The sequence below is a fragment of the Idiomarina aquatica genome (assembly GCF_003987185.1).
GTDB classification, from domain to species: domain Bacteria; phylum Pseudomonadota; class Gammaproteobacteria; order Enterobacterales; family Alteromonadaceae; genus Idiomarina; species Idiomarina aquatica.
The window spans coordinates 1-115,343 of sequence record NZ_PIPS01000003.1; the positions used below are offsets into that span (position 1 = coordinate 1).

Consider the following 115,343-nt stretch of genomic DNA (forward strand, 5'->3'; position numbering starts at 1 on the left):
CATAGCGGTATGGCACCACCTGGCTCCATTCCGAACCCAGAAGTGAAACATACCAGCGCCGATGGTAGTGTGGGGTCTCCCCATGTGAGAGTAGGACACCGCCAGACTTCAAATTAAGGAAAGCCCCGGGCTCACGCTTGGGGCTTTTTTTTATGCCCGCTCGGCCCGCGGTGTTACCGCTGTTGACCTTTTCTAGTTATTAGATTGAATTTATCTAATTCATCACCAACCGTTTTATAAGGTTTTTCGTATTACTGTTATATTAGGAACATCACGTTCATGGGAGAGCAGTAATGAATAAAAAGAACTTAATTACTCTGGCAATCTTATCAGGCACCGCTTTTACGGCGCCTGTTGTTGCGCAACAAGCAAATACCAACGCCGAAGCTGAAGTAGAAGAAGTGTTACAAGTGGTCGGTTCACGGCTGTCATTACGTACCGCGACGGACGGTGCTGCACCGATCGATATTATTTCAGCCGAAGATCTGGCTGCTACCGGTATGACCGACACCGCCAAAGCACTTCAATACGCCGTACCGAGCTTTAACTTTCCGTCATCATCCATCACCGATGGCAGTGACGCGGTACGACCTGCATCATTACGCGGGTTGTCGCCTGATCACACCTTGGTTTTAATCAATGGTAAGCGTCGCCATAGCTCTGCGTTAGTTCACCTAAACGGCACCACAGGGCGTGGTAGTTCAAACGTTGACTTAAACGCTATTCCAATGGCCGCGATTAAACGTATTGAAGTGCTTCGCGATGGCGCCGCAGCACTTTATGGTTCCGATGCGATTGCGGGCGTCATCAATATCGTTTTAAAGGATAACGCCAGCGGCGGTGATGTCAGTTTACAGGCTGGCCAGACGCATAAAGGTGATGGTGAACAATGGCGCGCGTCCGGCAGTACCGGATTTTCGGTTGGAGAAGATGGGGCATTAACACTATCAGCTGAACTTCACCATAAGAACCGCACTAATCGTGCAGGTCTTGATACCAGACAACAATATCCGCTACTGGACAACGGTGAGCCGGATCCGCGGGAAGAAACCTTTGATCGCAAGAGCTTCCATATCGGTGCTGGCGAGTACGAGAATGCGTCGTTGTTCGCGAATTTTGACATGAGCTTTGCCGACGGTCGTTTATACGCGTTTGGTGGTGTCAGCGATCGTAAATCCGAGTCAGGCGCATTCTATCGCCGTGCGATTCAGTCGAATACCTTAACCGAAATCTATCCTGACGGTTTCCTGCCGATCTTAGCCCCCGATGTGCAGGATTATTCGGCCTACGTTGGTTACGAATGGTTTGTTGGCGAATGGACACTGGACTTTAGTGGTGGTTTAGGGACCAGTGAGTTTCAATACAACGTGGAAAACTCGCTGAACGCATCAATGGGCCCAGAGCTAACCCCAACGTCTTTTGACGCGGGTACCCTGACCAACGAAGAAACAAATGTCACGTTCGACGCACAGCGTTTTATTCCTTTTTACAATAACTCGGACTTGTCTGTAGCGTTCGGTGTTAGTTATCGCGACAATACCTATCAAATAGAAGCCGGTGAGGAAGCGTCTTATATTGATGGCGGTTATCAGGATCGTCCAGCCGGCAGCCAGGGTTTTACAGGCTTTAAACCGGAATCCGAAGTGAATCAGAGCCGCGACAACGTCGGCGTTTATTTGGAAGCTGAAAACCAGCTTACCAGCAACTTCCTTTGGGGAGCTGCTGTACGCTACGAAGACTATTCCGACTTTGGTGACAACACCAGTTGGAAACTGTCCGGCCGTTATGATGTGACCGATCGTTTTGCCGTTCGTGGCGCGGTAAATACCGGCTTCCGCGCTCCCAGTGCACAACAACTGTATTTTACCAACATCTCAACGTTGGCGGTGGACGTAAACGGCGAAACGGTTCTTGAGCAATCAGGTACCTTTAATTCGTTAAGTCCAATTACCGAAGCTTTGAGCATCCCTGACTTACAACCCGAAGAGTCAGAAAGCGTCAGTGCCGGATTCGTTTGGAATGGTTATGATGGGTTGGCGGTAACGGTTGATTTCTTCCAGATCAACATCGATGATCGCATCATCCTGTCAAATCAGGTTCGTCCGGATGACTCGCCACAGGTTGCACAGGCACTGAGTACCGTAGATGCTGAGAATGCACGCTTCTTCATCAATGCTGTTGATACCAAAACCAAAGGTCTTGATGTGGTTGTCAGCAAGTCATTTGATCTTGCCGAGTATGGGGATCTAAAGACTCAGGTCGCTTACGGCTTTAACGATACTGAAATTGAATCGGTCAATTTACCACCTTTATTTGATGGTATTGAGTCGGTATTGTTCGATTACGATGAAGCAATACGGATGACGGATTCGACGCCGGCGCACAGTAGCTCAATTGGGTTTACTCATACCTTGGGTAATTGGCGTACCGATTTACGGTTTAACTATTTTGGTACCTATATTATTGGTGACTACGATGAGGGTGAAACCCCTGCTGAGGCGAACGAGACTTATGGTCCTAACTGGGTGACGGATCTTTCGGTTCGCTATGCGTTTTCCAATAACCTGAGTTTAGTGGTTGGCGGACAGAACATTTTCAGCGAGTATCCGCAAGAGCAGCCGGTACAGGGCGTTTTTGATCAAATCTTTAAATACCCTAATACCAACTCGCCGATTGGCTTCAACGGAGCCTACTTCTTTACCGAGTTGGAATACACATTTTAAGTGACTTGAGCTTTGATAAAAACCGCCACAATGTGGCGGTTTTTTTATTTCTGTAGTTAAAGCGACCAACTTAAAATCAACGAGCTATATAGTATATTGATAAATAAGGAAAAATACTTGGCATTAAACTTGAAAGACAATATCGGGTTATTTGAAACATTAAGAGGCTACTATGTCACGCAATCAAGGTATTATCATTGCCATTATCGCTGTTGTTGTGCTGTTTTTTGCTCCAGAGATACTGGCAACGCTGGGTTTTGCGATTGGTTCGGTGATTGAATTCGCGATCTCGTTGATCATCAGTCTGGCTGTGGTTGGGTTGGTCTTCTTCTTAGTCATGACCATATTTGGCAGTGTGCTACTGGGCCTTGGGGCTGCCCTCATCGCGCTGATTTTTACTGGCATTGGACTGTTTTGGCCACTGTTGCTGTGTGTGTTAATTCTCTACTTTGTCTTTCGGAATCCAAGAAAAACCGTATAGTATGAGGTATCAGTCAGCGACTTAACTACGGCTATGAAGAATCAGCTTAACGTTTTACTTGCGGGTATTCTCGCATGTTGTACCTTTAGTGCATGGGCGGTGGACGTAACGGCCACTAATGCATGGGCTCGTGCTTCGATCCCCGGCGCAAGTAGTGGCGCCGGGTATGTCTCACTGCATAACGAAACGGCCAGTGTGATCACCTTGGTCGGTATGAAAAGTGACGTCAGTAAAACGACGGAATTGCATACTCATATTCATGAAGACGGCATGATGAAAATGACCCACGTTAGCGAAGTGTCGATAGCGCCGGGTGAAACGTTAGAGATGAAACCTGGAGGTTACCACATCATGCTGATGGGTCTGCAGGAGCCATTACAAGAAGGCTCGACAGTTGCCGTGGAGTTACTTTTTGCCGATGGTCGTTCACAGTTGCTTCAACTAGAGGTAAGGAAGCCATAATGCAACAACATTCGCGTTGGTACTCAACATTAAGTTGGAAGTGGTTGGCGATAGGTGCGCTGTCGCTGATCGTTCTCATTTGGGTTCTGGGCTGGTTCCTTAGTAAAGAGCCTGATACCTTTTCTGTGCGTGAGGCGGTAACTGAGAGTGCCACTGAACTGTCATTAGAACCGGTTAAAGGATTTGCCACCAGTACGGCGGTGGTAGAGGTCATTTCCACGTTATTAAATAAGCGTGGCGGCTATATGAGTAACGATATTCTGCCACCCACCAGCCTACTCGATAATATTCCTGCCTGGGAATTTGGCGCCATACAAATGACGCGGGATATGTTATTGGCTATGCGAAATGATTTTAGCCGCTCGCAATCGCAGTCGGTTGAAAACCCAAATTTATTGAAAGCACAGCCGGCGATGAATATTGACCACCGCAGCTGGTTCGCTCCAACGGCCGAGAATGAGTATCAACTGGTGATGAGGGAAGTGCAGCAATATCGACTTGCGCTGGCGGATCCAGGCGATCATTCCGCGCAGTTTTATGCGCGCTCAGATAATTTAAGGCGCTACATCCAGGAAGTTGAAAAGCGTCTGGGGTCATTGTCCAGACGGTTGAGCGCGAGTGTTGCCCGCGTGGAGACCGATATATCGCTTGCCGGTGACGCTGCGGCTAAGCAGTCAACCGCTTCGCCCAGACTGATTTCCGCGCAAACCAGTTGGTGGCAAATCGATGACGTATTCTATGAGGCACGTGGAGCCAGTTGGGCTTTATTGCATTATTTGAAAGCGGTGGAGCTGGACTTTGCTGAGGTGTTAAATAATAAAAATGCGTTAATTAGCTTGCAACAGATCATTAAAGAGTTAGAGTCGTCTCAGCAATCAATCTGGAGTCCGATGGTATTAAATGGATCAGGCTTTGGGTTACTGGCCAATCATTCGCTGGTTATGGCGAACTATTTATCGCGAGCTAATGCCGCATTAATTGATTTACGTAATTTATTAGCTGAAGGATAGCGCACTATTATGAAAAAACTGAGCACACTCGTCGCCGCCGCAAGTTTACTGACATTACCGATGGCTGCCAGCGCCGACACGATTTTGGGTTTGTACGTTGGTGTACAGGGCTGGAACGCGGATTATGACGGACAGTACGGCTTTGGCTCAGATGTTCAGCCGTTTTATGTTGATAATGACGACACCAACACCAGTTTCTATGCTGCGTTGGAGCATCCGATTCCATTGATACCGAACGTTAAGATTCGTCAGACTCAGTTGGATGTTAATACATCAACGGGCAGCTATTCCGGCAACTTCGATAATACCGATTACACCTTGTATTACGAGATTTTCGACAACGATATCGTAGCCATCGACGTTGGTATTAATGGTAAACAGTTCGACGGCCAGGCTGAAATCGCAGTCAGTGACATTGTTGCGCAGCAGGATTTTTCAGGTGTTGTGCCAACCGCTTACGCTGCCGCACGCATTGGCCTGCCATTTACCAACTGGACGGTAACGGGCGAGGCGAAAGCCATCAGTTTTGATGACAGTAACTTACATGACATTCAAGCAGCACTGGAATACCGTGTGATTGACAACCTGGCGGTTGATATTAGCATCAGCGCTGGTTATCGAGCCATGAAGGTAGAGCTGGATGATATTGATAATATCTACTCAGATCTTAACTTCAAAGGCCCGTTTGTTTCACTGGATGTGCATTTCTAAAGATTACCGCTTGCAGTAAGATTCAGTTGTAGCTAAATTGTTAAGGTTATCCTTTAACCCAAGGCAACTGGTAATCAATGAGCAGTAACCACGATGAGCCACTCTTTTTAAGTGATGACCCCGACGAAATACCCGGGGAACTTTGCGAAGGCGTATGGAAACTCCTGATTGTTGACGACGATCAGGAGATTCATGCCGTCACTAAGATGGCGTTATCGGATGTGATTATTGCCAATCGCTCGCTTGAATTTCTGCATGCCTACAGTGGTATCGAAGCGTTAGATTGTCTGACCGAACACGATGATATCGCAATGGTATTGCTCGATGTGGTTATGGAAACCGACGATGCCGGTCTCAACGTTGCCAAAGCCATCCGTGAAGAGCTCGGAAACGATGAAGTTCGCATTGTTTTACGGACTGGACAACCCGGTTATGCGCCGGAAGAAAGCGTCGTTAAAAACTACGACATCAACGACTATAAAACCAAAACAGAACTAACCCGCAGTCGCCTGCTAACGACGGTATTTTCTGCCATACGTTCCTACCAGCAATTACGAACCATCAACGAAAACCGACGCGGACTGCGCAAAATTATTCATTCGGCCTCCAACCTCATGGAGAAGCACTCCATCGTGAATTTCTCCGAAGGGGTGGTCACTCAGCTTGCCTCGCTCCTTGGGTTGCGGGCGGAAGGGATTGTCGGGGCACGGGCCCCGGATAAAGAAAATGACATTATTGTGCTGGGAGCTGCCGGTCACTTTGCCGGGAGTATTAATAAGAGTCTCCGCTCGTTAGAGTCACAACGAATCGAGGAAGGTGTAAAACGTTGTCTGGCCGAGCGCCGGCACGTGCAAATGGAAGGCGCCACGGTATTTTTTATCGATGGTCAGGAGCACCAGGCAGCGGCTTATATCGAGACCGCTGATGCGATTGAAAATTACGATCAGGAGCTACTGGAAGTTTTCCTCGCTAATATTGCCGTCGGCTTTGAGAACGCAAACTTGTTTGAGGAGCTCCGCTCAGCGGCTTATCTCGATCCATTAACTGGTATTGCTAATCGCGCCGAGTTTACGCGTCAGCTGCAACGGCTGGCTGAACGAGCCAGCAAATCAAAAGTAGCCGCTATTGTCGATATTGATCACTTTTCGGACGTCAATGACGGACTGGGGCAGGACGTTGGTAATGCGCTGCTGCGCTCGGTGGCATTGCGTTTGACGGAACAACTGGGCAATGACATTTTTGTTGCGCGTATTGCTGCCGACGTGTTTGGCTTGATAGGTCCCGAACACATCATCTCACCGCAGAACCTCAATGAATTGTTTAAGCTGCCGTTCCGTGCCGGTGAGCACTATATTCCGCTGAGCATTACCTGTGGTTTCACGTCGGCCGATAATTCGGAACGATCTAACGGTAAGGCGCTTTTAAAACAGGCTTACATCGCGTTGAAAAATGCGAAGAAGAATTCCTTTGAACGGTTCAATTATTACCGTCCTTATATGGAAGAAGAGACCCAGCATCGGCTGCACATGGTACGACGCCTGCGGGCCGATTTTGCCGCGCGCAAACTGGAAGTTTGGTATCAGCCCCAGGTCGACTTAAGCAACGGTTGTATCATCGGCGTTGAGTCGTTGTTGCGATGGCCGCAGGACGATGGCAGTTTTATCAGTCCCGCGGAGTTTATTCCGTTAGCGGAGTATTCTGGCTTGATTGTTGATATTGGTGCCTGGGTGATAGAAGAAGCCTGCCAGCAAATCCGCCGCTTTGATGAACGCGGTTATGGCGATATCCGGATAGCGGTCAATGTGTCCGTACCTCAGTTCCGTATGCGAGATTTTCCGGAACTGATTGAGCAGCAATTAAAGCAACATCAGGTAAATCCGGATCGTCTTGAGCTGGAAATTACGGAAAGCATCGTTATGGAAGACCCGGACTTTGTTGCGGACATTCTTTATCGACTAAAACGGCAGGGTATACACGTTGCCATCGATGATTTTGGTGTAGGCTTCTCGTCCTTAAGTTACTTGCAAAAACTGCCGCTCGATCGACTGAAAATTGATAAAACCTTTGTTCATCATTCAGATGAAGAAAGCGGTCGTATTATTATTGAAACCATCGTCGATATGGCGCACCGACTGGGTCTGGGGGTAGTTGCTGAGGGCATCGAAGACGAGCAACAACTGAATTATTTCAAGCAGTTGAACTGCGCAGAAGCGCAAGGGTATTATTTTGCCCGGCCAATGCCCGCGGATAAACTGGCGAAGATGCTGGCCAGTGAAGAGTCAGACTGTGTCAGCCTGACTCGCGAGTCACAATTGAACTGATTACTGGTAAACCTCTACCGAACTGGCGGTCATCGAGTAACCGGTTACAGCCAGCTCGCCCTCAGTACGTTCTGTTTTTAGTGTGCCCTCAACCCAAACTGCATCATAGGTGTGCTCGTATGGCACTCCCTCTTCGTAGACAACGTGAATGATCTGATTCGGCGGTGGCGGCGGCACATGAATACAGGCACCGAAGTAAGGCACTAACAAAAATTCAGTAACTGCGTCGGCATTGCCTTCCAATTGTACGACATAGCCAGGAATACGCACCGTTTTGCCGTTTAATGCTTCTACCACGGGGGCATCTAAGTGCGTTTGTTTGTCCGCCTCGGGGTTCGCGTCATAATAGGATTGCGGGCGTACTGGCGGCGGCGTAAAGCCTTCTGGTAGCAAATCTTTCCAGCCAATTTTTTCTGCGTCGGCAAGTGCCGGCATGCTGAAAACCGAACTGATCACAGCTGCACTTAACCATTTTTTCATCAACGTCATACTTTCACCGTTAATCCATCGGATAAAGACTGGCGATAGGCTCGCCAAGCGGGTATCAAACTTAACAGAAAACCAGCCACAACCACGAGTCCCATTCGCCACCATTCGGCAGCTGTGGGGAAATTTAAGCTGAACAGTATGCCAGTTTGAGTGTGAATCACGCCTTGTAGTGACCACTGTAGCGCATAGAGTAAACCCAGTCCGGCCAAGGTAGCAGCAAGGGTTACCAGAACGGCTTCAGTGACCAGCAGCGTAAACAGGGTCACAGGACCTGCGCCTACAGCACGTAAGACCGCCATTTCGCGGCGGCGTTCGCGCAAACTGGCCAGTAAAATCGTCAGCATGCCGATAAGCCCGATGAGAACAACGAGCGCTGACATGCCATTCAGGGTTTGCTCAAATACGTTCAGGGTTTTCCACAGCTGTTGCAAGGTTAGGCCTGGCATCAGAGCAGTTAATGGTTCTGCGTCATAGGTATTGAATTCGCGCTGCAGCCTAAGTGCTAATGGCTTCACCTTCAGACCCAGCAAGGCGGCGCTGATGGATTCTGCCGGGTGGTGATGTTCGTGGTGATGCTCATCGCTGTGTTGCTGTTCTATGCCATGCACCGTTTCAATCGTTTCCAGACTAACGTATACGGCCTGATCAACCGGCGTTCCGGTTCGTTCTAACACACCAACCACGGCGATGGGGTGTTGATCATGCTCGCTGAAGCTGAGACCTCCGCTACCATGAGCGATGGTCAACGAGTCACCGACGTTTTTCTGCAACTGTTGCGCTGCTTCGGCACCCAGTACGGCCTGTTCGTTAGCCTCGAACCAGCGCCCCTGATTTAATTCCAGCGCTTGTTGGTTGGCGTATTTATAGTGTTTAAAATAACCGTCCGTGGTTGCTACCACCGGTAAACCCTGCACACTGTCGCCAAGGGAAATTGGCACCGCCCAACTGATCTCCCGCCGTGATGCGATGTCTTCAAAGCTGGCCCAGCTCATGGTATTGGTCATGCTGCCAATATGAAAAACGGAGGCCAGTAATAATTGTGTTTGGCTGCCGCGTGGGCCTACGATCAAGTCGGTACCGGATACCGTGTTGGCAAAGTTTTCCTGAACTTGTTCTTTAACGCGCTCTACCGCCAGCAACAGAGCAACACTGACAGCAATGGCGACAACCGTCAGCAACACACTGACTTTGCGGTTAAGCAGGCTTTTCGTGGCGAGCTTAAGCATCGTCAGCCTCCGCTAAGCTACTGGTAACCCGGTTAATGTCGCTCAGCTCGGTGCAGAACTGAAACTGCTTGGCCAGCGATGCATCGTGGGTGACAAAGATCACCGTGGTGCCATTAGCGTTACTTAATTCAAGCAGTAAGTTAATAAAACGGTCCCGTCGGTCGGCATCGAGTGCTGAGGTGGGTTCATCAGCAATCAGCAGTTCGGGCGCCCCGATGAGTGCGCGTGCCGCGGCAACACGTTGTTGCTGCCCAACACTAAGCTCAGCCGCAGGCTGATGCTGTTGTCGTTGGCTTAATCCTAAGCGAGTCAGGTAATCATTTGCGGTCTTTTCGGCGGGGTCGCGCAAACGTTGACGGCGTTGCTTTGAAAATTGGACACCCAGTAAGACATTGTCGAGTGCCGATAAATAAGGCAGCAAGTTAAATTGCTGAAAAATATAACCAATATGGTCGGCGCGAAATTTATCACGATTACGCGCGCTTAAACGGGCAAGGTCAGTACCCAGTAATTCGATTTTTCCCTGCTGAGGGGTATTCACTCCGGCCAGTAATGATAGCAGAGTGGATTTACCGCTGCCGCTGGCGCCACGCAATAGCATGGTACCAGCTTGTTCAACCTGCCAGTGCGGAATATCCAGCGTTGGTCGTTGTGCGGGCCAACTAAACTTAACGTCAGTCAGCTCAACGGCAGCGGTACTCATAATGGCTTATTTTTGCGCCCGTTCAAAAGAGGATTGGATTTCTTCTTTTGCAGCGTTCACGTCGCCCCAACCTTCAACTTTGACCCATTTGCCTTTTTCAAGTTCTTTGTAACGCTCAAAGAAGTGAGTGATTTGAGAGCGCAGCAATTCCGGCAGATCATTAACGTCCTGAATGTGGTCGTACTCTTTCGACAGCTTGCTGACTGGAACGGCGATCACTTTCGCGTCTTCACCCGATTCGTCACTCATTTTCAGCACGCCAACCGGACGACATTTGATCACCGAGCCGGGTTGCAGTGGGTAAGGTGTTGGTACCAGCACGTCAACCGGGTCGCCGTCCAGAGATAAGGTTTGATTAACGAAACCATAGTTACATGGATAGAACATCGGGGTCGCCATAAAACGGTCAACCCAGAGCGTACCGGTGTCTTTATCCACTTCGTATTTGATCGGATCAGCGTTAGCCGGGATCTCAATGATAACATTAACTTCGTCAGGCAAGTTGCTGCCCGCAGGTACGTTTCCTAAGCTCATAGTACTTCCTGTTTAATGATTAAAAATTTAAGGCTGTTGCGCGATTATAGCTTGTGCCGGATCACGCGCAACCCCGTATTCACCGTTGTTAAAATGGTTTTGGATGCTGGGCATGGTACTCCAGGCATTTGTCCACTTCCTGAGCCGACCCTAATACCACACCGACGCGCTGATGAATGTCCGTTGGAACGATGTCCAAAATACGCTGATAACCGTCACTGGCTTTACCGCCGGCTTTTTCTATCAGCAGCGCCATGGGTGCGGCTTCGTACATCAGCCGTAATTTAAACGGTTTTGCCGCATTGCGCGCATCCCAGGGATAGGTAAATAAACCGCCACGGGTGATGATGCGGTGAACGTCCGAAACCATGGCCGCATTCCAACGCATATTAAAGTTCTTTTTGCGCGGACCGGTTTCGCCTTTCAGCAAGTCGCTGATGTAATCGCGGATGGCGGGAGACCAATGGCGTTGATTGGACATGTTAATGGCAAATTCTTTGGTTGCGCGGGGAATCTCCGAACGCTCTTTGGTCAGTAGGAACTCGCCAACGGTTTGATCCAACGTAAAGGTACGCACGTCTTTACCGGTGGTCAGCACCATCATGGTCGCCGGGCCGTAAACGATGTAACCCGCAGCTACCTGCGCTTTACCGGGCTGTAAAAACATGGATTCACCAGTGTCTTCGCCTTCAGGCTTGCGCAGAATAGAAAAAATCGTTCCCACCGAACCGTTGATGTCGATATTGGAGCTACCGTCGAGCGGGTCAAACGCGACCAAATAATGGCCTGAATTTGGACTGACGACAATGGAGTCCTCTTCTTCTGAGGCTATCGCATGCACATTGGGTGACTCAAGCAGCAGGGTTTTTAAAAGCTGGTTAGCAACAACGTCTAACTTCTTTTGGGTTTCGCCCTGAATATTTTCATCCAGCGTAGAGCCTAACACCCCGGCAAGTGCGCCTTGGTGTAAGCGAAAAGAGATCTCTTTTGCAGCGATCTGTATCGTGTTTATAACGGAAATAAGCGATTCGCTGGTTTTGTCTTCGCGAAGCGTTGGCAGTAAACGTTTCATGGTTGCCCCTGTTTGCCTGGTCACTGTGTGTTAACAGGGCGCAAATGATAACGCATTTTCGTGCAAAAATCCTGCTCTATGTGACGTACGATGGTACACTTCGGAGATTATTAGTAGGCTTAAATCAGTAACAACCTCATGCATATTCATATTATCGGCATTTGCGGAACCTTCATGGGCGGCATTGCTGCCATCGCAAAACAACTTGGTCATCAGGTCAGTGGGTCGGACGCTAATGTCTATCCACCCATGAGTACACAACTTGAGGCGTTGGGCATTCAACTGCAGTCTGGTTATGCCGAAGCGCATTTAGAGCCGCGTCCTGACTTAGTCATCATTGGTAATGCGCTAAGTCGGGGTAACCCTGAGGTCGAAAAAGTGTTGCGCGATCGTTTGCGCTACGTTTCCGGCGCGCAATGGCTGCATGAAGAAGTGCTAAGACATCACTGGGTTTTGGCCGTTGCAGGGACTCATGGTAAAACCACCACGGCCAGCATGCTGGCCTGGATACTGGAAGATGCGGGTTATAACCCGGGTTTTATGATTGGTGGTGTGCCGGAAAACTTTGGTATCAGCGCGCGGGTTACCGACAGCGACTTCTTTGTCATCGAAGCGGACGAATACGATACGGCTTTTTTCGATAAACGTTCCAAATTCGTTCATTACAGTCCCGATACCCTGATCATCAATAATCTTGAATTTGATCACGCGGATATTTTTCCCGATTTAGCGGCGATACAACGGCAGTTTGCGCATTTACTGCGGGTCGTGCCGGATTCCGGACAAGTGATCGTTCCTGCTGCGGATGCAGTAATAGAAGACGTTCTGGCGCAAGGTTGCTGGAGCGACGTGGTGCGCGTAGGCGCGGGCGCTGACTGGGATCTGCTTGCGCACGGTGATGACGGTTCACGCTTTGAGCTATTGGATCATGGTGGCCAGACAGTGGCCAGTGTCCAGTGGTCATTGCTCGGCCTGCACAATGTTCGTAATGCGGTAATGGCAATGTTGGCCGCGCGTCATGTCGGGATCGACGTGAAGACGAGCGCGCAGGCACTGCAATCCTTCAAGTCGCCAAAACGTCGGATGGAGCTACTGGCCGATGTTCAAGGCATCAAGGTTTATGATGATTTTGCTCATCATCCCACGGCCATTGCAACCACGCTTGCTGGATTAAAGGCGCATCATCCGGGACGCATCGTGGCAGTACTGGAGCCGCGTTCCAACACCATGAAGTTGGGTGTACACGCGCAACAATTGCAACATGCGCTGGCCGTTGCCGACCAGCAATTTGTACTGCAGCCCCCGTCATTAAGCTGGGCGCTGGCGGATTATTTGACGGATGCGACCATTGCCAACTCGGTTGAACAACTGATGCAACAGTTAGTTTCCTCGGTAAAGCCGGGAGATGCGGTTATCATCATGAGTAACGGCAGCTTTGATGGCTTGCATCAACGATTCATCGACACACTCAAACAAAGAGATTCACTATGACCGATGATCGCGTAACGGTGGCCTTGACCGGCGCTTCAGGTGCCCCTTACGGGCTACGTTTGATAGAATGTTTGCTGCAGCAACGACAGCAGGTGCTGTTATTGATATCGAGCGCTGCCCGAGTTGTGCTGGCAACCGAACAGGGACTGAAACTGTCGGCATCGCCGGATCAGGCGCTACAGCAATTGACCGCCTATTTTGATGAACGCGGGTGTCCGCCCGCCGCGGATCAATTAAAGGTGTATGGTAAAGAAGATTGGTTTTCACCGGTTGCTTCTGGGTCGGCGGCGCCGAAACGCATGGTCGTTTGCCCGTGTTCAACCAGTACCTTGTCAGCCATTGCGACCGGTAGCAGTAACACACTAATAGAACGAGCCGCGGACGTGGTGATGAAGGAACGAGGCCAGTTGATTATCGTGCCGCGGGAGACGCCGTTCTCGACCTTACATTTACAAAATATGTTACAGCTTAGCCAGATGGGCGTGACGGTGATGCCGGCCGCGCCTGGATTTTATCATCAGCCGCAATCGATTGATGAGCTGGTCGATTTTATGGTAGCGCGGCTACTGGATCATCTGGGTATCGAGCAATCCCTGGTCGGCCGCTGGGGCTATGCAAAGGAGTCATCGTAAACGATGAAAGCTTTAGAGATTAACGAGTTAAGAAAAGTTTATCGGGGTGGATTCGAAGCCCTGAAAGGTATCAACCTGACCGTGGATGAGGGTGATTTTTACGCATTGCTGGGGCCAAACGGCGCGGGTAAATCCACCACGATAGGTATTATTTCGTCGCTGGTTAACAAAAGCAGTGGCAGTGTCAAAGTGTTTGGTTATGACCTGGATACGCAGCTTGCCGACCTTAAGCGTCAAATCGGTTTGGTACCACAAGAGTTCAATTTTAACCAGTTTGAAACGGTGCGACAGATCGTGGTCAATCAGGCTGGTTATTACGGTGTGCCACGCAAGCTGGCGCATGAACGGGCAGAAAAGTACCTCAGCCAGTTAGGGCTCTGGGACAAACGGGATGAACCCGCGAGGTCATTGTCCGGCGGCATGAAGCGCCGGTTAATGATCGCACGGGCGCTGTTGCATGAACCCAAACTCCTGATCCTGGACGAGCCGACAGCCGGGGTTGATATCGAGCTGCGCCGGTCAATGTGGGATTACCTCACCAAGATCAATAACGAGGGTATTACCATTATTTTGACCACCCATTACCTGGAAGAAGCAGAAATGCTGTGCCGCAACATCGGTATTATCGATGCCGGCAGGATTGTTGAGAACACCTCAATGAAACAGTTGTTGGCGCAGTTAAATACAGAAACTTTTGTACTGGACCTGGAGGAAGAACATTCCAGGCCGGAGATTGCGGGGTTCGCACACCGCTGGAAGGACAACAATACGCTGGAAGTGGATGTCGATAAAAACGCCGGCCTAAACAAGGTTTTTGAGCAATTGAGTGCAGCTGGCGTCAAAGTGTTGTCAATGCGTAATAAGGCGAACCGGCTGGAAGAACTGTTTGTGTCGATGGTCGAGAAAGGCCGTGGCAAAGGGAGTAACAACGCATGAGCCATATGTCATCAAATATCATCGCGTTAAAAACGATCTGGATAAAAGAGTGCACGCGCTTCTTGCGTATTTGGGTACAGACTCTGGTGCCTCCGGCCATTACCATGACGCTGTATTTCATCATTTTCGGCAGTATCGTCGGTGAGCGTATCGGCACCATGAGTGGCGTTAGCTACATGGAGTTTATCGTACCCGGGTTAATCATGATGTCGGTGATTACCAACTCCTATTCCAACGTGGCGTCGTCCTTTTTTAGTGCCAAGTTTCAGCGCAACATCGAAGAGATGCTGGTGTCGCCGGTACCCACCGTAGCCATTATTCTCGGTTATGTCGGGGGCGGTATGGCGCGTGCCATGATCGTAGCCGTCATTGTCACGCTGGTTTCTTTCGCGTTTGTCGATATCCAGATGGCGCATTTTGGTTATGTGGTCCTCACGGTGGTACTGACGTCGACGCTGTTTGCCTTGGGCGGTCTCATTAATGGTGTCTTTGGTAAAACGTTTGATGATATCTCGATTGTGCCGACGTTCGTATTAACCCCTTTAACCTATTTAGGCGGCGTGTTTTACTCGGTTAGTCTGCTGCCGGAAATCTGGCAGAAGGTGTCGATGGCCAATCCAATTTTGTACATGGTCAACGGATTTCGATACGGCTTCCTGGGGCAGTCCGATGTCGGTATCGCTACCGCAATGACGGTATTGGTGGGTTTTAATCTGGTCTTTTTCGGGCTGGCCTACTATTTGTTGGAAAAAGGCATAGGAATTCGCTCGTGAACGAAGCTCGTCCGGTTCACTCAAACCAAACAGGTCCACATGAGGACTTAAAAAAAATCGTTCAGCGTCATTTACAGAGTGAATTCAAAAAGCCGATTCAGGCTCACAATCAGCAGGCGTTTGACGATATTCACGCGAAGGTGATGGCGTGGCAGGGGCCGGTAATTCTGGACTCTTGCTGTGGTGTTGGTGAGAGCACGGCAGTGTTGGCAGAGCGTTATCCTGATGCGTTAGTGATTGGTGTGGATAAATCGGCCCATCGATTGGAAAAGCACAGCAGTTACGAACGTAGCGGCCGTGGTCAGCGTTATTATGTGGTCCGAGCCGATTTAATGGACTTCTGGCGCTTGGTTGAACAGGCCGACTGGCCTGTGCAGCATCACTTTTTGCTGTACCCCAACCCTTGGCCAAAAGCGGCTCATGTCAGCCGGCGCTGGCATGGATCGCCAGTTTGGCCTTACCTGCTTAAATTCGGTGGCCAGTTTACCCTGCGCTCAAACTGGAGCACCTATTTACTGGAAGTCGCGGAAGCTTTAAGCTTGTCCGATTTTCGTTCCAACATTGCCTTGCTCGATCCTCAACGGCTTGAGCCAATGACACCGTTCGAACGTAAATATAAAGACAGCGGACAGTCGCTGTGGGAATTACAGGCCGATCTTGGCCAGTCGCTTTAAGAGAGAATTACGTTGAGTCAAACTGCGCCCAATCATCACGACAATAAACAAATTGCTGAGGTCAATCAGGAAGCTTTGTATCGTATTTTTACGATACCAGAAGCACCTGACTCGACCTTAGGAAAAATTGAAAAACATTTGTCGGAAAACTTGATGGGTTTTCTGGGTGAACATATTGTTGCGCGGGAAAAGCCTCTGCAGGAAATTGAGCGTGACTTTGAACAGGCCAACATTCCTGAAGATCCTCAGTTTGTTTCTGAGCATACCGAGTTTCTGCTGAATAAGTTGGTCGCGCATTCGGTGCATACGGCGTCGCCTAAATTTATCGGCCATATGACCTCAGCGTTGCCGTATTTCTTGTTGCCACTGGCCAAGCTGATGGTTGGTCTAAACCAAAACCTGGTGAAGATTGAAACATCAAAAGCGTTTACGCCGCTGGAGCGCAACGTTATTGGTATGCTTCATCATTTGGTCTATCAACAGGACGCCGGTTTTTACAACCGCTGGATGCACAGTGCACAACATTCACTGGGCGCATTCTGCTCGGGTGGAACCGTTGCCAACATGACCGCGCTATGGGTTGCACGCAACCGCCTGTTAAAGCCGGATGGTGATTTTGCCGGGATCGCGGCAGAGGGGCTGGCGGCAGGGTTAGCGCACTATGGTTATAAAAAACTGGTGGTATTGGTCTCTGAACGAGGTCATTACTCGTTGGCAAAAGCCGCGGATGTGCTCGGTATCGGTCGACGTAACCTGGTGTCTGTTGCTACCGACGAGAACAACAGAATTAAGGTGGATGCGCTACGTCAGGCCTGTGAAAAAGTCCAGCAGGAAGGTGGTCGTGTGTTAGCCATCATTGGTGTGGCAGGTACTACCGAGACCGGCCATATTGATCCACTGGCAGAGATGGCTGACATTGCCCGTGACTATGACACTCACTTTCATGTCGATGCGGCCTGGGGTGGGGCTACCTTGTTGTCGAATCAACATCGCGGTTTACTGAACGGCATTGAACACGCCGATAGCGTTACCATTGATGCGCATAAGCAGATGTACGTGCCGATGGGCGCGGGTATGGTGTTATTTAAAAACCCTTCGCTGGTTAAAGCGATTGAGCACCATGCCGAGTATATTATTCGTCAGGGCTCTAAAGATTTGGGGTCACACTCGATGGAAGGCTCACGAGCCGGGATGGCAATGATGGTGTTCTCGGCGATGCACGTGATTGGCCGTCGAGGTTATGAGTTATTGATCAATAATAGTATCGAAAAAGCCCGTTACTTCGCCGATCTGATTCGGGCGCAGGATGATTTCGAAGTGATTACGGAACCTGAGCTGTGCCTGTTAACTTACCGTTTTGTTCCGAAAAAAGTTAAACAAGCATTGGCTGGCGCTAATCAGGAGCAAGTCGAGCGACTAACGCCACACCTAAATGCCTTGACACGTTACGTGCAAAAACGGCAGCGTGAAAGCGGTCGCTCCTTTGTTTCCCGAACCAAACTGACGCCGGCACAATATTATCACGAGCCAAGTGTCGTATTCCGGGTCGTATTAGCGAACCCGTTGACCACCGAGGCGATGTTGCAGGAAATTATTCAGGAACAACGTGAGATCGCAGAGAAAGCGACCAGCCTACGGGGAGCCTTGCACACCGAAATGCGTGAACTAGGCATGATCGTTAGCGATCACTAGATTATCAATCAGACGTGTCGAACCGAGTTTAGCGGCAACCAGGGCAACCCATTTAGCGTCAGCGGCCGTGGCTGGCTGAAGGCTGTCGGCGTTACGAATCTCAACATAATCGACCTCAAATCCCGCACGGCTCAGCTCTTCAACAGCCCAGCGCTGGGCGTCTTGCGGTGATCCCTGCTGGAGTTTTTGGGCAAGTTGCTGCAACGTCCGGTAAATGCTTGCGGCTTGCTGTTTTTGCGCCTCGCTGAGGTAACCGTTGCGTGAACTCATGGCTAAACCGCTTGGCTCTCGGGCTGTCGGTACGCCAATAATATCAACGGGCAGACTCAGATCTTGCGTCATCAACCGAATAACCTGCAACTGTTGAAAGTCTTTTTCACCAAATACGGCGACCTGGGGTTGCACCATATTAAACAGTTTACAAACAATGGTGGCTACGCCGACAAAATGACCGGGGCGGCTGGCGCCGCAAAGGATGTCACTGATCCCGGGGACCTCAATACGGGTCTGTGCTTCCAGTCCGCGCGGGTACATATCGTCAACCTGCGGCGTGAAAACCGCATCAACACCAAGTTGCTCTAACGCCTGACAATCAGCCTGCAAAGTTCTTGGATAACTGTCAAGATCTTCGTTTGCACCGAATTGCATCGGATTCACAAAAATACTGACTACCACCACATCGGCTTGCTGTTGTGCTTTTTTTACCAACGACAGGTGTCCCTCGTGAAGGTTCCCCATGGTAGGTACCAGTGCCACAGTCCGTTGTTGTTGACTGCGCCATTGGCGCAGGCTGGCAAGGTTTTTCAGCAGTCGCATAAGCGCTCTCCGTTATTAAGAACCGTAACAGTGTTCAGCGGCCGGGAAGCTACCGTCACGAACTTGTTCCACATAAGTTCGAAACGCGCCGGCTAAGGAGCCGCTTTCGGCAAGAAAGTTTTTTGCGAACTTAGGAAGGTAGTCGCTGTTCATCCCCAGCATATCGTGCATGACCAAAATCTGGCCGTCGGTATCGGGGCCTGCGCCAATGCCGATCGTGGGTATCGTCAACGCCTCAGAGATGCGTTTACCAAGAGCAGCAGGAATGCATTCCAGCACCAACAGTTGTGCGCCGGCCTGCTCAAGCTGCAGCGCTTGATCCAGGGTGTTGTCTGCTTGCTGTTGTTCCTTGCCCTGAACTTTGTAACCGCCGAGTACGTTAACTGACTGGGGTAACAGACCCAGGTGCGCACACACGGGAATGCCGCGTGTTGTGAGGCCTTTAATCGTGTCAATGAGCCAACTGCCGCCTTCAAGTTTGACCATATTCGCACCAGCCTGCATCAACTGCGCAGCATTCTGATACGCTTGTTGTGGCGACGCGTAACTCATAAAGGGCATATCACTCATGACAAACGCCTGCGGTGCGCCACGACGTACCAATTGGGTGTGGTACACCATCTCACTCATTTGTACCGGCACGGTTGAATCCAGTCCTTGTACCACATTACCCAAAGAGTCGCCGACCAGCATAAAGTCGACACCTTCGGAGGTCATCAGCTTTGCAAAGCTCGCATCATAGGCCGTCAGAGAAGCGATTTTCTGACCCTGTTGCTTCATTTTTTGCAACGTTGAAATTGTCATTGCTGCCATCATTGTCCTCCTTCGGTGAGTGTTTTTAGCAAGTCATCCCGGGAGAATACCACGCGCAACCCATTTTTCGGAACTTGCCGAGCCTGCTGAATGGCGCTGACGCCATTGGGTAAGATCCAGTCAGACTGAATTTCCGCAAGAGGATAAAGCACAAACTCGCGCTCATACAATCCCGGGTGCGGTAACCTCATTGCTTCATCGTCGGAGTAGGTGTCACCATACACCAACAGATCGAGGTCGAGGGTACGCTCGCCCCAATGCCGAATGCGCTGACGTCCAAATTGATCTTCGATGTGGTGTAATAACTGTAACGTATCAAACGCCGCTAAAGCTGAGTCGACCACGCACACGGCGTTGATATAATTAGGCTGGTCCTGCGGGCCCATGGGTGCGCTGCTGTACAGTGATGAGACATCGAGTACATCCAGCGCCGGATGGCGGCTTAATGCGAGCAGCGCGTCGATGACCTGTTGCCGGGGGTTACCCAGGTTGGCGCCCAGCGCGACCAGAGCTTTAGTCATTTGCCGGTGGTCGCTTATTGCGCGAGCGTCCGCCACGTCGACGGCGGGGACTGCGCTTTTTGCCCGCGGGTGCTTTGCCGTTGGTCATCGCAGCAGGATTATTCTGAGCCTTAGTCCAGAACTCTGCCAGCGCTTCTATATCTTCGCCGGGCAACGGGGCATGGCAGGCTTTACGCAGCATCAGGAAGTCATATCCGGCTCGGAACTTTTTCTGTTCCAGTGCTTTTTGCGCACGCGTACCACGGGTGTTTTGCAGTCGTAGCTGCATCTGCCAGATATCCCGTGCGGTTAAACTGAAGCGCTTGGGAATGGCAATGGTTTGTGACTGACGGTGGAAGACGTCGGCACTACCGACGTTCAGCGCGTCCATGGGGGGCAATCCACCTTCGTTCTCAAGCTGTTCTCGGCGAGCTTGCAACGGCCACCATAACAGTACGGCAATCAAATAGGCCGGAGTCACTCGTTGCTCATTTTGTACGCGCTGGTCGGTGTCGGCAAAAGCCTTTCTCAGCATGTTAACCGGCGGTGCGTCGGCGGCATCTAAATAGCTCTTAAGGATCGGGAACAACTGTTGAAATAACTGGTATTCGCACAGCATGTCAAAATTAGGCTGCGCTTTGCCGGCCATGAATAATTTCAGGAACTCGTCAAACAGTCGTGCCGGCGGGATGTTCTTTAACAGACCCGCAAGCGCCGGGATAGGGCTACTGACCTCTTTGGATAAGGCCATATTTAATTTGGTCGCGAAGCGAACTGCCCGCAACATTCTTACCGGATCTTCACGGTATCGCGTTTCGGGGTCGCCAATCATACGAATGACACCCGCCTCGATGTCGTTACGGCCATTGGCGAAGTCGTAAATACTGAAGTCGGCGATATTGTAGTACAACGCATTAACGGTAAAGTCGCGACGCTCGGCATCTTCTTCTATGGTGCCGTAAACGTTATCGCGCACCAGTTGTCCGTGTTCATCCTGTTTGGCGATTTTTTCCTGCTCGTCGTCGTCGCCATTGTGATGGCCACGGAAGGTCGCGACTTCAATAATTTCGCGACCAAACAGAATGTGCGCAAGCCGGAAACGGCGGCCGACCAAACGACAATTGCGAAACAGTCGCTTAACCTGCTCAGGTGTTGCGTTAGTGGTAACGTCAAAATCTTTCGGCTGGATGCCCAGTAATAAATCACGTACACAGCCACCGACCAGGTAAGCATCGAAGCCCGCATTGTGGAGTCGATACAACACTTTCAGTGCATTGGGACTGATGTCTTTACGTGAAATCGGGTGTTGATCACGAGGTATAACTTGCATTGGCGGTAACACAGAGCCTTTCACAGCTGTGCTTTTTTTATCAGAAAATGCGCGGCGCGCAAGCTCAGTCAGTTTCTTAATGATGATGGTTCTCCCTAATCATCAATGGTTGTTCATTTAATTGTTGTAATATTGTACCGTCAGTTGGCACCGATTCGCCACTGTTTAGACCAAGCGATGATCGCTTTTTTAATAAAATCGTCGATGTTATCTGCTGCAATCTCGCCGAGCCCCAGAACGGTAGCCGCCTTTTTTAGATTCTCTAAGGCGTTCGCGGAGTCGATGGGAGCCGCGTGATTCTGTTTGCTCAGCTTGCGCCCCTCGGCATCGGTAACCAGTGGTAAGTGCATTAACCGTGGTTGCCGACCGCTCAACCGTTGCCACAACGTTAACTGCCAAAAGCTCGGTTGCAGCAGGTCTGAACCGCGCACAATATCGGTAATGCCTTGATCAATATCGTCGACGACGACGGCTAATTGGTAAGCAAACAATTCATCGCGACGACGCACAATGAAATCTTCTCGGACGCAGTCACTGTTGGCCTCAACGTGACCATGCCAGCGATCATCCAGGCGCGTGACCGGATCATCATTTTTAAAACGTACGGCGTAAGGCGTCGAACGAGGCTGCCTGTCGCGGCAGTAACCGTCATAACAGTCGCCCCGGGCACGGATCTGCTGGCGACTGCAATCACAGTGATAGAGTTCTGTGCCAAGCTGTTGCAAAACCAGACGGTAACGTTGGTCACGTTGGCTTTGATAGATAACGCTCTCGTCCCAGCATAAACCATGTTGCTCGAGCTGCTGCAATATGACCGAATCAGCCTGAGCTACGGCACGTGGTTTATCGACATCTTCGATGCGCACCAACCATTTGCCCTGATGAGCTTTAGCGTCAAGATAGGAACCGAGCGCGGCTACTAACGAGCCGAAGTGGAGTGGACCTGAAGGGGTCGGCGCAAACCGACCCCGGTATTCGGAGGACTGGCGCAAAGGAACGGGCTGGTTAGGCACCGGTCATTTGTTTTTCTTTGATCTCCGCCAGCGTTTTGCAGTCAACGCAGAGATCCGCTGTTGGACGTGCTTCGAGGCGGCGAATGCCGATCTCGATACCGCAAGAATTACAGAAGCCAAAATCGTCTTCTTCAATTTTTTGCAGTGTTTTCTCAATCTTTTTGATCAACTTACGTTCGCGGTCGCGAGTACGCAATTCAATACTGAACTCTTCTTCCTGCGCTGCCCGATCAACCGGATCTGGAAAGTTTGCCGCTTCATCTTTCATGTGATGCACGGTACGGTCAACTTCCTGGCGGAGTTGACGGCGCCACTCTTCGAGTATTTTGCGAAAATGAGTCAACTGCTCATCGTTCATATACTCTTCGCCCGGCTTCTCTTGGTAAGGCTCTAGCCCGGCCAGCGCCAGGATGCCATGCGTTTTTTTCTTGCCTTCTGGCATCATGGTTCTCCTAAATGATTAAACATCGCTGCGCGATTGAGTCGCTCCTGAGCCACCACGACATGGTCAGTTTAGCGTCAGTTCAAAAAAGGACGGTACATATAGCAGAAACGCTCTATTACCGCAACTGAAAATGTATTTGTCGGTCCAGTTTTATCGCCGCGTCACTGATGTGGGTTTTGACCGCATAAAATTCAACCCCCGCGTCAGCAGCTTCAATACAGAGCTGTGCGTATTTCGGATCAATGTGCTGCGCCGGAGCAACGTCATTAATGCCGCGGTGCATGACCATAAACAGCAACACCGCACGGTGGTCTTGCTGACGCATCTGCATCAGTTCTTGAACGTGTTTGTGAGCACGGACACTGACCGCATCCGGAAAGAAGCCATGGCCGCCCTCGTTCAGGGTGACACTTTTCACCTCGACGAAGCACAACGGGCTATCGTCGCTTTTGCCCAGCCAGTCTATCCGGCTGTTCTGTTCGCCGTATTTTTGTTCCGCCACCCATTCACGGATGTTCTTAAGTGGCTCAATGAAACCGTTACGCAGAGCTTCACCAGCCAAGGCATTGGCGCGTTGGGTATTCACCACAATCCAGTCTTTGTCCTGGGTTAAACTCAACTCCCAGGTGTAACGGTATTTCCGTTTTGGATTTTCTGAGTCACTGCAGTACACCTCATAACCCGGTTCAGCACATCCGGTCATTGCGCCGGTATTGGGACAATGAACTGTGGTAATATGTCCATCACCAAAATCGATGTCTGCCAGAAAGCGTTTGTAACGTTTGCGTAAAACCCCATGTTTGAGGGGCTTGTTAAATTGCATTCGCAACCTCATAAACCTAAAGTATTGGCAGCAACAAACTATAAGGAGAGACGTGCTATGTCCAGCGCATTATCGGTTTACCTGACGGATAAAATGCCGGTTAACTACCTTGCTGAAAAAGCGTTATTAGCCTTTAAGGATGATGCCGCGCATATTGTGATTGGCGATAATGAGGAAGAAAACTTACGCCGGATACAAAAAGCAGGGCGACAGTTGGATACGCAGGGTATCACGTCATTGAGTGTACAGGGGCCAGGCTGGGATAAAGAACGGCAATGGGCGTTATCATTAGGCTACACGTCGACATTGTCGACCAACTCGGTGCAATGGAGTGCCGAGGTGGCTGATGAACTCCAGCAAGTCAATGATGTATTCCGCTTTACCCGTGAACTGGTTAACCTGTCGGCGGAAGAAATCTACCCAGTGAGCTTGGCTGAGCGGGTGGCGAAACATCTGAGTGAACTGGCACCCGACCATGTCTCTTACGAGCTGATCAAAGGTGAAGCATTGAAAGCTGCTGGCTGGATGGGCATTTACACGGTCGGCCGTGCAAGTCAGCACGAGCCGGCCATGCTGGTACTGGATTATAACCCCACCGGTGATGCTGATGCGCCGGTAGAGTCGGCGCTCATTGGTAAAGGCATTACCTACGACTCGGGTGGTTACAGTATTAAACCCAGCGAAGGTATGCTGTCGATGAAATGTGACATGGGTGGTGCTGCAACGGTCAGCGGCGCGTTATCACTGGCGATTCGTCAGGGCTTAAATAAGCGCGTCAAGCTGTTCCTCTGTTGTGCGGAGAATATGATTGACGGCCGCGCCTATAAGTTGGGTGATATTATTACCTATAAGAACGGCCTCAAGGTCGAAGTTGTTAATACCGATGCGGAAGGCCGCCTGGTGCTCGCGGATGGCCTTCAGGCTGCTGGCGAGGCCGGTGCCAAGCAGGTGATTGATGCAGCGACGCTCACGGGCGCCGCTCAAATGGCGGTTGGTAATGAATACAACGCATTATTCAGTGTTGATGATGAAGCTGCGGAAAAAGCCCTGCGCTTTGCGCGCCAGGAAAACGAACTATTATGGCGGTTGCCGTTAAATCGTTGGCACGCTGAAAATTGTCCTTCAGCCTTTGCGGACACGGCAAATAGCCGACCGCAAAAAGGTGGTGGTGCCGGTGGTGCCAGTAATGCTGCGGGCTTTCTCCTGCGCTTTGCGCCAAACGACGGTAAAGGCTGGTTGCACTTCGATTTAGCCGGCGCTTATCAGAAATCCGCAACCGCAATGTGGCCGGCCGGCGCGACCGCGCTGGGCGTACGCACCATTGCAGCAACGTTGCGTGGTTAATTGAGCGGTTATCGGTGAGAGGTAATGTGGTTGTATGACTCTGCCGATAGCACAAGTCATTGATGAAATACTCGAGCAGTTTCCTGCTGCTCGAGTGGTTATCCAAGCTCCTCCTGGTGCCGGTAAGTCAACCTGGTTACCGCTGCAGTTACTCCATTCGGAACATACTGGAACCATGGTAATGCTGCAGCCGCGGCGTTTAGCTGCGGTGAATGTCGCCAATTATTTAGCCAAACAACTCGGAGAGTCGGTGGGCGACACCGTCGGCTACAGTATTCGCGGTGAACAAAAGCGGAGTGCGTCGACACGGTTGATGGTGATTACCGAAGGAGTACTGGTACGCTGGTTGCAGAATGATCCTGAACTCAATGGCATCGATACCGTCCTATTTGACGAATTTCATGAGCGTAATCTGGCCAGCGATCTGAGCTTGGCCTTGTTGCTGGACAGTTTAACGCTGCGCCCGGAGTTGTCGCTCATGATTATGTCGGCGACCTTACCGGCTGAACCTATTCAGGCCTGGCTACAACAGGCCCTGGCAGAGCCGGTAAAGGTGGTGAAGAGCGAGGGCAGACAATACCCGTTAACCATTCACTATCGACCACCGGGCCGGGATGACTGGCGAGAGCGGCTGGTTGCGGTAACACTCGAGGCGCTGGCGCATGCTGAGAAAGGCGTGTTGGTGTTTGTCCCGGGAGTGCGGGAGATTCAGCGCATCATTCAGGAACTGAGTGCGCGAACTCAGGTTCCGTGTTTACCCTTGCATGGGCAGTTGTCACTGGCTGAGCAGCGGCGAGCGTTGTGTGCCGACCCCGTGCAGCGGATTATCGTGGCCACCAATGTGGCAGAAACATCGTTGACCATTGATGGTATCGACACCGTCATCGACAGTGGCCGGGAACGCGTCAGTCGGTATCGACCACACTATGCGACGGCACAATTATTGACCCGCTATTTGTCAAAGGCGTCTGCAACTCAGCGTGCCGGTCGCGCCGGACGGCAAAATCCGGGCAGCGTATACCGGCTCTGGAGTCAAAGCGATGAGCATGGATTTAGTGATTACGCAGAGCCTGATGTGGCAACTCAGGATCTTACGCAGTTGGTTGCAGAAGTGTCGCTGTGGGGCAGTTCCGTCGATGAACTTTGTTGGTTGTCCGAGCCATCGCAAGCGCATGCAGGACACGCCATTGAGGTACTGGAACAACTGGGACTGTGTACCCGGCAGGGCGGACTGACCGAAGTTGGCCGACAGGCTGTGACTATGGGGGCTGATATTCGCCTGGCACGGGTCGTATTGGCGGCCGTGGCAGCTCCCTCGGCAACCCGGTTTGCGCTGGCCTGTACGCTGGCCACCTTAGAGGAACCGGCAAAACCCTATCTCGCTGAGGCGTTGATAGAAACCGTGGAACGGCATTTAGCACAAGCAAAGCACCTTAAACGGTGGCGTCAGCGACAGCAGTTTTGGTGCAAGCAACTGGCCGTGGAGGTAACATCCATGGCCGACTGGGGCGCAATAACCGAGTATCTTTTGTACGGTTTTCCTGAACGAGTGGCGAAACGCGTTACGCCGGATAGTGTGCAGTTGGTCTCTGGGGTGCGGTTGCAGGTGGTGGATGAGAAGCCGGTGAGTGAGTGGTCACTGGTGCTAACCATCAGGCTTGCTGAAGACGTGCGCTTTCACAAGGCAGCCTTGTTGGCGCCGTTACAAAAAGCTGAACTTATTCAGCATCCTGCGGTAGCGATTACGGAACATGCGTTTGTTGATGTTGCCGCGGGGCGTCATGCGGCACTGATCCAGGAGCAGCGGCTCGGACAACTGCTCTTGGAACGGCAGCGGTTGGACCGTGCGCCGGCGCAACAGGACATTCATTTGGGGTTGATACAGTGGCTGCGACGCGAGGGCATTGAGGCATTGAATTGGACGGATGCAGCAACGCGACTCTGGCATCGCAGTTTTTATCTTTATCAGCATGTCGAAGAGGCTCGCAGTGCCTTTCAGGTGACGTTGCCGACGCCGGAGTCATTATTGGACAACCTGGAAGAGTGGGCGCTGCCGTTTTGGTCGGCGCTGCGCTCACTGAATGATTTACAACGTTGGGACCCCCGTGACGCCATTCGCCACTGGCTTGACTATCCCCAACAGCAGTTACTTGAACGGCTGTGCCCGTCAACCTGGCGCGCCCCCAGTGGTAGTCAGGTAGTCATTCAATATCCTAATTTAACGGAAGCACGGCAGGGGATAAAACCACGTGCTGAAGTGAAGTTGCAAGAGGCGTTCGGCGAGCCGGTATCGCCCACCTTGCTCGACGGCCGCCAGCCGTTGACGCTGGATTTGTTGTCGCCAGCCGGACGTTTACTGCAACGGACCGAGAATCTGGCGAGTTTTTGGCAAAATGGTTACCCGGAAGTGAAAAAAGAAATGCGTGGGCGTTACCCGAAGCATCCCTGGCCGGATGATCCGTTAAGCGCCGAAGCAACCCTGAAAACGAAAAGACAGTTACGATGATAAAACGACCCTGGCTTCGCTACATAATGATTACCTCGCTAAAACTGGGGCTGGCGCTGGCATTTGTCATCGTTGGCTACCTCATCTACCTTGATGCCAGTTTGTCGCGGGTATTTGCGTCTGAGCGTTATCAGGCTCCGGCGCTGGTGTATGCTTCAGAAACCCGCCTGTTTCCGGGGAAGCACATCAGTAAGCAACAACTGATAGAGCAACTCGAACGATTGAGTTATCAGCGCAGCAGCAGTACGGAAGAAACCGGTTATTACTCACACGCTAACAATCTGGTCATGGTGCACCGGCGGCCGTTTGAGTTTGCCGACGGCGCACAAATGTCAAAGCGTGTTGAGGTGCGATTTGACGGCGCTCAAATTCAATCCATTCGGGAATGGCCCAGCGGTGTCGCATTACGCGAACTGCGTCTGGAACCGCAACTGATCGGTCGCATTAACCCGCTGGACAACGAAGATCGTTTGTTGGTCGGCTTGGAAGTTGTTCCCAACTTGCTCATCGAAACGTTATTGCTGGTCGAGGACCGTAACTTTTATCATCATTCCGGGGTTTCGCCGTGGTCGGTGATGCGTGCGCTGGTCGCGAACATCAAAGCCGGGCGAACGGTGCAGGGTGGTTCTACCCTGACCCAGCAGTTGGTTAAAAATCTTTACTTAACGCGTGAACAAACGTTATGGCGTAAGTTTCATGAAGCGATGATGGCGCTGGTCATCGACTACCGTTTCGATAAAAACACGATTTTGGAAACCTACCTCAACGAAGTGTATTTTGGTCAGGATGGTCGTCATGCAATACATGGTGTGGGGCTTGCCAGCCAATATTATTTTGGTCGTCAGATACAGGAATTAACACCGGCTCAAACGGCCTTAATGGTGGCGATGATAAAAGGCCCTTCCTACTACGACCCACGACGTTATACAGAGCGAACCAAGCAACGGCGTGACACCATTTTGCGGATGATGTACGAAAATGATCTAGTGGCAAAAGACAGCTACATTGCTGCGGTGGAAGCGCCAATTGAAGTGCGTGAAAGCCGCCGATTGGTTGAGGAGAGCTACCCTCACTACCTGGATCTAATACGGCGCGAACTGGGAGAAATTGTGCTCCCTCCTGAGTGGCATGAGGTGGGTCTAAAAATCTATACGGCGATGGATGTCGACCTACAGTCAACAGCTCAGAAGGTGTTGCGTAACGGCATTCCGGGACGGGCTATCGATGGTCTGCAGGGCGCCGTGGTGATCAGCGATTATCGCAGCGGCCATATCCGCGCAATGGTCGGCTCGACAAACAACGACGGACAAGGTTACAACCGTGCGTTGATGGCGTTGCGGCCGATTGGTTCGCTGATGAAGCCGGTGATTTATGCGTCGGCCATGTCAGTCGCGGATGGCATGCATTTGGGCAGCCGCGTGGTTGATGAAGCGGTGATATTGGAAGATGAACATGGCAAACGCTGGCAGCCTGAAAACTACGACAAAACCTACCTGGGCGATATGTTGATGTACCAGGCGCTGGTGAAATCTCGCAATATACCTGCGGTTCGTATTGGTTTAGAGGTCGGCACGCGGACACTCGCCAACTACTTAAAGGCAATGGGGGTTACGACTCCCATAAACGACTATCCGTCGTTAACGCTCGGCGCCGTGGAACTATCCCCGCTGGCTGTTAACCGTATCTATTCGACCATCGCTAACGACGGCCGTTATCAGCCGCTGAAAGCCATCACCAGTATTACCACTCACGATGGACTCAGTGTGTATGAATCTCATGTCGCTGAGCCAAAAGCGGTGTATACGCCGGCAGTCAGCTATATGATTCGCTACGGTATGGCGGGTGTGGTGTCGTTGGGAACCGCGACGGCATTACAGGATACCTTGGGTGGTGCAACTGTGGCCGGTAAAACCGGCACCACCAATGACTATAAAGACAGCTGGTTTGTCAGCATCGATGGTGAGCACGTTATAACAACCTGGCTTGGTCGCGATGATAATAGTCCGACAGGGCTTACCGGCAGCAGCGGGGCGCTGATGATCAACCGTGAGATTTACCGTCAAGCACCGCCACAACCGATGTCATTAAGGCCTCAAGGTGATGTGCGCCTGCAGAGCTTCCATGCAACGAAGGGCGTGCGGATTCCGTCTCAGTGTCCGCAGGCAGTGACGGTGCCTGCGCCGCCAATCCCACTCAACGACGACATCAATTGCGATGCCGACGTTGATGAGAAAAGCTGGTTGGAGCGTCTATTCGGCGGCTAATGCAGCAAACGCTTTTGCTGCAGCGGCCAGGGTGTCATTGATGTCCTGCTCGGAGTGAGCTGCCGACATAAAGCCGCCTTCAAATGCCGATGGCGCCAAGTACACGCCTTGCTCTAACATCAGATGATAGAAGCGGCGGAAATGCTCCATATTGCATTGAGTTGCCTGTTGGTAAGTGGTTACTTGCTTGTCTGTGGTAAAGAAGAAACCAAACATCGAACCGGCGCGGTTGGTAGTGAATGGAATGCCAGCCTCATCGGCAAGTGCCTGCATACCATCCAGTAACTGATCAACACGAGCATACAGCTGATCGTATAGGCCTGGTTTGTTCAACTGAGACAACGCCGCTAAACCAGCGGACATGGCGACCGGATTACCGGATAGTGTACCTGCTTGATAAACAGGTCCGGTCGGCGCGATATAGCCCATGACCTCTTTCTTGCCCCCAAAAGCGCCAACCGGCATACCGCCGCCGATCACCTTGCCCAGGGTAGTGAGATCCGGAGTTACACCGTAACGTTCCTGAGCGCCGCCAGGCGCCGCACGAAAGCCGCTCATCACTTCATCAAAAATAAGTATCGAACCGTACTGGTCACAAATCTCGCGCAGTCCCTCAAGGAAGCCCGGAACCGGAGGGATACAGTTCATATTGCCCGCTACCGGCTCGACGATGATGCAGGCGATTTGATCGCCCACTTCTTCAAAAATCGCTTTCACGGAATCGATGTTATTGTAATCAACGGTCAGCGTATGTTTGGCGAAATCTTCTGGGATACCCGGTGAGTTTGGTACGCCTAATGTCAGGGCGCCCGAGCCGGCTTTGACTAACAACGCATCAGCATGACCGTGATAGTTACCTTCAAACTTCAAAATTTTATCGCGCTTCGTGTAACCGCGAGCCAAACGAATGGCCGTCATAGTGGCTTCGGTGCCAGAGTTAACCATGCGTACTTTCTCGATAGAAGGTACGATATCTTTAATTTTTTCGGCCATGGTAATTTCGACTTCGGTGGGTGTACCAAAGCTTAGGCCGCGCTGGGCTGCAGCAATCGTCGCATCAAGTACCGCCGGGTTGTTGTGGCCTAAAATCATAGGCCCCCAGGAGCCGACATAGTCGATGTAGCGTTTACCGTCCGCGTCAAACATGTACGCGCCTTCGGCACGTTCAATAAAAATTGGGCTGCCGCCAACGCCGTTGAACGCACGAACAGGGGAGTTAACTCCGCCGGGGATACTCAGTTGGGCTTTTTGGAAGAGTTCTTCAGAACGACTCATAGTTAATCTTTCCTTACCGATGGATTTAAAGCTGGCTCTTTTCGCTGTACCAGTTCACGTCGCGCTCATATTTTTCCACTTGATCAACGACGCCTAAAGTTAGTGCAAACAGAGCCATTCGGATCAATACGCCATTATCTGCCTGACGAAAGATGGCGAGATTTGGGTTTTGGTTCAAATCGTTGTCTAATTCATTTGCTTCAGACCGCGAGTCGCGTGGCAGTGGGTGCATAATCACGGTGTTGGGTTTGTAGTGTTTGGTGTAAATGGCCTGATTTAAACGGAATTTACCGCGATACTGCTCAGCGTCTTGCGGCGATGCAAACCGCTCCTGCTGGATGCGGGTCTGATAGACGATATCAGCATCGACCAGACCATCGACTTTTTCTGTGACGGTATAGCGGTGGCCGGCATTGTCCAGGGTATCAAGGACGCCGTCCGGCATAGCCAGTTCGCGCGGTGAAATCAGCGTGAAGCGGACATTGTTATACATCGACAGCAATTTAGACAGCGAGTGAACGGTACGACCATACTTCAGGTCACCAATCATACAAATATGCATGCCGTCGATCCCCTGACCGTGGTAGGCAAGTTCTTTATCGATGGTATAAAGATCCAGTAAGGCCTGAGTGGGGTGTTCGTTGGCGCCGTCACCGCCGTTAATGACAGGCACACGGCTACCCTCGGAAAACTCGCTGACAGAACCGGCTTTGGGATGGCGCATGGCAATCACATCGCTGTAACTGCTGAGCACTCGGGCGGTATCGTAAAGTGATTCGCCTTTGGCGATAGCCGAGCTTTCCATGCCGGTGGTTTCACGAACTTCACCGCCGAGTAGATTAAAGGCGGTGCCAAAACTTACCCGTGTCCGGGTTGATGGTTCAAAAAACAGATTACCCAGAATGGCGCCTTCCAGCACTTTTGTGCGTTTTTTACGCCGTGCGTAGGGCTGCATTTTGTCTGCGACAGAAAAGATATAGTCGATGCTGTCGCGATCAAATTGATTAACGGAAAGAATGTTAGAGCCGGTGAAATTCATCATGGTGTGCGCCCTTTGTGGCCGAAAGTCACTGGGCGCACACTATAGCAAATAACGCGCTTAAAAAGAATCTAATAGGGCTTAACCACGGCCAAAATAACCACGGCGAACAAGATCAGCACCGGCACTTCATTGAACACACGGTAAAAGCGATGACTGCGGCGATTACGGTTGTGTTTAAAGTCGGCCAGTAACTTAAAGCAATAGCCGTGATAGGCATACAACAGAGTGACCAACAGCAGTTTGGTGTGCATCCAGCCACTGGCGGCAAACCAGGCGCTGCCATAAGCGTAAATCAGCAGCAAACCCAATATCAGGGTTAACAGCGCGAATGGGGTAACAAAATAAAGCAGCTTGCGCTCCATCACCTTAAACTGCTCATCAACGGCTGTGTGATTGTTCATGGCGTGATAAACAAACAGTCTGGGCAAGTAGAAAATGCCTGCAAACCAGGCCACCATAAACGCAATATGTAGGGCTTTAACCCATAAAATCCAGCTCATTCATCGACTCCTGAAGGTTTAGGATAATTCCCGTTGCAGTGCTTTACGAACGATTTCCCAGGTAACAATACCACAGGGTTCGCCTTGTTCTTGATCATAAACATAGACGGCGCCACGGCGGGCACCACTGAGCTCATCCCAGACTTCAGCCAGCGTTGAAGTCACTTTTAAACCGTTAATCGGCATGTAGTTCAGTGAAGGGCTGTCGCCGGCGCCGATATCATAAGTGACTAAGCGATAAACCGGTTGGTTGTCTTCATCAACGTTCATAACCACAACGGTTTGATTTGAGGCATTTTCGAGTACGTCCAGTAACTCATTTTGGGTTGGCTCCAGCAGCAATTTAAAGTCCGTTTCCATGACGTGTTCAACCCCCGTTTTTTGCAGGGCAACGGCAACCGGCGGAATTTGATAAGGCAGTTCCTGAGCGTCAAGCTGAGCAATAAAAATCGATTTTGAGTTAAACAGCTGAGACGAGATGAGGTATGCAGGTACAATCACCAGCATTGCAGGAATAATGATTTCGACGCTACGGGAAAGCTCAACGATTGCTAGTAACGCAGCCATTGGCGCGTGAATACAGGCTGCCAGAATGCCGGCCATACCCAGCAAAATAAAGGTATCGTATTGCAATAATTGTTGCAGTTCGAACTGGTTAACCAACCCAGTGAACAGTGCCGCGACCACAGCCCCAATCCCGAATACCGCACCAATCAAGCCGCCGGGAATACCCATACCGAGCGCGATGGCACTGGCAACCAGCTTGGCCAATAGCAAGGTGAACAACAGTGACAGCTCCTGTTGATGCTGCACCACCTGTTGGATTGCCGTCAGTCCTGGTCCTAGGCTTGATGGAATAATGAGCGCTAACAGTGACGTGATAAACGCAGCAAACAGCAGGCGCGTCAGCAATGACATATCCTTCACCGTGTTCATGACATCGAGCATGAGCTTTTTAAAGATGACGCCGCTGATGCCCAAAATCACTCCTAGAATTACCACCCAGGGGAGCTGAATGTTAGGCAGATCAGTGCCGCTCAGCATCGCCAGTTCGGCAGCCGGACCGAAAATTTGCTCGGTAATCAGTGAGCCGGCGACCGCTGCTAACATGACCGGGATAAAAATATGGACTTTGTATTCACGCAGCACCACTTCCATCACCAGTACCATCGCGGCAATCGGCGTATTAAAGGACGCCGCGATAGCAGCAGCAATGCCACAGGCGGCCAGCGTGCGGATGGCATTTTTGGGGGTGTCGACGTGATAACCAACCCAAGTACTGGCGGCCGCGCCCAGATGCACGGCGGGTCCCTCGCGACCGACACTAAAGCCTGCAACCAGTGCAATAATACCGCCAAAAAATTGGTTTACCGTACTCTGCCACGGTAACATGCCATAATGTTGCTTCATGCGGTGAATGACGTAAGGAATACCCATTCGAACGCGGCGAGAGCGAGACAGGCTGAACAGCAGAAAAATCAGTAATGCGGCACCGATAGGTAAGGCAAAACGGGTAAAATTGGATAAAGGCTGTTGCCAATGGCTGACATTACCGACAACATAGGCGCCTTGCTCAATGGCAAAGCGAAAAACAACAATGACCAGGGCGGCGGCAATACCGCCAAGTAACCCCAATAAGCAGATCGCAATGGTGGTTGTGGGGGCGGCAAGTTGTTTACGCAAACTTTTTTTAAGTGCTTGTACCCGGGTCATCCAAAGGTTTCCTGAACGGAGCGCTGTAATCGGTCAGTAAGGTGTTAATTAGCTTAACATATTCGTTTCATAAGGCATTGAGAACAGACGGGTTTTAATGAAAAAATTTCTAAACATAACTCACCTGCAGCGGCGCTTCGGGCGATTGCCGGTGGCTCTAGCGGTGATTGCCTTGTTGTGTTTGCTGAGCATTAGCGCGTATCAGGTCGGGGTCTGGCATGCTCATCACCTCAAGCAACAGGTCGCAGAGCAGCAGCAACAGTTGCAGCGCCTCTATCAACAGTTGGATCGGTTTGAATATCAACGGAACGTTTTGCAAGTCGAGCTTGATATTGAAAAGTCATCCAATCAGGGTCTGCAAAGTCAGCTCAGTGAGTTACAGGAAGAAAACTATAATTTGCGCGAAAATGTCGCTTTTTATCAAAAGATTATGGCGCCGGAATTACAGCAAAGCGGGGTGGTCATCGAGTCGCTGGCGCTGGATAAAAATCCGGCGGAACGACATTACCACTTTTCGCTGGCGTTATTGCAGGTGGAACAACGGCGGCAGTTTGTGGAAGGTGAAATTGCGATACAGCTGATCGGGCGCGTTGACGGCAAAGAGAAACGTTATGACCTGTTAAAGCTGGCCAATATCGCGACCAGTGAGCACAATTTCGTGATGCGTTACTTTAGTCTCTATGAGGGCGACTTCTTTTTGCCGAAAGGTTTGGTGCCTGAACGCATTGAAGTCACAGCAACACTGACCAAAGGCGGCGACGGCCGTCTGCAACGCACTTTTTTTTGGCGTGAGAGCCTTCGCAGCGAGAGCAATACTTGACCAAAATACTCAACTACGAGAAAATTGCATTCGTTATCGCACATTAACCAAAGGTAGGTTTCATGTCGGCTTCAGTTGAACAAGCGATGCCCATCGAGTTTACGGAACAAGCAGCTAATCAAGTAAAAAAACTGATCGCTGAGGAAGAAAACCCAGCGCTGAAGTTGCGCGTATTCGTGACCGGCGGTGGCTGTTCCGGCTTTCAGTATGGCTTCACCTTTGACGAAAAAGTGAACCCCGGAGATATGCAAATCGATAAAGAAGGGGTCACCCTGGTGGTTGACCCGATGAGTTTGCAGTATCTGGTCGGCGGAGTCGTCAATTACGAAGAAGGTTTGCAGGGCTCACGCTTTTTCGTTGAAAACCCCAACGCTACAACAACCTGTGGTTGCGGCTCCAGCTTTTCCATCTAACCAGTAGCGGTACTGATTTCTCACTTCGGATCGTATAGAATGCTCTCACATTTTTTAAGCTTGAGGGTGTTCTATGAGCTTATACGCTAAGCATTTAAAAACCGTTACCGAGCGTTTTGACCAAGCGCTTGCGGATACTGGCTACGAATCTGCATTGATTTATGCCGGCCAGCCGCGGGTTGCTTTTTTGGACGATAATCCCGCTCCATACAAGGTAAACCCATTGTTTAAGTATTGGGTGCCGGTACTGGAAAGTCCAAAAAGCGCAATTTTCTACCGCAAAGGCTCGGGTAAACCGACGGTTTACCTGTTTCAGGCACGTGATTTTTGGCACTCTCAAGCAAAAATTCCCGCTGAAGACTGGCAACAGCATGTTGAACTCAAAATCATCGATGATCTGAGCAAGTTAACAGACGATTTGGGTGATGAGCTGGCGGCCAGCGCCTTTATCGGAGAAGATTTTGCCCAGCCGGTCAGCGACTGGAATGTCAAAGCGCGCAATCCACAGGATTTGATTGACCACCTGCACTTTACCCGCGCGATCAAAACCGAATGGGAAATCCAAAACCTGCGCGAAGCCAATCATTTGGCGGCCAAAGCGCACATTGCGGCAAAAGAGGCGTTCTTTGCCGGCAAAAGTGAACTGGCGATATACAGTGACTATCTGGCGGCCATTGATGCGCGCGAAACCCAAATGCCGTACAACAGTATTGTCGCACTGAATGACCATTCGGCGATCTTACATTACGATGTTTATGACGTTGTACCACCGCGAGAAAGCTTATCGTTTCTAATCGATGCCGGGGCATTATATAAAGGTTACTGTGCCGACATTACCCGCAGCTACGCACGTGAGCCTGGCTTTTATGCCGACTTGGTGGCGGCAATGGATGCTGCACAACAGGAGTTGCTGGACGAGATCAAACCGGGTGTGAACTACTACGATTTGCACGTATCGATGCATCTGAAAATTGCCCGCATTTTAGAGCAGTTTGAATTTATCACGATTGATGCTCAGAGCGCCTATGATAAAGGAATTACGTCAGCGTTCATGCCTCACGGGTTGGGTCACTTTATCGGCCTGCAAGTCCATGATGTCGGCGGCTTCTTGAAGTCTGCAGAAGGTGACAGTTACGAACGCAGTCAACGCCACCCGTTCCTGCGTCTGCTAAGGGACATCGAAGTGGGTCAGGTGTTTACCATTGAACCGGGCTTATATGTTGTCGACCAGTTGTTGGAAGATTTCGCCGGAAGTGCTGACATTAACTGGAAAAAAGTGGATGAACTGCGTCCATACGGTGGTGTACGCATTGAAGACAGTATTGTTGTTGGCGAACAAGGCAACAATGAAAACCTGACACGGGACGCGTTCAAAGCGTTAGGTGCCGAGTAATCACTTAACTCGCGTAGGTTTTCGTACCCAAAATAACCGGGCGCTGTGCTCCTGTTACGGCAGGCAGATTGCCCGGCTTTTTGTGCTCATAACACCAGGCCAACCATGCAAAAGCCATCCCTTCTATCGCTTGTGGGTCGAGCTGAAAGTCGGCAATGCTTTGCAATTTAACCGCCCCCAGTTGTTGCTGCAGAGCCTGCATGAGTGTCGGGTTGTAGACCCCTCCGCCACAGGCGATAAGCCGTTCGGGGGGCTGTGGCAAGAAACGCAATGCCGCCATCACTGAATACGCGCTTAACTCAACCAGCGTGCGTAGCACATCGACAACGCTCTCGTCGCCTTGTAAGTAGCGGTTCAGCCATTTCAGGTTAAAGATTTCGCGGCCAGTGCTTTTGGGGGGTGTTCGTGAAAAGTACGGATCGGCCAGCAGTTTTGACAACAAAGGTGTTATACATCGACCGGACGCGGCTAATTTACCGTCAACATCAAAACCGCTGTCGTTAACGCGGTGACGGTAAAAGGCGTCTAACAGGGTATTGGCAGGACCGGTATCAAAACCGATGACGTCCGCTTCGGATTCGCCCAGCCAGGTAATATTAGCAATGCCGCCGAGGTTAAGTACCGCGCAATTCGAGCCGGTGTGCGGTGTCAGCGCAGCAAAGTGGAAAGCCGGAACCAATGGCGCTCCTTCCCCACCGGCAATGATATCGTTCTGCCGAAAGTCGCTGATGACATCGATACCGCAGTGAAAGGCAATGTAGGGCGCATTAATCAATTGCAACGAAAAGGGTGCCGGGTGCTCATGGCTGGGCGGTTGATGCCATAATGTTTGGCCATGACAGCCTACCGCCGCGATATCACCAGGGCTTAACTGGCGTTGTTGCAGTAACGCATTTATTGTCTCGACGACGGCTTTGGAGTAGTCGTATTCCAGTTGTTTGTAATCCGGCAACGAATGCCGTTCCGGCATCATTGCAGCATGCAGGCGTTTTGCCAAGGATGGAGCGATGGGAAGGCTGAAGGCATCTTCGAAGCTGACGTCACCGCGTTCATTAATGTGGCAGAGAACCGCGTCGATGGCATCGACGCTGGTCCCTGACATAACACCGATATAGCGCTCTTCCATTAGCGCATGGCGAGGAAAACTCGCTTATTATCTTCCAGCACGGCGACCAGCTGATCCGCGTGCTGACGGAACGACGGCAGTTCGGCTTCAGACAGCGATTGCGCTTTCGGCAGCTCGACCGTACGCGGGTTGCGGTGGACACCGTTATAAAGGAACTCATAATGTAAGTGAGCTCCGGTTACCCGTCCGGTTGCACCGACGCGGCCGATAATCTGTCCCTGTTTGACGCGGTCACCGGTACGCACGTGTTTGCGGCTTAAATGCAGATACTTGGTGACGTAGCTCTCACCGTGCTGGATAAATACATAGTTACCGTTTAACGAGTTATAACTGGCTTTGATGACTTTACCGTCACCGGCTGACATTACCGGCGTACCGACCGCTGCCACGTAATCGGTGCCATTGTGCGGGCGAACCCGACCGGTGACCGGGTGTAAACGCTTAGGGTTAAAGTTAGAGCTCACATAAGTGAACTTCACCGGTGAGCGCAGGAAGGTCTTGCGCATGGCACGCCCGTTAGGGGTGTAATAATTGCCGTTATCGTGCAGGATCGCCTGGAATTTATCGCCACGATTAACGAACTCTGCAGCAAGGATGCGGCCGTAGCCGACAAACTCACCGTCAACGTATTGGGTTTCGTATAAAACGCTGAACTCGTCGCCCTGGCGCAGGTCTAGGGCAAAATCGATGTCCCAGCCGAAAATATCGGCCACACGCATAATCTGATTATCGGTCATACCCGCGTTAATGCCGGCGTTCCAGAAGCTGGAGTCAATAACCGCATGAGTAAACTCGGTGCGCGTCTCAATTTCACGCTTTTCGACTTCGGCCACAAAGCGATCACTTTGACGAGTGATGATCAGCGTGTCGATGTCGTTGACTTCAAACACCAACTGCACCAATTCACCGGCGTCGTCCGTCGCTAACCGTAAAATATCGCCCGGATGTACTTTCTTTAATAATTCAGCGTCATCACCGGACTGTGTTACCCGATACAGTTGTTGTGCGGTAAAACCCAGCTTGTCAAAAATCTTCGCGAGGTTATCACCACGCTTAATTTCGTAGCTTTGCCAACTGAGTTGATTGGTACTGGCTTCGCCCTCAGCTTGTGTACTCTCGAAGGCTAAATCCAGTTGGTAGCGTTTACCGGGCATCAATTGCTCGGGAGACTTCGAGTTTTTTGATGCGGTTGCGGGCTCGGAAGGAATCACCAACAATAAAAAGAGTGTCGCGCTGATCGCACTGATCAGGACACGATGAGAATGTGGCAATTCATTGAGCAATTGCCTAATTCGGGAAACTACTTTTGACGTCATAATTTAGCGCACTTCTACTCTTTTGTTTTGGATGAAATACCGAATGCGGTAACCACTCACCTTGTTGTATTATTTTTGAGCATCTCCATGCATGAATTGAGGATAATACGAAAAAAATGAGAATACCAGTTTTAGGGTGCTTAAAACCAGCGGTTTTATGGCGTAAACTATGACTTTTACACTTTATTTGGCCCAACCGCGCAGGAGAATCACTGAATGGCAGCTCAGGTAAAAGAAGCGATCGCGGAAATTACTCGCGGCGTTGAGGAAGTACTGATCGAGAGTGAGTTAGCGGAAAAACTCGCGCAGAATAAGCCGCTTGTGATTAAAGCAGGCTTTGATCCAACCGCTCCCGATCTTCATCTGGGACATACGGTACTGATTAATAAACTGCGGATCTTTCAGGATTATGGCCATAAAGTGGTGTTTCTGATTGGCGACTTCACCGGCATGATTGGCGATCCAACGGGCAAAAACGTTACCCGTAAGCCGCTCACTCAGGAAGAGGTGCTAGCCAATGCCGAAACCTATAAAGAGCAAGTCTTCAAAATCCTTGATCCGGAAAAGACAGAAGTGCGCTTCAACTCAGAGTGGATGAGTAAGATGGGCGCGGACGATATGATCAAGCTGGCTGCCCGTCAGACCGTCGCGCGGATGCTTGAACGAGACGACTTCAAGAAGCGCTACAAGGCGAATCAGTCGATTGCGATACATGAATTTTTGTACCCATTGGTGCAAGGCTGGGATTCGGTTGAGTTAAAGGCCGACGTCGAACTTGGCGGTACCGATCAACGCTTTAACTTGTTGATGGGTCGAGAGTTGCAGAAAGAAGAAGGTCAGCGGCCGCAAACCGTCATTATGGTGCCATTGCTGGAAGGTCTCGACGGCGTGCAAAAGATGTCGAAGTCGCTGAATAACTATATTGGCATTACTGAGCCGGCCAATGACATGTTTGGTAAGATTATGTCGATATCAGATGAACTGATGTGGCGCTATTTTGAGTTGTTGAGTTTCCGCCCATTAGCCGAGATCGAGCAGTTTAAACAGGATGTTGAAGCCGGCAAAAACCCGCGTGATATCAAGGTCCTGCTGGCTAAAGAAATTATTGCACGGTTCCACTCCGAAGCGGCCGCCGAGGACGCTGAGCAAGATTTCGTACAACGCTTTCAAAAGAATGCGATCCCTGACGATATTCCCGAAGTTGAAGTAAAAATAGAGGCTGACGGAATGCCGATCGCCAATGCATTAAAAGCGGCCGATTTGGTTAAGTCGACGTCAGATGCGATGCGAATGATTAAACAGTCTGCGGTAAAACGAGACGGTGAAAAAATTACTGATACAAAAATGGTGTGTGGCGAGGGCGACTCAGGCGTTTATCAAGTGGGTAAGCGGCGTTTCGCTAAAATCGTTTTTAAGGCTTAATGGCTTAGGCGTTGAACCTCGGAACAAGAAGAGCGCCTTTCGGCGCTCTTTTTTTCATCAGACTTTAAAGCTTTTAATTGAATCCTGTAACTCATCGGCCAGTTTGGCCACTTCGTTGGACGCCTGTGCCGTTTGTTTCGAGCCGGATGCCGTTTGCTCCGCAATCGACACAATGGCTTCAAGGCGCTCACTGATGTCCTGAGCGGTGCGACTTTGCTCTTGCGCTGCGGTAGCAATATGATTACTGCTGTCCGCAGCCTGGTGTACGGAGTCGGTAATTGATTGCAGCGCGGCGGCGGCTTCGTCGGTTTGCTTGACGCTCAGCTCAGCCTGCTCGCGACCGCGGTTCATGACTTCAACCGCACGGGTAGAGTCGGTTTGCAAACTTTCAATCATTTGTTGAATTTCTTCGGTAGACTCCTGGGTACGGCTTGCCAGCGTACGTACTTCGTCGGCAACAACCGCAAAACCTCGTCCTTGCTCGCCTGCCCGTGCCGCTTCAATGGCTGCGTTTAAGGCCAACAGGTTGGTCTGGTCGGCAATGCCACGAATAACATCCAGAATACCGCCAATGTTCTTACTGTTCTCTGACAGCTGATTGATGACTTCTGATGCTCCCTGGATTTCACGCGCCAGACTATCGATGGTGCTACGGTTCTGCTCAGATATTTTGCGGACGCGTTTAGCTTCATCGTCAGAATGCTGGATCTCACCCAAGGCTTTGTCGGCTCCGTCAGCCATTTCGCTGGCGGTACTGTTCATTTCCTGGGTCGCGGTGGCGACTTGCTCAATTTGACGTCGTTGCTCTTCGATAGCGCCGGTGGTTTCGTCAGAAACGCTCGAGCTCTCTTCGGCGGCGGTGGCTAATTGTGTCGCGCGGTTAGCGATGCCTTCAATCAGCGTTCTTAAGTTCTCGGTCAGCTTGTTGGTGTTAACCGCCAGCGTGCCGAACTCATCATCGGACTGGTAGTTGACCCGTTCGGTCAGGTTACCGTCAGCCATAATATTCAGCATATGGTTTACTTTGCCTAACGGCACGCTAATGCTACGCACGGTAAACCAGGAAATCAGTACCGCCAAAGCGATTGAAACCAGCGTAATAATGCCATTAATCCAGCTTGATGTACTGATTGAGGACGCCACCGAAGTTTGTGAGTCATCGGCAATTTTTCGTACCGCTTTACGGAGTTCCGTCGCTAAATTAAGTAAGGCGTTAAGCTCTTGCTCGGAGTTGGCAAGCGTTTGTGCTTCATCAATGCGCGTTTGTTTTTGACTGACGATGTTGTCTGGGTACGAGCCGGTGCCCTGCAGTTGTGAAATGGCGTCCTTGGTGACACTGATGGCATCATCAACAATTTGCTCTGAGTTGCCATTTGCAATTGCGTCAAGGTCGTCGAGGCGTGGTTTCAAAGCATCGATATTGATGTCAATTTCGCTACGGATGACGCGGGCGGTATCGATATCATCAGCGTTACCCAGGTCATACATCAGGGTAATGAGCGACGCCAGTGATTTTTCGATGGTGCTGGCGACTTCAGCAACCTGTGCGTTTTGAGTCATATCTGAGGCGTCGAGTAACATGATGGACGCGTCGTCTATCGCGAAAGCCAATTCATCAAGTTGCGCCCGGGCAGTGTTGCCCAATTCCAGATAGCGGCGTTGTTGTTCGAATAGGCGTTCGACCAGCGCAACGTATTGCTGTGCGTCGTCTTCCATTCGCTCAATAAGATCGCCATACCCTTCGCCACGGATAAGGTCGCGTAATCGGGTCAACGATTGCTGAAATTGGTCGCGGGTCTGCTCAAGATCCTGAGTATGTGTATCAACCAGTTCCAGGGTCTCGTCATAAAAGGTCTCGGTTTGCAGCGCGCCCAGTCTCAGTACATCCACCTGAACACTTGCCACGCTCTCAAGGGCTGGCACGGCTTTATCGTTTAAACGGTCGACCGATGAGCCGATGCTATTAATATTAAACAGCGAACTCAAACTGATGATGAGTAAAAGCAAGGTTATGATGGCGAATCCGCCAATCACTCGCGTGGCGACTGTTAATTTCATGAAAAACCCCTCAATACAGCGTAAGCTCGTTATGAAACGGCAGACTGTTGATAAAATACGTTATTGTCGACGTCCCACAAGGTCATATGGTTACCCCAGACACAGCCTGTGTCCAGGCCGATGACGTTGTCATCGTTGGTGTCGCCCATCAGGGCGGCCCAGTGTCCGAACGCGATACGATAGGGCTGCGAATAGTAGTGAAACCAAGGTTGCAGCTTTTCATCCGTGTTGTCACTCGGATGTGATTTTTCCGAGAAATTTAATACGCCTTCTTCCGTGCAGTAACGCATTCTGGTTAACGCATTGACTATAAAACGGTATCGGTCAAAACCCGCAAGACTTGAGTCCCATTTGTCGGGTTGGTTACCAAACATAGATTTTATAAATATACCAAAATCGTTATTTTTAAGTACCCGCTCTACGTCAAAAGCGCCTTTTTTTGCGTCATCTAACGTCCACCAGGGATAAAATCCGGCGTGACTGATAACCAGGTTGTGTTCGCTATTGTGGTGCAGTAACGGAAGCTGTCGCAGCCAATCGATGTAATCCAGACGCTGGCGGGACGATAGAATCGCGTCTAACTGATCGTTAGGATTGGCCTGGCGTTGGCCCAACAAAATGCCGATCAAATTCAAATCGTGGTTGCCAAGCACACTGTTTATCACGCCGTCAGGGGCATTCATGAAAAAGTGCAAAGCAGACTGGGAATCAGGACCACGAGCAACGATATCACCGACACACCAAAGTGTGTCGGTTTGATAACTGAAGCCTACCTGTTCCAGTAACTGCATCAGTTCGCGATAACAGCCCTGTATATCACCTACAACGTATAAACTCATGACTAATGCAGTATATTCGGAATCGCTAACCTAAACGAAGGAATCTCAACCTTAAAATGCTGACCGTTCGCGTCAACCATCAGATAATGACCTTGCATCGTACCGATGGGGGTCGCTAATACGGTGCCACTGGTGTAACTGAACGAGTCAGCGGCGGCGATCAACGGTTTTTGGCCAATAACGCCTTCACCGGCAACTCGTGTTACCTTGTTGTTGGCGTCAACAATATGCCATTCGCGGCTGAGTAACTGAACCTGAATGGGTGAGTTGTTCACTATTGTGATGGTGTACGAAAAGACGTATTGACCATTGTCCGGCACGGATTGTGCCGGCAGGTATTGCGTCTTAACTTTGATGTCGATATTGGTTTTAGTCATTGCGGACGTTGCTCTGCTCAGAGAGATAATTAGCCATAGCACAATAATCTGCCACACTCAGTGTTTCAGGTCGAGCACCAGGATCGATATCGAGCTCAGTCAGTTGTGCCTCGGACAGCAACCCTTTTAGATTATTGCGGATGGTCTTGCGTCGCTGATTAAAGGCTTGCAGGCAAAGTGCATGCAGTTGTTCGCGATCGGTGACCGGGTAAGGACTTTGCGCGTATGGCTCGAGTCTGACCACCGCCGATTCGACTTTTGGAGGTGGGTTAAACGCGCCCGCAGGGACGTTTACTACCGGTGTTACCCGACACGCTTGTTGCACCGCAACACTGATGCGGCCATAGGTCTTGGAGCCCGGTTCTGCCGCGAGGCGGTCAACGACTTCTTTTTGCAGCATAAAGTGCATATCGCTGATGCTGGCGGTGTACTTAAGTAAGTGAAAAATCAGTGGCGTAGAGATGTTGTATGGTAAGTTACCGAACACGCGCAAGGGTTTTTCGCTGGTGGTGAACTGGTTAAAGTCGATTTTCATTGCATCGCCACGAGTCACGTTAAGCTTAGGCGCTAAGAACGGATGGGACTCCAGTCGGTCGGCCAGGTCACGGTCGATCTCGATGACGTTCAGGTGACCACTGCGGTCAGCCACTGGCTCGGTTAATGCGGCCAGACCCGGGCCGATTTCAACCAGGTTCTCACCCGGCTGAGGATTAATTACGTCAACAATCTGCTCTATGATGTTCTGATCATGCAGGAAGTTTTGGCCAAAGCGTTTGCGCGCGCGGTGGCCGAGATGTGTTTTACTCATTGTGTGATGCTCTTACCATGTCGATTGCGGTGTTAATCGCCAGCAGGCAACTGCCTGGGTTAGCCTGTCCGGTTGCAGCCATATCCAAAGCGGTACCATGATCGACGGATGTTCTGATAAAGGGTAGGCCAAGGGTGATGTTAACCGCGTTGCCAAAGCCTTTGTATTTTAGCACGGGCAAGCCTTGGTCATGATACATGGCAACCACAGCCGCTGCACCCTCAAGATACTTCGGTTGAAACACCGTATCGGCAGGTAAAGGACCTTGTAAGTCCATGCCCTCGTTGCGCAGCTGTTCCAAAACCGGTTGTATGACGTCGATTTCTTCACGACCCAGGTGGCCGTTCTCACCGGCATGAGGGTTAAGACCGCAAACTAATATTCTCGGGTTATTCTCGCCGAATTTATGACACAAATCATGGTGTAAAATACGCAAAATCTGCGTGAGTCTTTCGGGAGTAATTGCCTTATTAACATAGGCTAGCGGTATGTGAGTGGTTACTAATGCAACTCGTAGTCCTGCCGTTGCCAGCATCATAACGACATCGTTCTTGTTGGCAAGGTTGGCAAAAAACTCAGTGTGGCCGGAAAAGGCTATCCCAGCATCATTAATGATTCCTTTATGTACCGGCCCGGTCACTATGGCATCAAATTCGCCGTTCAAATTGCCTTTTGACGCGCGTGCCAGAGTATCCACCACGTAGTGCCCGTTAGCGACATTCAACTGCCCGGCGGTGACAGGTTCAGCCACGGGTAAATGCTCAACCAGTAAGGTTCCGGCGGGACTTGGCTGTTGTGGTCGGGTACCATCGTAATACTCAATGGCAAGATCGACATTGAGTTCTCGTGCGCGTTGCTGGAGTAAATGGGCATCGGCACAAACGACAATCGCAGCGGGCCATTGCCGCTGCGCTATCATTACCGCGAGATCAGGACCAATCCCGGCGGGTTCGCCGGGAGTAAAGACCAAAACCGGAAGCATTGGCGCTGTCCTCTAGTTGACGACTTTGCGAACGTAAGCCCGATCGCGGATCTCTTGCTGCCAGTTGTCCAGCTCTTCACGGTATTTACGTGCGAACAGCATCTGATAGGCCCGATCTTGCTTACTTTCCTGAGTAGCATCCAAGGTGCGGCGATCAGTAACCTCGACAATGTGCCAGCCGAATTGGGTACGGAACGGTTCACTGATGACACCCTGTTCAATGGTTTCAACGGTTTGTTTGAACTCAGGGGCATAACGGTCTGGGCGTGACCAGCCTAAATCACCGCCGCGAGAGGCTGAACCAGGGTCGGCCGAATGTTCGCGAGCAAGCTCGTCGAAAGTCTTCTCACCGCTTTCAACCTGTTGGCGGAACTCGTTAAGCATTTCCTGCGCACGTTTGTCCGAAAGAATGACCGACGGCTTGATCAAAATGTGGCGGGCTTTCACTTCCTGTACTTCGACTTTCTGCTCACCGCGTTTATCGGCGACCTTAAGAATATGGAAACCAACACCACTGCGTAACGGACCAACAATGGCACCAACGTCTTTGCCTTTGACCACGTCGGCGAACAACGTTGGCATGGTGTTCTCCGTCATCCAGCCTAAGTCACCACCGTCCAGAGCATTACTGCCGGATGATGAGCGAATGGCGAGATCAGAAAAGTCTTCGCCTTCGTTCAGTAGTTTCATTACCGCGTCAGCGCGACGTTTCGCCGTTGCTTGTTCTTCTTGTGACGCGTCCGATGGGCTGGCGATAAGAATCTGGCTCAAACGATATTCTGTTTGTGTTTGGCTATTATTTTCTATTAATTCAACCAGGTTGCCGACTTCTTGTGGAGTAATGCTGACACGACGTTGTACGGCTGCTCGCTCAACCTGAGAAATGATCAGTTCATTACGAATCTGCTCACGGAACGTCGGCCAGCTGATGCCTGAAGCAGTGACTTCGGCACGTAACTCTTCGACGCTTTTATCACGTTCTTTAGCGATACCATCGATAGCTTGCTCTAACTGCGACTCGCCAATCTCTACCCCCATACGCTCAGCCATTTGCAACTGCAATTCCTGCAAAATAAGGCGTTCAGTAACCTGCGTTTCCAATACCTGATCGCTGGGCGCATTGTCGGCGTCAAAGTTTCCGCCGCTTTTAACCTGCTGCATCATTTGTTCAATTTGGCTTTGCAGGATGACGCCCTCATCGACGATAACGGCGACGCGATCGAGCGTTTCCTGCGCCTTGGCCGGAGTCGCGATAAAGCCGCTAACGGCTATGCTTGAGACCGCCAAAAAGAGAGTCAACAAATATTTCATTATACCTACCACTAGTTACTAAGATAAAAAGGCCGACGATAGCCATAAATGCTTTTTTCAAGCATGTCGATTAAGCTACTGCTGTCTGACGAAAGACCGCTGATGATAAACTGTAAACTAACACCGTTGTCAAACTCAGCAGGGTTACCGCTGATATTCATCATACCGGCAGCGGCATTGCCAGGCTCTAAATCGCGGTTGATGCGACGATACGCTGATAACCGCAATGCCCAACAACAGCTACTGTACTGAACGCCCACAATAGCATCATTTACTCGGTCATTACTCAAGTCATAATACACATTTGCCGCAACTTGCCACTGTTTACTGATTTCCCATACGGCTTGTGTGCCCATCTGTTCAATATCGTTATTCAGAATATTGGTTGCTTTGCGATGGTTTATTTGCACCAGGTTCTTGTCGTCAATGCGGTACTCTAACGCGGTCTGACTCTTGCGCGTCCGGTTTAGTTCCGTGTCGTATTGAATTGCACTTCGGAAGCTCCATTGCGAATCCAATGCCCAGTTTATATCTGCAACCCACTCAGAGTTACTAGAGGTTACCTGTGATTGGGAATCAAGCAACTGGGTACGGCTGTTATCAAAGTAGTAAATCTGGCCAAGACTGACGCGCAATACTTCACGCTCGTTCGCATTAAATAAGCTGCTGCTCGCACCATAGGTAACCTGATTCGCTTCAGCGATACGATCCAGCCCGGAAAAGCGCTGTGCCCGAAACAGACCGTTATAATCGTCCTGCATCAGAGTGGTGTCGTAAATGCCAATATTTTGCTGGTTCTCGTACGGAACGTAGAGGTATTGCAACTGCGGCTCTAACGTTTGTCGAAACTCTCCGCCGCCTTTGCTGAAATAACGCTCGAGATGCATGCGGCCACGCAAGCGAGCTCGAGGCAGAGCTCTGGTCACCTGTTCATCCAACATTGGGTTGGTGCTTTGCTGACGGTAATGAGTGACCAGATACGTGAGTTCGGCTTCGCCATCAAACGCTGGTGCTTCCAGCCAGTAGCCAACGGTCGGTGCACTGTGCGCACGGGTTGCGTAGTTAGCAGTTTGCTCTTGATTCTGAAAATACGTCAGTTCGTTGTACCAGTCGAAACGCAGACCTTCTAACTGACTGCTCTGATAGTTAAGACTGACTTGTGGTAACGTCCGGTATGGGTTGCGGTACTGACCCAGTAATTCGTAGTCTTCGCTACGCAAGCGTAAATGCCAGTTGGGTACCCGGTAATCGACCTGAGCAACTCGGTACAGGTGCGTATCGGCGCGTCCAGCAAAGTCGCTGCCAAAATCATTTAAATAGTTGTCATCACTGATTTGTGTGGCGTCGACATAACCCGTCCAGTTATCAGAAAAACGGGCACTGTGATTAACGTGCCACAGGTAGCGATCGGCATTATCGGGGCGCGCCCGATCGTTGCCCAGATATTCCAAATTCAGTTGTCCGGCATGCTCATTAAATAAGTAGCGGTATTCGGTTTTCAGCATCACCCCGCGTTCACTCATGTACACCGGCGCGAGGGTGGCGTCCATATTCGGTGCCAGATTGAAGTAGTATGGGGCTTCAACCTCAAGACCATTGAGCGATGATGAGTCTATGGTCGGATAAAGGAAACCGGATTTGCGATTATCATTAACCGGGAACGTGAAATACGGCAGATAAAAAACCGGAATATCGAACAGCTCAAGCTTGGCGCCCCAAGCTTTACCAAAATCACTTTGCTCGTCGATTTCTATGCGCTTAGCGGTCAACTGCCAGGCAGGATCGTCCGTCGGACAGGTGGTAAAACTGGAGCCAAACAAACTGACATGAGTGGGCGAGATTTCGAGCCGTTGTGCCTTACCACGCGCATTGGTGGAGGCCATCTGATAGTGAGTCTGGTTAAGTTTGGCCAGCTCGTTGTCGCCGTCAAAATTAAAGGACGCACCCGTGACATTAATATAGCCATCGGTAAACTGAACGCCACCCTCGGCGTCGATGGTGTTGTCCCGCTGGCTGATTTGAGCGCTTTGCGTCTTTAACCATTGATTATTGCGCTGAATGATCACATCGCCACTAAAATAGGCGCTTTCGTCGCTGTATATTTTCGCCGTGTTAGAAGACACTCTGATCGTACTGGGTGTGAACGACTGTTCCTCGTCGGTCAGGCCAAAATCAAACGCTTGCGGTGCAGGCGGACACAGTCCCGTAGCACGGGGGGGGGTGTCCTGAGCCGCCACACTGATGGGGGTGGCCATAAGAGCCACTGAACACAGGCGGAAAAAAGAGGAAAACGTGAATGTATCGCTAGCTGGCAATGGTTAATCCGTTTAATTATTGTAAGGCTTTAATATTTGTTGTGCGCGAATGCTATGATATAGCAATTTTTTTGATTCCGCTATTTGATAGACCGCCAGTATGAGCGATTTTTACTTCGGAGGACGGCTTGGAAGATAAACGTGAACTTGACTTAAAGGCATGGTGCGAAGCTCAGACCGGCGTGCCGCAGTCGCAGTTAGAAGTCGTGTCCGGTGATGCCAGTTTTCGTCGTTATTTTAGAGCGTCGGATGGACGGCAAAGCCTGATCGCGGTTGACTGTCCACCGCAGAAAGAAGATATGACGCCTTTTATTGCTGTTGCTGACGCTTACCGATCGGCGAATATCCCGGTACCGTCCATTCTCGCTGTTGATCGCGAGCACGGCTTTATGCTGCAGTCTGATTTCGGTCATATTTTGTTATTGTCGAAACTGCATCCGCGTAATGCTCGTCAATATTATCAAGCGGCACTGGCTATATTACCCGACATTATGTCAGTCACCCATACGCAATTGGGCGAATTACCAGCTTTTGACGAAGCTTTGTTGCAACGGGAGCTCGCGCTGTTCAAAGACTGGCTACTGCAGACACATCTAAAGCTGGAGTGGACGGATGACGATCAGCAGGTATGGTCGCAGTTTACGCAAAAAATGGTGAATAACGCGCTGCAACAGCCGCAGGTCGGGGTTCATCGCGACTATCATTCGCGCAACTTGATGGTGCTGGGTGATGACGAGTTAGGTGTGATTGATTTTCAAGACGCTGTGCGCGGTCCGGTGACTTATGATGCGGTTTCGTTGTTACGCGACTGCTATGTTGAGTGGCCGGACGAACTGGTGCTGGAATTGTCACAACAATTGCGCCAGCGATTGATCGATAGCCAGCAATTGGCCGCCAACGTGAACGAGCAACAGTGGCAACATTGGTTTGACTGGATGGGATTGCAACGCCACACCAAAGCGGCCGGCATTTTTGCGCGGCTGGCGCATCGCGACGATAAACCGGGATATCTTAAGGATGTGCCACGAACGCTCGGTTATCTGAGCCGAGTCAGCGCCGGTTATGCCGACTTGAGTGAGTATCGCGAGTGGTTACAGCAACGGGTCATGCCAGCGTGGCAGCAGTCGCTATGAAAGCAATGATTCTCGCCGCAGGACGGGGCGAGCGAATGCGCCCTTTAACGGACCACACGCCGAAGCCGTTGCTGGCGGTTAATGGCAAGCCGTTGATCGAGTATCATCTGGAGAAACTGGCGCAGCAGGGGACTCGGGAGGTCGTTATTAATCATGCCTGGCTGGGAGAAAAAATCGAGCACAACCTTGGTGATGGGTCGCGCTGGAATCTGGCCATTCATTACTCACCAGAACCCGCGGGAGGTTTAGAAACCGCCGGTGGCATCATAAATGCGTTGCCACTGCTTGGGCAGGAACCGTTTTGGTTGATTAATGGCGACATCTGGACAGATATCTGCTTCAGCCGACTACCGAAACAATTAGGCGACGGTGACCTTGCTCATTTACTGATGGTCGAGAATCCGCCGCATCACCCAGAGGGTGATTTTTCCGTGCAGCAGGGCCGGCTTTGCCGCACCGATAATGGCAAAGCGAGTTACACTTATTCGGGAATGGGTTTGTACAGTCCCGATTGGTTTCGCCACCGACCGGTTGAGAAACTGCCGTTAAGGCCGCTGTTTGATGCAGCGATTGAGCAGCGCAAGATAGCAGCAACGATTGTCACCGAGGGACATTGGGTCGATGTAGGCACGCCCGCGCGGTTAGCGCAACTTGATACACAGCTACGAGGTGAAGATGATTTGGGGTAAAGTGATAGGTGCACTGGCCGGCTATTTATTTCTGCGGATCCCCGGCGCCATATTGGGCGCCCTGATTGGGCATTGGTTTGATCGCGGAATGGCAGAGGACTTTACCCGCAAAGGTGGTTTTGGGCAGTTCCTTTTTCGGGCCGGAACGGCGGCCGAAGATGCCACCTTCCTGTATACCTTGTTTGCGGTGATGGGGCACCTGGCTAAGGCTAAAGGACGAGTGACCGAGCGTGATATTGCACAGGCTTCAGCCTTAATGGATCGGCTAAAACTCAGCGGTGATGCTCGCACTGAAGCACAATCGGCGTTTCGTGAAGGCAAACACGACACCTTCCCATTACAGCAGGTAGTGCGTGAATTTAAACAAGCCTTTTACGGTAACCGCGACGTCCTGCAGTTGTTTATGGAGCAGTTGATGGCGCTGGCGCTCAATGATGGTGTGCTGGATAAAGCAGAGCATGAAGTGCTGATAAACGTTGGTAAAACGCTGGGCTTTACCAAGTTCCAAATTGACCAGTGGCTGATGATGCAAAAAGCGGCCTTTCGTTTTAATCAACGCCAGCAGCAACAGCGCCAGGGTCGAACTCAGAACGCGTCGCGCAGTGCCGATGATGTGCAAGATGCTTATGAGATTCTGGGGGTCTCAGCGCATCAATCTGACGCGGAAATCAAAAAAGCCTATCGCAAACTGATGGCACAGCATCACCCGGATAAGCTGGCTTCTAAAGGTTTACCGGAAGAAGTGATGAAGCAAGCTCAGGAACGCGCTCAGGATATTCAGGCAGCTTACGAAACCATCAAACAAAAACGAGGTATGCGTTAAAAACCGTGGTATTTAAGCCAACCTTTTAGGGTGCTGGTAAGCGCTCTTTGCCCTGATGTTCCTTCACTCAGAAGGGGGCGTTGACGATAGTTCACTTGTTGATGTTTTTGACTGTACTGGCGGCGCAGGTCAAGGCTACTGGTCACCCATTGGTTGGCCTCCGGCGTACTGATTTCAAGCACCGGCAGTTGCAACTTCGCCAGCTGTTCGGATAACGACCGGTTCAACTGCGGTTGCGGCAAGTACATATCGATAACCACTAAGGCGTCCGGCATCAGTTCGGGTTGCTGTTGAATCAACTTGACCGCCATCGCAGCGGTAATTCCTTCCATCACCCAAAGGGTAAAACCCGGGTTATCGGAAAACTCCGTCGACAGTCTTTGAATACGGGTTTGCAACGCCGCAATGTATGGCTCAAAAAAAGCCTCATCGACCGGCTGTGGGTGAACCGACGCTGGGTTATGTTGTTGCAACTGGTGAGTCTGTAATGCCATTTCGGGCGGTACCAGTGCCCAGCTATGCCAGCCCAGTATCGGTGCCTGCTCATAGCTGTGACGAACCCAAGGAGACTGCAGCGGATGCAATGGCCAGTCCGGCATGCTGAGCAGCCGTCCACGCACAAAATTTACTTGCGCCGGTTGGTATAAGGCCAAATAGCGATTGTCCTCATGCTCGAGCCAGCGCAATTGATCCGGGGGCAGGTAACGCTGCAAATCATCGTTTGCATCGGCTCCTGGAGGAACCAATGTCGAACTGAGCCACAGCGTGGCCATGACAGCGATGACAGATTTTTTGTTCATGCTTTGTTATCGGATGCAACGCGGCAGTCTTGAGTCGCAGCCGAGCTTTTTTACGCAAACGGCGTCGGGCAGGTAAACGTCAACCATTGTTCGGACTGTGGATGAAACAGGCTCAGTTGATGGGCATGCAGCAACAGCCTCGGCGCCATATTAAAGGCCTCGTCCTGTGCGTAAAACTTGTCGCCAAGAATGGGGCAGTTAAGCGCCAGCATATGCACACGAAGTTGATGTGAGCGTCCGGTATAGGGGGTTAGTTCCACCAGCGTGCTGTGATCATCATGGTTCATGACCCGGTACAACGTCTGGCTGGCCTTGCCTTGCTGGTAATCGATTTGTTGACGCGGACGATTGGGCCAGTCACAGGCAAGCGGTAAATCAACAACGCCGGATTGAGCCGGCGGTGTTCCAAATACGCGGGCGTGATAACGCTTCACCGGCTGGCGCTGCTGGAACTGCCGGCTAAGGTGGCTTTGTGCCGGTTTACCCAGCGCAAAAACCATGATGCCAGAGGTGGCCATATCCAGCCGGTGTACCAACTTTGCCTCCGGCAGTACCCGCGTGACCCGAGTATACGCCGAATCGAAATGCTCCGGTGCGCGCCCGGGGACACTGAGTAGCCCGCTGGGCTTATTGATGACCAGTAGCTGTTCGTCACGGTACACCACCGTCAGATAGGGTGTCTGTGGCGGTGTGTAGTTTAATAACGCCATTTACGTTTGGTTGACCAGGATACGAATGGCGAACAACGATAACGTTGGCTGCTTCAACGCCTGCATTACCGCCGTCTGGCGAGCATCAATGGCGTTGATTTCATCATCACGCACGGCTGGATTTTTTTCCTTCAGCGCGACGAGGCGTTGCTTCTGCTGTGAAAGGCGTTGTTGTGCCTGGTCGCACGCCTGTTCAATACGTTGTTGCAACCATGCTTCGGCGGTAGGCTGTTGTTGCTGAATAAACTGCTGGGCGCTGTCGCGTAACTGGCGAACGATCTGGCGTGCGGTCTTTTTATCCAAAAAGCTGGCTTGCTGCGTCAGTGCATCGCGTGGCACTTTGTCACTCAAATCGCGCCCCTGGCTGTCCAGCAGAATGCGTAGCCGCTGTTGTGGATAAAATTCCTGTGCTGCGATGTTATCCGAGCGCGGCACCTCTGTCACGTAGTCCAGCTCCAGGAACCAGGCACCTGCCGGTAACGCCTTATTTTGTAAGCGTGCGACGCAGACACTGCCAAAGTCTTCGGTCGTGAGCAGTTCGATTGCTGCTTGCACATGAGGATGATCCCAGCTTAAAAATTCAATGTCCTCAAAGGCCAACGCGGTGTCCCTATCAACGGTGATGGTCATGCCGTCTTCGGCTAAGCCGGGAATCGCCGGTACTCGCATATGCTCACTGGGCTTCACAAACATACGGTGCTCGTCCAGTACTTCGGTATTAACGCCAAAACGATCCCAGAATGATTCCATGAAGTCATACAGTGCGTCGGCATCAGCATCGTTGTTAATGTGCTGAATCAGTTGTGCTGCTGCCTCTGGGCGGCAAGCGTTGAGTTCCTGCAACTTATCGCGGCCAGCCTCGGTTTCCTGCACCAGTTGCTGGTGGTAGTTGCGGGTTCGCTGCAATAAATCGTCTGGCAGGCTCTCGGCGCTATTCAAAGCGCGTTGTAAAGCATCGCGCTCAGCTTCGTAAACCTGCCGCCCAACAGGGTTGCATTGCTCAAACGCGTTCATGCCCAAGTGGTACCAATCCAATAGCAGCGCTTCGTCGGAGTGCTGTAAATACGGCACATGAATGTGTACATCGCCTTGCTGGCCAATCCGGTCAAGACGGCCAATGCGCTGCTCGAGTAAATCGGGGTTTTCGGGTAAGTCAAACAGCACCAGATGCTGCACAAACTGGAAATTACGTCCTTCGCTACCAATTTCTGAACACAACAGGATTGGGCTGCCATCTTCGTCCGAGGCAAAAAAGGCCGCAGCACGATCCCGCTCCAGCAACGACATCCCCTCATGGAACACGGCGGCATGAACGCCGGCCATTACCCGCAGAGCCTCCGATAAATCGAGCACCTGTTCGGCCGAATGACAAATCAATAGGGTTTTATGGGGCTTTTGTGCTTTTAAAAAGTCCATTAGCCAGCTCACCCGGGGGTCCTCAAGCCACCAGGGTTCACCACTTTCCGGCATGAATTCCGGTAGGGCGTAGCTGTGCAAATGCCGTTGCGGGAAGCCGCCAATGTGTTTGCGGCGATTACGGAACATAACACGACCGGTACTGTGCTGGTCGAGCAACTGATCGAGGGCTTCGCCTGTCAACTGAGAGGCCTGTTCGGCGAGCTCGCGGTAATGGCTTTGTTGCTGTTGAAAATCGTCAAGGCTGTTAAAACGGTTTGGGTCAAGCAATCGTAAACGCTGGAAATGACCTTCACTGCCTTCCTGCTCTGGTGTTGCCGTCAGCAGTAAAACGTCGCTGATGTTTTGGCACAGCGCTTCGGTATGTTCATAGCCAGCCGTTCCGGCCTGCATATGGTGTGCCTCATCCACAACCAGTAAATCGAACTCTGCCTGCTGCAGTTGCGATTGCCATTCACCGGCGGCGACAAATTGGTCGCTGACGATAATCAGCTGTTCAGCAAAAAATGGGTTGGCACCTTCGTCACTCAGCTGTTGGCAACGTTCTTCATCAAACACGCTGAACGTTAGTGCAAAACGCCGGCGCATCTCGACCAGCCATTGATTGCGAAGTGACTCTGGTACAATGACCAATACCCGGTGGTTGCGGCCGGTTAACAGCCGGCGCTGCATGACCATACCGGCTTCAATGGTTTTCCCCAGGCCGACTTCATCCGCCAGCAAAACGCGCGGATGGTAGCGTTCGGCGACGGTGTGCGACACGTACAATTGATGCGGTAACAGACCGATACGGGCGCCGAGCAAGCCGGCGACCGGACTTTGTTGCCAGCGCGCATAGAATTCACTGGCCTGGTTGCGTAATAGGTAAAGGTCATGGCGGTCAGCGTTACCGGCAACCAGACGCGTCAGCGCCGGGTTAATGTCGATCTGATGGGACAATTGTGACTCCGGTACCATCACCTCGGATTGGTCGTCGAGACGCTGACCGAAGTAAATTAACAGGCCGCTTTGTTCTTTCACGTCCGTAATGGTAAACGACCAGTCATCAGCGTGTTTGGCCTGCTGACCTTCGGACAGTTGCAGACGAGCCAGTGGTGCGTCATGGCTGGCGTAAATTCGGCTTTCACCGTTACTGGGAAACATAACCGTTACCTGACGGCCATCGATGTGGGTGATGATACCCAACCCCAAACTTGTTTCTGTTTCGCTTAACCAACGCTGACCTAAACTGAACTCGCTCACTATCCGTCCTTACTGCTAACCATTAAGAGGGCGCAAATGGTAATGGTCGAGGCTAAAAAAAACAATCGTGTCATCACTCTGTCATGAATTTTAGTCTAAGCTGTAAGAAAAGAATAATGATAAAGCCGACCATTACCAGGGTGATGCGATGACCTCAAAATCCGTTTCAACGACCGCTCGTAAATCCTTTATTCTTGACACCAACATCCTTCTGCACGACCCACTCGCCTTTCTTAATTTTGACGAACACAATGTCATCATTCCGATGGTGGTGCTGGAAGAACTCGATAACATAAAAGATCGCCACAAGGATGTGAGCCGTGAAGCGCGGGTAGCCATTCGCTCACTTGAGGAAGTGTTAAAAGAGGCAAGCCCGGAACAAATCATCGACGGTGTGCCGTTAACCCGAGTGCAGGGTGATCATCAGGCCAATGGCACCTTAGCCATTTTTCCGGATTACGAACTGGAACAGAACGATTCGGTGTTGTCGTTAAAAGAAAACGATCACCGCATTATTCAGGCGGCACTGGAGATTCAGCGCAAGCAGTCGCCAGCGGCGGTGGTGCTGGTGACCAAAGACATCAATATGCGCCTTAAGGCCAAAGGTGCGGGAATGCGGTTTGTCGAAGATTACCGCACCGACCAACTGATCGATGATATTCGGCTGTTGAGCAAAGGCTTTTATCAGTTCAGTGGCGACTTCTGGCAGCAGGTCAAGGAAGTATCAACACAACAGGAAGGGCGTGATGCTTATCATACCGTGTCCCGGGATGTGTTGCCGCAGGTGTTTCATAATGAATACATCATCGATGAAACCCATACCTTTGCCAGTCGTGTCGATAGCTATGACGATAAAACGGTCACCTTGCAGGATCTTGGCTATGAACGCATGATGGCCTACGATGCGTGGGGCGTCCGCCCTAAAAACATCTACCAGGCAATGGCATTGCATGCACTGCTTGATACGCATATGGATATGGTGGTACTGACCGGACCGGCGGGGTCCGGTAAAACCCTATTGGCGTTATCGGCTGCGTTGGAAATGGTGGTCGAGCAGGGCATCTACGAGAAAATCATTGTCACCCGCAATACGCCGGAAATTGCTGAATCCATTGGCTTCTTACCGGGCACGGAGGAAGAGAAAATGGCGCCCTGGCTGGCGGCCATTACGGATTCATTGGAAGTGCTGCATCGCCATGACGAAAGCATGGACTCAAGTCTGAATTACATCATGAATAAAGCGAACATCCAGTTTAAGTCGCTTAACTTTATGCGGGGACGGAGCATTCAAAATGCGGTGGTAATTCTGGATGAAGCGCAAAACCTGACCGCATCCCAGTTAAAAACATTGATCACGCGGTGCGGTGAGAACACCAAGTTGGTGGTTTCCGGCAACCTGGCGCAAATCGACAGTTATTATCTTACAGCGGTTACGTCAGGCCTAACCTACATTGTGGAGCGCTTTAAAGATTATCCCGGCAGTGCAACGATTAACCTGAATGGCGTAGTTCGCAGTAAATTGGCTCAGTTCGCGGAAGAGCATTTATAGCGTTAACCGCCACTTAACGGGACAACGACGTACTGACCGCTGTCGATGTAAAATTGGCTTTGCGCTGAGATGTTGCCGGCAGGCATGATGGCCGGGCCGGCAACTTCCACCAATACCAGCTTCGTACCACCGTCCTCAATGGTCGCATCGGCCGCTGTGCTGGCCATACTGATGGCAAACAACGCGTGTCCGGGCAAGTAAACAATCGCCATTTTCGCTTGTGGAATGATCGGCTTGAGTAGGGCCGCCATCAATCCTGCTTTGCTGTCGCAATCGCCCTGATTGTAGTAGAGCACTTGATTGGGCGGCAAATAACCGTCACCGCGATTATTGATGCCGTCCTCTTGGGCGTCATAAGGAATGGCCTGGATAAACTGAGCAATATAATCGGTATAGCTACGGCGGCTGTTATCGCGCAGCGCATGGCCGATTTGTTCGATCAACGGGTTAAACAGGCTTTGTTGCTGAGCGGCTATCTGAACCGCATCAGGAATGATTCCCTGTTCACCGGACGGTAAACGTAAGTAACGATAATAGTTAGCGCTTAGATAGTCTTGCCACTGTTGTTGATAATAACTGCGGACTCGCTGAGCTTGTTGCTGGTACTGTTGTTGCAAGTGTTGTTGGCGAGTTTCTTTTACCGCAATGGAAAGCTGCTGCTGACGTGGCGACAGGGTGACTTCTACGCCTCGATAGTTTTGTTGTTTAATAAACCGAGTTAGTTGTTGGTAAAGCTCTCGATTGGCTCTTTTTAAATTGTAGTTACGAAAGCGTTGAAAGGAATTTAAGAATGGCTGACGGTCGGAACTGAAGCTCAGTGAGCGAGAAGTGCCAGTAGCTTCCTGCCACTGGTAAGAAAACTGCAACTGTTGATCTTGCTGTGTGCGTTCAAAGGACTGTTGCTGAGAAAAAGCCGGAAGTGACGTTAGTGTGATCAACAACAACACGCCAGCAAACCCAATGTTTTGATGATGCAACCGGCGGCCGTTCATTGTTTCTCGTCAGAACTTCATTTCGGTGATGGGATTCTCTTCAAACTTAAGATCCACTTGGTATTCTACGCCGCCAGCACGGACAAAGAAGTACGTCTTATCGCGTTTAAATAACTCTTGCAGAGTGATAATTTTTACGCCCGGACGTCGCTCTGGTCCCCAATCGGACATTTCTACGCCAAAACGTGTAACCAGTATGTTTTTATAGCGATCATTAGTGATGAGTAACAATTTCTTGTTCTCATCTTTCAGCATGATGGTATTGCCGGTTACAGTGTAAGGTTCTTCGTTACCGAACACGAGCTTGCTCCTATCGAAAGACAAAATCAGAATGAATGCTTAATCGAGCATGAGTTAACGTTGCAACTATAACGAATTATTAAAGATTAACCAATACAGCGTCAACGAAACTATCGCAAGTGTTAATCGCTGAGCGAGCTCATGTAATCTTCAACGATCAGTAGGGCGGCCTGACTGTCGACTTTTCCTTTACTGAGGTTTCGGTAACCGCCGTCGCTGAACAGTTGTTCACGAGCAGCGGTTGAGGTTAGACGTTCATCCTGAAAAACAACCTTCACGCCAAAGCGTCCATGTATTCGGTTGCCAAACTTGCGGGCTCGCTGGGTAAGTGCTTGTTCGCTGCCATCCATGTTTAACGGCAACCCAACCACCACCTGCTCGGGCTGCCATTCTTTTAACAGTTGCTCCAGTTGGTTCCAGTCAGGAACTCCGTCACGGGCTTTTAAGGCCGCCAATGGGGATGCCGTTGCAGTAATGGTTTGTCCAACTGCAACGCCGATGCTTTTGGTGCCAAAATCAAAGCCCAGTAAGGTCATGCGTGACCAACGTCCGGACCAAGTTGCCAAACATCAAAGCCCAGTTTTTCGGTGGCTTTCTGCCAGCGCTCTGCAACGGGCGTATTAAATAGAATGTCCGGGTCTGCAGGAATCGACAGCCATGCGTTTTCGGCGAGCTCTTTTTCCAGTTGTCCGGCTTCCCAGCCGGCGTAACCGAGCGTCAATAAAAATTTCAGTGGCGCCGCAGATGAGCCGAGCGCTTCTAAAATATCGCGCGACGTAGTCACCATAATATCGTCACTGAGCTTTAAACTGCTGCGCCAGTTATCCTGCGGTGGATGGATAACAAAGCCGCGCTCCTGGCCGACAGGACCACCGGTAAAAACCGGACCCGTCAGCTGCTCGGAGGTTTGTGGATAAACGATTTCAAGCTTATCCAACAAGCTGTTGACCTTGAGGTTCGCGGGTTGATTGATGATTAAACCCATCGCACCGTCTTCGTTATGCTCGCAGATATAGGTTACGCTGCGCTTGAACAACGGATCGTCCATTGTCGGCGTGGCTATCAAAAAATGATTCTGTAAGCTTTCCATCGGTGACTCCTTAACAATCGATACCTTAGATATCGGTGCGATGGTGCAAAATTCAATGTTGCTGCGATAACTTTTTGTCAATTGCGGCAAACAATTTGGCGGCAATATTGATGTCGTAAGCGGCCTCTATTTCGCGCATACAGGTCGGGCTGGTTACGTTAATCTCCGTGACTTTATCACCAATCACATCCAGACCTACTAAGAGTAGTCCGCGTCGACTAAGTTCCGGACCGATGGCGTTGGCAATAGCCCAGTCTGAATCTGATAACGGCTGGGCGCGGCCACTGCCGCCGGCCGCTAAGTTACCCCGGGTTTCGCCCGCCGAAGGCACGCGAGCCAGCGCATAAGGCATCGGTTCGCCGTCAATGATAAGGATGCGTTTGTCACCATCCTTAATGGCCGGTAAGTACTTCTGTGCCATGGCGTAGCGGCGGCCCTTCTGTGTCAATGTTTCGATAATGACGCCTAAATTGGCACCATCCGCACCGACTTTGAAAATGGACGCGCCACCCATGCCATCGAGGGGTTTCATGATCACTTCCTGGTGCTGCTTATGAAATGCCTTTAACACCTCTGCGTTAGCACTGACGATGGTATCGGTGGTAAATTCCGCAAACCAGCTGGTATAAAGCTTTTCGTTACAGTCACGTAAACTTTGAGGCTTGTTGACGACAAGCGCACCGTCACGCTCCGCCAGCTCCAAAATCTGGGTGGCATACAGGAATTCGCTGTCAAACGGCGGATCTTTGCGCATCATAATGACATCGAAGTCGCCCAATGCCCGCTTTTCATCCTCGCCGAGCTGATAAAAATCACTGCTGCGATCGGTAACATGAACGGTTCGGGTAAGCGCAAACGGTTGGCCGTTATCGATTAACAGGTCGCCCATTTCGATGTAATAACATTGATATCCCTGTGCTTGAGCCTCAAGCAACAATCGAAAACTGGTGTCTTTGTGCGTTTTGACCTCGGCGATGGGATCCATCACCATAGCAAGCGTTTTCATGCCTTATCCTTTTTGACTGTGTTTAGGCGAGGTCGCCGATTTGATACTGCAGTACACTCAGCGCAGTCAAAGCAGCGGTTTCGGTGCGTAGTATACGCGGCCCCAAACGTATCGGTTTAAATTCATGATGGGCAGCCTGAGTCACCTCTTGGTCGCTAAAGCCGCCTTCCGGGCCGATGATCAATACCGCTGAAGTCATCGTTCTGCCCGCAATAAGTTCCGTTAACGGCGCCGGTGCATAGGGGTCGAGCGTCAACTTCAATTGCCCTTCGACCTGGGCAACAAAGGTTTCCATAGCCTGTGCCGGGTGCACGGTGGGAACCACACTGCGGCCACATTGTTCACAGGCAGAGATAACCACTTTTTGCCACTGCTGGCGTTTCTTTTCAAGTCGCTCGCCGGATAATTTAACACCGCAGCGCTCACTAAAAAGCGGAGTAATTTCAGTGACGCCGAGCTCGACCGATTTCTGTAACGCAAAATCCATGCGGTCGCCACGGGAAATGACTTGTCCTAAGTGCACCTGCAACGGCGACTCCGTTGGGTTCTCGGTTTTCTGAATCGGGCGGGCGCTGGCGTTGCGTTTGCTCACTTCGGTGAGTTCGGCTTGATACTCAAAGCCGTCACCATTAAACAGACAAACCGTTTGTCCGCTACTCATCCGTAATGCCTTCACGCTGTGCTGAAAGGCATCGGCCGATAACCCGACCTCGACGCCGATAGCCAAAGCGTCAGGGTGATACAGTCTTGGCAGTCTCATTGACATTTCTCATAACGAAGTGGACTTTTAGACGTCCAGAAGTAGAAAAATAATTGTTGATCGGTTACATTACCGTTTTAGTACTAGTAGCTTTAATCAAAATAAAGGAATGGTAGACATATGTCACGTCACCTGTTCACGTCCGAGTCAGTTTCTGAGGGACATCCGGATAAAATTGCCGACCAGATTTCTGATGCGGTGCTTGATGCCATTTTAACAGATGACCCGCGCGCTCGGGTTGCCTGTGAGACTTATGTAAAAACCGGTATGGTACTGGTGGGCGGTGAAATTTCAACGAACGCCTGGGTTGATATTGAAGAACTGACCCGTAATACCATCAAAGACGTTGGTTATGTGCATTCAGACATGGGTTTTGATGCCAATTCTTGTGCCGTACTCAATGCGATTGGTAAACAAAGTATGGACATCAACCAAGGGGTTGATCGAGAGCATCCTGAACAGCAGGGGGCCGGCGACCAGGGTCTGATGTTTGGTTATGCGTCGAATGAAACCTCGGTGTTGATGCCGGCGCCAATTACCTACGCACACCGCGTGGTGCAACGTCAGTCAGAGGTGCGCAAGAACGGTACCCTGCCGTGGTTACGTCCGGATGCGAAAAGCCAGCTGACGTTTGTCTATGAAAACGGAAAACCGGTCGGCATCGATACCGTGGTACTGTCGACCCAACACCGCGAAGATATTACCCAGGATCAGTTGAAAGAAGCTGTGATGGAAGAGATCCTAAAGCCGGTGCTGCCACAGCAGTGGATTACCAAAGACACCAAGTTTCATATCAACCCGACCGGTCGCTTCGTGATTGGCGGCCCGATGGGTGATTGTGGCTTGACCGGCCGTAAAATCATTGTTGATACCTACGGCGGCATGGCACGCCACGGTGGCGGTGCGTTCTCCGGTAAGGATCCGTCGAAAGTAGACCGCAGTGCCGCTTATGCCGCACGTTATGTGGCGAAGAACCTGGTCGCAGCCGGTCTGGCTGAACGCTGTGAAATTCAGGTTTCGTATGCCATCGGCGTGGCCGAGCCGACCTCAATCAGCATCGACACCTTCGGCACCTCTAAGTACGATGAGGAAACGCTGATTGCGCTGGTTCGCCGGCACTTTGATCTACGCCCTTACGGCCTCATTCAAATGCTCAACTTAGAACAGCCGATATACCGTAAAACTGCGGCTTACGGCCACTTTGGTCGCGATGAATTCCCGTGGGAACAGACCGACAAAGCGGAGATTCTTAAAGCCGATATCTAACCGCACCGGCGGCTAGAAAATACGCATTAAATTTGCTTGTAACCCCCGAAATGTGGAGAATACGCGCATCTGAATTCGCATCTCACCGTTTGGGGGTTTTTCATGTCTGACCGTCGTCATCTCGCCAATGCTATTCGTGCTCTAAGTATGGATGCTGTACAAAAAGCCAAGTCTGGCCATCCCGGAGCGCCCATGGGCATGGCGGATATTGCCGAAGTGTTGTGGCGTGATTATCTAAAACACAACCCGAATAATCCGCATTGGGCTGACCGCGATCGTTTCGTCCTGTCGAACGGGCATGGTTCAATGCTCATATACTCGCTCCTGCACTTAAGCGGTTACGACCTCAGTATTGATGATCTTAAGCAATTCCGCCAACTGCATTCGAAGACGCCGGGCCATCCGGAATACGGTTATACACCCGGTATCGAAACTACCACCGGACCGCTGGGGCAGGGTATTGCTAATGCCATCGGTATGGCTCTGGCAGAAAAAGTGCTGGCGGCCCAGTTTAACCGTGAAGGTCATCAAATCATTAACCACCACACCTACGCGTTTCTCGGTGATGGCTGCCTGATGGAAGGTATTTCGCATGAAGCGTGCTCGCTGGCGGGGACGCTGGGACTGGGTAAGCTGATCGCGTTTTACGACGACAACGGCATCTCCATTGACGGTGAAGTTGAAGGCTGGTTTACCGATGACACCGCGAAGCGTTTTGAATCCTATAACTGGCACGTTATTCGTGATGTTGATGGGCATGATGCCGGCGCCATCAGTGATGCCATTGAGCAGGCGCAGGCAAATCAGGATCAGCCGACCCTGATCATCTGCAAAACCGTGATTGGTTTTGGCTCACCAAACAAACAGGGCAAAGAGAGCTGTCACGGCGCGCCACTGGGCGATGATGAAATTACAGCGACTCGTGAAAAACTGGGTTGGAACTACGGGCCGTTCGAAATTCCGGCCGATGTCTATCAGCAATGGTCAGCAAAAGACCGCGGTGACGCTGTTGAAGCTAGCTGGAACAAACGCTGGGTTGCTTACGAACAGGAATTCCCGCAACTGGCGGCGGAATTGAAGCGCCGTCTCAATGGTGAGTTGCCGACGGACTTCGAGCAACAGGTTGTCGATTACGCCAAACGGTTACAGGCGAACCCGGATAACCCTGCGACACGTAAAGCCTCGCTGAATGCGTTAAACGAATTTGGTCCAAAGCTGGGTGAACTGTTGGGCGGTTCTGCCGATCTGGCAGGCTCGAACCTAACCCTTTGGGATGGAGCGAAAGGCATCGATGCGAACGACGCTAGTGGTAACTACGTGTACTACGGTGTGCGCGAATTTGCGATGTCAGCGATCATGAATGGGATTACTTTGCACGGCGGTTTTAAAGCCTATGGCGCCACCTTCCTGATGTTCATGGAATACGCCCGTAATGCTGTGCGGATGGCGGCGTTGATGAAACAGCCAGCGATTTTCGTTTATACCCACGACTCGATCGGTTTAGGCGAAGACGGGCCGACTCACCAGCCGGTGGAACAGCTAGCCAACTTGCGCTTAACGCCAAACCTGAATTGCTGGCGCCCGTGTGACGCAGTGGAAACGGCAGTAGCCTGGGGTGCAGCGATTCAAAGTACGACCACACCTAGTGCACTGGTGTTCAGCCGTCAGGGTATGCCGCAACAGCAACGTGATGAGCAACAACTGCAGAATATTGCCAAAGGTGGTTATGTCCTGAAAGACTGCGAGGGTACGCCGGAACTGATCGCTATTGCGACCGGTTCAGAAGTGGATATTGCGGTGCAGGCGGCCGCCAAACTGACGGAGCAGGGCCACAAAGTACGAGTTGTGTCGATGCCCAGTACGGATGTGTTTGAACAACAGTCGGCAGAATATCGTGAACAGGTGCTCCCTGCGGCGGTTAGCAAACGTATCGCGATTGAAGCGGGTATCGCCGATTACTGGTACAAATACGTTGGCTTAAATGGCGCGGTGGTCGGTATGACCACCTTTGGTGAGTCGGCGCCAGCGGCTGAGCTTTATCAGCACTTTAACATCACTGTTGAAAACACCGTGGCTCAGGCCAACGCGTTGCTGGGTTAAGTTGTGTCGATTCGAGTCGCTATCAACGGATTTGGACGGATTGGACGGAGCTGTTTGCGGGCATTGTACGAAAACAATTACCGCGAACACTTCCAGGTGGTGCTGATTAATGAACCGGCGCCGGCCGCGTCAATGGCGCACTTGCTGAAGTATGACTCGAGTCATGGCCGTTTTAAGTTTGCGGTGCAGCAAGCGGGCGAGCAACTGACGGTTGCCAAGGATGATATTGCGGTTACCCACGAAACCAGCATAGAAGCGGTCGACTGGGCGGCGCACGCCGTTGATATTGTTATCGATTGTACCGGTGTGTTTGGTAGCCAGGCTGACGGCCAGCGCTATCTGAAGCAGGGCGTTAAGCGCGTCCTGTTTTCTCATCCGGGACAGCCGGATGTCGACTTTACTGCCATTTACGGCATCAATCACCAACAGCTAAGCCGTGAACATCGGGTTATCTCCAATGGTTCCTGTACCACAAACTGTATCGTTCCCATCATCAACATCATCGATAATGCGTTTGGTATTGATTCAGGCGCGGTAACAACCATTCATTCGGCGATGCATGATCAGCAGGTGATTGACGCGTACCACCCGGATTTACGCCGAACCCGAGCTGCAGGGCGCTCCATCATTCCGGTGGATACTAAGCTGGCGCGAGGAATCGAGCGTATTTTGCCGCATTTACAAGGGCGTTTTGAAGCGATTGCGGTGCGCGTGCCGACCACCAATGTGACAGCGATGGATCTAAGCGTTACCTTAAATAATGATGCATCATTGGATGACGTAAACGCGGTGATAAAAGAGGCGGCCGCAAATGAACTCAATGGGATCGTGGACTATACCGAAGAGCCATTAGTCTCTATCGATTTCAATCATGATCCCCATTCCAGCATTGTTGACGGCACCCAGACTCGCGTCAGCCATAAACGGTTAGTGAAGCTACTGTGTTGGTGTGACAACGAATGGGGTTTTGCAAACCGGTTACTCGATACCACACGCGTTATCATCAACACGCTGTAGCGCCGTGAAGGCTAACAATCGAAATCATTGAAAAGAGGAAAAACCATGTCTGTATTAGCGATGGCGGATTTGGAATTAAACGGCAAGCGCGTCTTAATTCGGGAAGATCTGAACGTGCCGATAAAAGACGGCAAAGTGGCTTCTGACGCTCGTCTGCGTGCGGCGTTGCCGACCATTAAGCTGGCTCTGGAAAAAGGTGCCGCGGTCATGCTGATGTCACACCTGGGGCGACCGACCGAAGGACAATTTGATGCTGAGTTTTCGCTGGCGCCGGTTGTCGATTATTTGAACGATGCACTGGATGTGCCGGTACGGTTAGAAAATGATTATTTAGACGGTACCGATGCTGCCGCCGGCGAAGTGGTGGTATTTGAAAATGTCCGCTTTAATGTGGGCGAAAAAAGCAATGACGATGAGCTGGCTAAGAAACTGGCGGCACTGTGTGATGTCTACGTTATGGATGCATTTGGCACAGCTCACCGGGCTCAGGCGTCAACCCATGGTGTGGCGAAGTTCGCGCCCGTTGCTTGTGCCGGTCCTCTGCTGGTAAATGAACTCGAGGCATTGGGTAAAGCGCTGGATAATCCGAAACGACCACTGGTGGCGATCGTCGGTGGCTCGAAAGTATCGACCAAACTTACGGTATTGGAATCGTTGTCCAATGTGGTTGATCAATTGATCGTCGGTGGCGGTATTGCCAACACCTTTATCGCGGCTGCAGGTCATTCCGTGGGTAAATCGCTCTACGAACCTGACCTGATTCCGGAAGCAAAACGCTTGATGCAGCAGGCACAGCAACGCAATGCGGAAATTCCATTACCAACGGATGTGGTAACCGGTAAAGAATTCAGTGCCGATACCCGTGCTGAAACCAAGCCGGTAAATGAAGTCGAGGACGACGATATGATTTTCGATGTCGGCCCGGACACCGCACAAATGCTGGCGGAAAAGCTGAAAAATGCAGGCACTATCGTGTGGAACGGCCCAGTAGGTGTGTTTGAATTTGATGCATTTAGCCATGGTACTGAAGTGATGGCTAATGCGATCGCCGACAGCGAGGCGTTTTCGATTGCCGGTGGCGGCGACACCTTGGCGGCGATTGACCAATACGGTATCGCTGATAAGATGAGTTATATCTCTACCGGCGGCGGTGCCTTCCTTGAGTTTCTCGAGGGTAAAAAGCTGCCCGCGGTCGACATTTTAGAACAGCGCGCAAAAGACGCATAATCGGAACAACAAATTAAGGAGTTACATTATGGCCCTCGTGTCACTACGACAGTTACTGGACCACGCCGCGGAGAACGGCTACGGTATTCCAGCGTTTAACGTCAACAACCTGGAACAAATGCGCGCGATTATGCAGGCGGCGGAAAAAGTGAACAGCCCAGTGATTGTGCAAGCCTCTGCTGGTGCTCGTAAATACGCTGGCGCGCCGTTTCTGCGCCACTTAATGCAAGCGGCTACCGAAGAGTGGCCGGATATTCCAGTGGTTGTGCATCAGGATCACGGCACCTCACCGGCCGTTTGTCAGCGTTCGATTCAGTTAGGTTTCACCTCGGTGATGATGGACGGTTCGCTGCGCGAAGACGGTAAAACCCCGGCCGATTACGATTATAACGTGCGCGTCACTCAGCAAGCGGTTGCTATGGCGCACGCCTGTGGTGTATCGGTCGAAGGTGAACTGGGTTGTCTGGGATCGCTGGAAACCGGCGAAGCCGGTGAAGAAGACGGTGTTGGTGCTGAAGGCAAATTGTCACACGATCAATTACTGACCGATCCGGAAGAAGCGGCAGAATTCGTTCAGGCAACACAAGTGGATGCGCTGGCGATCGCGTGTGGCACCTCACACGGTGCGTACAAGTTTACTCGTCCACCAACCGGTGACATCCTTGCGATTGACCGCATCAAGGAAATTAACCGTCGTATTCCAAACACTCACTTGGTCATGCACGGTTCTTCTTCAGTACCACAGGACTGGTTGGCGGTCATCAATGAATTTGGCGGTGAAATTCCGGAAACCTATGGTGTACCGGTAGAACAAATTCAGGAAGGCATTAAAAACGGTGTGCGCAAAGTGAACATCGATACCGACTTACGCTTGGCCAGCACGGGTGCGATTCGACGTCACCTGGCGGAGAACCCGTCGAACTTCGACCCGCGTAAATTCCTGGCTGCGGCCACTGACGCGATGCAGGAAATTTGTGAAGCACGTTTCCTGGCATTTGGTTGTGAAGGTCAGGCTAGCAAAATCAAGCCTATTTCTCTTGAGGAAATGTTCAAGAAATATGAACGTGGGGATTTGAAGGCTGTTGTAAAGTAACGTAAACTTTGCTTAATTAAATCGAAAATTGAGTCGCATGGGATAGAAAATTGTCCATCCTGTGCGGCTCGTATAAAAATGTAAGTCGAGGTATACGTGCGCTTATCCGTTATTTTTGCCAGTTTAATGTTGCCCCTATCCGCATCAGCACAAACCTTTATGTTTGACGATGCCGAGGATATGGATACAAATACCGTTGAAGAATGGGAGGCAAGCGCAGAGTTTGGCCTGTTATTCACCACAGGTAACACCAAGACCGAGAGTTTAAAAGGCAAATTAAACGTTTCTCGCGACTACAAAAAGTGGCGTCATAAAGGCATTATCGATTACTACACGGCCGAGCAGGAAGACCAGTCGACGGGCCAAACCTCAGAGACTGCAGACAGCCTGTTTATTTCCGCGCAGAGTAACTATAAATTTGCGCCTGAAAGTAAGTCGTCAATGTTTCTGTTTGGTTCCTACGAAGAAGATGAATACAGTGGTTATGAATATCAGAGCACTGTGGCTTTAGGTTATGGCGCCCGCTATCGCTACAGCGAAGCGGTTTATGCGGACTATGAAATTGGTCCGGGTTATGCGCGTTATAAGCCGATTGTTGACGGCGTACCGCAGGAGTCAGAAGGCTCTGCAATCCTCCGTTTGGCGGGTAACGCTCATTGGAAAATTTCTGAAACTTCCAAGTTCAATGCGCTGGTTTCGTCGGAAATTGGTGAAGACAACACCAAAAGCCGTGCTGAGCTGTCGGTGTCATCAAACTTGAACAGCTCGCTGGCAATGAAAGTGTCCTTCTCAGCAACGCATAACTCAGAAGTTGCTAACGAGACCATTGAAAATCTTGATACGGAAACCGCAGTGACTTTGGTTTATAGCTTTTAGACCCGTCCTGTTCTGATGCATTGAAGCCCGCCATTCTGGCGGGCTTTTTCATAAAAGTGTCATACAACCGAGCTAGTATAGCGGCAATATTTTCAGCCCACTCAGTTGTATGCGCGTATCTCACTTTAGCCGCTTATCGTCGCTTTCGCTTTCACTGGTATCGCTGTTGTTCCTTGGCTTGCTGACCTGGGGCAACATTAAGCTGGAAGAGCAAAAACAACTCGACCAACATTTCCAGCAGATTAAGCAACGGGTACAGGTGGATGTGGTTACGTCACTCAGCCAGTATCTGCAATCCGGCGATACGCTGTTGTTAAGCAACGCTGCCGAAACACTGACTGGTGTGCAACAGCAACTTGCCGAACTGGACAGTGAACGTCTTAGCCGGCTGCAGCAATCAGTGCAGGATCTCCTGCAGAAGACCAATTCTGATTACCGAGCTCTGGGTAAACTGGCTGGTTCGAAGAATGAATTGGTATTAAATGCGGAACGTTCATTGAGTAATGAGTTATCCAGTTTAATTGATTATGCAGAGTTGGGTATCGAAACACAGCCGGAAACGGCACAGCGGTACATTGCGCTGGCCAATGACGTGATGCAAGAGCTGGTTCATTTGATACATGTTCGGCAACAGTTGTCGCAGGGAGACAGTAGTGCCGAGTATCAGCCAATACTGGATAATTTGAAGCAGACCGTCGCGCAACTCGAAAACCTTCCTCTACTGGGCATTAAAGAAGAGCTACCGGACCAGTCCATGATGCTGGTGCAGCGCGAAGCGAAAGATCTCGGCATCGGTATCCTGTCCGAGCTAAACAGTTTATTAAATCGCTACCCTCGGGAACTGGCAAAAACCCAGCAACAAATCAGTGAACGTGAACAAGCGTTCGAACAATTGCGCTCCGACATTGCCGCCTTACAAACTGACGCACTCGGAGCCGAACAACAATTGGCGGAATCCTACCAACAGACATTGTTGCAGATAAAATCCGTGGTGGTCGTGCTGGTTGTGGTTTTGATCGTTTTTGCGCTGGTCAACTTTGTCCTGCTCAGCAGGATGGTGCTGGCACCGTTAAGAACACTGCGTGACGCGATGAAAAAGCTGGTTTCTGAAGGGCAAATGGAGGTTTTGCCAGGGGCTAACTCGAACACTGAAATGGGTGATATCGCGTCGAGTTTCAATGCGCTACTGGAGCTCAATGCCCGCGAAGCCGAGCAGAAGAAGGAACAAATGGGCATCGTGAAAAGCGCTCTGGAGACCATCAATGGTGAGATCCAGCAAGTCGTCGAGCGCTCCCGAGCCAGCCAGGATTCTGCCCTTAATAATCAGCAGCAACTGAGCGAGTTAGCGGAGCTGGGTAATCAGTTGCAACAGCGCTTTGATGTTCTGGCGACCAATGCCAGAGCCACTCGAACCTCGGTGCAGGACAGCGGGCAGACCACTGAGACCTTGCATCAGGCATCGAAACGGACACAACAGCTTATCGAATCCGGTTCTGACGCGGTCACCGACTTGAATCAGTCAGTGAAAGAAGTGAGCCACATCCTTACCGTCATCAGTAACATTTCTGAGCAAACCAATTTGTTGGCACTGAATGCGGCCATCGAAGCGGCGCGAGCCGGCGAGCATGGCCGTGGCTTTGCGGTGGTAGCCGATGAAGTCAGAAAGCTCGCGCAACAGACCCATGAGTCGCTCGCCGAGGTTCAGCAAATTCTTAGTCGACTGACACAGGCTTCGCGTGTACTCGGTGAAAACTACGTCGAAATTGATCGAGCGGCGGAAACACAGCAGCAACAGGTCAATCATATTGTCGGCCTGATAGAACAAACGGGTGAACAGGCGGATTCATCTTCGCAACAAGTGAGCGGGGCATTTACTCTGGTGTCGCAACAAGCGGAAAAAATGCAGGATTTTGAACATCGCATGACCGAGTTGGTAGACGGCCTTGAAGAATCCGTGCAACTGTTAACTCAGGCGACACAACAAACACGACAGCAGCAGCACAAAATTGAGCAAGTTTTTGAGCATTAACGCAGAGTTTTGTCGGCAAAACGGTTCCTTTTGACCTAAGATTTAGCTACCATTCGCGGCAGCTAAAATAGGCTAATACAAGTAAGGATCCGATATGTCGGTAAACTCATTTCTTGGGGTGTTTGCTAAGTCCCCAATAAAACCAATGATCGAGCACATGGACGAAGTTCACCGGTGCGCTGAATGGTTGAAGGAGTTTTTTAAAGCCGTTTATGCCAAAGACTGGGATGCCGCCGAGCAGGCGCGCAAGCATGTGGTTGAGCATGAACAAAAGGCAGATGAACTGAAACGCAATATTCGTTTGAACCTACCCGGTGGTTTGTTTATGCCGGTCGAACGGACCGATTTGCTCGAGCTTGTCTCGCAGCAGGATCGTATTGCGAATAAAGCAAAAGATATTTCAGGCTTAATGACCGGGCGTCAATTAGAAATCCCCGAGCCATTAATCGACGCCTTTGATGCCTACCTCAAACGTTGCCTTGACGCGACCGAAAAAGCCAAAGAAACCATTGGCGAGTTTGATGACTTGCTGGAAACCGGCTTTAAAGGTCGGGAGCGGGACTTGGTGAACAACTTTATTGCAGAACTTGATGCAATTGAAGCGGACACTGACACGCTGCAAGTTCAACTGCGCAAAGATCTGCGCAAAATTGAAACCGAAATGAACCCACTCGATGCAATGTTTTTGTATCGCATTTTGGACTGGGTGGGCGACCTTGCCGACCTCTCTGAACGTGTTGGCGCACGTTTTGAACTCATGCTGGCGCGAGTTTAAGGGAACGATTCATGGATATCATTACTTCTTATGGCATGATCCTGGTGATCATGGCGGCGGTCTTTGGCTTTTTTATGGCCTGGGGTATCGGCGCAAATGACGTAGCAAATGCAATGGGTACCTCGGTTGGCTCAAAAGCGCTGACCATCAAGCAAGCGATTCTCGTCGCCATGGTGTTTGAATTTGCAGGTGCTTATCTTGCCGGGGGTGAAGTAACCTCCACCATTCGTAAAGGCATTATTGACTCTGCCTATTTCGTTGACAGCCCCGAACTACTCGTATTCGGCATGATCTCGGCACTACTTGCCGCCGGTTTCTGGCTGCTGATCGCGTCTTACCTGGGCTGGCCGGTATCAACTACGCACTCGATCATCGGTGCCATAGTCGGCTTCTCGGCCATTGGCGTTAGCATGGATTCCGTGCAGTGGGCAAAAGTTGGCGGTGTGGTAGGCTCTTGGGTGGTAACGCCGGCGATATCAGGCTTTATTGCGTACCTCATATTTATGAGTGCGCAGAAACTGATTTTTGACCGCTCTAACCCATTAAAAATGGCGCAACGGTATGTGCCATTCTATATGGCAATGGCCGGCTTCGTGCTGTCGCTGGTTACCATCAAAAAAGGCTTAAAACACGTTGGTTTGAACTTAGGTTCAATGGAAGGTTACCTATGGGCGATTGGTATTGCCGTCGTGGTCTTCTTTATCGGTAAGTTTGCTATTTCACGGCTTAAGTTTAACCCATCCGACGACAAAGAGATGCACTACACCAACGTTGAGAAGGTGTTTGCCGTGCTGATGGTCGTGACCGCCTGTGCGATGGCCTTTGCGCATGGCTCGAATGACGTTGCAAACGCGATTGGTCCGTTGGCTGCTGTTGTCAGCATCGTTGCCAACAATGGTGAAATTTCGTCGAAAGCGGCGTTGGCCTGGTGGGTGCTTCCGGTAGGTGCCGTGGGTATCGTTGTCGGCCTGGCGATGCTGGGTAAACGTGTTATCGCGACCATTGGTCAGGGCATTACGCATCTGACGCCAAGCCGTGGTTTTGCCGCCGAGCTGGCAGCTGCGTCGACGGTGGTACTTGCCTCGGGTACTGGTTTGCCAATTTCAACCACACAGACGCTGGTTGGTGCGGTTCTTGGTGTAGGCATGGCGCGCGGTATTGCGGCGCTAAACCTTGGCGTCGTGCGCAACATCGTGGTGTCCTGGGTCGTGACGCTGCCGGCAGGCGCGATTATGTCGATTATTTTCTTCTACATTCTGAAAGCGATATTCGGTGTCGCCTAAGAGGATATGCCGTTGCTAAGCCCCGTTTTATACGGGGTTTTTTTTTACCCGAAAAAAAATCACATTCCCATCCAACTTTTTTTTGTTCATTATCGACTTTATAAACAAATCCTCGGACGCAACGACACGTGTTTAAAAAAAGCGATAAAAAACTAGCCGAACAGGCGCTCAAAGGGAGCAGTAAGGCTTGGGTAGCTCTGGTTAAACGCTATGAACAAAGAGTCTTTCATTATGGCTTGCGTATGCTGCCGAATGCAGATGATGCACTTGATTTAGTGCAGGAAACCTTTGCCAGTGTGTTTCGGAGCCTGCACAACTGGAATCAGCAGCATGCCTTCAGCGGCTGGTTGATGACCATCGCGCATCGACGTTGCGTTGAGTATTACCGCCGCCGTAAGGAGGAAGACGGCTGGGATATTGAGCAACACGATCAGGCGGACGAATCGTTGCAGGCATCGCCCGACGAAAGTGCCGACTTTGAGCAGCAGCAACAGCGCATCATACGAGCGTTGCAGCGTTTGCCGATGGAACAACGCGCGGTGGTCGAAGCAAAGTTCTTTCGCCAGTTGACGACGCGGGAAATTGCTGAACAACAGGGTGAATCAGAGAATACGGTTAAGTCTCGGCTGTATGCTGGGTTGGATAAATTAAAGGTGTACCTGGAGGATGTCTATGAACAAGCCATCGTCAAATAACAAACCAAGCTTTGAGCAGTGGCTAACCGATGCCGGCGAGCAATACCGCAGTGCGGAAAACATGCCGGAATGGGATCGCGAAGCCATTTTCCGGGCGCACTACCGGCCGACCGGCAAATTATCCTGGTGGTCTCAGCCAATGGCATTCGCATCCTTTGCCCTGTCTTGTCTGGCGGTATCGCTGGTGGTTGTGCAAAGTTACCGGGCCGATATTGATGCTCAGGTTGATGCTCGAGTGGCTGAAATTGTTGAGCAAAAGCTGAGTGTTTTCGAGGAGCAGCAGAAAATGCGACTGGCTCAGCAAAGTAAGGACTTGCGTAACGATTTTCGTGAACAGCTGTCAACGTCGACCACACAACTGGCGACTTACATCCTGGCCACCAACCGGCAGGAACGGCAGGCTGATATGGAAAACCTGGTTGAGTACGTAAACGATACTCGCGAAGAAGATATTACATTCTATGCACAGCAATTACGCCGTGTGGGAATGCAAAACCATCCACCGATGTTGGAGAATGAGTGATGAAAAAGTGGCTATTATCGCTGGCTGTAGCAAGTGCCTTTTATGGCGCAGCCGCTCAAGCGAACGAACCTTATAGTGAATTAAAAAACCAGTTAGAAATTTTTACCGGCATCATCCAGACAGCGGCTCGACAAAGCGGTGATGACGAAGCCCGTTTGTCGGACTTTCGATACACCTATGTGCGCGATCAAGGCGTGATTTACCGAGTTCGACTTGGCCAGTCTGGCTGGCGTTTCGTGGCGCCTGATGCGCCGGAGCCGCCAATGCCGCCGGAAGCCGCTGATATGGGAGAGTTTGCCCGTGATTTGCAACTGGATGTTGTGGTTGAGCAGGGATTGCGAACGGCGCACCGGATACTCAGTAAGCTTAGCGGTGAATACTCGGAGGAATGGTTTGAGTTGTCGGAAAAGCAGCGTGACCTTGCCTGGGATATTCGCGAACAGGAACGAGAGCTGCGTGATATTGAGTTCCGGCTACGTAACGCCGAAGACAGTGAAAAGGCGGAGCTGACCCGTGAGCGTAATGAGATAAAGCGGCAATTAGATGAGCTACGGGCGGAGCAGAGCGCATTGAGGGAAAAATCCGAGGCATTGAAGCAAGAATTAAAGGCTGAGCGTGAAAAAATCCGTCAACAACAGATAGAAACGCGCGATAAAGCCATTGCCAATGCTGAGCAACTGTTGTCAAAAACCCTCTGCGATTACGGCATAACACTGAAAGCACTGCCACAGGATGAGTTTGTCACCTTTATTCTGGAGGGGGCGGATAATAGTGCCGGTGAGCGTCGTCGGGATCGCGTTTATGTGTTTGCAATGGACGACATTCGCGAGTGCAGCGGTAATGACGGGGCCGCTGACTTGATTGAAGCAGCGAAGCCGTACTACTTTTAATACCGACTAACCGACCAACCCTACCGGCAGCCGTGACAGGCTGCCGAGTTTCGAGTAAAATCCGCGCACATTAGTCATTAAAGTGAATGCAGTATAATCATGACCCGGCCTGATACCTCGCTCAAAGTCAGCGATTTTAGTTTTGATTTACCGGACGAACTGATCGCGCGTTATCCTCAGCAGCAACGTAGCGCCAGTCGCCTGCTAACGGTCAACCAGCAACAACAGCGTATCGAGCATAAAATGTTTAAAGACATTGTCGCTGAGCTCGATGCCGGCGATTTGTTGGTTTTTAACGATACGCGGGTTATCCCTGCACGACTGTTGGGCGAGAAAGTTTCCGGCGGTAAGGTCGAAGTGTTGGTGGAGCGGTTGCTGGACGACCATCGCGTACTTGCCCATGTGCGCGCTAACCGTGCACCCAAACCGGGGCAGGAATTACGGTTGGAGGGTAAAGTGACGGCAACCATGGTGGCTCGTCATGATGCCCTGTTTGAATTGCGCTTTGAACACGATGAGACGGTATTGGAGTTGTTGGAGCAGTATGGCCATATGCCGCTGCCACCCTACATTGATCGTCCCGATGAGGACAGTGACAAAGAACGTTATCAGACCGTCTACAACCGTGAACCAGGAGCGGTTGCCGCGCCAACGGCGGGGCTGCACTTTGATGATGACATTTTACAGCAGTTGACCGACAAAGGCGTTGAGTTTGCTTATGTGACCCTGCACGTCGGCGCAGGTACCTTTCAGCCAGTGCGGGTAGACGACATCAAAGAGCACGTCATGCACAGCGAATACGCCAAAGTGCCTGCTGAAACGTGTGAAAAAATTAAGGCAACGAAAGCTGCCGGCAAACGTGTCGTCGCGGTTGGCACAACCTCGGTGCGGTCACTGGAATCGGCGGCTGCCCGGAGTGACGAGCTGATCGAACCGTTTTTTGACGATACTGACATTTTTATTTATCCCGGTTTTGAATTTAAAGTCATTGATGCGCTCATCACTAACTTTCATTTGCCGGAATCAACCCTAATTATGTTGGTCTCTGCCTTCGTCGGCAAAGACCTGATTATGGACGCCTATCACCAGGCTATAGCCGAAAAATACCGCTTTTTCAGTTATGGCGACGCGATGTTCCTGTCGCGCTAACGATAACGAAGCTTAGAATATGATGAAATTTGAACTTGATAAAACACATGGACGAGCTCGTCGCGGACGCATGAAGTTCGCACGCGGCACGGTAGAGACTCCGGCATTTATGCCGGTCGGCACCCTGGGTACCGTAAAGGGGATGACTCCAGAGGAAGTGAAGGAAACCGGTGCCGAAATCTGCTTGGGCAATACGTTTCACCTGATGCTTCGTCCGGGTACGTCGATCATTCAACAACACGGTGATTTGCACGACTTTATGAATTGGGATAAGCCGATTCTGACAGATTCAGGCGGTTTCCAGGTATTCAGTTTGGGCGAGTTGCGTAAAATCACCGAAGAAGGCGTAACGTTCCGCTCGCCGATTAACGGTGAGAAGATTCTGCTGACACCGGAAAAGTCAATGCAGGTTCAGCGGGAGTTAGGCTCAGATATCGTGATGATTTTTGACGAATGCACGCCTTACCCGGCAACTCAGGCGGAAGCGCGTCAATCGATGGAGTTATCGTTGCGTTGGGCTGAGCGCTCAAAGAAAGCGCACGAAGGGAATGACGCGGCGTTATTCGGCATTATCCAAGGCGGAATGTACGAGGAATTGCGGGATATCTCATTAAATGGCCTGACCGAGATTGGCTTTGATGGTTATGCTATCGGTGGACTTTCCGTCGGCGAGCCGAAAGAAGACATGATGCGCATTTTAGAACACACCACACCACAAATGCCGGTGGAAAAACCGCGTTACCTTATGGGCGTTGGTAAGCCGGAAGATTTGGTCGAAGCGGTGCGTCGTGGTGTCGATATGTTCGATTGTGTGATGCCGACACGAAATGCCCGTAACGGTCATCTTTTTATCAGCACCGGCGTGGTTAAGATTCGAAATGCGGTTCATCGTACCGACACCGGTCCTTTGGACCCGGATTGTGACTGCTATACCTGTAAGAATTATTCGCGGGCCTATTTGCACCATTTGGATCGCACCAACGAGATTCTAGGGGCGCGTCTGAATACCATTCATAATCTGCGTTTTTATCAACGCGTGATGAGTGATATGCGCCATGCGTTGGATGAGGGTACTTTCGATGAGTACGTGCAGAACTTTTATGCTGCCAGAGATCAGCAAGTACCGGTGCTTGACTGACCCAGGTGTTTTTCAACCCGGCATTGCAACTGGGTATAACGTTCTAAAGCGGGCTGTTTTTTAACAGCCCGTTTTACTTCCGACAAGGCGCGTTGAGCCCAGCGATCAGTCAAATGTTCCTGATCTTTATGTAATTTCGCTAAGTTGAAATAAATTCGTGCTCGTGTGAACGACAACAAGTGATCGTCACTGCTAATCTCTTTTCTTTCCTCAAGCTGTGCCAGGGTATCGAGCAATAGCGCTGATAACTCCGAGGTACTGAATAAACGCTGATAGCTCAGTAGAAAATCGATCAGTTGCATTATCGGACGAATGTTCGCTTCTTCGGAAACGGCAATGGCGCGGCGGTAATATTGCACGGATTTTTGTGCCTGTTTGCGCGCTTCATTATGTTTATTGTCAATCTGTAATTGTTCGGCATAAAGCGCGTAAGCCGTTGCCTGAGACATCAGTTCTTCTCGCAGTTTGATGTTCTCGGTATTGCCACGTGTCATCGTAAAATCGATGTTGTGGACAACAGTGACGGCGGCTGCAACGGCCAAACAACTTCCGGCGACAACCGCAGCGATAGGTAGCCAAGGGCGCTTAGGGTAACGGAGAGGGCCTAACGCCTCAACCAGTTGCGTTGCTGAATGAAAACGCTTGCCTGGATCGCGGGCGATACAATGCAAAATGATACGCCGCAGCGACGCGGGACATCGGTCATTGTGTTCGCGAAGCAGCTTTTCCGGATGCTTATTGGGTGCCTGACCGGTAATTAAAAAAAACAATAATGCGCCCAGGCTATAAATATCAACGCGCTCTCGCTGGCGCGGGTTGATGACATCGCCGTTGCTTTGTTCAGGTGCAGCAAACAAAGGCGTAACCCCAAAACCACGCGCACGAATCGGGTGGCTATGACGGCCGGCAATACTCATATCAATCAGTGTTGGGAAAGGTTCATCACCATCTTGTTGCTTAATAATGACATTGCCCGGATTAATGTCGTTATGAACCAGCCCTGCGGCGTGAAGCTCACTCAAGCCCTCGGCCAATTTGTGAATGATCTTAATTGCGGAGGCGGTGCTTAACTGTCCGGCCAGCTCGGTCAGCCGTGGACCTTCAATCAACTCCATAACCATGAATAGGGAAGAGTGTTCATCAACCGGCTCGCCGATATCGTATATCGAACAGATGCTGGGATGATTCACTTTGGCCAGGGCTCGGGCTTCGGCAACCAGTCTTTGGCGTGCGATAAGCGAGGGGTTGCGAATAAACTTTATCGCTACCATGCGTTGCAGCATGTCGTCCCATGCTTTAAATACAAGTCCGCTGCCGCCACCACCAAGGTATCCCTTACAGTGGTAACGATCGGCTATTCGATAAGGAAATCGAGCCTCTTCGGTTGTATTTATCGGATCCTCGGGGGCCAAAGTCGCACCTTTTTGCGTTATTTTGAGGTCATTAATCCATTTTCAGTGTACCTATATCCTCGGTTTCAGGACAAAACAAGTTGCCTTTAAGGTAGGTATTTGAACAGAGTGGCGTCAAACGACGTCAAAAAAATGTGCATAAAATCAACTATTAACATTCTGAAAAAATGCGCTATGCTGGAACCATCGCCAATCAACAACACTTACGGTATGCAAACGAGCAAGCACAAATTAATAGCCTCTGGGTACAATCAGGTGGTGGAATTACAGTGCGCATCTCAGGCCGGACACGACACGAATGGACGGTTCCATTTTACGTTGATTGGTCAGCATTATCCAGACTATCTGATTCTTGAAGTGTCACATTTATATCGCTGGCAGGACGTACTGCCGGCGTTGCGCGGCAGTGATCAACTGGTCATGCGAACCATCTCAGCGCAGGGCGAAGTTATCGTCGGCTCGGTTGACTTGATCCACGCCACCCAGTTCCCCGATAAGTTGTTGTTTGTTTCTTATCCTAAGAACTCCCAAACGAGATCGTTACGAAAGACACCACGAATGCAAATTGAAGTGCGTGGGCAATTGACACTTGAGGGTGAAAAGCAGCCGATGACTAATGGGCTGCTGCATGATATGGCGGCACATGGTTTTGGCTTTGACTGCGAAGGTGTATTACCGTGTTTTGAAGGCCAACTGCTTGGCAAAAACGCGCAATTAACGATTCAATTGTCTGATGATGAGCATGAAACACGGGCGGTGCGTATCAAGTCTGTTGAAGAAGCCGGACCTAAGCAGTGGCGTATTGGCCTGGAGTCAGTGATGAACGATGATGATCGGGTCGATCTCATGCATCGGCTGTTAATGAACTCTATCCCTGTCTTGCAACTGAAAAGCTCGGGACGATCGGAAGGATCAAATTCGGATAAGGCTTTACAAGAGTAATTTGACTCGGTACAATTCAGCACCAATTAAACCCGTAGTGGTTAATTTTTAATCAAAATAGATAATTTACCCGAGGTGATTTTTTAATGCCAGTCGTTAAAGTGAAAGAAAACGAGCCGTTTGACGTAGCTCTGCGTCGCTTCAAGCGCTCTTGTGAAAAAGCAGGTGTTCTGTCTGAAGTTCGCCGTCGTGAACATTACGAAAAGCCAACTGCAGAACGTAAGCGCAAGAAAGCAGCAGCTGTAAAGCGTCACGCTAAAAAGCTGGCTCGCGAGAACGCTCGTCGTACACGTTTGTACTAAGCTTTAGCCTCGAAGACAGGCAAAGCGAAGAGCGAAACCTTTCGCGTAATGACAATGACTTGCTAATTTAGTCTTGTTTCGAAAGCCGTGTCGGAATGCCGTCGCGGCTTTCTTGTTTTTGGTAACCCTTTCATTTAGGGGCAACAGAACTTAAGGGCGATAACGCGTATGGCAGGGCTTATCCCAAAATCATTTATTCATGATCTGCTGGATCGTGCTGATATTGTGGAAGTTGTCGACAGCCGTGTGCCGTTAAAAAAAGCCGGTAAAAATCACCAGGCCTGCTGCCCATTCCATAACGAAAAAACGCCGTCGTTTACTGTTAGTCAGGATAAGCAGTTTTACCATTGTTTTGGTTGTGGTGAGCACGGCAATGCCATCGACTTTTTAATGAACTACGATGGGCTCGACTTTCCGGATGCGGTTGAAGAGTTGGCCAGCATGCTGGGTTTAGATGTGCCTCGGGAGCAATCAAATACCACGCCGCAACAGCAACAACAGCGTCAGCAACAGCAGCGTCAGGACAGTGAGTTAATGAGTCAATGCGCGCGGTACTATCAACATCAGTTGAAACACCACGCACAGGCTGAAAAAGCCATCTCCTATTTAAAGAAACGTGGATTAACCGGCGAGATCGTCAAGAAATTTCAAATCGGTTATGCCGGCGACGAGTGGGATGGTGTGCTCAACACCTTTGGCCGCTCCGGACAACAGCGCCAACAATTGGTTGACTTAAAACTGGTGAACCGGAATGACAACGGCCGTCATTACGACTTTTTTCGTGACCGTATTATGTTTCCAATCCATGACCGGCGTGGACGAGTCGTTGGATTTGGCGGCCGGGTGATCGACAGCGATGGGCCGAAATACCTGAACTCGCCGGAAACCCGGCTGTTTCACAAAGGGCATGAACTGTACGGCTTCTGGCATTTACAACAACAGCGTAAACGCCCCGAGCAAGTTGTGATTGTTGAGGGCTACATGGATGTCGTCAGTTTAGCGCAAGCGGGTATTGATTATGCCGTCGCATCTCTGGGTACGGCAACGACCACAGAGCAACTGCAGCGTTTGTTCCGCACCACTTCCACGGTGGTATGTTGTTATGACGGCGACCGAGCTGGTCGCGACGCCGCCTGGCGGGCACTGGAAAACGCCTTGCCGCTGTTAAAAGACGGCGTTGATATGCGCTTCTTGTTTCTGGCTGACGGAGAAGATCCGGACTCGCTGGTGCAAAGCAAAGGAGCTGAGGCTTTTGAGCAACAATTAGCGCAGGCAACATCATTTATTGACTACTTTTTTGAACATTTGCTGGCTGACATCGATCCAAGTAATGACGCTGGACGTTCTCAATTATTGAGTGAAGCAAAGCCTCGTATCGAAAAAGTTGCGAGTGACTTTTATCGCGAATCACTGATGGAAAAACTCGCGAATTTGCTGCGTCGGGACCGCTCGCAACTTGAACGTTACGTGGATAAACCGAAACAGCAACGGATGACGCCGCAGGCGATGAAAATGACACCGTTACGTAAAGCCATCGCATTGCTGTTACAGTACCCGGGGCTTGGGCAAACGGTACCGGTTCGAGAAGAACTCGGGCAACTCCGTTTGAACGGTGTTGAGTTGTTTATGCAACTGCACCGGCAAACCGCGGCTCAGGCAATGACCACGGCGCAGTTGCTGGAAGCTTGGCGGGACACAGAATTTCATGGTGCCCTTGAAAAACTGGCGGTTTGGGAGCACCAATTAGATGAGGAGCAAATCAATGCAGAATTTTATGACATCTTTGTTTTTCTCATCGATCAGTACGTTGAGCAACGTGCGAACGACTTGCTACGAAAAGAGCAAACACATCAGCTAAATAGAGCTGAGAAGCAGGAATATTTGATGCTATTACAGCATCTGAGGAAAAAGCAGTGACAGGCCGGAAGTGAGTGTTTTGCTGGCCTAAAAGGCAGCAATCTGTTATACTTTCTGGTCATTTTGGGTATTCTCACTGATTTTTCATTGTTATCTCATTGTCAGTTATTGGGTGGAACGTCTGTATGCAGCAGAGTCGGCAATCGCAACTTAAAGTCCTTATTGCGAAAGGCAAAGAACAAGGGTTTTTAACATTCGCTGAGGTTAATGACCATTTACCTCAGGAAATTGTTGATTCCGATCAGATAGAAGATATTATTCGCATGATCAATGACATGGGTATTCGCGTGTTCGAGAGCGCGCCGGATGCCGATGACTTGATGATGGCGGAAAGTGCTGCGGACGAAGATGCCGCAGAAGAAGCCGCACAAGCACTTGCAACGGTTGACAGTGAAATTGGTCGCACGACCGATCCGGTGCGCATGTATATGCGTGAGATGGGTACCGTTGAGCTGTTAACACGCGAAGGCGAAATCGACATTGCCAAGCGTATTGAAGAAGGCATCAACCAGGTACAGTGCTCTGTTGCTGAATACCCGGAAGCGATTAACTTCCTGCTTGAACAATGGGATTCCTACGAAGCCGAAGAGCTTCGCCTGACCGATATCATTGTTGGCTTTATCGACCCCGATGAAGTGGACGAGGCACCGGTTAGCGCCACGCACGTCGGTTCTGAACTTTCAGAAGAAGAGCTGGAAGAAGAAGACGATGATGACGATGACAGCGAAGACGAAGAAGAAGCCGATACTGGCATCGATCCTGAGTTTGCCCGCGCAAAATTCACTGAGCTACGTGAACAGTACGAAGTGACCCGTCAGGCCATCATTGATAATGGCCGTGACCACCCGAAAGCGCGCGCTGAAATTGATAAATTGAGCGAGCTGTTTAAGCAGTTCCGGTTAGTGCCAAAGCAGTTTGATCGTCTGGTTAAAGACATGCGTGACATGATGCATCGTGTCCGCGTGCAAGAGCGCCTGGTGATGAAAGCTTGTGTGGAACAGGCTGGCATGCCAAAACGCGCGTTCATGAAAGCATTCTCTGGTAACGAGAACTCAATGGCCTGGGTCGACGAGCACATCAACGCCGGTGAAGGTTATTCTGAAGGTTTGCGTGAGATTCGTGGCGATATCGAACGTAGTGTCACCAAACTGCTTGAAGTGGAACGTGAAACCGGGCTAACCATTGCCAAGGTAAAAGACATTAACCGCCGCATGTCGATTGGCGAAGCGAAAGCGCGCCGGGCCAAAAAAGAAATGGTCGAAGCGAACCTGCGTCTGGTTATTTCAATTGCTAAAAAGTACACCAACCGTGGTCTGCAATTCCTGGATCTGATTCAGGAAGGTAACATCGGCCTGATGAAAGCGGTGGATAAGTTCGAGTACCGTCGTGGTTACAAGTTCTCAACCTACGCAACGTGGTGGATCCGGCAGGCGATCACACGTTCGATCGCGGATCAGGCGCGTACCATTCGTATCCCGGTGCACATGATCGAAACGATCAATAAGCTGAATCGCATCTCACGTCAGATGTTGCAGGAAATGGGTCGGGAGCCGCTGCCGGAAGAGCTGGCAGAACGAATGATGATGCCGGAAGATAAAATTCGCAAAGTGCTTAAAATTGCGAAAGAGCCGATTTCGATGGAAACGCCGATTGGTGACGACGAAGATTCGCATCTGGGTGACTTCATTGAAGACAATACGCTGGATCTACCGATTGACTCAGCGACCTCGGAAAGCTTGCGCAATTCGGTTCGTGAAGTGCTTGGCGGGTTGACCGCGCGTGAAGCGAAAGTGTTGCGTATGCGCTTCGGTATTGATATGAATACGGACCACACATTAGAAGAAGTGGGTAAGCAGTTTGACGTAACAAGGGAACGAATTCGTCAAATTGAAGCCAAAGCATTACGTAAATTGCGTCATCCAAGTCGCTCTGAACAACTGAAGTCGTTCCTGGACGAGTAATAAGGTCTGCGATTTACGTTCTTAGGCCAGATGCGTTAATCTGGCCAAACTAGGAAGATAAGCTCAGGAGGCACTATGGGAAATAGCCGCAACAACTGGCCAAAACGGATTATTGATTCGCACCTGCATATTTATGACGATCAATTTCCGTTGATTGAAAACCAAGGGCATATCCCAGAGCCTTTTTACATTGACGATTACCGTAAGCTTGTTACCGGTATGCCAATTGAAGGCGGTGTTATTGTTTCTGGCTCATTTCAGGGCTTCGAACAACGCTACCTTAAAGCGGCACTGGAAAACTTGGGCGACAACTATGTTGGCGTGACTCAGTTACCCGGTAGCGTCAGTGATGAAAAGATTCAACAGCTGAATGAGCACCGTATTCGCGGTGTGCGAGTTAACCTTAAGCGCGGTGTGCACCGTGATATTGAAGGTATCGTTGAATTTGGTCAGCGCATCTGGGATCTGGCCGGTTGGCACTTAGAAATATACGTCGATAGCCGAGAGCTAGACGATATGGTGCCGACCTTACTGAAGCTGCCTAAGCTCAGCGTTGATCACCTGGGTATGGCAAAATCAGGCTTGTCGCAAGTGCGCCGCCTGGCCGAAGGTGGGGTAAAGATTAAGGCCAGTGGCTTTGGTCGTACCGAAGTGAATGTCTCGGATGCAATGAAAACGCTTTATAAAGCCAACCCTGACTGCTTAATGTTTGGCACCGACTTGCCAGGCACGCGCAGTAACCGCTCTTTTGAACCAAGTGATATCGATACCATGATTGAAGCCTTGGATGATGAACAAGCGATCGATAAAGTTTTCTATGAAAATGCGCGAGAGTTTTATAAGCTCCCGTAACGGTCTGTCTTAATTAAAGCGTGGTTATTGGGTGTACTCTCTGTCTTCCCATTCAAAACTGAATCGATGGATGGCGATGATTTTCATCGCCATTGCCGTTTCTGGTTTTGTATTTACCCTTTGGCAATCGGCCCAACAAACGGTTTCTCAGCAAACTGCGCTACTCAGTAAAAATTGTGAGCAATTGCAGACCGACATCCAACAGCTTTTCCCCCGTAATGAGCAGAAGCAAGTTCGCGTTGGCAATCCCGACTTACTGCAGCAACAAATCAACCGCGTAACGGCCAATTTACCGGGCGTTGAAGGCGGCTTTTGGCATATTCATACCAACTTTTTCGGCTATGCCTTCCCCACCTATCTTGGCAGCGACATTAAAACGGATGTACCCAACGCCGAAAAAACCTTGCTGAGCTCGTTGTCTCAGCGCGCCCTTGAACAGGACCAGTTAGTCGAAGCGGTGCAACGTAATGCCGATAGTGCGCTGATAGCAGTGGCCTGCCCGATAACAACACACGAAGGACTCAGTGCCTGGTTAATGCAGCGCGCCAGTCTGGTTCCTGTTCACAATACGATAACGATCGGCGTGTTGTTTGTATTGCTGGGTGTGTTGGCGATTATAATGCTGGCGCAGACCATAAAATTTGAGCGGCGTTGGTATCTCGAGCGCGATCGTTTGGTTAAGCAGGGCGAAGATGAGTCGAAACCGGTGCCGGTAACGTCCGATATTAACGAAATACAACCGTTATTGATGTTGTTGTATCAAGCACGGCAGAAAAACATCAACCTGGAGCGAAACATAACGGCGCTCGAGGCCAAATTGAGTCGAAACCAGGAGTTGTCGCATATCGCGCGGTTATCCTCGTCGTTGGCTAGAGACCTGGTGCTACGGGTCGAACAGTGGAAACTGAGCGTCCAGCAACTGCTATCGGAAAAGCAGTCAATCGACAACGACCAGTTGGACGTATTGCTCGAGGACTTGCAGCGGATAGAAAACCTGGTGGTAGGGTTTGAAAATCTCGATACCCGGAATCCGGGCCGCGATGGTAACGAAACCCTGACGCTACAACCATGGCTAGAGCAAATTATTACCTTCCATCAGCAACGTACCGCCAACGACGGCCAGACGTTAACCGCGATTTGTCCTGAGCCGCTGACGCTGACAAGCAACAGCTTGTTGGTGCGTTTCGCGCTCGACACATTGATAGCCCACGCCCTCAATTTTGGTCCTAATAAGGGAGAAGTGCTGATCAAAGCCAGTGGCGACGAGCACGAGGTAGTGATTGAAGTCATCGATGAGTTTGAAGGATTATCCTCGCAAGACGAGCGCAGACTGTTCCGGCAGGACGATGTCTTGCCTCAGCACTATGGTAATGGCCTGAAGCTGGCACGCGATGCCGTGCAAGCCATTGGTGGTGACGTGAGTTATCAATCCGATGGCGCAAACTCACGATTTATCATGCAGATACCCATGACAAGCGAGTAAAAAGTTCGTATAATCTGCGCCGCTTAAACGCATTCCATCCTGATATGGCCCCTTAGCTCAGTGGTTAGAGCACCCGACTCATAATCGGTTGGTCCCCAGTTCAAATCTGGGAGGGGCCACCATATTTAAAGGCTTTCAGTGTTAGCTGCCACTAACCAAAATTGGTTGGTGCTACCTCTGTGCTACTATACATTTACTACTTTGATTTAAGCAGACTTTAAATAGTATACTGAAGTTAATTAATAAAATACTTTCTATATAAAATATTTATTTATCATATAGTTAAGGCTTACTCATGACAAAATTATTAGAAGCAGATATAAAGTCTTTGACTATTACCGAACTGTCGAAACGTGGGTTTTTAGATAGTAGCTCTTTACTAATGAATGAACTTACAGTTGGTAATTTTGATCGCCGAGTTGACCTAGCTTTCACAAATAAAGACAGGCTAATTGCTATTGAGATAAAGAGTGAAGCAGACTCGCTTCAACGACTAGAAGGCCAAATAGAAACGTATGCTCAGTATTTCGATAAGGTGATTGTAGTGGTTGCACCAAAGTTTGTATCGAAACTTAAATGCTCGACTCCTTCATGGCTTGGCATATGGGAAATTTCGAATGATGGACTCCGGGTTCATAGAAAAGGTAGATATCGAAATAAGGTTTCTAAAAGTAATCTCATCGATTTTTTAGACGTAGTAGATCTTAAAAAACTCTCAAATAAATTTAAAATAAAATGTGGTAATACTAGATACTCTCTCGAAGAAAATATCTCGAATTTGCCACAACGAGAACTGAGAAGAGCTGTACTGGCATCGCTAGAGAGAAAGTTTAGAGATGTTACAGAGCGCTTTTTCGATGGATTTAGTAAAGCTCAAAAAAACGGCCAAGACCTCAAACTCCTGAGTAGATTTCTTGCCCAAAAGGAACTTGCTTTGGAGAAAAGAAAAAGCAATCGGTATTTTTGGGCTAACCTTGATAGTTATCTTGAAAGCCTTAGAGAATATGCAGATGAAAAGCCGTTTGATGCTAATCAACCCAGTCGTCATCTGTGTCCTGAGCATCATCTATATTATCGTAATAAAGCTGAGTATGAAGATGTTTGTTAATTCTTACTGCCGTGGCTTTCTGCGGTGAATCAATACCAAAGTCATCACCTTTAGCAGTAACTTCAACCAAGTAATTGGAGTATAGAGCTAATTCCGGTTCCCAATATTCTTGTTTCATGATTTCACAAGCTATTTCGGTGTAAAGAAGCTTTCTTTCTGTTTTGTGTTGGTTCCTCTTCTCCTCAGGATCAAGTCCGTGAGTATCAGTTGCAAGCTCCCTTCTTATAAAATGCCACTCATTTCTGCAAGCATAATCAATCCTTGGTGGAGGGAAGCCCGAGCCGCCGCTTTGCTTTTCTGCTCTCGCACTACCTCTATCCGAATAAATTAAATCAAGCTCGGGAGCCTCAAGTCTTATTTTGTCAAATATGGCTCTTTCGTGAATGGAAATACAACCTTTGTAGTAGCCTCCAAATGAGTCGGGAAATGATGTCGATGATAGTGAAAGACGTGCATTTGGTATTAGCCCTTGGATCAATAATAGTAGCTCTTTTATTTTGCCATAAGACTCAACGTCTGCTCTGGTTATTTGTTCAAGATCTAAGATTACTAGTAAGTTTCTTGCCTTTCTTAAGGACGGAGTGATTTTTTCTAGTGATGCAGCTTGTATGTCAATCGGAGAGAGAATTACGACAATGCCACGGCCTAGGGAGTCAAGGGTATTCAGCTGTTCGTCAAACTCTGCTAGCTCCTGCAGTTGTAGGCAGGGAATGATGAACTTATTTTCAGCGACAAATCGACACCAATTTTTATAGCCATTCCTGGGATCTATTAGCTTAGTAATTTCATGGTGTACTTCTCTATATTTTTTGTCATCCCTTGCAATTAAATCGTTTCTGTCAATGTCAGCTATCCAATAATTGTTTTCCCCCAACGAGCTTTGAATTCGCTCTAACGAGCTATTTAACTTGTTAGCAGATGCCCACGATTTTATTGGAAAAACTGGAAGGATTAGGTTCTTATCCTTTGAAGGAAGCTCTCTTAAAGCTGTAGTCTCCGCAGGACTTACAGAGAGAATCGGGCAATATTGATATCTGAACTTCTCATCGATCATTTTAAAATCCTTTTTTACCCAATCTAATTTCCATTGCTGGGATTGATAATTTTGATAATTTAGCTAGATATTCTATCTTTTCTTCGATACGAATGTTTTCAGAAAAATCCACCGCTTCAATTAAAGTAAATGGCATGACGATATCAGCGGCCAAACGATTGGCTTCTGCTTCTAGTGCATTTGATAGTGATGATCGAAAAAGCATGGTATCTACGATTCCATCGCCGATTTTATCTCGGTGAAGCAGAAAATGCGCTAACTCATGCGCTAGTGTGAATCGCTGTCGCTCTTCTGTATCGTGACGGTTTATTTTGACAACTACTTCGCCGTTAGTTTCTTTTATTTCCCCTGAAATTCCTGGCTTTAAGGTGGATCTTTTTACTATTATCCCAAAGTCGCGTGCAATTGCCCCGACCTTCACCGGAAAGTTATCATGATGTTTAGTTATTATTGCTTCTTGCTCTTGGGATAATCTAGCCCACTCGTTACTAACTTTCATTGTCATCATCCGGATTTTCTGGGAAGTCATTGGCTGATAGAACATCTCTGTATATTGTTCTTTCTACGGCTCGAGAAATGATATCGTTAAACTCACCCTTTTCTATTCTTGATGCGATTACGCTATTAGACTGCTTTATAGCACTTTCTACTGCGCCAGATTTTATATTTCTATAGCCCCAGAGTGCTAGGATACCAAGAATAAAACTTAGTCCTGTAAAAACCAAACTAGCCGCTACAAGTAATATTCCAATCCAGTCATTGTGGTTTTCGTTAACTTTTACTAAATTTGACACATATCGCAGTTCGTTAAGTTGATGCTTGAGGGTTCTTAATTCTTCAGCTAGGACGCTATAATTGAGAGCGGGGGGTTCGGTGCTCTGTTGCTGCTGTTTTTCAATTAATCCTGACTCAAGTTTATCTAGAAGCTTGTTATATTTTAGTTGTAATAGCGCAATCTTACCATTTAGTGCTTCTACGGAATCTCCTTCGCCTTCACTCTTGGATTGAATAAGCTTAGCTTCTTCTCGGTTAACTTCTCCTGTCTTAGTAGGATGTTCTTGAGAATAGGCGTTAAAAGCTAATGCAAACAATAGTGCTATGACTAGCGCTCTCATTTAGATTCCTTTCTGGGCTAATTATAATAAACGATACTATTACCTAATATTCTTTGAAGCAACTTTAAGCTCAAAAGTCGTCCCTACTCGAAGAAAGTAGGGACGACTCGCAGAGTCGCCCGTCGAGGCCGCTGCTCATGATGCCTCGACCTCCAATCCGCCTGAAAAATCTTTAGGGCCAGAAGAGGGATGAAGATTTGGGGGAGTGAAAAAAAGCGGTTGTAATCTTTGATCATTGTGGTAATTTTAAACGCAAGATAGCTCGAAGTGAGCATCAAGAAAAAGGGCGTACTCACTGCCCGCAACACGTTCCCGAGGAGCTGCATTCGCAGCATTATGGGTCAATCGACCACCCCACTATAAACACCTGCATAACCACAGTAGCCCGTGCTGTATTTCAACAGAAATCATGCGGCTCAGCTTTGTTGCTTTAGACCAGTTAGCCTTCATGTCTTAGGACAATATGTTCGGTTACGTACCGCTCATATGGCTTTAAAACTTACCTATTTTGGCGTTTCGCCCCCTGGTCTTCGGTTTGGTGATTTTCTCCATATTTTCAAATTCAATTTTAAATTTATGAGGAACGTGAAATGAGCCAATTAGGATATCGTCTTCATCAAATGGTGAACGACACACATCGAGAAAGTAGTTTTAGCACCCGCGCTACCCGCAGCAAAGTTTTAAACCTTGCCGCCAAACAGCTTTTGAAAAACGGTTACAGGTTAAGAGATCCGTCAGGTTTGAAAACCAAACATGTGAATTATCTTGTGCATCGCTGGCAAGATGAGGGCCTCGCAGCAAAAACGATTTGATCAAGCTTTCTCTGCGCTTGCAACACCCTTACTCATGCGCTTTTGGAAGCGTTGAATATCGCCGATTTCAAATAACATGGTCAGCGCGAGTATGCGACCGATATTTTGGACTGTTTTTTACCAGATAAAAGTAGGCGGGTTTGGCCTATTGCTCGAGAAATCATTCCATCTGGCTAAGTTCCCACCGCGCATTAAGGCAGCAACTTTAAACGAGTCCACGCGGTCATTTTTTGGTTTTGCCACCATGGATAGCCTTCACATATAAGGCGTGGCCGAGAATAAGTTGAATATCATGGTCGTCGCAAAAGTCAGCGATCCAGTATCAACAGTGCATGCACTCAACGCCGAGGACGAGATCGTCTAGGTAGGGCGTGATAAGTTAAATCAGCGTATCTGGATTCGCTGGAATCTCCTTGGGCAGCAGAGTTTCATCCTGTTGATTGATGATGCAAACATAGAGACTGCGGGCGTTCAAATCGATTCCACAATAATGCTGATGGGTGCTATTGTAAAAATTCATTGGGTCTTCTTCTTTTTGATTTCGTCGCCTTCTAGCTTAGCCAAGCTGGCCAGGCTGTGGAGAAGACTCAATGAGTACCAAAGCCGAGTATCGTGATCAACGTACATCTATAGTTGCAGGACTGGGCTGATATGATTGATGAGTGGGTTATTTAGGGGGCTCGTCAACTTTTAAAGGCATCTCTTACAAAAAGGTAATCAGGGATGAAAATAGAGAAGATAAAGCTACAAAATTTTCGTTGTTTCGGGCATGAGGTGGTCGAGCTAAATTTCGAGGAAGAACTGACAATACTTGTCGGCGGAAACGGCTCCGGAAAGACGGCAGTGCTGCAAGCTGTGTCCCGGTTGTTTGGTACATCATCAGCGCAGCGGTCGGTACAGCGTCGGGATTTTCATATACCTATTGACCGGCAGGAGCTCCAGTCTGGCGATAGTCTGTTTGTCGAAGCAGTACTTGCCTTCCCTGAACTGGAAGAGCAAGACGCTTCTCCTCTTGATGCCGTTCCGGAGTTCTTTAATCAGATGGCGGCTTCCGGTGAGGGAGAGCCCCTTAAGGCCCGGATACGACTACAAGCAACATGGACGGATGACGGTACGCCGGAAGGAGCAATTGAGGAGGATATACGCTGGATAAGAACCCTAGATGATAATTTTGAATGGGATGACTGTTCCAGGGTTCAGGCTGTAGAGCGCTCTTCGATCCAGTTTATCTATTTACCAGCCAACCGTGATGCGACGACGCAGGTGACCGCACTTCTTAAGGGGCGGTTATGGCAGGCTGCTAAATGGTCGCCGGTATTCAGGGATGCAAGTTTTGATAATGCGGATCAGATCCAGAGCCGCTTCGAGGCGGAAGAACCGTCGAAGGTTCTGCTGACGCGTCTTTCAAAGCGGTGGCAACAGGTCCATGAAGCTGATACAGACAGTCAGCCGCGTTTAAGGCTCATCGAAAATCGTTTTGAGGAGCTTGTTCGTAAGGCCGAATTTACCTTTGCGCCTGATGAAGAAGGGCAGGAGCGTCGGTTGTCCGAACTGAGTGATGGGCAGCGTTCTCTGTTTCATATTGCCCTTACAGCGGCAACGCTCGAAACCGAGCGGGAAGCTTTTTCTTTGCCTGCTGATGACAGCTCATTTGAACAGGATAAGTTACGCCGTGTTCACCTAACGATTCTTGCCATCGAAGAGCCTGAAAATAGCCTTTCACCGTTCTTTTTGTCTCGTATTATCAGGCAAGCGAGGGATATAGGCGCACTGCCTTCCGCGCAGGTTCTGCTATCTAGCCATTCACCGGCGATTCTGAGCCGAATAGAGCCGAATGAAGTGAGATATCATCGTATGGATCGAGGCGCCCGATGCTCATCGATCCGCGAGCTGACATTACCGGAGGATGGTACTGAGGCAAGTGTATATGTAAGGCTGGCAGTAAAAGCATATCCTGAACTCTATTTTGCGCGATTTGTAATCCTGGGTGAGGGGGATTCAGAGCGCGTCGTCATTCCGAAAATTGCGGAAGATATGGGGGTTCCACTTGACCCGTCATTTGTTCCTGTCGTCCCGTTAGGAGGACGGTTTGTAGCGCATTTCTGGCGGTTGCTTAGTGATCTTGAGATTCCACATGCCACATTGCTAGATCTTGATCTGGGGCGTAGGCATGGTGGGGCGAATACCATGAGAAGCTGCTTGGAGAACCTGGCCGCTATTGGGAATGACTTTCGAAATAACACTCAATATTTGCTTGGCAATGTCGATCCTGATGAAGCCGATCAGCTCACAGACCAAAACCTTCTTGGCGGCGATATACAAACAAACTGGCTTCAAGCTTTCCGTGAGGAAGGTGTTTTCTTCTCCTATCCTATCGATCTCGATTTTGCCATGCTACGCGCATTTCCGCAGGCATATCAGGTGCCTAACCCCGGTGGGCGCGGCCCGATGGGGACTGAAGAGGCAATTCAGGCTAGGAAGCGCACCACCCTGAAAACAGGTGGCAGTCCCGCTTTATACACTCATCATTATGATGACGCTTTTAAATGGTACCCGTATCTGTTCCTGAACAGCAGCAAGCCCGAGACTCACCTATCGGCCTTTTCCCGTATTCCAGACGGCGATATTGCTAGGTTAGCACCTCATGAGCTGAGGACGCTCATTGAGCATGTAAAACAGAAGCTTGAGCTGCCGGGAGAGGATGCATGACTCGCGTACGCAAGGATGATTGGGTACCTCAGGGAGTTGGTGGCCTTGAAAACAGAGCATGGGAAGCCTTACGTGAAACCGAAAGCAGCGTCCTCGTGACTGCTGGTGCCGGTGCCGGAAAAACAGAGTTCCTGGCACAAAAGGCTACCTATCTTCTGCAGACAGGTATTTGTCCGGCCCCCAAACGCATTTTGGCCATCAGTTTTAAAAAGGATGCCGCCCGAAACCTTGCTGAGAGGGTTGCAAAACGTTGCCCGAGGGATCAAGCGCGTCGCTTTGATTCAATGACTTTTGATGCCTTTACCAAGGGGCTTCTGGACCGATTCCGTTCTGCTTTACCAGAGCCGTTCAATGCACCCGGTTTGTATCAGATCGTTAATCCGTTTCGTAGGGATTATGAGGATTTTATTAAGCGTCATGGTTATTATGGAGTGAGTGCTCAACAGCTTGAGAGAAGACTGCTTCTGACAGACCTGCCAATTGACTTGTCAAATGGATCTGAAGTAAATCGTGCGTTAGCAGATTACTGGCATGAACAATTTTTCGGAGGAGAGGAGATATCTTTGTCCTTCCCGATGATAAACAGGCTTGTAAAACTGCTGCTGCAGGAAAACTCATATATCCGTCGGGCCTTACAAGCGACATATCCCATCGTTTTTCTTGATGAATACCAAGATACCACCTATGCCCAGTTCGACATGCTGCTAACTGCGTTCAATGGTAGCGATGCTCTTTTCACAGCAGTCGGCGATGATAAGCAGCGCATCATGGGATGGGCGGGAGCCATGGATGACGCCTTTGACCAGTTTGAAAACGACTTTGCTGCCAGACGCATAACACTGCTTTCTAACTGGCGCTCACATGTGGATCTGGTTTGTATTCAGCACGAGATTGCCCGCCGGATAGACGATAATGTGGAAGAAGCGCAGGCACAAGGGACCCGTGAAATCGAAGGTGAGGTTTCTGCTATCTGGCAATTCCGGAGCGCAGATGACGAGAACAATTATCTGGCTGAATGGGTGAGCCGTGAGGTTCAGTCAGGGCGTGTTGCACCACATGATGTAGCGATTCTGATCAGAATGCGGGCAGATCAGGTTGAGGGTGAAATATCCCCTGCTTTTGCTCAACGAGGTCTCAGAATCAGAAATGCGGCCCGGTCAGTCGGTGAAATTCAGATACAGGATCTGCTTGGTGAAGAGCTGACCGGCATATTCGTTCCTTTGCTCCGCCTGGGAGCGACGAGCCGAAGCCCGGAAAACTGGGAGCAGGCCCAGCAGAACTATCTGTTTCTGGAGGCTGCCGATCCGGATAACGATCTCACGCAGGAGCGATTGCTGGTTAAGCTTGAAGCATTCGTCCGTCAATTAAGAGCAGAGCTAGCGCATCGCCAGCCTGGTCCGGATTCGGCGGAAGAGATTGCAGAGATGCTTCTTGAATTTGTCGGAACCCCTACGCTTCGGCAATCCTTTCCCGCTTACCAGCGTGCAAGGGATTTTGAGAGGGTGTGGAATGGATTCGTCACTCTCCTGAAAGAGTGCGCAGAACATAGCAGCAACTGGACGGAGGCGCTGGATGAGTTCGAAGGTATTGGCCAGGTAGCTCTGATGACCGTCCATAAAAGCAAAGGTCTTGAGTTCCACACGATGATATTTTACGGGCTCGACAATCAGACTTGGTGGAGCCTTACGCCGCAACAGGGTGAAGAGCTAAACACCTTTTTTGTTGCCTTTACCAGAGCAAAGCAGCGAGCGTTTTTCTCCCAATGCGTTGAGCGAGGGCATGCTATTGGCTGGATACAGCAATTATTGGCCCCGGCGGGAGTCGAAACCATAGATGGTACGACTATATTGGGTGCTGCGTGAGCATGGTTAAGGTAATGCTGATCAAATCGAACCAGTATGGAGCATACCCGCTAGTGTTGATCGCGCTAATTTAGCTCTGTTTGATTTATTGAAGGATGAGCAAGATTATGAGCAATGGCTAGAGAGCGGCATGCTGGCAAGTAGTGGTAGTGTGATGCGCCTGGGGCAAAGGCATGACCAGCTGCAGCGTGGTTTGTATCTTACGGAGCACCGTCGCTGTTTTAACGAGATCGTAAGTTATTGTAATGATTAGATGTATCAAGGTGTGCTTGAACCTCTCCGTGGCAATGCTAAGAGCAAAGTCCCCTGGGGCAGCATGGCCCTGCAAACTGTTTACTCCCAGTCGTTTGGTGGCAGTCGAGGCAACCCTGGGGAGGCAGAATCGATTGCTCAGTGGCTACTGGGAGAACATCAAGCTCTGCTCGCTTATGCAAGGCAACAAGATAAAGAATATCAAACAGTGGACGATGCAGAATTCCTTCGCAGAGCTGTCGGAATTGTAACATCTTTTAGCAAACAAGACGGGTTAATCCGTACTGAGCTAAGTAAAGTAGGCATTGAGGGGCTCACCGTAGGTACACCGTGCATAGCTTGCAAGGAGATGAGCGTTTAATCATACTGTTCTCAAGTGTATATGGCGAAAACAATAAAGACAGCGGCAAATTCTATGATTCTGGTCCCAATATGCTAAATGTGGCAGTTTCCCCATCTGGATAGTTAAGGCAGCGCCTTGTCGTGACAGAAGAAATTATTGGATCAGAAACAGTCAGCTAGTCGCGGTAATCTTGATACATAATAAGATTTAGTTACCCGCCACCTTGAGTGGCGGACACCGTTGTGTTGATGTTAATAGAACAACGGCAAGCGGCGAGAGTATTAAAGGGAGATAAATTCATGTTTTGGATTGAAATGGAAAAGCCAGAGGGCACAAGAATGCCAAAATGGCAAAGGTCTGCTGCAATATCTGATGAAGGTATTGTATTTGTGCCGGCGGCGATAGCTGGTAACGAGCAGGAGGTTTTTTTATGTGCAAATTTCGATGGAACTCCCATAACTAACTACCTTAAACATTTGTTTGTTCCAGCAAAGTGGCTATCGAAAGAGTTTCCAGAGACAAAAGAAGTATGCGATATAATATCGTCAAAGGTCAAAGAGATACACGCCTCGAGTGGTGAAAGCGATGTGAACTAATGGAGCAACCCTGTCTGCGTCAGTAGTAGGTACTTTTCAGACTAGTCGAATTATTGTAGTACTCAGCACTCTCGAGCAGGATCATTTTCAGGTGTGTGATCTCTACTTGAGCATGCAGTTTTCAACGCAACCAGGGTGCAGGTAAAACTGACAGAGAGTGACAAGTTCATGGATTTAGCAAAGTTAACTCCGCTGGCAAATATAATTACTCTCGCAGTAGCAAGGTACAAAGCATACTCTCTGCTAAAGAGCCCAGTAAATAAAGCGTTAACTAAGGTCAAGAGTCCTAGAATATAGAGTTTCTCAGAGGCACTAATGTTGTCTCTAAGTTTTCTGAGCATTTTAGCTCTTCGCAAAAGTACTGTTCGCATTTAATTTCACCTCAGATATACTGTTTTTATATACAGTTCTCGGTGACAGCTTACAGTTCAACTTATTAAATGTGTATATTTCTACAGCTTTTACTCGGTTTCGTTACTGAGCAAAAGCTGTAATGTTTCTTAAAATCTGCCTGCAGCCTCTCGGTTAAGGTTTAGACAGCAAGCCCAATAGAAACGTCTCCCAGCGCTGCAAAACCTCCAGCTTACGGTCAAAGTAATCATAGCGGTTGTAATGCTTGTTTGATACGTCATTCAAGGCATGGTTGTGAAGCCGGTTGAGCTCCACTTCGTTTCCGATTCTGTGTTTAATCATTAAGGTTTTGCAGGCTCTACGAATGTCCCGTGGCACGAACTTGGGTATGCCTGTGCGTTTGCAGTAACGACTCAACACTTGAGCAACTGAACTTGTGGGCATGGGCTCGTTCAGGTTTTTGCGTTTAGGGATCAGAATCGGTGATTCATGCATGTTTCGGATGAATCCGAACACTCATTTCGGTTCAATCCGATCATCTGTTTCGGTTTTATCCGATCACTTTTAGCCTTTTTCCGAAATCACTGTTCGGATTGCCGAAATCGGTGATCGGAATGCCGAAATACCGTTCTTTTTCTAACTAAATCAACTGGTAAGCTCGACTCAACGCAACAGCATTGAGGAATGGCTGACCATGGCTAGAAAGAGAACCCAAATGAGTAAGATAAAAGACATCCTGAGACTTCGGTTTGATGCCGGACTCAGTTTGAGAGACATCAGTAAATGCTTATCTGTCGGCCCCGCCACCGTTAGCGAGATTTTATCGCGCTTTGCTGCCAGTGAACTCACTTGGCCGTTGCCTGACGAGTGCAGTGACACTGAACTTGAAGAGGCTGTTTATAAAGGCAGGAATGTGTCCCGCACCAAACGGCAGCCTGACTTTTATGAAGTGCATCAAGAGCTCAAGCGTAAAGGGATGACAAAGCTGCTGTTGTGGCGCGAGTACCGCGAAAAGGACTCTGCCACTGCCTATGGTTACACGCAGTTCTGTGAGCACTATCGCAGTTGGCGCAAGACTCAAAAGCGCAGCATGCTGACACACAGGGCCCATAAGTTACAAATTAGACGTTTTGCCGCAGCCGGGGCTATAGGAGACGGTCAACAATTAAGGTGAAATGATTGATAATCAGGGCTATAGGTGTGGAACGCCTAAAAAATGAACTTTTAAAGGCGAAAATATTATATAGGGAACCATCAGTCGGCCAGCCCATACCTGAAAAGGTTTGCGCGCAAATATATGATTTTGCAACTTATATTTCTTGCAAATTTCACTTAAATTGACTTGATCATGTAGCCCCTAACTTCTAGCATACTGGTAGATAAAGGCATACAACATATAGTGCTTTTTAGGGGGTTAAAGAGGTTTTTGCCACAATATATTGTGGTGGCACCCAAAGTGAACTAAATGAAATTTGGTAGTTGATAATGCGCCAACACTATCAACTACCAGAGGTTAGGTTCTAGGAGGCCTAACCCTTGAACCGCTTTTTCAATGCATAGCTAGTCTAGATACTAAGTTAATCAGGTTCAAGAAAAATTCTCTCCTAGTAAGGAGGTGTTATGGTTAATGTCGAAGAAAATTAAAGTACCTGAAGGCGCTAAATTGGTTTTTAGAGCGACCAGGGTTTGCCCAAAAACTGGCAAAACTCTACATGCTAAAAACTACGGGCTTAAGGCTTGGCCAATTCTTATCCAAGATAAATAAGCGCTAGATAAAAGCAATAGCCGGCTTGCGCCGGCTATTTTTGCTTCATTTCGGTTACGAAAGGCCTGAACTCAATCCCGATAATACACTTCCAGTCATATCCTCATAGAATACTCTTCCAAAATATCGATGGGAATTCACAAATTAATCGTGTTGTAGTGGCAAACTAAATTTGGCCACCTAATTAGAGGTCTATCATGCACCAAGAGACAACTAGGCTGACATAGTGGGGGGTTAAGGCTTGGTATGTCGATGATATCGACCTAAAAATAACTTGTGTCGAAAAAACAAGAAAAAATCGACACGTTAAATTGATATGTCGATCGGAACGACATAAACTGAACTCATCGTTTCTTTATGTCGATTTAGACTGGAAATTTAAGCATGACTTGGCAAGCAGAGCAACCGTACAACCAATTACCGACATTACCACCCAACCTAGAGGTCATAGAAACTAGGGCTGTGCTGAAGGCCTGTATTTCTGCACGTGCTGCTGTAGCGGAATTAAAAAAGGCTGGAGAGCTTATTCCCAACCAAAGCATGTTAATTAACCTGCTGCCTTTGCTTGAAGCAAAAGATAGTTCAGAGATTGAAAATATTGTTACCACGACCGATAAGCTTTTTCAGTATGCGCAAGGGGGTAAAGGTGCTGATCATGCAACCAAGGAAGCATTACGTTACCGAACCGCGTTATACCAGGGCTTTATACAACTTGAGAAAAAGCCGCTATGCACAGCGACGGCTATTGAGGTATGCAGTACCTTAAAGCACTCTGAAATGGATATTCGTAAAGTACCGGGGACTTTTATAGGGAACCAAACGACTGGCGAAATTATCTATACGCCGCCAACCGGAGAAGATGTGATTCGCGACTTGTTAACCAACTGGGAGCGATTCCTTCATAATGACGACGATCTGGATCCACTGATAAAGATGGCGATTAGCCATTATCAATTTGAAGCTATACACCCTTTCTATGACGGGAATGGCAGAACAGGTCGTATTTTAAACGTTTTATACCTTATTGAATCGGGTCTTCTAACACTGCCTATTTTGTATTTGAGTCGCTTCATCGTTCATAATAAGCAAGACTATTATCGCCTCTTGAACCAAGTCACTAAAGATCAGAACTGGGAAGAGTGGTTGTTATTTATGCTAAAAGGTGTCGAGCAAACCGCAATATGGACCTGTGAAAAAATCACAGCGATTAGAACGCTCATGGAAAGTACAACCGATTATGTAAAGGCTCAGCTACCAAAAATATACAGCTACGAGCTTGTTCAGCTTATTTTTGAACAGCCTTATTGCCGTATTAGCAATCTGGTTGAGCGTGATATTGCAAAACGTCAGACCGCTTCAACCTATTTAAAGCAGTTAGCCGATATTGGCGTGCTGCAAGAGGTCGATTCAGGAAAGGAAAAATTATTTGTGCATCCGCGATTGATGACGCTAATGACAAAAGACAGTAATAGTATTAAACCTTTTTGAAGCAAACTAATCTCAAGCGGTAGTTACAGCGGAAGTTAAGATCAAAATCGTCAAAACCGGTGTCGGATCAAAAACATCGATAAAATACATAACTACATGAAAAAATGAGAGTTTTTAACCGAAACTAAATGTTAAAAAACTCACCAATGCAGGACTCATAATCGGTTGGTCCCCAGTTCAAATCTGGGAGGGGCCACCATTTTTCACTGTAAAGCATCATACTTAACAACTCAGATATTGATCTGCATCGACCGCATTGCCAGCTATGGTTATTTAATAACGCCTAAAAAGTAGTACCATGCCAGCACACTACTGAAAACTAGGCGAGTATAATGTCAGCTGATATAAATAGCCGTTATGGTCTAAACCCCGCGCACAGCGAAGTTGTGAAAACTGGCGAGATTGTAGCTCCGTGTAAGGCGTTGGATATGGGCTGTTCTAATGGCCGTAATGCTTTGTATTTAAGCCAGCTCGGCTTCAATGTGACCGCAGTAGACAATAACCCTGACGCTATCAATATGCTACGACAAATTGTTAGCGAAGAACGCATCGACAATATCGAAGCGCTGGTCTACGACATTAATGATGCAGCGTTAAGCGGCGACTATGGGTTGATTGCCTGCACAGTAACTTTAATGTTTCTTAACCCTATGCGGGTTGATGCGGTTATTGAAAATATGCAGTCGCATACCTTACCTGGTGGTTACAATTTAATTGTTTGCGCTATGAATACTAATGAACACCCATGCCCGGTTCCTTTTCCCTTTACGTTTAAAACTGAGCAGCTGCGCGACGCCTATAAAGGGTGGGAGTTACTGAAGTACAACGAAGACCTTGGAACCATGCACAACGGAGCGCAACTTCAGTTTGCAACCATGCTCGCGCGTAAACCCAGCCAGTAAACCGCGCAAGGCAAAACAGTGATTATTGGGTTGTGATAAAAAAAAGCACCCCGAAGGGTGCTATAAAAATGTCACATCTTATTATGACACCAGGGGAGAGTGTATTCACACGGCGGCAAACCAGCAGCCGTATGGTGGTAAATGCAGCGTATCGCCGTGTAATGACGCGTTGTTGTGGCTAAGCCCGTCAAACGGATGAGCTGACTGCTGCGATAACTGTAAGGTTGCCGGGGTGCTGGCCAAATTAAAGCAGCACAATAGTGTTTCATCGTTGTGTTGGCGATAAAACGCCAGTACGGGTTCATCGGTTTCGATAAAACGGATATCGCCCTCTATGAGTGCGGGCTGGGTTCGACGCCATGCCATAAATTCGCGAAAGGCGTTTAGCGTCGAGTTAGGATCCTGCTGTTGTTTAGCGACATTATTTGCAAGGTGGCCGGGGCTCACCGGCAGCCACGGTTTCCCCTGGCTGAAGCCAGCATTGTCACCCTCTTGCCAGGGCATTGGCGTACGACAACCATCGCGGCCTTTAAAGTTGGGCCAGAAGGTAATGCCGTAGGGGTCCTGCAAAGCTTCGAACGGAACCTCTGCTTCACCTAAGGCCAATTCTTCGCCTTGATACATACAGACACTGCCGCGCAGGGAACCCAGCAGCGCCGTAAGCATTTTCACTTGTGCCGTGTTTACTTCACCATTTTCGGCCCAGCGGCTGGCTACGCGTTCAACATCATGGTTGCTAAAAGCCCAGCATGGCCAGCCTTCACGCATATTGGCCTCGAGCGTTTCTACCGTGTGACGAATGTAGGTGCTGCTGTAATCGTCGGTCAGCAGCTCAAAACTGTAGCCCATGTGCAGTTTGTCAGCGCCGCTGGTGTATTCCGCCATGGTCGCCAGTGAGTCTTCCGAAGAGATTTCGCCCAGCGCCACAGTACCCGGATACTTATCGAGTAATGCGCGGATGTCGCGCATAAATTCGAGGTTTTCTGGTTGGGTATTATTGTAATAATGGTACTGAAACGCATAGGGGTTGTCTTCGCTAAAGCCACGACCCTGACGCTTCTCCTTTGGTTTTGCTGGATTATCGCGCAACTTAGCGTCGTGATAGCAGAAGTTAATCGCATCAAGCCGAAAACCGTCAACGCCCTTTTTCAGCCAAAACTCGACGTTATCGAGCACCGCCCGACGCACCTGAGGGTTGTGAAAATTGAGATCGGGCTGCTCGGTCAAAAAGTTGTGTAAATAATATTGTTCGCGTCGGGGTTCCCATTTCCAGGCCGGGCCTCCGAATATCGATAGCCAGTTGTTCGGTGGTGTTCCATCCTCCTTGGCGTCAGCCCACACGTACCAGTCAGCGTAATCGTTGGTTTTGGATTCGCGACTTTGTAAAAACCATGGGTGCAGATCGGAGGTGTGGCTCAATACCTGATCAATAATAACCTTGATGCCTCGTCGATGGGCTTGAGCAATTAAGTCATCAAAGTCGTCCAGGTTGCCAAAAATTGGGTCGATGTCGCGATAGTCACTGATGTCGTAGCCGAAATCCTTCATCGGTGATTTAAAGAACGGTGAGATCCAAACCGCGTCAACACCGAGGCTTTTGATGTAGTCGAGGCGGTTAATAATGCCACGAAGATCGCCGATCCCGTCATCGTTTGTATCCTGAAAGCTGCGTGGGTATATCTGATATATCACCGCACCTTTCCACCAAAGAGGGTTCGCCATTTTTTGCTCCAGAACATCGATTATTTTTTTTGTTGGGCAAAGAATAAGTCAGGGTTAGAAGTGTTGTAAAAAAACTGCATACGTATGCAGTCAAAGGCAATTTGCGGCGAAAGAGCTACAACACGTCTGAGTGAAGGGGTGTAGCGCTAAACCATGACCGGTAAGTTAATTTTTTAACGACTTTACGTTTACGTAAACTGATAAATCGCATTTTTTCGTATAGTGTAGTTTTTACTCATGTGGTGCGGTATCGATGCACAATGGTGGGGCAAACCTGCGGCTGAATACGTATGCATAAATTTGTTAATAATTTATTACGAGCGCTAGTATTTCGCCGACAACAAGCAATATACCGAATGGTGTGGCGCCAGAGCGCACCAAAATGGTGATAAAAATAATTAATCAGGATGCACATTATGTCTACGTTCAAACCCAGTATGCTAACGCTCGCACTGATCAGTGCCGGCTTAAGTAGCCAAGTCGCTTATGCACAAGATACCGACGCTCAAAATGCTGAAGCACAGCAAGAGCAGCAACAAGAGCAAAAAGAAAGCCAGCAAAGCGATGTTGAACGCATTGAGGTAACCAGCAGTTTCCGCCGCAGCGTTGTTGAGTCGATTAATACCAAGCGTTTTGCCAGTGAGGTTGTCGAGTCGGTATCGGCGGAAGACATTGGTAAATTGCCTGATTCATCCATCGCAGAGGCTATCGCGCGACTACCTGGCTTGACGGCGCAGCGTTTGGACGGACGTGCATCACGCGTCAGCGTACGTGGCTTTAGTGAAAACGAAAGTGCGACAACCTTTAATGGACGTGAGCAAGTTTCTATCAGTGATAACCGCGGGGTCGAGTTCGACCTTTACCCATCAGAAATCATGAGCGGCGTAACGGTTTATAAAACGCCAAGTGCTTCGCTGGATGCGGAAGGTATTGCCGGTGTCATTGATATGCAAACGGTACGTCCGCTGAGCAAAGGTGAGCAAGTCATTCAGTTTAACGGTCAGTTGGAACAAACAGGCTTTGAAAAATTAAACCCGGATGGCGATGACCAAGGCTATCGCGGCACGGTGTCGTACATTGATCAGTTTGCGGATGACAGTTTTGGTGTGGCCTTTGCTTATACCTCAATGAGTTCGCCGAATCAGGAAAAACGCTGGAACGCCTGGGGTTACCCGGAGTTTACGTCAGAATCTGGTGAAACCGTATCGATTTTGGGTGGTGCGAAACCTTATGTGCGTTCGTCAACGCTGGATCGAGACTCAGCCATGTTGGTGCTTGAGTACGCGCCAACAAGTAACTTGAGCGTAACTTTTGACGCCCTGTACGTTGACTTCTCCGACGAAAAAATTCTGCGTGGTATCGAAGTACCTTTTGCCTGGGGGCAAGGTTCAATATCTCCGGAAAACGCAACGGTTGACCCTGAAACAGGGTTCGTGACCAGTGCGGTAACGGAAGGGCAACGTGTGGTGGTGCGTAATGACTTTGAAGACCGCGAGGCGGAGTTAACGCAGTTCGGTTATAACGTCGAATACTTCCTTAACCACGATTGGACGCTTGAGTTTGATGCCAGCCGTTCTGAAGTTGAGCGTCAGGTCTGGAGTATTGAAAGCTACTCCGGTACTGGTCGCGGTGATGCCAACGGCATCGCGGATAACATTGGCTATACCTTCGACGATGGCAACACCGGAGCACAGTTCTCGCATCAGTTAGATTACGGCGATTTTGACCTGATTCAGCTCGGTGGTCCTTTGTCCTGGGGCGCAAGTGCGGCACTGAATAATCAGTATGGGTTGGTCGGAACTCCTTATGAGAACACCGCGCAAGACGGTTTTATTAATGCCCCGGAAGTCGAAGATGAGCTCAGTACGCTGAAACTGGCAGCGCGCAAAGCGCTTGATAATGCGTACTTTAAAGGTATCGAGTTTGGTGTCTCTTATCGTGACCGTCAGAAGAGCAAAAATTCTGAAGGTTATTACATGACGCTGGCCGATTTTTCCTATCCGGATAATGTGGGCATGTTGCCGGTTCCTGAACAATACCGTGAAGGCACGGCGGATCTAAGTTTCATCGGTATGGGACAAATGATTGCTTATGATACCCGAGGGCTGGTTAGCGACGGTTATTTTGAACTGCTGCGCGAAAGCTTGACCGATCCAAAACATTTAACACGTTCGTGGACGGTGCAGGAGCAAGTCACAGCGGCATTTGTTCAAGGTAATATTGACGCTGAAGTAGGTGGTATTCCGGTTACCGGTAACGTTGGCTTACGTTACGTGCACACCGACCAATCGTCTCAAGGCAACGCATTTAACGTTAACGACGCCGGGCTTGTGGTTGCACAGCCAACCGACATCAGCCACGACTATGGCCACGTGTTACCGAGCCTGAACCTGAATTTCGCTCTGGATGAGCAGCAGATTCTGCGCTTTGGTGCTGCAAAAACGATTTCACGCGCTCGCTTGGACGAAATGAACGCTTCGGTCAGTGCCACCTACAGTGCGCAACAGCCTGACGAAAATGGCAATTATTGGTCGGTATCCGGTGGTAACCCGCAATTGGAGCCAAAAGAAGCAACGGGCGTTGATTTGAGTTATGAGAACTACTTCCATGAAGAAGGCTACTTCTCTGCAGCCCTGTTCTACAAAGACCTGAACGAGTGGATTTTCGACGGTACTTATGAAATTGACATGAGCGGCGTACCTGACCCGGCCACGGGTGAATTACCGGATACAACAACCGGCACTGGCTCAGGCAAAATCAATGGTGGCGGTGGCGACCTGTGGGGCTACGAGTTAGCCGTTGCGCTGCCATTCAGTATGTTCGCAGACCAGTTAGAAGGCTTTGGTTTACTGGTAAGCCACACGGGTGTTGAACAGGACATCGAGGACCCTAATGGTAATGACTATGAGTTGCCGGGTCTGTCTGACAGCATTCAAAGCTTAACCTTCTACTATGAGCGTCACGGCTTTAGCGTCCGCACCAGTATGCGTAAGCGGAGCGATTTTAAAGGCGACATCTATGGTCTTGGCTTCGAGACGCAGCAAGTGGATATCCAGGGTGAGACCATCTGGGATGCACAACTCGGTTATGACTTCTCCGAGTCGGGTATTGCGGGACTTGAGAATCTTGAGTTGACCTTCCAGGTACAGAACATTACTGAAGAACCGTTTATCTCGTTGCAGGGCGACAACGCATTGCAAGTGCGCGACTACCAGGATTATGGTCGTGTTTACATGCTTGGCATTAAGTACGAGCTGTAATCGATAAACGTGGTGACTTGATGCAAAAGCCCTTGGCGTCGTTCAGGGGCTTTTTCGCCGTTTCATGGCAAGACAAATCAAACAATAAAGTGTATCAATGAAAGTTCACAAGCTAACAAAAACAGTGTTCGCTTTGACGCTGACAGCCGCTCTTGTCAGTTGCGGTGGCACGGATAATAAACAATCAACGTCAGCTGATTCTGAGCGGGGCGCCAAAGACCAGCAAAAGCCGGTCGTTTACCAGGTATTTACCCGTTTGTTCGGTAACACCAATACGACCAACAAGCCGTGGGGCACATTGCAGGAAAATGGTGTGGGTAAGTTTGCCGACTTTGATGACAAAGCGTTGGCTGGTATTAAAGAACTCGGTGTTTCGCACATTTGGTACACCGGTGTGCTGCATCATGCAACGGTAACCGATTACAGTGAATTCGGGTTGCCGGGGGATGATCCTGATGTGGTCAAAGGTCGTGCCGGTTCTCCCTATGCGGTGAAAGATTATTACAATGTTAACCCGGATTTAGCCGTTAACCCGGAACGTCGACTGCAAGAATTTGAAGCGTTGATAAAGCGCACCCACGAGCAGGGTATGAAGGTTATTATCGATATCGTCCCGAATCATGTGGCACGGGATTATCACTCGGTGTCTAAGCCAGACGGTGTACAGGATTTCGGCGTCAATGATGATACCAGCGTCAGCTATCGTCGCGACAATAACTTTTATTATGTGGTTGGCGAGGACTTCCAGGTACCGCAGGACGATGATTATCAAGTGTTAGGGGGGATGAGTCACCCTAAGGCGGATGGCGAGTTTGTCGAGCGCCCGGCGAAATGGACCGGTAATGGCGCGCGCAAGGCGCAGCCGGACATTAATGACTGGTACGAAACGGTTAAAATTAATTACGGCGTAAAACCCGATGGCAGTTACGACTTTCCGCGCTTGCCGCCGGAATACGCCGATAAAGACTACCAAGCGCATTACGCGTTCTGGCAGGATAAACAACTGCCGGACAGTTGGTATAAATTTCGCGATATTACTCAATATTGGCTGGACAAAGGCGTGGATGGCTTCCGTTATGACATGGCCGAAATGGTGCCTGTCGAATTTTGGAGCTTCTTGAATTCATCCATCAAAATGACCAATCCAGACGCTTTCCTGCTGGCCGAGGTCTACAACCCCAGCCTTTATCGTCCTTATCTTCATAGCGGTAAAATGGATTACCTCTATGACAAGGTGGGTTTTTATGACACCTTGAAAGCAATTATTCAGGGGCGGCAAGGGGCTCAAGCGCTGCTTGCCGAACACCGCCAAGTGCTGGATATTGAACAGCACATGCTGCATTTTTTAGAAAACCACGATGAGCAACGTATCGCCAGTGCCGACTTTGCCGGTGATATGAATTGGGGGAAACCGGCGATGACCGTATCAACGCTGATTGGCCGCGGACCCAGCATGATTTACTTCGGTCAGACCGTGGGCGAGGACGGCTCGGAAGAACCTGGGTTTGGTGATCCTACGCGCACCAGTATCTTTGACTACGTCGGCGTTCCTGCGCACCAGCAGTGGATGAATAATGGCGCCTTTGATGGTGGTCAGTTGAGCGAAGCTCAGCGCGAACTGCGACAGTTTTATGTGCAGTTGATGAGCCTGAATCGATTACCGGCGATTGTTGCAGGGCAACTGGTTGAAGTGAACAATTCGCAGCCGCAGCAGGTGGTCAGCTTTATTCGCCAGCAGGGTGAACAGCGTCTGCTGGTGGTGGCAAATTTCGCCGGGCAACAACAGTCCGTAAGCGTTGACGTGAACGCCTCGCAAGGCAATACCTTACTCGGTACGCCGCCGGAATTCACCAACAACGGTGTCACCATTGCCTTGCCCTATCAGGGTGTGAGCGTGGTACAACTGGGAAGTAACCACTGATGCAAAATACCCTGCAAAACGAGAGACCGACCCTGAGTTTTTGGCAAATATGGAACATGTGTCTGGGTTTTATGGGCATTCAGTTTGGTTTTGCGCTGCAAAACGCCAATGTCAGTCGTATTTTCCAGACCTTGGGTGCAGAAATCGATGATATCCCCATCTTGTGGGTGGCTGCGCCGCTGACCGGGTTGATCGTACAGCCAATTATTGGCTACATGAGTGATAAGACCTGGGGCCGTCTGGGGCGTCGGCGCCCGTATTTCTTCTATGGTGCGATTGTTACCACCGCGGCGCTGTTGGTCATGCCCAACTCGCCCACATTGTGGGTTGCGGCGGGCATGCTGTGGATCATGGATGCTTCCATTAATGTCACGATGGAGCCGTTTCGCGCGTTGGTCGGCGACAACCTGCCTAACCGGCAACGGGCGCTGGGCTATTCATTGCAGAGCTTTTTTATCGGTGTGGGAGCGGTGATTGCTTCCAGTCTACCCTGGGTACTGACCAATTGGTTTGACGTCAGCAATACCGCCGCGGCTGGCATTATTCCTCCGTCGGTGCAGTATGCGTTCTATGTTGGCGGCGCCTTCTTGCTGATTTGTGTGATGTGGACGGTGTTTACCACCAGCGAATACAGCCCTGAGCAGCTTGCCGCCTTTAGCGACAGCGCTGAAGCGAACGCACAAAGCGAACCTAAAACAACGATAAATTTTGCCAAAACGATGTCGGTCAGCGGCCTTGTCGGGGTTGTTATTATCGCTGCCGTAGGCGGTATGGGCTTAGAAAAAGAACTGTATTTACTGGGTGGGTTACTGTTGGCTTTTGCCCTGCTGCAGGGGATCGCCGCCTGGCAACAGCAACGACGCTATACCGGTAACGGCTTTTTCACCGTCGTATACGATGTGTTCACCATGCCGCGGGCGATGCGACAGTTGGCCTGGGTGCAGTTTTTTAGCTGGTTCTCGTTATTTGCGATGTGGATCTACACCACCGGTGCCGTCACCAGTTATCACTACCATAGTGTTGATGTGACCTCCAAAGCCTACAACGACGGTGCCGACTGGGTCGGTGTGTTGTTTGCTGCCTACAATGGCTTTGCGGCGCTGGCTGCTTTGGTGATCCCTGTGATGGTGAAACGTTTTGGTATTCGCGTTGCGCACGCGATTAACCTGATTTTTGGCGCGTTGTCACTAGTGAGCTTTTTGCTGATCAGTGACCCCGCCTGGCTGATGGTACCGATGGTCGGTATTGGCTTCGCCTGGGCGTCCATTTTATCGCTTCCTTATGCCATGCTCGCCAGCGCGCTGCCCAGCGCGAAGATGGGCGTGTACATGGGCATTTTTAATTTCTTTATCGTGATTCCGCAATTGCTTGCCGCCAGTATTCTCGGCTTGATTCTAAAGCATGGCTTTGCCAACCAGCCGATTTACGCCTTAGTCATTGGCGGACTGTCGTTTGTGTTGGCTGCGTTATCGCTGACGCGGGTAAAACTAACTAATTAGAGGGTGATACAGTGAAAGTCGTAAACGCAATCGCCAGTGCAATGTTACTGGCAGGACTAGCAGGCTGTAACAGCGGAACTACCGAAGCCGCCAGTCAGGTGGCGCCGGGCGCACCGGGGGAAACACCGTTTTGGGCCTATTCGGGTAAAACCGGCATCGGCACTTCTTATGAAGCGTATCAACAGGGGCACTATGACGACGCCAGTGCCACCGGCACGGTTTCCAAGGTCTGGTTCTCGCTGGCTAAAGGGATGATCACGGAAACCATGTTTGGCCTTATTCACCAAGCGCAAATCCGTGACTTACAGTTTATCGTCAGCGGCGATGATTTTGTGGTGGCAGAGTCAGATGGGCTGAAAAATACCGTGGAATACCTGCATGTGGATGAGCAGGGCCGGCCGCTGTCGTTGGCGTATCGCGTGACCAGTGAGGATAGCCAGGGACGTTTTCGCATCATCAAAGACATCTTTACCGATCCTGATGCGCAATCGCTGATGGTTCGTGTGCGCTTTGAAGCTAATCAACCGGGGCTTACCGCTCACGTGCAGGTGAACCCTTATGTGAACAACGATGGCGTCGATGACCGTGCTAAGGTCCAGGGTGATGCGTTAGTGGCCTACTCCGGCGAACATTACCTGACGTTACAAAGTGAACAAGGTTTAAAACAAGGTTCGGTAGGCTTTATGGGCACATCCGACCGCTATTCTCAATTACAAACCTCAGGCGAACTGACGCGCTATCAGAGCACCGGTGAGCAACCCGGTAATGTGTCTATGAGTGCGACCCTGGGTGAGATCTCAGAAGTGGCCGAATTTGATTTGGTACTGAGTTACGGTAACAGCGAACAACAGGCCAGAGAGCAGGGGCAACAGACCTTGAAGCGCGGATACGATACCGTGCTGGCGCATTACAACGGTGAGGGTGACGCGATTGGCTGGCAAGATTATCTGCAAAGCTTGAACCTTGAAGAAATGTACGGCGCCACTACGGATGGTGGCAAATTACTGAATACCAGTGCCCTGGTGCTCAAAGCTCAGGAAGACAAAACCTATGCTGGCGCGTTGATTGCGTCGTTATCAAACCCTTGGGGCGATACGGTTTCTGCCGAACAGGGTAAAACGGGCTATAAAGCGGTTTGGGTGCGCGACTTTTATCAAGTAGCGATGGCGTTTCTGGCGCTGGGCGACACCGAAACGGCTAAAGCCGCGTTCAGTTACTTGCCGAAGGTACAAGTCAGAGAGGATACGCCGGGAAATCAGGGGGATACCGGTTGGTTCCTGCAAAAAACCCACGTTGACGGCGAATTGGAATGGGTGGCAGTACAGCTTGATCAAACCTCGATGCCGATCATGCTGGCCTGGAAACTCTATAAAAACGGCGTGCTGTCAGAAACTGAGCTGAGCCAGTGGTACGAATCAATGCTTAAGCCTGCGGCCGATTTTCTGGTTGACGGAGGTTTAGCGAAAATATTGTGGAATGATACTCAGATCACGCCGCCTTATACCCAGCAGGAGCGTTGGGAAGAGCAGGCAGGCTACTCTCCGTCTACCATTGCCGCCACGGTAACTGGCCTGATAACCGCCAGCGAGATCGCCGCTCTGAGCGGTGACCAGGAAAACGCACAACGCTACCTGGAAACCGCGCGGGAGTATGAACAGGATATCGAAGCTTTGATGTTCACAACGGAGGGTACGCTGGAGGGCGATGCAGCTGACGGTCAATATTTTGTGCGCATCGCGCAGGATGAAAACGTCAATGCAGACACCAAACTGGCAGCCAATAATGGTCGTCCGGGGATGGATAAAAAACTGATCCTTGATGGTGGCTTTTTAGAGCTGGTGCGTTACGGCGTGCGTTCTGCTGATAGTCCGTCGATTGTGGCGTCGTTACCGGAATATGACGATCAAAGCCTAGAGCATAAGCTACGGGTTAAATACACCTTTATGAACGATCAAGGGCAAAGCTTCCCCGGCTGGCGCCGTTATGGCAATGATGGCTACGGCGAGGATCAGGAGCTAGGCACTAATTATGCTGAAGGCGGCAACCAGACGGCAGGTCAACGTGGCCGCGTCTGGCCGTTCTTTACCGGTGAGCGGGGGCATTATGAAATCGCCGCTGCGAAAGCCAGTGACGGCGACCTGACGGACGCGCAGTACCAACGGATTAAAAACACCTATGTGTTGGGAATGGAAGCATTTGCGAACCAAGGCATGATGTTACCGGAACAGGTATGGGACGGCGTCGGGGTCAATCCTTTCGGTTATGAGGTTGGCGAAGGCACCAACTCAGCCACACCATTGGCGTGGACTCATGCCGAATACGTTAAGCTGTTACGCTCGCTGAGTGACGAAGCGGTATGGGATAATTATCCGCTTGTGGAACAGAAGCTCGCTGACTGAATGACCGTCTGATGAGTATTAGCCGCCAGCGTTTATCTGGCGGCTTTTTTGTCTTATAAACAACTCGATTGGCGTACGATCAGTTTGGGCGGCAAAATGCTGTTGGCCACATCAACGTCTTTATCAGCAATCAGGTTCAGCAGATTTGCCACCAACATTTGTCCGGCTAAGGTCGTATTTTGCTGTACGGTCGACAACGGAGGACTGCAAAAACGGGCGACCGCGATATCGTCAAAACCCACCACTGAAACGTCTTTAGGAACACTTAAGCCGGCTTCTTGCAGCGCTCTAATCGCACCAATAGCAATTAAGTCACTGGCACCGAACAGGGCGTTAAACGTGATGTTATTGGCAAGCAGTGATTTGGTTGCTTGATAACCGGACTCTTCGGTGGAAATCGCGGTTGCCATTTTGCGCTCGCTACAGTGTTTACCGTGCTCCTGTAGGCGATTTTCAAAGCCATTGAAGCGGGCGCTAAACTCGGGGCTGTGATGTGAGGCATCGCCAATGAAGGCACAGTCGGTGCGACCGAGCTCAATAAAGTGTTCGGCGACCAGCCGTCCCCCATGCTCGTTATCGCAGCTTACCGTCAGCTCAGGTCGGCCATCAACGCTGGCGCCCCAGCAAACAAATTTGGTGTCTGTGTCCAACAGCCGGGCAAACTTGGCCTGATAGTCGATGTAGTCGCCATAGCCGAGCAATATGATGCCGTCGGCGCGATGGCTTTCGGCATAGTCCGCATGCCAGTCGTTGCTGCTGGATTGAAACGAAACGAGTAAGTCATAGCCTTCTTTCGCACAGGCACGGGTAATCGAACCCAACATGGATAAAAAGAACGGATTAATTTGTGAATCGTCAGAAGTAGGATCTTCAAACAACAATACCGCCAGGGTAGAGCTTTGTTGCGCACGCAAATTACTGGCGTTTTTATCCACCTTGTAATTAAGCTCGCGGGCAATTTCAACGACCCGTCGGCGTGTTTCCTCATTAACCAGCGGACTGCCTCGCAGCGCACGGGAAACCGTCGACTGAGAAACCCCGGCTCTATGAGCTATATCGAAAGAAGTGGCTTTACCTTTCATATCGTTCCTCGTAATCCGTGCGCGGTGGCTCAGAGTAATACAGCTGCGCAAAATATTCCTTTAAATTCGCATATATTCTTGTTTTTATGCCTTAAGGAATAGGAAAGAATACTGTGGAACCCTCACATCTCACATAAGGAACAAGGATATGGTACTTGGAGAGCTCCTTAAACAACGACGTATCGAGTTGCATCTTAGCCAGTCAGAGTTAGCTGAGCAAGTCGGTATTGAGCAGTCTTACCTATCGAAATTGGAAAGTGAACGATCACTTCCGTCAGATGATGTACTGAAGACATGGCTCAGCGCACTAGAACTCACCATAGGGCAGGTGGCAGAACAGTTTGATCCAAGTTATCTACAAGGACGCTTGCGACAGATTCCATCGATTGATGCTTATTTACGAGAACAAACCGCAAATTATCAGCGTCAACGACGGGGCTGGTTAACCATTTGCGGACTGCTTATCGCGCTCTCATTACCGACGTTTTACAGTGGCTACACCAAGGTTCTTTTCCCTGAACTAACCTACCAATATATGTCTCCGGGCATATTATTGATGGGTGAAAACCCTAATTATTATCGTAATTGGAATGATACGGTCGTTGGTTTTGACGAATTGGAGAAGCTCTCAAAACGGATGGCTGAGCGCTCAAACCCAGATATCATGATACTGACCGACTATCGGGGAAAACAATTCACGGTGCCGGCACCTGAGGCGGATGATCCCAATATCAAACGGACCTACTACATCGACGGAACCATTCAACAGCCTCGAGTGATTAATGGTGTTTTGCAAGCGTTCGGTTTGTTTTTGCTGATGTGTGGGGTGCTAGGCATTGCGCTTGAACGTCGTCTGCTCAATAAGTAATTTATGGGATGCTGAGTTATGCTAATCTCAGATACAACAGAACCAACAGGAAGCAATTCGTGAAACACTCCATCAACACACCCAATCGCTATTTCAGCGTTTTAGCGACGTTGCTGTTAGCAACGGTTTCGCTAACCGTGATGGCGCAAGATAATGAGCCAGCGCCTGACGAACAGCCGGTTGCTGAACCCAAGCAGTTTGTGTCCGAGCATAGCGGCACCTTTAACGGAGCACGCATCGACTATCGGGTTAACGCGGGCGAGACCTACCTGAACAATGCTGAGGGTGAACCGGCCGCGAGCATTTTCTCCTTCGATTACATTGCCGAGGAGGATGAAAACCGCCCGGTGACGTTTATCTGGAATGGGGGGCCCGGCTCGTCGTCGAATTGGTTGCATATGGGGGGCTACGGTCCGAAACGCATCGTGGTGCCGAGTGAGGCAGAGCACCCGGGGGCAGCGCCGTACACGCTTAAGGATGCCCCCGAAACGATACTTGATGTGACGGACATGGTGTTTGTCGATCCGGTTGGTACGGGCTTTTCTCGTGCCATTGGCCAGGGGAAGAAAGAAGATTTTTGGGGGCTGACTGAGGATGCGGAGTCGATGGCGGCGTTCATTGCGGAATGGCTGACCAACAACAACCGCTGGAACTCACCGGTGTTTTTACTGGGGGAGAGCTTTGGTACTACCCGCGCGGCTGCTGTCGCTAAGGTGTTGCTCGATGACTATCTGATTAACGTCAACGGCATCGTGTTTGTCTCTCAGGCCTTGGATTACCAAGGCTCTACGCCTTATGTGGATGACAATATCATCTCTTATATCACCTACATCCCGACCATGGCGGCGACGGCTTGGTATCACGGAAAAGTTGATAATACCGGAGACTTTGAATCGTTCATTGCGGAAAGTCGTGAATTTGCCACTCAGGAACTGCTGCCGGCGTTATTTCAGGGCAATTTGTTGAGCGATGACGAACGCGCACGACTGGTCAGCGAGCTGCAACGGTTCACGGGGCTAAGTAAAACCTATATCGAACAAGTCGATTTGCGCATTAATGCCTTCCGTTTTGCCAAAGAATTAAGGCGTGATGAGGGCGTTGCGGTCGGTCTGCTTGATAGTCGCTATACCAAAGACGAACGCGACGATGTCGCGGCACGTCCGCAAGACGATGCGGCTCGTGCGATTTCACCGGCCTACAAAGCCTCACTTATGCATTACATGAGAAATGAGCTGGGCATTGACTGGAACCGCCGTTACTTAAACCCATCGGACCCGGAATTGTCCGGTAAGTGGCGCTGG

Annotated in this window: 99 protein-coding genes, 1 tRNA gene and 1 rRNA gene (1 of these 101 running past the window's edge); 60 read left to right on the forward strand and 41 right to left on the reverse strand. The window is 50.0% G+C overall.

Going from position 1 to position 115,343, the window contains the following annotated elements; genetic code table 11:
* From rrf to CWE23_RS09540, 7 genes are all read left to right on the forward strand, one after another.
* Positions 1 to 107, forward strand: a 5S ribosomal RNA gene (rrf, locus tag CWE23_RS09510); the annotation flags it as partial.
* A gap of 186 nt (positions 108 to 293) precedes the next feature.
* Entirely contained in the window at positions 294 to 2,723 is a 2,430-nt protein-coding gene (locus CWE23_RS09515) for a TonB-dependent receptor plug domain-containing protein (protein WP_105307334.1), read from the forward strand.
* A 172-nt stretch (positions 2,724 to 2,895) separates the two neighbouring features.
* Positions 2,896 to 3,204, forward strand: coding sequence for a hypothetical protein (locus CWE23_RS09520; protein ID WP_105307333.1), 309 nt, complete (start codon positions 2,896 to 2,898; stop codon positions 3,202 to 3,204).
* 33 nt (positions 3,205 to 3,237) lie between these two features.
* Positions 3,238 to 3,666: a copper chaperone PCu(A)C gene (locus CWE23_RS09525; RefSeq protein WP_105307332.1), complete on the forward strand. Its 429-nt coding sequence runs from the start codon at positions 3,238 to 3,240 to the stop codon at positions 3,664 to 3,666.
* Positions 3,666 to 4,676 (forward strand): DUF2333 family protein, encoded by a 1,011-nt coding sequence (locus CWE23_RS09530; RefSeq protein WP_126820116.1) that lies wholly within the window; start codon positions 3,666 to 3,668, stop codon positions 4,674 to 4,676. Before CWE23_RS09525 ends, CWE23_RS09530 begins: the two co-directional genes overlap by 1 nt.
* A 9-nt stretch (positions 4,677 to 4,685) precedes the next feature.
* Positions 4,686 to 5,387 carry a TIGR04219 family outer membrane beta-barrel protein gene (locus CWE23_RS09535; protein WP_105307330.1) on the forward strand — a complete coding sequence of 234 codons (702 nt, stop codon included), beginning with the start codon at positions 4,686 to 4,688 and terminating at the stop codon, positions 5,385 to 5,387.
* Between the two features lie 77 nt (positions 5,388 to 5,464).
* The gene (locus tag CWE23_RS09540; protein ID WP_105307329.1) at positions 5,465 to 7,708 is read left to right on the forward strand and encodes a two-component system response regulator; all 2,244 of its coding nucleotides are present in this window, start codon (positions 5,465 to 5,467) and stop codon (positions 7,706 to 7,708) included.
* On the opposite strand, the gene CWE23_RS09545 is transcribed toward CWE23_RS09540, so the two are convergent.
* The 5 genes from CWE23_RS09545 to CWE23_RS09565 all read right to left on the reverse strand — a co-directional run bounded on the left by CWE23_RS09545 (position 7,709) and on the right by CWE23_RS09565 (position 11,732).
* Entirely contained in the window at positions 7,709 to 8,188 is a 480-nt protein-coding gene (locus CWE23_RS09545) for a DUF3299 domain-containing protein (protein ID WP_105307820.1), read from the reverse strand.
* Positions 8,189 to 8,193: 5 nt separating this feature from the next.
* The gene (locus CWE23_RS09550) at positions 8,194 to 9,423 is read right to left on the reverse strand and encodes an ABC transporter permease (RefSeq protein WP_126820117.1); all 1,230 of its coding nucleotides are present in this window, start codon (positions 9,421 to 9,423) and stop codon (positions 8,194 to 8,196) included.
* Positions 9,416 to 10,126 carry an ABC transporter ATP-binding protein gene (locus tag CWE23_RS09555; protein ID WP_126820118.1) on the reverse strand — a complete coding sequence of 237 codons (711 nt, stop codon included), beginning with the start codon at positions 10,124 to 10,126 and terminating at the stop codon, positions 9,416 to 9,418. The genes CWE23_RS09550 and CWE23_RS09555 overlap by 8 nt, the downstream gene beginning before the upstream one ends.
* A 6-nt stretch (positions 10,127 to 10,132) precedes the next feature.
* Entirely contained in the window at positions 10,133 to 10,660 is a 528-nt protein-coding gene (gene ppa, locus CWE23_RS09560) for an inorganic diphosphatase (RefSeq protein ID WP_105307326.1), read from the reverse strand.
* An 88-nt stretch (positions 10,661 to 10,748) separates the two neighbouring features.
* Positions 10,749 to 11,732 (reverse strand): class 1 fructose-bisphosphatase, encoded by a 984-nt coding sequence (locus CWE23_RS09565; RefSeq protein WP_105307325.1) that lies wholly within the window; start codon positions 11,730 to 11,732, stop codon positions 10,749 to 10,751.
* A gap of 138 nt (positions 11,733 to 11,870) precedes the next feature.
* Here CWE23_RS09565 and mpl point away from each other — a divergent pair, with 138 nt between their 5' ends.
* The 6 genes from mpl to panP are packed head-to-tail and all read left to right on the forward strand — an operon-like array spanning position 11,871 to position 17,930.
* Positions 11,871 to 13,223: a UDP-N-acetylmuramate:L-alanyl-gamma-D-glutamyl-meso-diaminopimelate ligase gene (gene mpl, locus CWE23_RS09570; RefSeq protein WP_105307324.1), complete on the forward strand. Its 1,353-nt coding sequence runs from the start codon at positions 11,871 to 11,873 to the stop codon at positions 13,221 to 13,223.
* Complete coding sequence (locus CWE23_RS09575) at positions 13,220 to 13,855, forward strand: flavin prenyltransferase UbiX (RefSeq protein ID WP_105307323.1); 636 nt, start codon at positions 13,220 to 13,222, stop codon at positions 13,853 to 13,855. Before mpl ends, CWE23_RS09575 begins: the two co-directional genes overlap by 4 nt.
* A gap of 3 nt (positions 13,856 to 13,858) precedes the next feature.
* Positions 13,859 to 14,791, forward strand: coding sequence for an ABC transporter ATP-binding protein (locus CWE23_RS09580; RefSeq protein WP_126820119.1), 933 nt, complete (start codon positions 13,859 to 13,861; stop codon positions 14,789 to 14,791).
* Positions 14,788 to 15,564, forward strand: coding sequence for an ABC transporter permease (locus CWE23_RS09585; protein ID WP_105307321.1), 777 nt, complete (start codon positions 14,788 to 14,790; stop codon positions 15,562 to 15,564). Before CWE23_RS09580 ends, CWE23_RS09585 begins: the two co-directional genes overlap by 4 nt.
* Positions 15,561 to 16,238, forward strand: coding sequence for a tRNA (guanine(46)-N(7))-methyltransferase TrmB (trmB, locus tag CWE23_RS09590; RefSeq protein WP_105307320.1), 678 nt, complete (start codon positions 15,561 to 15,563; stop codon positions 16,236 to 16,238). Before CWE23_RS09585 ends, trmB begins: the two co-directional genes overlap by 4 nt.
* A gap of 12 nt (positions 16,239 to 16,250) precedes the next feature.
* A complete protein-coding gene (gene panP, locus CWE23_RS09595) occupies positions 16,251 to 17,930 on the forward strand; it encodes a pyridoxal-dependent aspartate 1-decarboxylase PanP (protein ID WP_198678829.1) in 1,680 nt (559 codons plus the stop codon).
* Here the strand turns inward: panP and panC are convergent.
* From panC to sfsA, 7 genes are all read right to left on the reverse strand, one after another.
* Positions 17,904 to 18,746: a pantoate--beta-alanine ligase gene (gene panC, locus CWE23_RS09600; RefSeq protein WP_126820120.1), complete on the reverse strand. Its 843-nt coding sequence runs from the start codon at positions 18,744 to 18,746 to the stop codon at positions 17,904 to 17,906. The genes panP and panC overlap by 27 nt on opposite strands.
* A 15-nt stretch (positions 18,747 to 18,761) precedes the next feature.
* Positions 18,762 to 19,559 (reverse strand): 3-methyl-2-oxobutanoate hydroxymethyltransferase, encoded by a 798-nt coding sequence (gene panB, locus CWE23_RS09605; protein WP_105307818.1) that lies wholly within the window; start codon positions 19,557 to 19,559, stop codon positions 18,762 to 18,764.
* Positions 19,559 to 20,080, reverse strand: coding sequence for a 2-amino-4-hydroxy-6-hydroxymethyldihydropteridine diphosphokinase (folK, locus tag CWE23_RS09610; RefSeq protein ID WP_105307318.1), 522 nt, complete (start codon positions 20,078 to 20,080; stop codon positions 19,559 to 19,561). The genes panB and folK overlap by 1 nt, the downstream gene beginning before the upstream one ends.
* Positions 20,073 to 21,380 (reverse strand): polynucleotide adenylyltransferase PcnB, encoded by a 1,308-nt coding sequence (gene pcnB, locus CWE23_RS09615; RefSeq protein ID WP_420809961.1) that lies wholly within the window; start codon positions 21,378 to 21,380, stop codon positions 20,073 to 20,075. Before pcnB ends, folK begins: the two co-directional genes overlap by 8 nt.
* 149 nt (positions 21,381 to 21,529) lie before the next feature.
* Positions 21,530 to 22,402, reverse strand: a complete 873-nt coding sequence (gene gluQRS, locus CWE23_RS09620; protein WP_241970611.1) for a tRNA glutamyl-Q(34) synthetase GluQRS — start codon at positions 22,400 to 22,402, stop codon at positions 21,530 to 21,532.
* A complete protein-coding gene (gene dksA / locus CWE23_RS09625) occupies positions 22,395 to 22,844 on the reverse strand; it encodes an RNA polymerase-binding protein DksA (protein WP_105307316.1) in 450 nt (149 codons plus the stop codon). Before dksA ends, gluQRS begins: the two co-directional genes overlap by 8 nt.
* A gap of 118 nt (positions 22,845 to 22,962) precedes the next feature.
* Positions 22,963 to 23,670, reverse strand: coding sequence for a DNA/RNA nuclease SfsA (sfsA, locus tag CWE23_RS09630; protein ID WP_126820122.1), 708 nt, complete (start codon positions 23,668 to 23,670; stop codon positions 22,963 to 22,965).
* A gap of 57 nt (positions 23,671 to 23,727) precedes the next feature.
* Between sfsA and pepB the strand changes: the two genes are divergently transcribed.
* Genes pepB through mrcB form a run of 3 tightly spaced genes read left to right on the forward strand, consistent with a single transcriptional unit; the run spans position 23,728 to position 29,784 of the window.
* Positions 23,728 to 25,014 carry an aminopeptidase PepB gene (pepB, locus tag CWE23_RS09635; RefSeq protein WP_105307314.1) on the forward strand — a complete coding sequence of 429 codons (1,287 nt, stop codon included), beginning with the start codon at positions 23,728 to 23,730 and terminating at the stop codon, positions 25,012 to 25,014.
* A gap of 34 nt (positions 25,015 to 25,048) precedes the next feature.
* On the forward strand, positions 25,049 to 27,520 hold the full coding sequence (gene hrpB / locus CWE23_RS09640; RefSeq protein ID WP_126820123.1) for an ATP-dependent helicase HrpB: 2,472 nt from the start codon (positions 25,049 to 25,051) through the stop codon (positions 27,518 to 27,520).
* Entirely contained in the window at positions 27,517 to 29,784 is a 2,268-nt protein-coding gene (gene mrcB, locus CWE23_RS09645; RefSeq protein ID WP_126820124.1) for a penicillin-binding protein 1B, read from the forward strand. The genes hrpB and mrcB overlap by 4 nt, the downstream gene beginning before the upstream one ends.
* Here mrcB and hemL read toward each other — a convergent pair.
* From hemL to CWE23_RS09665, 4 genes are all read right to left on the reverse strand, one after another.
* Positions 29,770 to 31,059, reverse strand: a complete 1,290-nt coding sequence (gene hemL / locus CWE23_RS09650) for a glutamate-1-semialdehyde 2,1-aminomutase (RefSeq protein WP_126820125.1) — start codon at positions 31,057 to 31,059, stop codon at positions 29,770 to 29,772. The two genes, mrcB and hemL, sit on opposite strands and share 15 nt — an antisense overlap.
* Positions 31,060 to 31,084: 25 nt before the next feature.
* Entirely contained in the window at positions 31,085 to 32,098 is a 1,014-nt protein-coding gene (locus CWE23_RS09655) for an aspartate carbamoyltransferase (protein ID WP_126820283.1), read from the reverse strand.
* A gap of 71 nt (positions 32,099 to 32,169) precedes the next feature.
* Complete coding sequence (gene hemJ / locus CWE23_RS09660; RefSeq protein WP_126820126.1) at positions 32,170 to 32,601, reverse strand: protoporphyrinogen oxidase HemJ; 432 nt, start codon at positions 32,599 to 32,601, stop codon at positions 32,170 to 32,172.
* Positions 32,602 to 32,619: 18 nt separating this feature from the next.
* The gene (locus CWE23_RS09665) at positions 32,620 to 34,314 is read right to left on the reverse strand and encodes a chloride channel protein (protein ID WP_105307309.1); all 1,695 of its coding nucleotides are present in this window, start codon (positions 34,312 to 34,314) and stop codon (positions 32,620 to 32,622) included.
* A gap of 97 nt (positions 34,315 to 34,411) precedes the next feature.
* On the opposite strand from CWE23_RS09665, the gene CWE23_RS09670 reads away from it, so the two are divergent.
* The 3 genes from CWE23_RS09670 (at position 34,412) to pepQ (ending at position 36,940) form a co-directional block, all read left to right on the forward strand.
* Positions 34,412 to 35,134, forward strand: coding sequence for a DUF6776 family protein (locus CWE23_RS09670; RefSeq protein ID WP_126820127.1), 723 nt, complete (start codon positions 34,412 to 34,414; stop codon positions 35,132 to 35,134).
* A 62-nt stretch (positions 35,135 to 35,196) separates the two neighbouring features.
* Entirely contained in the window at positions 35,197 to 35,547 is a 351-nt protein-coding gene (gene erpA / locus CWE23_RS09675; RefSeq protein WP_105307307.1) for an iron-sulfur cluster insertion protein ErpA, read from the forward strand.
* Positions 35,548 to 35,620: 73 nt separating this feature from the next.
* Entirely contained in the window at positions 35,621 to 36,940 is a 1,320-nt protein-coding gene (pepQ, locus tag CWE23_RS09680) for a Xaa-Pro dipeptidase (RefSeq protein WP_105307306.1), read from the forward strand.
* A 4-nt stretch (positions 36,941 to 36,944) separates the two neighbouring features.
* Here pepQ and CWE23_RS09685 read toward each other — a convergent pair whose 3' ends face one another.
* The gene (locus CWE23_RS09685) at positions 36,945 to 38,066 is read right to left on the reverse strand and encodes an anhydro-N-acetylmuramic acid kinase (protein WP_126820128.1); all 1,122 of its coding nucleotides are present in this window, start codon (positions 38,064 to 38,066) and stop codon (positions 36,945 to 36,947) included.
* Entirely contained in the window at positions 38,066 to 39,382 is a 1,317-nt protein-coding gene (locus tag CWE23_RS09690; RefSeq protein WP_105307304.1) for an OapA family protein, read from the reverse strand. Before CWE23_RS09690 ends, CWE23_RS09685 begins: the two co-directional genes overlap by 1 nt.
* Before the next feature lie 216 nt (positions 39,383 to 39,598).
* On the opposite strand from CWE23_RS09690, the gene tyrS reads away from it, so the two are divergent.
* Positions 39,599 to 40,804: a tyrosine--tRNA ligase gene (gene tyrS / locus CWE23_RS09695; RefSeq protein WP_126820129.1), complete on the forward strand. Its 1,206-nt coding sequence runs from the start codon at positions 39,599 to 39,601 to the stop codon at positions 40,802 to 40,804.
* Positions 40,805 to 40,861: 57 nt separating this feature from the next.
* Here tyrS and CWE23_RS09700 read toward each other — a convergent pair whose 3' ends face one another.
* The 7 genes from CWE23_RS09700 to CWE23_RS09730 are packed head-to-tail and all read right to left on the reverse strand — an operon-like array spanning position 40,862 to position 49,434.
* On the reverse strand, positions 40,862 to 42,862 hold the full coding sequence (locus CWE23_RS09700) for a methyl-accepting chemotaxis protein (RefSeq protein ID WP_126820130.1): 2,001 nt from the start codon (positions 42,860 to 42,862) through the stop codon (positions 40,862 to 40,864).
* 29 nt (positions 42,863 to 42,891) lie between these two features.
* Entirely contained in the window at positions 42,892 to 43,701 is an 810-nt protein-coding gene (locus CWE23_RS09705) for a symmetrical bis(5'-nucleosyl)-tetraphosphatase (RefSeq protein ID WP_126820131.1), read from the reverse strand.
* A 2-nt stretch (positions 43,702 to 43,703) separates the two neighbouring features.
* Entirely contained in the window at positions 43,704 to 44,078 is a 375-nt protein-coding gene (apaG, locus tag CWE23_RS09710; protein ID WP_105307300.1) for a Co2+/Mg2+ efflux protein ApaG, read from the reverse strand.
* On the reverse strand, positions 44,071 to 44,886 hold the full coding sequence (gene rsmA, locus CWE23_RS09715) for a 16S rRNA (adenine(1518)-N(6)/adenine(1519)-N(6))-dimethyltransferase RsmA (RefSeq protein ID WP_126820132.1): 816 nt from the start codon (positions 44,884 to 44,886) through the stop codon (positions 44,071 to 44,073). The genes apaG and rsmA overlap by 8 nt, the downstream gene beginning before the upstream one ends.
* Positions 44,879 to 45,868 carry a 4-hydroxythreonine-4-phosphate dehydrogenase PdxA gene (gene pdxA, locus CWE23_RS09720; RefSeq protein ID WP_126820133.1) on the reverse strand — a complete coding sequence of 330 codons (990 nt, stop codon included), beginning with the start codon at positions 45,866 to 45,868 and terminating at the stop codon, positions 44,879 to 44,881. The genes rsmA and pdxA overlap by 8 nt, the downstream gene beginning before the upstream one ends.
* A gap of 12 nt (positions 45,869 to 45,880) precedes the next feature.
* Positions 45,881 to 47,179 (reverse strand): peptidylprolyl isomerase SurA, encoded by a 1,299-nt coding sequence (gene surA, locus CWE23_RS09725; RefSeq protein ID WP_105307297.1) that lies wholly within the window; start codon positions 47,177 to 47,179, stop codon positions 45,881 to 45,883.
* 11 nt (positions 47,180 to 47,190) lie between these two features.
* The gene (locus CWE23_RS09730) at positions 47,191 to 49,434 is read right to left on the reverse strand and encodes an LPS-assembly protein LptD (protein ID WP_126820134.1); all 2,244 of its coding nucleotides are present in this window, start codon (positions 49,432 to 49,434) and stop codon (positions 47,191 to 47,193) included.
* A 188-nt stretch (positions 49,435 to 49,622) separates the two neighbouring features.
* On the opposite strand from CWE23_RS09730, the gene CWE23_RS09735 reads away from it, so the two are divergent.
* From CWE23_RS09735 to djlA, 3 genes are read left to right on the forward strand one after another with little or no spacing between them, the layout of a single operon-like run.
* Complete coding sequence (locus CWE23_RS09735; RefSeq protein WP_126820135.1) at positions 49,623 to 50,627, forward strand: aminoglycoside phosphotransferase family protein; 1,005 nt, start codon at positions 49,623 to 49,625, stop codon at positions 50,625 to 50,627.
* Complete coding sequence (gene murU / locus CWE23_RS09740; RefSeq protein ID WP_126820136.1) at positions 50,624 to 51,316, forward strand: N-acetylmuramate alpha-1-phosphate uridylyltransferase MurU; 693 nt, start codon at positions 50,624 to 50,626, stop codon at positions 51,314 to 51,316. The genes CWE23_RS09735 and murU overlap by 4 nt, the downstream gene beginning before the upstream one ends.
* The gene (gene djlA / locus CWE23_RS09745) at positions 51,303 to 52,139 is read left to right on the forward strand and encodes a co-chaperone DjlA (RefSeq protein WP_105307293.1); all 837 of its coding nucleotides are present in this window, start codon (positions 51,303 to 51,305) and stop codon (positions 52,137 to 52,139) included. Before murU ends, djlA begins: the two co-directional genes overlap by 14 nt.
* Here the strand turns inward: djlA and CWE23_RS09750 are convergent.
* The 3 genes from CWE23_RS09750 to rapA are packed head-to-tail and all read right to left on the reverse strand — an operon-like array spanning position 52,136 to position 56,307.
* On the reverse strand, positions 52,136 to 52,939 hold the full coding sequence (locus CWE23_RS09750; RefSeq protein ID WP_126820137.1) for a DUF3530 family protein: 804 nt from the start codon (positions 52,937 to 52,939) through the stop codon (positions 52,136 to 52,138). The genes djlA and CWE23_RS09750 overlap by 4 nt on opposite strands.
* Positions 52,940 to 52,989: 50 nt before the next feature.
* Complete coding sequence (rluA, locus tag CWE23_RS09755; RefSeq protein ID WP_126820138.1) at positions 52,990 to 53,649, reverse strand: bifunctional tRNA pseudouridine(32) synthase/23S rRNA pseudouridine(746) synthase RluA; 660 nt, start codon at positions 53,647 to 53,649, stop codon at positions 52,990 to 52,992.
* A complete protein-coding gene (gene rapA, locus CWE23_RS09760) occupies positions 53,650 to 56,307 on the reverse strand; it encodes an RNA polymerase-associated protein RapA (RefSeq protein WP_126820139.1) in 2,658 nt (885 codons plus the stop codon).
* A gap of 148 nt (positions 56,308 to 56,455) precedes the next feature.
* Here rapA and CWE23_RS09765 point away from each other — a divergent pair, with 148 nt between their 5' ends.
* Positions 56,456 to 57,856, forward strand: coding sequence for a PhoH family protein (locus CWE23_RS09765; protein ID WP_105307289.1), 1,401 nt, complete (start codon positions 56,456 to 56,458; stop codon positions 57,854 to 57,856).
* Positions 57,857 to 57,858: 2 nt separating this feature from the next.
* Here the strand turns inward: CWE23_RS09765 and CWE23_RS09770 are convergent, their stop codons facing one another.
* From CWE23_RS09770 to CWE23_RS09795, 6 genes are all read right to left on the reverse strand, one after another.
* Positions 57,859 to 58,848 (reverse strand): transglutaminase-like domain-containing protein, encoded by a 990-nt coding sequence (locus tag CWE23_RS09770; RefSeq protein ID WP_126820140.1) that lies wholly within the window; start codon positions 58,846 to 58,848, stop codon positions 57,859 to 57,861.
* Positions 58,849 to 58,857: 9 nt separating this feature from the next.
* Positions 58,858 to 59,148 carry a hypothetical protein gene (locus tag CWE23_RS09775; RefSeq protein WP_105307287.1) on the reverse strand — a complete coding sequence of 97 codons (291 nt, stop codon included), beginning with the start codon at positions 59,146 to 59,148 and terminating at the stop codon, positions 58,858 to 58,860.
* Positions 59,149 to 59,270: 122 nt separating this feature from the next.
* Positions 59,271 to 59,684, reverse strand: a complete 414-nt coding sequence (gene ruvX, locus CWE23_RS09780) for a Holliday junction resolvase RuvX (protein WP_126820284.1) — start codon at positions 59,682 to 59,684, stop codon at positions 59,271 to 59,273.
* The gene (locus tag CWE23_RS09785) at positions 59,681 to 60,238 is read right to left on the reverse strand and encodes a YqgE/AlgH family protein (RefSeq protein ID WP_105307285.1); all 558 of its coding nucleotides are present in this window, start codon (positions 60,236 to 60,238) and stop codon (positions 59,681 to 59,683) included. The genes ruvX and CWE23_RS09785 overlap by 4 nt, the downstream gene beginning before the upstream one ends.
* A gap of 52 nt (positions 60,239 to 60,290) precedes the next feature.
* Entirely contained in the window at positions 60,291 to 61,244 is a 954-nt protein-coding gene (gene gshB, locus CWE23_RS09790) for a glutathione synthase (RefSeq protein WP_105307284.1), read from the reverse strand.
* A gap of 22 nt (positions 61,245 to 61,266) precedes the next feature.
* Complete coding sequence (locus tag CWE23_RS09795) at positions 61,267 to 62,004, reverse strand: 16S rRNA (uracil(1498)-N(3))-methyltransferase (RefSeq protein WP_126820141.1); 738 nt, start codon at positions 62,002 to 62,004, stop codon at positions 61,267 to 61,269.
* A gap of 120 nt (positions 62,005 to 62,124) precedes the next feature.
* Here CWE23_RS09795 and metK point away from each other — a divergent pair, with 120 nt between their 5' ends.
* From metK to tgt, 14 genes are all read left to right on the forward strand, one after another.
* Positions 62,125 to 63,270 (forward strand): methionine adenosyltransferase, encoded by a 1,146-nt coding sequence (gene metK / locus CWE23_RS09800; RefSeq protein WP_105307282.1) that lies wholly within the window; start codon positions 62,125 to 62,127, stop codon positions 63,268 to 63,270.
* A 102-nt stretch (positions 63,271 to 63,372) separates the two neighbouring features.
* Positions 63,373 to 65,370 carry a transketolase gene (gene tkt, locus CWE23_RS09805; protein ID WP_105307281.1) on the forward strand — a complete coding sequence of 666 codons (1,998 nt, stop codon included), beginning with the start codon at positions 63,373 to 63,375 and terminating at the stop codon, positions 65,368 to 65,370.
* Positions 65,371 to 65,373: 3 nt separating this feature from the next.
* Positions 65,374 to 66,387 carry an erythrose-4-phosphate dehydrogenase gene (epd, locus tag CWE23_RS09810; protein ID WP_126820142.1) on the forward strand — a complete coding sequence of 338 codons (1,014 nt, stop codon included), beginning with the start codon at positions 65,374 to 65,376 and terminating at the stop codon, positions 66,385 to 66,387.
* A gap of 45 nt (positions 66,388 to 66,432) precedes the next feature.
* Positions 66,433 to 67,614, forward strand: a complete 1,182-nt coding sequence (locus CWE23_RS09815; RefSeq protein WP_105307279.1) for a phosphoglycerate kinase — start codon at positions 66,433 to 66,435, stop codon at positions 67,612 to 67,614.
* 28 nt (positions 67,615 to 67,642) lie between these two features.
* Positions 67,643 to 68,707: a class II fructose-bisphosphate aldolase gene (gene fba, locus CWE23_RS09820; RefSeq protein ID WP_126820143.1), complete on the forward strand. Its 1,065-nt coding sequence runs from the start codon at positions 67,643 to 67,645 to the stop codon at positions 68,705 to 68,707.
* 96 nt (positions 68,708 to 68,803) lie between these two features.
* Positions 68,804 to 69,583, forward strand: a complete 780-nt coding sequence (locus CWE23_RS09825; protein WP_241970612.1) for a DUF481 domain-containing protein — start codon at positions 68,804 to 68,806, stop codon at positions 69,581 to 69,583.
* 109 nt (positions 69,584 to 69,692) lie between these two features.
* Complete coding sequence (locus tag CWE23_RS09830; protein ID WP_126820144.1) at positions 69,693 to 71,612, forward strand: methyl-accepting chemotaxis protein; 1,920 nt, start codon at positions 69,693 to 69,695, stop codon at positions 71,610 to 71,612.
* A gap of 94 nt (positions 71,613 to 71,706) precedes the next feature.
* Entirely contained in the window at positions 71,707 to 72,387 is a 681-nt protein-coding gene (locus tag CWE23_RS09835) for a TIGR00153 family protein (RefSeq protein ID WP_105307275.1), read from the forward strand.
* A gap of 11 nt (positions 72,388 to 72,398) precedes the next feature.
* Complete coding sequence (locus CWE23_RS09840; RefSeq protein WP_105307274.1) at positions 72,399 to 73,670, forward strand: inorganic phosphate transporter; 1,272 nt, start codon at positions 72,399 to 72,401, stop codon at positions 73,668 to 73,670.
* A gap of 128 nt (positions 73,671 to 73,798) precedes the next feature.
* Entirely contained in the window at positions 73,799 to 74,365 is a 567-nt protein-coding gene (locus tag CWE23_RS09845) for an RNA polymerase sigma factor (RefSeq protein ID WP_105307273.1), read from the forward strand.
* Positions 74,343 to 74,888 (forward strand): hypothetical protein, encoded by a 546-nt coding sequence (locus tag CWE23_RS09850; protein WP_105307272.1) that lies wholly within the window; start codon positions 74,343 to 74,345, stop codon positions 74,886 to 74,888. Before CWE23_RS09845 ends, CWE23_RS09850 begins: the two co-directional genes overlap by 23 nt.
* Entirely contained in the window at positions 74,888 to 75,778 is an 891-nt protein-coding gene (locus CWE23_RS09855; RefSeq protein ID WP_126820145.1) for a hypothetical protein, read from the forward strand. Before CWE23_RS09850 ends, CWE23_RS09855 begins: the two co-directional genes overlap by 1 nt.
* 99 nt (positions 75,779 to 75,877) lie before the next feature.
* Positions 75,878 to 76,927, forward strand: coding sequence for a tRNA preQ1(34) S-adenosylmethionine ribosyltransferase-isomerase QueA (queA, locus tag CWE23_RS09860; RefSeq protein ID WP_105307270.1), 1,050 nt, complete (start codon positions 75,878 to 75,880; stop codon positions 76,925 to 76,927).
* A gap of 22 nt (positions 76,928 to 76,949) precedes the next feature.
* Entirely contained in the window at positions 76,950 to 78,065 is a 1,116-nt protein-coding gene (tgt, locus tag CWE23_RS09865; protein WP_105307815.1) for a tRNA guanosine(34) transglycosylase Tgt, read from the forward strand.
* Here the strand turns inward: tgt and CWE23_RS09870 are convergent.
* Complete coding sequence (locus tag CWE23_RS09870) at positions 78,041 to 79,477, reverse strand: serine/threonine-protein kinase (RefSeq protein WP_157982924.1); 1,437 nt, start codon at positions 79,475 to 79,477, stop codon at positions 78,041 to 78,043. The genes tgt and CWE23_RS09870 overlap by 25 nt on opposite strands.
* A gap of 210 nt (positions 79,478 to 79,687) precedes the next feature.
* On the opposite strand from CWE23_RS09870, the gene CWE23_RS09875 reads away from it, so the two are divergent.
* The 8 genes from CWE23_RS09875 to CWE23_RS09910 all read left to right on the forward strand — a co-directional run bounded on the left by CWE23_RS09875 (position 79,688) and on the right by CWE23_RS09910 (position 88,042).
* Complete coding sequence (locus CWE23_RS09875; RefSeq protein ID WP_206750261.1) at positions 79,688 to 80,419, forward strand: hypothetical protein; 732 nt, start codon at positions 79,688 to 79,690, stop codon at positions 80,417 to 80,419.
* Positions 80,420 to 80,505: 86 nt separating this feature from the next.
* Positions 80,506 to 80,721, forward strand: a complete 216-nt coding sequence (gene rpsU, locus CWE23_RS09880; protein ID WP_006954239.1) for a 30S ribosomal protein S21 — start codon at positions 80,506 to 80,508, stop codon at positions 80,719 to 80,721.
* 168 nt (positions 80,722 to 80,889) lie between these two features.
* Positions 80,890 to 82,638 carry a DNA primase gene (gene dnaG, locus CWE23_RS09885; protein WP_105307267.1) on the forward strand — a complete coding sequence of 583 codons (1,749 nt, stop codon included), beginning with the start codon at positions 80,890 to 80,892 and terminating at the stop codon, positions 82,636 to 82,638.
* Positions 82,639 to 82,763: 125 nt separating this feature from the next.
* Complete coding sequence (gene rpoD / locus CWE23_RS09890; protein ID WP_105307266.1) at positions 82,764 to 84,599, forward strand: RNA polymerase sigma factor RpoD; 1,836 nt, start codon at positions 82,764 to 82,766, stop codon at positions 84,597 to 84,599.
* A 75-nt stretch (positions 84,600 to 84,674) separates the two neighbouring features.
* Complete coding sequence (locus tag CWE23_RS09895) at positions 84,675 to 85,451, forward strand: amidohydrolase family protein (protein WP_105307265.1); 777 nt, start codon at positions 84,675 to 84,677, stop codon at positions 85,449 to 85,451.
* A gap of 70 nt (positions 85,452 to 85,521) precedes the next feature.
* Positions 85,522 to 86,934 carry a sensor histidine kinase gene (locus CWE23_RS09900; RefSeq protein WP_126820148.1) on the forward strand — a complete coding sequence of 471 codons (1,413 nt, stop codon included), beginning with the start codon at positions 85,522 to 85,524 and terminating at the stop codon, positions 86,932 to 86,934.
* A 46-nt stretch (positions 86,935 to 86,980) separates the two neighbouring features.
* A tRNA-Ile gene (locus tag CWE23_RS09905) sits at positions 86,981 to 87,056 on the forward strand.
* A gap of 173 nt (positions 87,057 to 87,229) precedes the next feature.
* The gene (locus tag CWE23_RS09910; protein WP_126820149.1) at positions 87,230 to 88,042 is read left to right on the forward strand and encodes a sce7726 family protein; all 813 of its coding nucleotides are present in this window, start codon (positions 87,230 to 87,232) and stop codon (positions 88,040 to 88,042) included.
* On the opposite strand, the gene CWE23_RS09915 is transcribed toward CWE23_RS09910, so the two are convergent.
* Genes CWE23_RS09915 through CWE23_RS09925 form a run of 3 tightly spaced genes read right to left on the reverse strand, consistent with a single transcriptional unit; the run spans position 87,963 to position 90,211 of the window.
* Entirely contained in the window at positions 87,963 to 89,096 is a 1,134-nt protein-coding gene (locus CWE23_RS09915; protein ID WP_126820150.1) for a beta family protein, read from the reverse strand. The genes CWE23_RS09910 and CWE23_RS09915 overlap by 80 nt on opposite strands.
* Position 89,097: 1 nt before the next feature.
* Positions 89,098 to 89,595, reverse strand: a complete 498-nt coding sequence (locus tag CWE23_RS09920; RefSeq protein WP_126820151.1) for an ImmA/IrrE family metallo-endopeptidase — start codon at positions 89,593 to 89,595, stop codon at positions 89,098 to 89,100.
* Positions 89,585 to 90,211, reverse strand: a complete 627-nt coding sequence (locus tag CWE23_RS09925; protein ID WP_126820152.1) for a hypothetical protein — start codon at positions 90,209 to 90,211, stop codon at positions 89,585 to 89,587. The genes CWE23_RS09920 and CWE23_RS09925 overlap by 11 nt, the downstream gene beginning before the upstream one ends.
* A gap of 590 nt (positions 90,212 to 90,801) precedes the next feature.
* Between CWE23_RS09925 and CWE23_RS09935 the strand changes: the two genes are divergently transcribed.
* From CWE23_RS09935 to CWE23_RS09955, 5 genes are all read left to right on the forward strand, one after another.
* The gene (locus CWE23_RS09935) at positions 90,802 to 91,023 is read left to right on the forward strand and encodes a phage integrase N-terminal domain-containing protein (protein WP_241970613.1); all 222 of its coding nucleotides are present in this window, start codon (positions 90,802 to 90,804) and stop codon (positions 91,021 to 91,023) included.
* Positions 91,024 to 91,746: 723 nt separating this feature from the next.
* The gene (locus CWE23_RS09940; RefSeq protein WP_126820153.1) at positions 91,747 to 93,732 is read left to right on the forward strand and encodes an ATP-dependent nuclease; all 1,986 of its coding nucleotides are present in this window, start codon (positions 91,747 to 91,749) and stop codon (positions 93,730 to 93,732) included.
* Complete coding sequence (locus tag CWE23_RS09945; RefSeq protein ID WP_126820154.1) at positions 93,729 to 95,594, forward strand: UvrD-helicase domain-containing protein; 1,866 nt, start codon at positions 93,729 to 93,731, stop codon at positions 95,592 to 95,594. Before CWE23_RS09940 ends, CWE23_RS09945 begins: the two co-directional genes overlap by 4 nt.
* Positions 95,595 to 95,910: 316 nt before the next feature.
* Complete coding sequence (locus CWE23_RS09950) at positions 95,911 to 96,207, forward strand: hypothetical protein (protein ID WP_157982925.1); 297 nt, start codon at positions 95,911 to 95,913, stop codon at positions 96,205 to 96,207.
* 281 nt (positions 96,208 to 96,488) lie between these two features.
* Positions 96,489 to 96,785 carry a hypothetical protein gene (locus tag CWE23_RS09955; protein WP_126820156.1) on the forward strand — a complete coding sequence of 99 codons (297 nt, stop codon included), beginning with the start codon at positions 96,489 to 96,491 and terminating at the stop codon, positions 96,783 to 96,785.
* A 525-nt stretch (positions 96,786 to 97,310) separates the two neighbouring features.
* Here CWE23_RS09955 and CWE23_RS09960 read toward each other — a convergent pair.
* Entirely contained in the window at positions 97,311 to 97,631 is a 321-nt protein-coding gene (locus tag CWE23_RS09960; protein WP_126820157.1) for a site-specific integrase, read from the reverse strand.
* 220 nt (positions 97,632 to 97,851) lie between these two features.
* On the opposite strand from CWE23_RS09960, the gene CWE23_RS09965 reads away from it, so the two are divergent.
* From CWE23_RS09965 to tehB, 3 genes are all read left to right on the forward strand, one after another.
* Positions 97,852 to 98,310 (forward strand): transposase, encoded by a 459-nt coding sequence (locus tag CWE23_RS09965; protein WP_198678831.1) that lies wholly within the window; start codon positions 97,852 to 97,854, stop codon positions 98,308 to 98,310.
* Between the two features lie 975 nt (positions 98,311 to 99,285).
* On the forward strand, positions 99,286 to 100,389 hold the full coding sequence (gene fic / locus CWE23_RS09970; protein WP_126820158.1) for a protein adenylyltransferase Fic: 1,104 nt from the start codon (positions 99,286 to 99,288) through the stop codon (positions 100,387 to 100,389).
* A 332-nt stretch (positions 100,390 to 100,721) separates the two neighbouring features.
* Positions 100,722 to 101,291: a tellurite resistance methyltransferase TehB gene (tehB, locus tag CWE23_RS09975; RefSeq protein WP_126820159.1), complete on the forward strand. Its 570-nt coding sequence runs from the start codon at positions 100,722 to 100,724 to the stop codon at positions 101,289 to 101,291.
* Between the two features lie 105 nt (positions 101,292 to 101,396).
* Here tehB and CWE23_RS09980 read toward each other — a convergent pair whose 3' ends face one another.
* The gene (locus tag CWE23_RS09980) at positions 101,397 to 103,013 is read right to left on the reverse strand and encodes an alpha-glucosidase family protein (RefSeq protein ID WP_126820160.1); all 1,617 of its coding nucleotides are present in this window, start codon (positions 103,011 to 103,013) and stop codon (positions 101,397 to 101,399) included.
* A gap of 416 nt (positions 103,014 to 103,429) precedes the next feature.
* Between CWE23_RS09980 and CWE23_RS09985 the strand changes: the two genes are divergently transcribed.
* From CWE23_RS09985 to CWE23_RS10000, 4 genes are all read left to right on the forward strand, one after another.
* The gene (locus CWE23_RS09985) at positions 103,430 to 106,273 is read left to right on the forward strand and encodes a TonB-dependent receptor (RefSeq protein ID WP_105307814.1); all 2,844 of its coding nucleotides are present in this window, start codon (positions 103,430 to 103,432) and stop codon (positions 106,271 to 106,273) included.
* 97 nt (positions 106,274 to 106,370) lie between these two features.
* Complete coding sequence (locus tag CWE23_RS09990) at positions 106,371 to 108,194, forward strand: alpha-amylase family glycosyl hydrolase (protein ID WP_126820161.1); 1,824 nt, start codon at positions 106,371 to 106,373, stop codon at positions 108,192 to 108,194.
* Positions 108,194 to 109,693 (forward strand): MFS transporter, encoded by a 1,500-nt coding sequence (locus tag CWE23_RS09995; protein ID WP_126820162.1) that lies wholly within the window; start codon positions 108,194 to 108,196, stop codon positions 109,691 to 109,693. Before CWE23_RS09990 ends, CWE23_RS09995 begins: the two co-directional genes overlap by 1 nt.
* A gap of 11 nt (positions 109,694 to 109,704) precedes the next feature.
* The gene (locus CWE23_RS10000) at positions 109,705 to 112,092 is read left to right on the forward strand and encodes a glucan 1,4-alpha-glucosidase (protein ID WP_126820163.1); all 2,388 of its coding nucleotides are present in this window, start codon (positions 109,705 to 109,707) and stop codon (positions 112,090 to 112,092) included.
* Between the two features lie 53 nt (positions 112,093 to 112,145).
* On the opposite strand, the gene CWE23_RS10005 is transcribed toward CWE23_RS10000, so the two are convergent.
* Positions 112,146 to 113,174 carry a LacI family DNA-binding transcriptional regulator gene (locus CWE23_RS10005; RefSeq protein WP_126820164.1) on the reverse strand — a complete coding sequence of 343 codons (1,029 nt, stop codon included), beginning with the start codon at positions 113,172 to 113,174 and terminating at the stop codon, positions 112,146 to 112,148.
* Positions 113,175 to 113,322: 148 nt separating this feature from the next.
* On the opposite strand from CWE23_RS10005, the gene CWE23_RS10010 reads away from it, so the two are divergent.
* Positions 113,323 to 114,042, forward strand: coding sequence for a helix-turn-helix domain-containing protein (locus CWE23_RS10010; protein ID WP_126820165.1), 720 nt, complete (start codon positions 113,323 to 113,325; stop codon positions 114,040 to 114,042).
* 59 nt (positions 114,043 to 114,101) lie between these two features.
* Positions 114,102 to 115,343 carry the 5' portion of a S10 family peptidase gene (locus tag CWE23_RS10015; protein ID WP_241970614.1) on the forward strand. It continues 306 nt past the right edge of the window, so 1,242 of the gene's 1,548 nt are visible here — the first part of the coding sequence; the start codon lies at positions 114,102 to 114,104; the stop codon falls past the right edge of the window.

Excerpts from the sequence above, each read along its gene's own strand:
- dnaG (WP_105307267.1), top strand. The coding sequence starts at position 80,890 with ATGGCAGGGCTTATCCCAAAATCATTTATTCATGATCTGCTGGATCGT.
- CWE23_RS09920 (WP_126820151.1), bottom strand. The coding sequence starts at position 89,595 with ATGAAAGTTAGTAACGAGTGGGCTAGATTATCCCAAGAGCAAGAAGCA.
- murU (WP_126820136.1), top strand. The coding sequence starts at position 50,624 with ATGAAAGCAATGATTCTCGCCGCAGGACGGGGCGAGCGAATGCGCCCT.
- CWE23_RS09840 (WP_105307274.1), top strand. The coding sequence starts at position 72,399 with ATGGATATCATTACTTCTTATGGCATGATCCTGGTGATCATGGCGGCG.
- ppa (WP_105307326.1), bottom strand. The coding sequence starts at position 10,660 with ATGAGCTTAGGAAACGTACCTGCGGGCAGCAACTTGCCTGACGAAGTT.
- CWE23_RS10005 (WP_126820164.1), bottom strand. The coding sequence starts at position 113,174 with ATGAAAGGTAAAGCCACTTCTTTCGATATAGCTCATAGAGCCGGGGTT.
- CWE23_RS09730 (WP_126820134.1), bottom strand. The coding sequence starts at position 49,434 with ATGGCCACCCCCATCAGTGTGGCGGCTCAGGACACCCCCCCCCGTGCT.
- CWE23_RS09855 (WP_126820145.1), top strand. The coding sequence starts at position 74,888 with ATGAAAAAGTGGCTATTATCGCTGGCTGTAGCAAGTGCCTTTTATGGC.
- CWE23_RS10010 (WP_126820165.1), top strand. The coding sequence starts at position 113,323 with ATGGTACTTGGAGAGCTCCTTAAACAACGACGTATCGAGTTGCATCTT.
- CWE23_RS09990 (WP_126820161.1), top strand. The coding sequence starts at position 106,371 with ATGAAAGTTCACAAGCTAACAAAAACAGTGTTCGCTTTGACGCTGACA.
- CWE23_RS09770 (WP_126820140.1), bottom strand. The coding sequence starts at position 58,848 with ATGAACGGCCGCCGGTTGCATCATCAAAACATTGGGTTTGCTGGCGTG.
- CWE23_RS09585 (WP_105307321.1), top strand. The coding sequence starts at position 14,788 with ATGAGCCATATGTCATCAAATATCATCGCGTTAAAAACGATCTGGATA.
- CWE23_RS09955 (WP_126820156.1), top strand. The coding sequence starts at position 96,489 with ATGTTTTGGATTGAAATGGAAAAGCCAGAGGGCACAAGAATGCCAAAA.
- CWE23_RS09655 (WP_126820283.1), bottom strand. The coding sequence starts at position 32,098 with ATGAATTTCACCGGCTCTAACATTCTTTCCGTTAATCAATTTGATCGC.
- CWE23_RS09685 (WP_126820128.1), bottom strand. The coding sequence starts at position 38,066 with ATGGAAGAGCGCTATATCGGTGTTATGTCAGGGACCAGCGTCGATGCC.
- rpoD (WP_105307266.1), top strand. The coding sequence starts at position 82,764 with ATGCAGCAGAGTCGGCAATCGCAACTTAAAGTCCTTATTGCGAAAGGC.
- CWE23_RS09850 (WP_105307272.1), top strand. The coding sequence starts at position 74,343 with ATGAACAAGCCATCGTCAAATAACAAACCAAGCTTTGAGCAGTGGCTA.
- CWE23_RS09925 (WP_126820152.1), bottom strand. The coding sequence starts at position 90,211 with ATGAGAGCGCTAGTCATAGCACTATTGTTTGCATTAGCTTTTAACGCC.
- surA (WP_105307297.1), bottom strand. The coding sequence starts at position 47,179 with ATGAAATATTTGTTGACTCTCTTTTTGGCGGTCTCAAGCATAGCCGTT.
- CWE23_RS09555 (WP_126820118.1), bottom strand. The coding sequence starts at position 10,126 with ATGAGTACCGCTGCCGTTGAGCTGACTGACGTTAAGTTTAGTTGGCCC.
- CWE23_RS09530 (WP_126820116.1), top strand. The coding sequence starts at position 3,666 with ATGCAACAACATTCGCGTTGGTACTCAACATTAAGTTGGAAGTGGTTG.
- rsmA (WP_126820132.1), bottom strand. The coding sequence starts at position 44,886 with ATGAGTAAAACACATCTCGGCCACCGCGCGCGCAAACGCTTTGGCCAA.
- dksA (WP_105307316.1), bottom strand. The coding sequence starts at position 22,844 with ATGCCAGAAGGCAAGAAAAAAACGCATGGCATCCTGGCGCTGGCCGGG.
- hemL (WP_126820125.1), bottom strand. The coding sequence starts at position 31,059 with ATGAGTCGTTCTGAAGAACTCTTCCAAAAAGCCCAACTGAGTATCCCC.
- pepB (WP_105307314.1), top strand. The coding sequence starts at position 23,728 with ATGTCCAGCGCATTATCGGTTTACCTGACGGATAAAATGCCGGTTAAC.
- pepQ (WP_105307306.1), top strand. The coding sequence starts at position 35,621 with ATGAGCTTATACGCTAAGCATTTAAAAACCGTTACCGAGCGTTTTGAC.
- CWE23_RS09785 (WP_105307285.1), bottom strand. The coding sequence starts at position 60,238 with ATGGAAAGCTTACAGAATCATTTTTTGATAGCCACGCCGACAATGGAC.
- sfsA (WP_126820122.1), bottom strand. The coding sequence starts at position 23,670 with ATGCAATTTAACAAGCCCCTCAAACATGGGGTTTTACGCAAACGTTAC.
- fic (WP_126820158.1), top strand. The coding sequence starts at position 99,286 with ATGACTTGGCAAGCAGAGCAACCGTACAACCAATTACCGACATTACCA.
- rpsU (WP_006954239.1), top strand. The coding sequence starts at position 80,506 with ATGCCAGTCGTTAAAGTGAAAGAAAACGAGCCGTTTGACGTAGCTCTG.
- tehB (WP_126820159.1), top strand. The coding sequence starts at position 100,722 with ATGTCAGCTGATATAAATAGCCGTTATGGTCTAAACCCCGCGCACAGC.
- CWE23_RS09540 (WP_105307329.1), top strand. The coding sequence starts at position 5,465 with ATGAGCAGTAACCACGATGAGCCACTCTTTTTAAGTGATGACCCCGAC.
- apaG (WP_105307300.1), bottom strand. The coding sequence starts at position 44,078 with ATGACTAAAACCAATATCGACATCAAAGTTAAGACGCAATACCTGCCG.
- CWE23_RS09690 (WP_105307304.1), bottom strand. The coding sequence starts at position 39,382 with ATGACGTCAAAAGTAGTTTCCCGAATTAGGCAATTGCTCAATGAATTG.
- tkt (WP_105307281.1), top strand. The coding sequence starts at position 63,373 with ATGTCTGACCGTCGTCATCTCGCCAATGCTATTCGTGCTCTAAGTATG.
- hemJ (WP_126820126.1), bottom strand. The coding sequence starts at position 32,601 with ATGAGCTGGATTTTATGGGTTAAAGCCCTACATATTGCGTTTATGGTG.
- CWE23_RS09750 (WP_126820137.1), bottom strand. The coding sequence starts at position 52,939 with ATGAACAAAAAATCTGTCATCGCTGTCATGGCCACGCTGTGGCTCAGT.
- fba (WP_126820143.1), top strand. The coding sequence starts at position 67,643 with ATGGCCCTCGTGTCACTACGACAGTTACTGGACCACGCCGCGGAGAAC.
- CWE23_RS09895 (WP_105307265.1), top strand. The coding sequence starts at position 84,675 with ATGGGAAATAGCCGCAACAACTGGCCAAAACGGATTATTGATTCGCAC.
- CWE23_RS09965 (WP_198678831.1), top strand. The coding sequence starts at position 97,852 with ATGAGTAAGATAAAAGACATCCTGAGACTTCGGTTTGATGCCGGACTC.
- CWE23_RS09830 (WP_126820144.1), top strand. The coding sequence starts at position 69,693 with ATGCGCGTATCTCACTTTAGCCGCTTATCGTCGCTTTCGCTTTCACTG.
- rluA (WP_126820138.1), bottom strand. The coding sequence starts at position 53,649 with ATGGCGTTATTAAACTACACACCGCCACAGACACCCTATCTGACGGTG.
- metK (WP_105307282.1), top strand. The coding sequence starts at position 62,125 with ATGTCACGTCACCTGTTCACGTCCGAGTCAGTTTCTGAGGGACATCCG.
- CWE23_RS09515 (WP_105307334.1), top strand. The coding sequence starts at position 294 with ATGAATAAAAAGAACTTAATTACTCTGGCAATCTTATCAGGCACCGCT.
- CWE23_RS09575 (WP_105307323.1), top strand. The coding sequence starts at position 13,220 with ATGACCGATGATCGCGTAACGGTGGCCTTGACCGGCGCTTCAGGTGCC.
- CWE23_RS09900 (WP_126820148.1), top strand. The coding sequence starts at position 85,522 with ATGGCGATGATTTTCATCGCCATTGCCGTTTCTGGTTTTGTATTTACC.
- CWE23_RS09525 (WP_105307332.1), top strand. The coding sequence starts at position 3,238 with ATGAAGAATCAGCTTAACGTTTTACTTGCGGGTATTCTCGCATGTTGT.
- CWE23_RS09565 (WP_105307325.1), bottom strand. The coding sequence starts at position 11,732 with ATGAAACGTTTACTGCCAACGCTTCGCGAAGACAAAACCAGCGAATCG.
- CWE23_RS09550 (WP_126820117.1), bottom strand. The coding sequence starts at position 9,423 with ATGCTTAAGCTCGCCACGAAAAGCCTGCTTAACCGCAAAGTCAGTGTG.
- panC (WP_126820120.1), bottom strand. The coding sequence starts at position 18,746 with ATGCGACTGCTGAAAAACCTTGCCAGCCTGCGCCAATGGCGCAGTCAA.
- CWE23_RS09945 (WP_126820154.1), top strand. The coding sequence starts at position 93,729 with ATGACTCGCGTACGCAAGGATGATTGGGTACCTCAGGGAGTTGGTGGC.
- CWE23_RS09795 (WP_126820141.1), bottom strand. The coding sequence starts at position 62,004 with ATGAGACTGCCAAGACTGTATCACCCTGACGCTTTGGCTATCGGCGTC.
- CWE23_RS09815 (WP_105307279.1), top strand. The coding sequence starts at position 66,433 with ATGTCTGTATTAGCGATGGCGGATTTGGAATTAAACGGCAAGCGCGTC.
- CWE23_RS09835 (WP_105307275.1), top strand. The coding sequence starts at position 71,707 with ATGTCGGTAAACTCATTTCTTGGGGTGTTTGCTAAGTCCCCAATAAAA.
- erpA (WP_105307307.1), top strand. The coding sequence starts at position 35,197 with ATGTCGGCTTCAGTTGAACAAGCGATGCCCATCGAGTTTACGGAACAA.
- CWE23_RS09700 (WP_126820130.1), bottom strand. The coding sequence starts at position 42,862 with ATGAAATTAACAGTCGCCACGCGAGTGATTGGCGGATTCGCCATCATA.
- mrcB (WP_126820124.1), top strand. The coding sequence starts at position 27,517 with ATGATAAAACGACCCTGGCTTCGCTACATAATGATTACCTCGCTAAAA.
- tyrS (WP_126820129.1), top strand. The coding sequence starts at position 39,599 with ATGGCAGCTCAGGTAAAAGAAGCGATCGCGGAAATTACTCGCGGCGTT.
- CWE23_RS09935 (WP_241970613.1), top strand. The coding sequence starts at position 90,802 with ATGAGCCAATTAGGATATCGTCTTCATCAAATGGTGAACGACACACAT.
- ruvX (WP_126820284.1), bottom strand. The coding sequence starts at position 59,684 with ATGACCTTACTGGGCTTTGATTTTGGCACCAAAAGCATCGGCGTTGCA.
- CWE23_RS09535 (WP_105307330.1), top strand. The coding sequence starts at position 4,686 with ATGAAAAAACTGAGCACACTCGTCGCCGCCGCAAGTTTACTGACATTA.
- queA (WP_105307270.1), top strand. The coding sequence starts at position 75,878 with ATGACCCGGCCTGATACCTCGCTCAAAGTCAGCGATTTTAGTTTTGAT.
- CWE23_RS09980 (WP_126820160.1), bottom strand. The coding sequence starts at position 103,013 with ATGGCGAACCCTCTTTGGTGGAAAGGTGCGGTGATATATCAGATATAC.
- CWE23_RS09915 (WP_126820150.1), bottom strand. The coding sequence starts at position 89,096 with ATGATCGATGAGAAGTTCAGATATCAATATTGCCCGATTCTCTCTGTA.
- CWE23_RS09940 (WP_126820153.1), top strand. The coding sequence starts at position 91,747 with ATGAAAATAGAGAAGATAAAGCTACAAAATTTTCGTTGTTTCGGGCAT.
- gshB (WP_105307284.1), bottom strand. The coding sequence starts at position 61,244 with ATGAAAACGCTTGCTATGGTGATGGATCCCATCGCCGAGGTCAAAACG.
- CWE23_RS09875 (WP_206750261.1), top strand. The coding sequence starts at position 79,688 with ATGCAAACGAGCAAGCACAAATTAATAGCCTCTGGGTACAATCAGGTG.
- CWE23_RS09520 (WP_105307333.1), top strand. The coding sequence starts at position 2,896 with ATGTCACGCAATCAAGGTATTATCATTGCCATTATCGCTGTTGTTGTG.
- mpl (WP_105307324.1), top strand. The coding sequence starts at position 11,871 with ATGCATATTCATATTATCGGCATTTGCGGAACCTTCATGGGCGGCATT.
- CWE23_RS09960 (WP_126820157.1), bottom strand. The coding sequence starts at position 97,631 with ATGCATGAATCACCGATTCTGATCCCTAAACGCAAAAACCTGAACGAG.
- CWE23_RS09985 (WP_105307814.1), top strand. The coding sequence starts at position 103,430 with ATGTCTACGTTCAAACCCAGTATGCTAACGCTCGCACTGATCAGTGCC.
- CWE23_RS09950 (WP_157982925.1), top strand. The coding sequence starts at position 95,911 with ATGGCCCTGCAAACTGTTTACTCCCAGTCGTTTGGTGGCAGTCGAGGC.
- panB (WP_105307818.1), bottom strand. The coding sequence starts at position 19,559 with ATGGCAGCAATGACAATTTCAACGTTGCAAAAAATGAAGCAACAGGGT.
- djlA (WP_105307293.1), top strand. The coding sequence starts at position 51,303 with ATGATTTGGGGTAAAGTGATAGGTGCACTGGCCGGCTATTTATTTCTG.
- tgt (WP_105307815.1), top strand. The coding sequence starts at position 76,950 with ATGAAATTTGAACTTGATAAAACACATGGACGAGCTCGTCGCGGACGC.
- CWE23_RS09765 (WP_105307289.1), top strand. The coding sequence starts at position 56,456 with ATGACCTCAAAATCCGTTTCAACGACCGCTCGTAAATCCTTTATTCTT.
- folK (WP_105307318.1), bottom strand. The coding sequence starts at position 20,080 with ATGACTAAAGCTCTGGTCGCGCTGGGCGCCAACCTGGGTAACCCCCGG.
- CWE23_RS09545 (WP_105307820.1), bottom strand. The coding sequence starts at position 8,188 with ATGAAAAAATGGTTAAGTGCAGCTGTGATCAGTTCGGTTTTCAGCATG.
- CWE23_RS09580 (WP_126820119.1), top strand. The coding sequence starts at position 13,859 with ATGAAAGCTTTAGAGATTAACGAGTTAAGAAAAGTTTATCGGGGTGGA.
- CWE23_RS09705 (WP_126820131.1), bottom strand. The coding sequence starts at position 43,701 with ATGAGTTTATACGTTGTAGGTGATATACAGGGCTGTTATCGCGAACTG.
- CWE23_RS09995 (WP_126820162.1), top strand. The coding sequence starts at position 108,194 with ATGCAAAATACCCTGCAAAACGAGAGACCGACCCTGAGTTTTTGGCAA.
- pdxA (WP_126820133.1), bottom strand. The coding sequence starts at position 45,868 with ATGCTTCCGGTTTTGGTCTTTACTCCCGGCGAACCCGCCGGGATTGGT.
- CWE23_RS09910 (WP_126820149.1), top strand. The coding sequence starts at position 87,230 with ATGACAAAATTATTAGAAGCAGATATAAAGTCTTTGACTATTACCGAA.
- CWE23_RS09665 (WP_105307309.1), bottom strand. The coding sequence starts at position 34,314 with ATGACCCGGGTACAAGCACTTAAAAAAAGTTTGCGTAAACAACTTGCC.
- CWE23_RS09670 (WP_126820127.1), top strand. The coding sequence starts at position 34,412 with ATGAAAAAATTTCTAAACATAACTCACCTGCAGCGGCGCTTCGGGCGA.
- hrpB (WP_126820123.1), top strand. The coding sequence starts at position 25,049 with ATGACTCTGCCGATAGCACAAGTCATTGATGAAATACTCGAGCAGTTT.